This window comes from Neptunicoccus cionae (assembly GCF_002860325.1).
In the GTDB taxonomy this organism is placed as follows: Bacteria; Pseudomonadota; Alphaproteobacteria; order Rhodobacterales; family Rhodobacteraceae; genus Amylibacter; species Amylibacter lutimaris.
Genome location: NZ_PKOJ01000006.1, coordinates 57,672 through 173,014 on the forward strand (window position 1 = coordinate 57,672; position 115,343 = coordinate 173,014).

The following is a 115,343-nucleotide window of genomic DNA, read 5'->3' on the forward strand; positions in this document are numbered from 1 at the left end:
GGAACCAGCCTATGGCTGGCCCTGCCCGTCACATCAATCGTCCAGTGACAGCGCCACAAAGCGGGGTTCGCCTTCGCGGTGCACCAGAAGCAGGATGGACTTGCGCCCGGCGTCATTGGCTGCTTTCAGCGCGTCTGTCACATCCTTGGGGGTGGTTACAGGCTTCTGGCCCACCTCAGAGATCAGATCCCCTGCCCGCAGGCCCTTGGTGAAGGCGTCCGACGATTCATCTACCGAAAGGACTGCAACGCCTTTGGCAGAGTCATCCAGACCCAACTGGCTCCGCAGTTCGCCTGTAAGTGCGGTAAAGCGCATTCCCATGGCTTCCCGCTCGGTCGGCCCTGCGTCCCCTTCGTCAACCACTGGAACAACCGGATCGCGCTCTGCGTCCTCACGGCGGCCAAGGGTCACTTTCAGGGTCATGGTCTTTCCTTCACGGAAAACCACAACGCGTACGGCCTTGCCCACTTCGGCATTGCCAACAGCGCGTACCAGCCCACGGGTGTCAGAAACGTCCTTCCCGTCAAAGTTCAGGATGATGTCGCCGGCCAGAATACCGGCTTCCTTGGCTGGTCCTTCGGGCACGTTGCTAACCAATGCGCCTTTGACAGAATCCAGACCGACCGCTTCGGCAATATCTTCATCAACGTCCTGAATCTGGACGCCGAGCCAGCCGCGACGGGTTTCGCCGTATTCCTTCAACTGCGCCACGACCTTTGTCACGACATTGGATGACATGGCAAAGCCCAAGCCGATGGAACCGCCCGTAGGCGAGATAATGGCTGTGTTTACCCCGATCACATTCCCGTCCATATCAAACAGCGGACCACCGGAGTTACCCTTGTTAATTGCCGCATCTGTCTGGATGTAATCGTCATAGGTGCCCCGCAGTGAACGGTTGCGCGCCGAAATAATACCGGCAGAGACAGAAAACCCCTGCCCCAGCGGGTTGCCGATGGCCAGCACCCAGTCGCCCACGCGGGACACGTTGCTGTCCCCGAAAGCTACAAATGGCAGCGGTGCTTCTGCTTCGACTTTCAACAGCGCGATGTCTGTTTTCTCGTCGGTGCCGATCAGTTTGGCGTCAAGCAAAGGGCCGCCGTCAAACAATTCGATCTGGATTTCATCCGCACCGTCAATCACATGATTGTTGGTCACAATATAACCGTCAGCGGAAATGATAAAACCCGACCCAAGGGCAGAGGCGCGGCGCTGGCGTTCTTCGCCATTTCCTTGCGGACCGAACAGATCCGGAAAGAGTTCTTCAAGGGGCGAGCCACGGGGCGCGCGCGGCATTGCGGGCAGATTGCGCCCTGCAACCATAGTACTGGTGGTAATATTCACGACAGCAGGGCTGAGACGTTCGGCCAGATCAGCAAAGCTGTCCGGCGCGCCACGGGCTGCAGCGCCAAGTGTCTGGACGATCAGGAAGGCCAGCGTCACCAAGGCTCCGGCGGCGTAAGCCATTATGGAGTTTCGGGTCCGCGCAGGCTGTGCTGCAATTGCTTTCATTGTGTTCTCCTCAATTCACGAAGCGCTCGGAACGACTGCTCGAAGACCGGCGTTATCTGTTCCAGTGTCCCCGCGTTGGCGCAACAATGCAACGGATGGAACTGCAACAAAAGGTGAAACTTCCGTGAGCCGTTTCTGCTCCATTTAGTGCCGATCGGGCAAATTTCATCCTGTCGGCGGGCATTAAAATCAGTTTTGTTTATTATTCGCGGCAACCATATCGCCTTAGCATCAGGCGGGTCAAACCTCCTGCCATGTACCGCGCTGACAAGCTAAAGCGCAGCCCTAGAAGTGGCGGGCAAGCCAGACCAGTGCGACCCCGAAGGCGAGAACAAACAGACCGATCCCACGCTTCTGGTTCCGAGACATGGAAGCCAGCATCTTCACCAGTTCTTCCAAACGCAAAGGGGCCAGTGCAAGCACCAGCCCCTCGATTGCGGCCATAAGGCCAAGCGCCATAAGCAGATCGCGCATTATTGCCCGATTGCCGGTGTCTGTGCCGCAGGCGATTGGCTCTCTGTCCCTGCGTCGTTTTTCAGATAGTTGAAAAACTCGCTGTTGGGCGACATCACCATAGAGGTGTTGTTGCCGCCAAGGGATTTCTCGTATGCCGACAGCGACCGGTAGAAGGCGAAGAATTCTTCGTCGCGCCCGAAAGCTTCGGCAAAGATCGCGTTACGCGCTGCGTCAGCTTCACCACGGATGATGTCCGAGTTCTTCTGCGCTTCGGAAACGGTTTCAACAACTGTACGGTCAGCCTGAGCACGAACCCGTTGTGCGGCTTCGTTACCGCGGGCGATTTCATCCGCAGCTTCCCGTTCCCGTTCTGCACGCATCCGTTCGAATGTGGCTTCAAGGTTTTGCGTCGGCAGGTCGGCCCGTTTGATCCGAACGTCAACAATCTCAACACCCAGAGAGGAAGCTTCACTGCGGGACTGGTCCCGAATCCGGTTCATCAAGGAGACACGATCCGCAGAAAGAACTGCACCGGATGTTACACTCCCCAGCACTTCACGCAGTTCTGCGTTCAGGATGCGTTCCAGCCGTGGACGTGCGCCATCGACACCACCAACACCCACCGCACGGCGGAAGGTTTTGGCATCGCTGATCCGCCAGCGTGCGAAAGCATCGACAACCAGACGGCGGTCATCCAGTGGCGTAACCTCCAGAGGTTGCGTGTCCATTGCAAGGATACGGTCATCATATTTGATGATCTCATGGAACATCGGAATCTTGAAATAGAGACCGGGATCAGTGATCTCGGCTGTAACTTCACCGAACCACAGGCGCAGGGCCTTTTCCCGTTCGTCCACGATATAAACCGCGCTCGACAGAATGATCAGGATAACCGCAAGGACCGGTGCAAGAAATTGCAAACGCTTCATTGATCTGCTCCCCCGCGTGTTTTGTTAAGTTCATTGAGCGGCAGGTAAGGCACAACGCCCTGACCACCAGCGGCATTGTCATCAAGGATGACTTTGTCCACATCGCCTAAGACCCTTTCCATAGTCTCAAGATAGAGACGCTTGCGGGTAACTTCGGGGGCTTTGGCGTATTCGTCGTATACCGCTACGAAACGTGCAGCCTCACCTTCGGCCTGGTTTACCTGCTGCGCGCGGTAGCCTTCAGCTTGTTCCAGCAACTGCGCCGCTTTACCACGAGCCTCGGCCACAACGCGGTTTGCGTAGGCATCAGCTTGTTTTTCCAGCGTATCGCGGGTTTGTTCGGCTGCCTGTACTTCGCGGAATGCATCGATTACTTCTTGCGGAGGGTCGGCTTTATCGAAGTTGATCCGCACGATGTTCATACCACTTTCATAGCTGTCCAACGTCGCCTGAATCAGCTCCTGCAATTCCTGCGCAATCGCACCACGGTCGCGGTTCAGGATCGGTGCAAGGTTCGAACGGGCGATAATCTCGCGCATGGCGGATTCGGATACAGCACGGATGGTGTTTTCCGGATCGCCGAGGTTGAACAGGTATTTGCGCAGATCGCTGATGTTCCAGACCACCTGAAAATCAATATCAACGATGTTTTCGTCGCCGGTCAGCATCAGACCGCTGTCACCACGGGTGCCCCGCCCAACGCCGATGTCTTCGGTGTTTTCACGGGTAACGGCGCGAATTTCCTTGGTCACGAACGGCCAAGGGGCAAAGTTCAGACCCTCTTCGCCGGTCTCGACATATTTGCCAAACAGCAGCTCAACAGATTGTTCCGAAGTGTCCACGCGGTAAAAACTGGCAAAAGTCCACAGCGCCAGTGCCACCAGCAAAGCGATCCCGATCGTTCCGCGGCCGATACCGCCGCCGGGAAAACCGCCGCCACCGGAGCTGCGGCCAGTGCCGCCACCATTGCCGGATTTCCCCCCCATCAATACGCGAAGTTGTTCCTGCCCCTTGCGCACGATCTCGTCAATTTCGGGCATTTGCGGCTGGTTGCCGCCGGTGGGTCTGCGACCTTTGTCGCCACCGCGATCCGGCCCCTTGTTGTCATCTCCGCCGCCGCGATTTCCGCCGCTGCCCCAGGGACCCCCTGAATTGTTTCCTGCCATGTTACCTAGCGTCCTTTCGTCAGGTGTTCAGCTACCAGCCCTCTAAGTGGCTATTATTCTCGAAATATCAACCGTCTCCCCAACGCTTATCGCGTTGGCGTAGACATTGTGACGAGCTCCTCCGCCGCCGTTGGGTGGACAGCAACTGTCCGGTCGAAATCTTCTTTAGTTGCGCCCATTTTCACGGCGATTCCTGCCAATTGTATCATTTCTCCGGCACCGTGGCCCACAATATGACACCCCAGCACCTTGCGGGAGGCTTTTGAAACGATCAGCTTCATCAGCATCCGCTCGGAGCGGTCCGCCAGAACATGCATCATCGGGCGGAATGCGGCGCTGTAGATGTCTACCTCGCCTTCTTCGCGGGCTTCCTCTTCGGTCTGGCCGACTGTGCCGATTTCCGGTTGGGTGAAGACAGCTGTCGGGATCAGGCCGTGATCCGGGCTTGTTGGGTTGTTCTTGAACACGGTTTCCACGAACGCCATGCCTTCGCGGATCGCAACCGGCGTCAGTGCCACACGGTCTGTCACATCGCCCACCGCATAGATCGACGGGACAGAAGTGCAGGAATAGGCGTCGACGACGATTTCACCCTTGCGGCCGAGTTTAACACCCACGTCTTCCAGCCCCATATTGGCAGAATGCGGGTTGCGTCCGGTGGCATAAAGCACCTGATCCACAGTGTAGGTCTGATCGTTGTCCGTGCTGACAACAATACCGTCGCCGGTTTGCTCCATCTTGGAGACGTCCGCCCCGACAACCACATTCACCCCTTTGTTGCGCATTTCTTCCGCAACAAAATCACGCACTTCATTATCAAAGCCGCGCAGGATTTGTTCGCCACGGTAAAGCAGTGTGACCTCAGTGCCCATTCCATTGAGAATACAGGCAAATTCACAGGCAATATAACCGCCTCCAACCACGACAGCGCGTCTTGGCTGCTCTTTCAGGTCGAAAATCTCGTTGGAGGTAATCGCGAGTTCCTTGCCCTCTACGTCCGGCACGAAAGGTGTTCCGCCTGTCGCAACCAGAATGGTCTTGGCGGTGATCACCTCATCGCTGGACAAGGTTACCTCGTGGGGACCGGTTACAATCGCACGGCTGTCATAGAGATTTACACCGGCTGCCTTCAGGTTCTTGTTGTAGATTCCTTCAAGCCGGTCGATTTCCTTATCCTTGGCGGCAATGAATGTCCCCCAGTCAAACGATGTATCCCCCACGGTCCAGCCAAACCCTTTGGCATCTTCAAAGGCTTCGGAAAACTGCGAAGCATAGACCATCAGCTTCTTGGGCACACAGCCGCGGATCACGCATGTGCCCCCATAACGGAATTCTTCGGCCAATCCGACCGTTGCCCCTGTTTGCGCCGCCACACGTGCCGCACGCACCCCGCCCGAGCCGCCACCAATGACGAACAGGTCATAATCAAAAGACATAGTAACTTCCTTAATCCTCGATGTCGGCGAACAGGTTCTCGTTCAGGAGAATATCAATCTGTTCATTCTCGACCGTTCCGTTGTTAATATCACGGACTTCAACGCGACCATCCCCGTGGCCGATCACAATGGCGTCAGCGATGTCAAGGAACAGGCCGTTTTCCACAACGCCCGGCACCTGGTTCAGGATCAGCGACAGTTCCCGTGCGTTTTCGATCCGCTTGAGGTGCAGATCCAGAATATAATGGCCCTCGTCTGTCAGCATCGGTGCATCGTTCTGCAGGCGCAAGGAAACAGCGCTGCCCAAAACGTTCACATTAGACAGGCATTCCTCAATCAGTTCCTTGGTGGTCTGCCAGCCGAACTTCACCACCTCTACGGGCAGCGGGAAGGCCCCGAGCGTTTCGACGGATTTGCTGGCATCCGAAATCACGACCATCTGGTCGCTAGCGGTTGCAACGATTTTTTCCTGCAACAGCGCCCCGCCACCGCCTTTGATCAGGTTAAGATGAGGATCAAACTCATCCGCGCCGTCGATGGTCAGGTCCAGCCATTTCACTTCGTCGAGGGTGAAAACATCGATCCCGACATCCCGCGCCAGTTGGGCAGTGCGGTTGGATGTGGGAACGGCCTTGATCTTCAACCCTTCGTCACGCACCAGTTCGCCCAGCATCTTGACCATCCATGCGGCGGTCGATCCGGTTCCCAAGCCGACGCGCATACCGTCGTCCACGTAATCCACCGCGCGCTTGGCAGCTACGAATTTCGCTTTATCGATGGGAGAGAACTCACTGCTCATGACAGGCCCTTTGGTTGTTGTGTCTGGCAATTGTATAGGTCTTTATGGCGCCTCCTGCGAGCGGGAATTGGTCGCATTCAACAGTTTTTCGCCCCGTTTTTATCGGCATCCGGTTGTTTGCGGGGTCAGAACGTCGGATATGGTGCAGCAACAACGGCTGCAGCGGGCCATTCAGGGAAAAACAGGTAACGGAACGGAATAAAATGTTTCTGAGCATCTTTGAAATCTTCAAGGTCGGGGTTGGCCCTTCATCTTCCCATACAATGGGGCCAATGACAGCTGCAGGGCAGTTTCTGGAAAAGCTGAAATCCGAAGGGATCAGCGCCAGCAGTCTTGGCGCCTCCCTGCACGGTTCGCTTGCCTTCACCGGCAAAGGCCACCGGAGCGATCAGGCTGTGGTCCTCGGGCTCGACGGATTTACCCCTGATGATTTCGATCCCGATGCGGCTAAAATGGCGGAAGAACGGATTGCCTTGCACAAGACAGTGAAGCCAGCGGGCCATCCGGAATATAAATTCGATCCCGAAGAAGACCTTGTTTTCGATTATGAAACCGTCCTGACGGGCCATGCGAACGGGATGAAGTTCTGGGCCAAGGATGAACATGGCGCAATTCTGGTAGAGCAGATTTATTACTCTATTGGCGGCGGATTCGTCGCCTCGGCAGAGGAAATGGAGCAGGTGGAAGCCGAACTCGGCGCGGTGCCCCAAGAGGTGCCCTACCCGTTCCGCAACGCCGACCATATGCTGGCACTGGCCAAGGAAAGCGGCAAGTCTGTCGCACAGATGAAATGGGAAAACGAGCTGATCCGCTCCGGTGCCGAAAACCTGCATGAACGGGTGATGCGCATCTGGGAGGTGATGGAACGCTGTATCGACAAAGGTCTGGAAACCGGCGGCATCCTGCCCGGCGGGTTAAACGTAAAGCGCCGTGCAATGGGGATCCACAGCCAGTTACAAGCAGAACAAGGCAAGAACCTGACCCCGCCCCATGTGATCAACGACTGGATCGCTGCCTATGCGATGGCTGTGAATGAAGAGAACGCCGCCGGTGGGCAGGTTGTGACAGCCCCCACCAATGGCGCTGCCGGTGTGGTGCCGGCCACCATCCGTTATTATCTGGATCACGTGCCGACAGCCAAGCGGGAAGACGTTGTCGATTTCCTGCTGACCGCGGCGGCAATTGGCGGGATCATCAAGAACAACGCTTCGATTTCAGGGGCCGAAGTGGGCTGTCAAGGAGAGGTCGGTTCGGCCTCTGCTATGGCTGCAGCAGGGCTGTGTGCTGTCCTTGGCGGCACACCACAGCAAGTTGAAAACGCAGCAGAAATCGCCCTTGAGCACCACCTCGGAATGACTTGCGATCCGATCAAGGGGCTAGTGCAGGCCCCCTGTATCGAGCGCAACGGGCTGGGCGCGATCAAGGCGGTCAGCGCCGCGTCCCTGTCCTTGCGCGGCGACGGGCTGCATCTGGTTTCACTGGATGCCTGCGTGGAAACAATGCGCCAAACCGGACAGGATATGTCGGACAAATACAAGGAAACATCGCTGGGCGGGCTGGCTGTTAACCTGCCTGCCTGCTGACGGACACCCTGAGCTAATCAGCCTGCAATGCACCGATGACCGCGCCCAGAAACAGGCGCGGCAACATCACAAGCAGATGTCCGCCGAGCGTTTCAAGGCGCATCTCTCCTCCGGTCGCGGCGTTCGAACTGCCGATCTGTCCGTCGGGTTGAAAATCCAACCCTTCTACCGGCCAGCGCAACCCCGTGCTGCGGGCTTGCGAACCCGTCAAAGGATGTAGGGAAACACGGGTGCCTGCGGGCAGATCAACACTTAATACGGGCGGTGCGCGGAACACGATATCTTCTGCGCCGATCAGGACAATTTTACGATCTGCGTGTTTGCAAAGCCCGTTCAGAACGGCAAGCTGGTGGTCCAGACGCTTGCCCAAAAAGCCGACTCCGATCACCAAAGGGGCCCGAACCACTGAAAGACACTTCTCGAAATCGGTCGTATTTTGATCTGTCAGTTCCAGCACCGGAACACCGGCCAGAGGCGCCCCGATTCCCATACGTAAACCGTCCGAAAAACTGTCCATATCACCAATGATCCCAGCGGGTCTGATCCCCCATTCTGCGGCATGGTTTGCGCCCCCGTCTGCACAGACAAGAAGTGGAGCAAAATCAAGGGATTCTCTGAGATCTGATTCCCGTGCTGCGCCGCCCCCAAGCAAGGTCACGGAAGAAGCTGTGTGAACAATGCGGCTAAAGTCTTCCAAATTGGTTCCTAATCGGGTTCAATCCGGCAAGTAACCCGGCGATTCACGAAGCTTTTAGACTTTTTTTCTAGGGTGAGCCATCGCAAGGTAGTAAATTAACCGTAGTATCAGAGTAGTAACGAGTAGTAGGGTTTTATCATGGAATCGCATCCAAAAATAATGACAGTGTCCTACGGCACTTTCTCCTGCACGCTGGAAGGATTTGACGATCCTTTCACCACTATGCAGCTCGTCGCCGAATATTTTCGCAAACTTGCCCAGAAGGACCGCTACTTCGGGGGCGAACCGCTGAAGCCGGATCACGACGCCCTTCACCAGATTGCGAAAGATGCGAACCCTTACAAAGTTGATGCTGAAGTGACTGATACCGGCATCACCCTGCGTAAGGCTGATGTGCTCGACAGCGAAGAAGCCGCGAAACCCGTCCCGCAACACAAACCGGCCGAACCCAACCCTGCCCCGTTCCAAACCGATCCTGCTGTAGAAACACCGGCTGCGGAAGACGCTGATCAAACGCCGCTGTTCGCCTCTACCCGCTCCATCTCTGCCAAACGTCAGGAACAGGCTGCAAAAGCACCGGTTAAACCGGCACCCCGCACCAAGGAAGATTCGCCTTTCGTTGAAGCCGCCGTGTTCTCTTCCCGTCGCGGAGCACTGGCGCCTGCGAAATCCGAACCCGCCCTGCCGGCCTCTGCGCTGATTGATGCGGAAGAAGAAAATGAAGAAGATACATTCGCATTTGACGATACAGAGCTGAACACCTTCGAAGACGAAGCTGAAAACACAGCATCAAAAGAAGCCGAAGCCGAACAGGACCAACTTGCTGCAGAATTGCAGGCTCTGGCCGAAGAAGAAGCACTGGCCGCTGAGGAAGAGGAAGCCGCACGCTACCGCGAAGATGCAGAAGCTGCTGCCCAAGCTGTGTCGAGCATTCTTGCCGTTGAAAACGCCGACGAAATCGCGCGTGACGCCATCAAGCGGGAAGAAGAAGCACTGGAACGGCTGCTGGAGACCACAAATTCCAAGCTGGAAACACCTGCCCATTCACGTAAGTCCAACGCTTTGAAACGGTTGAAAGCCGCTGTCGCAGCGACAGAGGCAGAACGTCGTCTGCGCACACCTCCGAGCCAGACACGCACCGAACGCCCGACGGTTCAGGACCTGAAAGTTGATCCGGGCGAATTTAAAAACCGGATGAGCAAGGCACAGCAAGATCACGACGAGGCAGTGCAACTGACCCGCCCCGTCGCCAAATCCGGAACGCCCCGTGGCCGCAACCCGATCGCAACGCTCATTCTGGGCAAAGACCAGCGTGTCGCCTCAGACGATGCTGCGGAGGCAGCCGATCGCGTAAAAAAGTCCGCGGCTGATGGCCAAAGCCAGGCCGCTGAATTTATTACCCGCGCGCCCCGGTCCGAAACTTGGGCAGACCCGAAGCCCGATCTGAAAATCGTTCGCCCCAGCATGTCAGAGGCTGCGAAAGAAAAGAATAAAGCGCCTGCGGCATCTCAACCGGAAAACGGTTTCGAAGCTTTTGCCCGCAAGATCGGAGCAAATACCCTGCACGAACTGCTGGAAGCTTCTGCTGCGTACCTCAGCATCGTTGAAAACGAGCCCCGCTTCAGTCAGGAACGGATCATCGAGACCATCGGTGGCTATATGGAAGAGAACAATATCTCCGAAGATGCAGCCAACCGTTCGTTGAACCGTCTGATGCGCGACGGTCGAATCCTGCGGGTCAAACAGGACAGCTACACCATTTCCAAATCTGCCCGTCACGGGTTCAAGGACCGGCTCGCCGGCTGAACCACACAGAGAATTAAAATCTTCCGAAACCGCCGGTTCGCGCTGGCGGTTTTGTCTGTCTTGGTGTTCAAATCTGCACCAAGAGGGGATCTCAGCTATGGACAGTTTCGATTACATCATCGTGGGCGCCGGATCGGCGGGATGCGTACTGGCCAACAAACTGGGGGCGGACCAGTCCAAATCTGTTCTGGTACTGGAAGCCGGACCACCGGACCGCGATATCATGATCCATATTCCCGCAGGCGTTTACAGGGCGTGGCGCGATCCGAAAATCAACTGGAACTATCAGACAGAGGCAGACACTGGTCTGGGCGACCGCAGCATTGCCTGCCCGCGCGGGCGGGTTGTCGGCGGGTCTTCTTCCATAAACTCGATGGTTTACATGCGGGGCCATCCGCTTGACTACGACAGTTGGGCCAAAGACCACGGGCTGGCCGACTGGTCTTACGCCCATTGCCTGCCCTACTTCAAAGCTGGCGAAACATCAGATCGCGGGGCTGATGCGTGGCGCGGTGGTTCGGGGCCTTTGGGGGTGACAAGAGGCAGTTATGACAATCCGCTCTATGATGCTTTTCTGGATGCAGGGGAACAGGCCGGACAGGGAAGCTCTGACGATCTGAACGGGTACAATCCCGAAGGCGTGGCCCGCTTCGATGCGACACGGTGGAACGGGCGGCGGTGTTCTGCTGCGGTGGCCCATCTGCGCCCCGCGCTTGCCCGTGGCAATGTATCACTGATAACGCGGGCACAAGTGCTGGGGATCACGTTTGAAGGCAGCCGCGCCACTGGCGTAACCTACAGCCGGAACGGGGAACGTCACACGGTCGAATGTGGCGAGGTGATCCTGTCCGCAGGGGCAATCAATTCCGCGCAGATGCTGCTGCTGGCAGGCATCGGTCCTGCGGAAGACCTGCGCAAACTCGGGATCGACTGTCGGGTCAACCTTCAGGGCGTCGGGCGCAACCTGATGGACCACCCTACATTCATTCTGCAATTCGAGAGCCTGAAACGTTACCCGATCCATCGCATCAACAATCCATTGCGAAAGGGTCTGGCGGGGGCATGGTGGCTTTTTACGCGCAAGGGGGCGGCGGCCAGCAATATCTGGGAAGCCGGAGGTCTGGTCCGCTCCAATCGCGACACGCCCTATCCCAACCTGCAATATCATTTCGGGCCGATGGGGTTTGAATATAACGGCGACGAAATCACGGTTAATCAGGCGTTTTCCTTCCACGTAGACTTACTACGCCCTCGCTCCCGTGGCGCTGTCACCTTGGCCAGCGCAAATCCGGCAGACAGACCGCTGATCAAGTTCAATTATCTGGCGGACAGCGCAGACCTTTCGGAACTGGCGGAAGGTGTTGGAATGGTGCGGGATCTTGTATCGCAAAAGGCCTTTAAAGGTCTGGCGGGCGCGGAACTGTTCGACAGTGGCGCCGCCAACGATCGCGCCCAGATTTCTGCTTGGATCAGGCAGAATACGGAGACCGATTTCCACCCATGCGGCACCTGCAAGATGGGCGACGAGCCTGATGCCGTCACGGACGATGAAGGCCGTGTCCACGGAACCGAAGGATTGCGGGTTGTGGATGCCTCCCTGATGCCGATGATCCCAAGCGGAAATCTGAATGCGCCGACCCAGATGATCGCCGCCAAGATTGCCGATCGCATTTCCGGCACCGAACCGCTCGCCCCGTTTCACGCAAGTTTTGCGTTTCAGTCATGATTACTTTTACCTTTGCCGTCCTGCTTTTGCTGATCACACCGGGACCGGGTGTTTTGTCTACGGCAGGGCTCGGCGCGGCCTACGGGTTTCGCGCCGGATTGCCTTATGTTGCTGGGCTGTTTGTGGGCTCTAACCTTGTTTCGCTCGCGGTGGTTTCGGGACTTGCCGCAATTGCGTTCCAGATCAACGGGTTGCGTCTTGCGTTGCTGACACTCTCAACGCTCTATCTGCTGTATCTGGCAGCCCGCATCGCGCTGGCAGGTACTAAAATCGCCTTTATCGAGGCGCGCAAGCAACCCGGTTTCTGGGCCGCTGTCACGCTTCAGGCGATCAATCCCAAAGCCTATGTGGTCGGAACTACGCTGTTTTCCGGCTTTATCCTCTGGCCCGATGCGTTACTGGCCGAAGTCTTGATCAAGTTTACGATCATCAACCTGATCTGGGTTCCGGTGCATTTCGGCTGGCTCTGGTCCGGCGCTTCTTTGAAACGGCTGAACCTGCCGCCCGCCAAACAGCGGGCAATCAATGTTGTGATGGCCATCTCTATGATTGCAGTGGTCGGGCTTGCTGCCCTGTCAGCCTGACAGAGCGCTGTGCAATCAGCCTTCGCCTTGGGCGTCCGCGCGGGACATGCCCGCCACATCCTGCGCCAGTACCGCCTCCATAAACGGGGTCAGATCCCCGTCCAGAACACCCTTGGTGTCAGAGGTTTCATAGTTCGTGCGCAGATCCTTTACCATCTGATATGGTTGAAGAACGTAGGACCGGATCTGGTTGCCCCACCCCGCATCGCCCTTGTTTTCATGGGCTTCGTTGATGCTGGCGGAACGGCGGTCCAGCTCCATCTGGTAAAGCCGCGACTTCAGCGCTTTCATTGCGATGTCACGGTTCTGGTGCTGGGATTTCTCCGAACTGGTCACAACGATGCCTGTCGGGTGGTGGGTAATCCGTACCGCCGAATCCGTGGTGTTTACGTGCTGACCACCGGCCCCGGAGGAACGATACGTATCGATGCGGATATCTGCGGGATTCACTTCAATCTCAATATTGTCGTCCACCACAGGGTAGACCCAGACCGATGTAAACGACGTGTGCCGCTTGGCGGCAGAATCAAACGGAGAAATCCGCACCAGACGGTGTACGCCACTTTCGGATTTCAGCCAGCCATAGGCATTATGGCCTGAAATCTTGTAAGAAACGGATTTGATCCCTGCTTCATCGCCGGGCTGTTCGGACTGGACCTCGACCTTATAGCCCTGTTTTTCCGCCCAACGCACATACATCCGCGCCAGCATAGAGGCCCAGTCACAGCTTTCCGTACCCCCTGCCCCTGCGTTGATTTCAAGGAAGGTGTCATTGGCGTCGGCCTCTCCGTCCAGCAGGGCTTCGAGTTCCTTTTGCGCTGCAACCTTAGCCAGTTTGCGGATCGCCTCTTCGGCTTCGGCAACGACATCGGCATCGTCTTCCATCTCGCCCAATTCGATCAGGTCGAGATTATCCGTCAGTTCCTGTTGCAGCGAGGTATAAGTCCCCATCGCGTCCACCAGCGCCTGACGTTCGCGCATCAGTTTTTGTGCCTTGTCAGGATCATTCCAAAGATCGGGGTCTTCGGACATGGCGTTGAATTCTTCCAACCGGTGCCCGGCGGTTTCCCAATCCATGCGTTGCTTCAGCAATTCCAGCGAATTGCCGATATTGGCCGCAATATTCTCGATTTCTGCACGCATAACTCGGATGTCCTTGATCTGTCAGGCCGCTAGATACATCTGCACAGGCCATTGGTAAAGTCTGCTGTTAGCCCCGTTTCGCCATAAACGCAGCAAGCCGGTCGAGCCCTGCGCGAATATCAGCGGCCGAGCGGGCATAGGAAAACCGGATCGTCTGGTGCCCGCGTTTGGGGTCAAAATCCAGCCCCGGCGTAACGGACACACCGGCATCCCGCAGGATTTCGGCGCAAAACGCGGCGCTGTCGTCGCTCCAACGGGTGATATCGGCGTAGACGTAGAACGCCCCGTCCGGTGGTGCGATCCGGTCAAATCCCATCTTGGGCAGTTCTTCCAGCATCAAACGGCGGTTTTCGGCGTAAACGGCAAAGTTCTCGGTCAGTTCTGCTTCGGCATCCATTGCGCCAAGGGCTGCAATCTGGGCGGCATGGGGCGCGCAGATAAACATATTCTGCGCCAGACGTTCCACCGCACGCACGTGGGATTGCGGCACCACCATCCAGCCGATCCGCCAGCCTGTCATGGAAAAATATTTCGAGAAAGAGTTGATCACGAACACATCGTCACTGATTTCCAGCGCGGAAACGGCGCGGCCTTCATACTGGATACCGTGGTAAATCTCGTCAGAGATAAAGGCGATATTCTGCGCGGCGCAGTGGTCCATCAGCTCTTTCAATGCCGGTTTGTCCAGCATCGTACCCGACGGATTGGCCGGACTGGCCACCAACAGCCCTGCAAGATCAGGCTCTGCTTTCACGTCCTCAAGGCTCGGCTGGTAACGGTTTTCCGCTTGGGTCTGGATGCCCACAGGCTCCAGCGACAGGGCTTTGAGGATGTTGCGGTAGCTTGGATAGCCAGGCTCTCCGATTGCCACCCGTTCATTCGCATCGAAAAGCGTGGTGAATGCCAGCGTGAAGGCTGCCGAAGATCCGGCCGTGACAATGATCCGGTCCGGCGACAGGGTCACACCATACCAGTCCTGATATAGTTGCGCGATGCGGGCTCGCAGATCGGGACGCCCCAAAGCCACAGTATATCCCATCGGGTCTTTCGCCATTTCAGCCGTCAGCAGATCCCGCGCAGCCTGCGGAGCGGCGGTTCCGGGCTGGCCCACCTCCATGTGAATGATCGAACGGCCCTTTGCCTCTTCTTTCTGAGCGGCCTCCATCACGTCCATCACAATAAAGGGATCAACCGCGCCCCGACTTGAAATCCGCATCCTGTCGCTCCTACACTGCATCTTGTTGAGCGCAGTTTGTTTCAGGCGGCGGGTGTGCCGTCAATAGGGCCAAGGGCAGCGGCAGAGCCCCTCCCTTTTCGGCTTTGGCAACGGGCTGTGTGGAATCGAACTTTCACCGGCCCTCGATTTATGGCAAACGGGCGCTAACGTATCAGGGTGACGCGCGGAAACCGCGCATCAAACCGCCCGGAGCCAAATTAAAACGGACTAGGAATGATCGGACCTTCCATGAAATCTTTGAAAATCGCCGCCCTGATCAGTGCCCTTGCGGTTCCCGCCGTGGCCAGTGATCTGGACAATCTGACGTCCGAAGAGCGGGCCAGCTTTCGGGAAGAGGTCCGCGCCTATCTTCTCGACAATCCCGAAGTCCTTCTGGAAGCCATGCAGGTTCTGCGGGACCGTGAACAACAAGCCGAATCGCAGGCAGATGCGCAAATTCTGTCGCAGAATTCGGATGAAATCTTCAACGACGGCATCTCTTATGTGGGCGGAAACTTGGACGGGGATATCACCATCGTGGAATTTCTGGATTACCGCTGCGGTTACTGTCGCAAGGCCCATGCCGATATGGCGAAACTGCTGGAAACTGACGGGAATATCCGCTGGGTTGTTAAGGAATTCCCGATTCTCGGAGCAGACAGCGACGCTTCTTCCCGCATGGCCATTGCCACGTTGCGCCACTATGGCAACGAAGCCTATCTAACGCTGCATGATATTCTGATGACCTTTCAAGGGCCTGTAAACGCGCAGACCATGCCCACTCTTGCGGAGCAGGCAGGGATCGAGTTCGAACCGCTGGTCGAGATCATGGAAAGCCCAGAAGTTTCAGAGCATATTGCCCGCGTCCGCGCACTCGGCTCCAAGCTGCAAGTGTCAGGAACACCCTCCTTTGTGATCGAAGACACAATCCTGCGCGGTTATCTGCCGTTGCCGGACATGGAAAATATCGTGGCGGAAGTGCGCGCGCAATAAGCGCCGCACTGCAAGCACACGCCCCCGCACTCTGTGCTTTTATCGCGCAGAGAAACCCCCTATATAGACGGATACGTCTGCATTTAGACAGACGCCCACAGGTTAAGGACCCCTTGATGTCAAAAAAACACCAGGACGCCGACGTCGCCTTTATCGAAGCACTTTCTGATCTTGTCAGTGCCAAAGACCTTGCTGAAATTCAGGTCAAACGGGACTATGACGACAATTCGAGCTTGAACGTGCGCGTTACACGCTACGCAGCGACAACGACAGTATCGGCCCCGCAACAAGCTTTTGCCGCACCAGCAGCCCCTGCTGCACCAGCCCCCGCACCGGCGGCTTCTGCTGCACCGGCAGCAACAGCGGCCTCCAACGATCCGGCTGAAGATCCGGGCGCAGTGGCCTCCCCGATGGTTGGCACAGTTTACCTGCAACCCGAACCGGGCGCGCAGCCATTCGTTTCTGTTGGCGCGCAGGTCAGCGAAGGCCAGACCCTGATGATCGTGGAAGCCATGAAAACCATGAACCAGATCCCCGCGCCGCGCGCTGGCACGATCAAACGCATCCTTGTCGAAGATGGAAGCGCTGTCGAATTCGGCTCGCCGCTCGTCATCCTCGAATAATTAAAGGTCGTCGCTTATGTTCTCTAAAGTCCTCATCGCCAATCGGGGTGAAATCGCGCTGCGCGTCATTCGCGCCTGTCAAGAACTTGGTATCCAGACGGTTGCCGTGCATTCCACTGCCGACAGCGATGCGATGCATGTGCGCATGGCAGACGAGAGCATCTGCATCGGCCCGCCTTCCGGTGCGCTCTCCTATCTGAACATCCCTGCAATCATTTCCGCATGCGAAATCACGGGCGCCGAAGCGGTGCATCCGGGATACGGTTTCCTGTCGGAAAATGCGCAGTTTGTTCAGGTTCTGGAAGATCACGGGATCAAGTTTATCGGCCCGACTGCGGAACATATCCGCATCATGGGCGACAAGATCACTGCCAAGGACACCATGCGCAAGCTGGGCGTGCCTTGTGTACCGGGATCGGACGGCGGTGTGGATACACTGGAAGAAGCCTATAAGGTTTCTGACGACATGGGCTTTCCTGTCATCGTCAAAGCGACCGCCGGTGGCGGCGGGCGTGGCATGAAACTGGCCAAGACGCGGAAGGATCTGGAAGACGCCTTCCACAACGCCCGCTCAGAAGCCAAGGCCGCCTTTGGCAATGACGAAGTCTACATCGAGAAGTACCTCACCCTGCCCCGCCACATCGAAGTTCAGGTCTTTGGTGACGGCAAAGGCCGTGCGGTGCATCTGGGGGAACGGGACTGTTCCTTGCAACGCCGCCACCAGAAGGTCTTCGAAGAGGCCCCCGGCCCCTGCATTTCGCCTGAAATGCGCGCCCGTATCGGTAAGACCTGTGCGGATGCCGTGGCGGACATCAACTATGCGGGTGCCGGCACCATCGAGTTTCTCTATGAAAACGACGAGTTTTACTTCATCGAAATGAACACCCGTTTGCAGGTAGAGCACCCTGTGACCGAGGCGATTTTCGGTGTCGATCTGGTCAAACAACAGATCCGTGTTGCCGCCGGCGAGGAAATGACCTTTGTTCAGGACGAGCTCAGCATCAAGGGCCACGCCATCGAGGTGCGGATCAATGCCGAGAAACTGCCAAACTTCAGCCCCTGTCCCGGAACGATCACCCACTTCCATGCACCGGGCGGTCTGGGGGTACGGATGGATAGCGCGCTTTATGCAGGCTATAAAATCCCGCCCTATTACGACAGTCTGATTGCAAAGCTGATCGTCACCGGCACCACCCGCGAAGCGACGCTTGCCCGTTTGCACCGCGCCTTGGGGGAACTGATCGTTGACGGTGTGGATACCACGATTCCGCTGTTCCACGATCTGTTGCAGGAGCCTGACATCCAGACCGGCGACTATGACATCCACTGGCTGGAAAAATGGCTGGAAGAAAAGAACCCCGCCTGATCTCGTGTCAGATGTAACACCGGAGCTGTTGGTGCGTGCCTATGCCAGCGGGGTTTTCCCGATGGCAGACACCGCTGCCAGCACCGAAATCTACTGGGTGGACCCGACCGATCGCGGCATTGTGCCTCTGGTCGGGTTCCACATTTCCCGGTCTCTGGCCAAGGCGATCCGCAAGGAAGACTATTCCGTGCGGATCAACAGCAACTTCAGCCTGACGCTTGAACACTGTGCCGACCGTGCGGAAACCTGGATCAACAAGGAAATCTTCAGCCTGTACTGCACCCTTCACGACATGGGTCTTGCCCATTCGCTGGAGGTCTGGCGCGGCGACAGGATGATCGGTGGGGTTTACGGCGTCACGCTGGGCGGGGCGTTTTTCGGCGAAAGCATGTTCTCCAAAGCCACGAACGGATCAAAAATCGCGCTGAGCTATCTGGTACACCGTCTGCGTGCAGGCGGGTTCAACCTGTTTGATACCCAGTTCATCACCAGCCATCTGGAAAGCCTTGGTGCGATTGAGATCCCGCGGGAGGACTATCACCAGCGTTTGGGAGAGGCTTTGCAAAAGCATGCAGATTTCACTGCGCCGGACACGCCGGATGCCGCGCGATTGCTGGCCGATCTGAAACGATGACGCGACACCGGAAGCCGGGTTAATCGCTTCCCTGCTCTGTTGCACCTGCAATCTTGCAGCGCACAACCCAGACATCATAGCGGGGATGTTCCAGCGCCGACAATGCAGGGCTGGAGGCAATCATCCAGCCCTCGAAGGCGGGATCATTCTCGCGCACATCACGGATCACGAGATAAGCAAAGGCATCTGCCGAAATGTTACCAGCCGGATAGCGGCAATCCTTGGCTGCTATCATAAGACGCTCGTAGACGGTGGTGTCACCGACAGGCAGATCAATATCCTGCACCTCGCCGGTGATGGTATCAAGCGCACGCAACTGTACGATGTCACCGTTCTTGGTTTTTACCGAACTTTGGGCCAAGACAACAGCCGGCACCATCACAGCAGCACAAAGGAGCGACAGCAACTTCATTCAGAAGAGCCGCTCACAAATTTCAGCAGAAGGGAAATCAGGCTGACTGCACCTTGCGTGTCCAGCAGTTCACCCCCGTCTTCCAGATTGAACTCGGATCCGCCCGGAACGATTTCCACAAAATTCCCGCCAAGCAGGCCCTCGGAAGCAATCACCACCGAAGAATCGTCAGGAAGGACAATGTCCTTATCCACCGCCAGTGCGGTTTCGGCGCGGAAGGTTTGCGGGTTCAGATCCAGCCCTGTGACAGTGCCGATTTTAACACCGGCCAACCGCACATCCGTGCCAAGGGAAATCCCCTCGACAGAGCGGAAAGACGCGTTCACCGTGTAGCTGTCACCGGTGCCCGAGACGCCAACGGCATTTGCGGCGTAATACAAAAAACCGGTCGCTGCGACCAGTACCACTGCACCGATAGCTGTTTCTGCTGCACTGTTTGCCATAATGGCCCCCTATTCCAGCGGATGCTGACTGTCAAAACCTGAAGTAACCCGGACGGGTTTACTCGGGCTGCCAAGCCTCGTAGTCCGCGCGGTGGGGCGGAGTCGGAGAGCGCATGCTGCCACTTGGGACATAGGCCAAAGGCGTGCCGGTCAAGTTCTCCAGATGCTCTTTTTCCCATTTCTTACGGGGCAGCGGGGCTTCGGTCGGTGGCGTTTGATAGGTCTGGTGGAGCCAGCCGTGCCATTCAGGGGAAATCCGGCTTGCTTCGGCCTCGCCGTTGTAGATCACCCAGCGCCGTGTCCCGTCCTTGTTTTCATAGAACTGGTTTCCCTCGTCATCCGAACCGACTTTGACACCATTGCGCCATGTCCAGAACTGGGTGTTCAGGGTCTGGCCGTTCCACCATGTAAACAATCGCAGGATAGAATTCATCACGTTACTCTTTTGCTCCTACCGCGTCGGTCGTGGCTGTCTGCCCCTCCGTCCGCAAGCTTTGTCATCTGCCTTTAATGTCCGAACTACCACAAATTACCGAGTTTGGCTGGGTGGCACCTTACACTTGTCTAGCTGGGCCTTATATGGCCTATTCCGCGCCACGCGTCCAGCCTTGGAGGCGTGTTTTCAGTCGCAAAGGAAAAGCGATGGCCCTTCTTTCGATCTTTCGTCGTGCGTTGGCAGTTTTTCTGTCAGTTTACCTTGGGACTGTGGTTTTCATTACCGGCTTCGCCACGCTGCAACCCTTGTGGGAAACGGAACAGCCCAAAGCGGATCTGATCGTTGTTTTGGGGGGTGGCATGTCTGCGGATGGTCGCCTGCATCGCTCGACCACTGTGCGGGTGGATCGGGGCATCGCGCTTCATCAGGCGGGGGCTGCGCCGAAAATTCTGTTCACAGGCGGCGCACTGGTTGAAGGGGCACCGGCAGCAGGCCACCAGATGGCACGGCGGGCCATGGATCAGGGGATCGACGCAGCGGCGATCCTGATAGAAGACCAATCCCACTCCACGCTGCAAAACGCGCTGTTCAGCCGAACGGACTGGCAAAATGCCTCGCATATCATACTGGTAACAGAGGGATTTCACCTGCCCCGCAGCTGGGCCAGCTTCAAAGTTTTCGGAGCAAGAGAAATCACCCTGATCCACGCCCGCAGATTCAGGGGCGATAGCATTAAGGGCGGCGCCATAATGGTGCTGCGGGAATCGCTGGCCTATTGGTTTAATGCCACACGGTATCTGGTCTGGCAGGCGGCGGGCCTATGGACCGCAAGTGATGCAGAAAGGAACACTCTGCTGTACTAAGGCGACGCGCCTATCCGGCAGGTTCGTCGATCAGGTCACCCATACCGGCCGTGAACTGCAAACGGGCCAGACGGGCATAAAGCCCCCCTTCCGCCACCAGCGCATCATGGGTGCCCTGCGCCACCACTTTCCCACCATCCAGCACAATAATGCGGTCCGCCCGTTTCACCGTGGCCAGACGATGCGCAACAATAAGTGTTGTTCGATCCGCCGACAGACGATCCACTGCCTTCTGCACCGCTTGCTCGCTTTCTGCATCAAGCGCTGACGTGGCCTCGTCCAGCAGCAGAACCGGCGCATCCCGCAGGATGGCACGGGCAATCGCAATCCGCTGTTTTTGACCGCCCGAAAGCATCACGCCGCGCTCTCCGACAAAGCTGTCATAGCCTTCGGGCAAAGCGGTCAGGAAACCGTCCGCTGCGGCGGCTTTGGCGGCTTCGATAACTTCGGCGTCGCTGGCATCGGGGCGGCCAAAACGGATGTTTTCCATCGCAGAAGTCGCAAAGATCACCGGATCTTGAGGCACGTAGGCAACGAACTGGCGGAAGGCATCACGGCGCAGGTCGGCAATATCCATCCCATCAAGTGTGACACGGCCTGTATCGGGATCAAAGAAACGAAGCAGCAGCTGGAAAACGGTTGATTTCCCTGCGCCGGAAGGCCCGACCAGCGCCACCGTTTCACCTGCTTTTACATCAAGACTGAACCCGTCAAGTGCGGGGGCCTTGGGGCGGGCCGGATAGCGGAATGTCACGCCCTCAAATGCAACCGCCCCCTTGATCGCTGCGGACATCTGCTTTGTATCCGGCTTATCCTGCACCGGATCTTCCGCGTGAAGCAGCTCGACCAGCCGTTCGGTTGCCCCTGCTGCTCTTTGCAGCTCGCTCCAGATTTCGGAAAGAGCCGCTACCGAACCGGCAACAAGCACCGCATAAATTACGAATTGCACCAGCGCCCCGGTGCTCATCACATCGGCGCGGACATCCCGCGCACCCATCCACAAAACACCGACAATGCCCGTAAAGATCAGGAAAATCACGATGACGGTCGTCAACGCACGGGCACCAATCCGCTGGCGCGCAGCGTCAAAAGCTTCCTCGGTCAGTGTATCAAAGCGCGCACGGCTGCGTGTTTCATGGGTAAATGCCTGCACTGTCGTGGCTGCCAGCAGCGTTTCGGAAGCATTACCGGAGCTTTCGGCAATCTTGTTCTGATTCTCGCGGCTCAACCGGCGCACCCGTCGCCCGAGCACCAGAATCGGCACCAGAACGAACGGCACCAACAACAGAACCGCGCCTGTCAGCTTGGCGGAGGTGAACATCATAAGGATAAGGCCGCCAAAGAAAATCAGCACATTGCGCAGCGCCACCGACACGGATGATCCGATAACGGACTGGATCAATGTGGTATCCGTTGTGATCCGGCTGAGAACCTCCCCCGTCATCACCTTGTCAAAAAAGGCGGGGCTCATCCCGATCATTTTGGAATACACTGCCTTGCGGATGTCTGCGACGACCCGCTCGCCCAATCGGGTGACAAAATAATACCGGAACCCTGTCCCCACCGCCAAAAGACCTGCGATTGCAATCGCTGCACCGAAATACTGGTCCATCAACTGGGTGGAGCCGGAAGAAAAACCGTCAACCACCCGCCGAACAGCGAGCGGCAGCACCAGCGACAGCGCCGCAGTGACAACCAATGAAAATCCCGCGAGGGCAATCATCAGGCGATAGGGTTTTAAAAAAGGGGCAAGCCCGCGCAAGGGTCCGACAGTTTTGGATTTCTCACGGGATTGCGGGTCGGCTGACATGCTCTGATCCTGGGCCATGCATACTCCGGCGGTCCGCAGTTCGCCACCTTAACAGTGTATTAGGGTGGATTTGGAGCGGGTAGCGGGAATCGAACCCGCACCTTAAGCTTGGAAGGCTCTTATGATACCATTTCACCATACCCGCGCCGAGTTTCAGGTACTATTTCAAAGCCTGCGGATGGTCAAGAAACAGTTTGCAGAAAGTCGGGAAATTCCAGCAAAAAGAAAAGGCTGCACCCACGCCAACAGATGCAGCCTTTCCAACGGGTAATGAAAATTTCTTTAAAAAATGGATTTTCAGCGCTCTAAGGCAAGTCCACCCATGCGGCATTCCGACCGGAAGATCGGACGCAAGCGTCGATAAATTCCACACCTTTCAAGCCGTCCTGAACAGTGGGGAATACCACCCCTTCGGGCAGTGCGTTCCCGTCCCGCTTGGCAAGAATCGCTTCTGCTGCTTCGTTGTAAATGTTGGCGAATCCTTCGAGATAGCCTTCCGAATGGCCGGGGGGAATGCGGGAAACCCGTCCTGCCGCTGCACCCGATCCTGCCCCGCCCCGCGTGATCAGGCGCTTTGGCTCTCCAAGAGGTGTGAACCACAGATAGTTCGGGTCTTCCTGCGCAAATTCCAGCCCGCCCTTGGTGCCGTAAACCCGCAACCTCAGTGCGTTTTCATTGCCTGGTGAGACTTGAGAACTCCACAACATGCCCCGTGCACCACCCTTCCAGCGCAACAATACATGGGCGTTGTCATCCACACGTCGTCCCGCAACAAAACTCTGCATGTCCGCCGAAAGGGATTCCAGTTCCAGTCCGGTAACAAAGCAAGCGAGGTTATAGGCATGAACACCGATATCTCCGATAGAGCCACCTGCCCCGCTGCGCGCGGGATCGGTACGCCAGTCGGCCTGCTTGTTGTGCACTTCCTCTGTCATCCAGTCCTGCGGATATTCCACCTGCACCACGCGAATATCACCCAGATCACCGGCGGCGACCATTTCGCGGGCCTGACGCGCCATCGGATAGCCGGTGTAGTTATGGGTCAGTACGAACAGCGCATCAGACGCCTCTGCCGCTTTGACCAGCTTGCGGGCATCCGGCAAGGTCGCGGTCAGGGGCTTGTCGCAGATCACATGGATCCCCCGTTTCAGGAATTCCCGCGCTGCGGCGTAATGCACATGGTTCGGCGTTACGATCGACACGGCCTCGATCCCGTTCTTCAAACGCGCCTCGCGGATGGCCATTTGCTTGAAATCGTCATAGGTCCGATCCGGCGCAAGGCCAAGTGCCGCGCCGCTGGCCTGCGCCTTTTCCGGCGTTGAGGATAGCGCACCGGCCACCAGTTCGAATCTGTCGTCAATCCGTGCAGCAATGCGGTGAACCCCGCCAATAAAGGCATCATTCCCGCCGCCGACCATGCCCAGTCTGATACGTTCCGCCATTAGTCTATCCCCAGCATCTTGCGGTTTGCGGCTTCATCCGCGCCCCCGTCTGCGAAATCGTCAAAGGCCCGTTCGGTTACGCGGATGATATGATCCTTAACGAACTGGGCCCCTTCACGGGCGCCGTCTTCGGGGTGCTTCAGGCAACATTCCCATTCCACCACAGCCCAACCGTCAAAATCATGCGCCGCCATTTTGGAAAAGATCGCCGCGAAATCCACCTGCCCGTCCCCGAGCGAGCGGAACCGCCCCGCGCGGTTGACCCAAGATTGATAGCCCGAATAGACCCCTTGCCGCCCCGTTGGATTAAACTCCGCATCCTTGACGTGAAACATCTTGATCCGGTCTTTGTAAATGTCGATGTTGTCAATGTAATCAAGGCACTGCAGCGCGTAATGGGACGGGTCATAGAGCATGTTGCAGCGGGCGTGATTGTCTACCCGCTCCAGAAACATCTCGAAAGTAACCCCGTCGTGCAGGTCTTCGCCCGGATGGATTTCATAGCAAATATCAACGCCATTTTCTTCGGCATGATCCAGAATAGGACGCCAGCGCGCCGCCAGTTCGTCAAAAGCGGTTTCGATCAACCCTTCGGGACGTTGTGGCCACGGATAGACATAGGGCCACGCCAGCGCGCCCGAAAAGGTCGCATGTGCCGTGATCCCCATGTTGTGAGAGGCGGAAATCGCTTTCTTTACCTGATCCACCGCCCAAGCCTGGCGCGCCTTGGGATCCCCGTGCACAGAAGGATCTGCAAACCCGTCAAAAGCGGTATCATAGGCGGGATGCACCGCCACAAGCTGGCCCTGCAGGTGGGTTGAAAGTTCCGTCACCTCCACCCCGTTTTCCTGCGCCTGCCCTTTAAAGGTATCGCAGTAATCCTTTGAAGTGGCCGCCTTTTCCAGATCAATCAGACGTGCATCCCAACTGGGAACCTGCACACCTTTGTAACCGCAATCAGCCGCCCATTTAGTGATCGCGTCCCAGGAATTAAACGGCGCTTCATCACCTGCAAACTGCGCCAGAAACAGGCCCGGTCCTTTGATGGTTTTCATGAGTATTCCTCCCTCGTTCTTCTCATTTCGCAATCTTCATTGTGCATTCAGGCCCACCTTCTCCATACAGGCACGAATATGGGCGTAGCCTTCGCGGTAGACCTGTTCGGGGCTGTCGGCAAAATCACGCCAGACCTTTGTGGCAGCTGCCAGATCGGGCAGACCGCGCCCGAAGGCCTCGATCGTCAGCCAATCGTCATAACCGGTTTGCGCGATTGCCTCGAACGTCTCGGCCCAAGGGATGTTCCCCCGCCCCGGCGCGCCACGGTCGTTCTCGGAAATATGAATGTGACTGATCACATCGATGTTGCGGGTCAGCGCACCGATCGGGTCGGTTTCCTCGATATTGGCGTGAAACGTGTCGTACATTGCGGTGATATTCGGGTGATTGATTTTGCGCACATGTCCACAGAGCGCATCCATTGTATTGACCAGATAGCATTCAAAGCGATTCAAAGCTTCCAGCCCCACCACGACTCCGTGACCGGCCGCCAGATCACCGAGTTGCCTCTGGGTTTCATGGAAATGACCGATCTCTGCCTCTGTTGGACCTTCACCGCTGAACTGGCCAAGCGTGGAGTGCAGCGGCCCGCTGATCTGCGTCGCACCCAGCGCTGCCGTGCATTCAAGGGCCCAATCCATAAAATCTAGCCCGGCCTTGCGCGTGGTCGGGTCCGCAGAGATCAGGTTCATTGCCGGATCACCCATCGCAGAAACCGCCGTGCGCTCCAATCCAATCCGGTCAAGCATCTTTGCGGTCTTTTGAAAATGCGCTGGTGTGCCTTCAAATACGGGAATCTCCACCCCGTCGAAGCCGGTTTCCTTAATCGCAGCCAGCAGAGATTCATGCTCCGGGCCGATATGGGTGGTCCACAAGAACATACACATCCCGATTTTCATCATCATCCCCTTGAACCCGTATCTGGCGCGTGCGGGCGCACAAAGCCCGCAGACTCGGCCACATCACAATCTGGTCATACCAAATAATACGAGCAGGTCAAACCGAATTAATAGACGAGTCGCTTTAAAATATCGCCTTTTATCCAATTTTTTATGGGTAATTCCTATCGCAGGACATATTCGAAAGCTAAAAAACCTGAAAACCAACTCTTGACCAATTGGAAATTACGATGCTATCTGGTCTAACCAATTTAAGCACTCCCTTGGCGCAGAACGGAAAAGCGCAGGGGTAATACGGGTGTGAAACAGACCTTTGGGAGGACAGGAATGCATCTTTCGACACACAACTGGATGCGCGCGGAACCGCTGGAGACGACCGTGCGCCGGATCAAACAATACGGCTATGAAAGTATCGAAATTTCGGGCGAGCCGGATCAGTACGATACCAAAGAAACCCGCGCCTTACTGAAAGACACCGGTATGCGGTGCTGGGGCGCTGTGACGCTTACACTCGGTGATCGCAACCTTGCAGCCAAGGACCAGGTCCAGCGGGAAAAAACTGTAGACTACGTCAAAGCCGTTCTGACGATGGTGTCCGAACTGGAAGGTGAGATTATCACGCTGGTGCCTGCCACTGTCGGGAAGGTTGTACCGGACGGAACACCCGAAGAAGAATGGAAATGGGTGGTTGATGCGACACGGGAATGCTTCCACCACGCCAAAAAGGTCGGGGTGAAGATCGCTGTAGAACCGTTGAACCGGTTCGAAACCTATCTGTTCAACCGCTGTGCACAGGCACTGGCGCTGGCAGATGCGGTCAGCCCGGAATGCGGCGTGTGCCTTGATGCCTTCCACCTCAATATCGAAGAGGACGACATTTACGATGCAATTCGCCTTGCCAACGATCGTCTGTTTGATTTCCATGTAGCAGACAACAACCGCTTCGCCGCAGGGCTGGGCCACCTAGACTGGCCCAAAATCGTCGGGACGCTGAAGGAAATCGGGTATGATGGTGCTCTGACCAATGAGTTCGTGGCTCCGGTAGATCGCACGCCAGCAGCACCCTACCCAGATATGGTAGAGAAAAATCCGGTGGACATCTCACCGGAGCAGTTGAAGTTCATCGAGGATCACGGGTCTTCCCTGCTGTCCGAAGATTTCTACGCGCGGCAGATGGAAATCACCGCTGAAACCCTTCTTCCCTTGATGAAGTAACCGGGGCTTGCCCTGCAACAGCCGGGCGCGCGGTCTCCCAACGCGCCCGGCTCCAAGTAAATCCGAGGACACGTCATGCGCATTAAGTCGGCTCAGGCCTGGTGGGTGCAGATTCCCATTGAAACCGAACAACAGCATGTCAGCGATTTCGGTCGTCTGCGCACCTTTGATGCGGCAATCCTGAGGCTGGAGACCGATGACGGCGTCGTTGGTTGGGGCGAAGGTAAGAATGCAGCGGGCAGCGCGGGCAACTACGCCACGCTGGTGCATCTGCTGAACCATGAATTCGGGCCGCGCATCATCGGTCGCGATCCAGCGGATGTGTCCGTGATCTGGGAGGATCTGTATAACGGTGTACGGGCCGAAAAATCTGCAATTGCAGGACACTCCATGCCCGATTTCGCGCGGCGCGGCATGTCCATTGCCGCCATCAGCGCCATCGACATCGCGCTTTGGGATATTCTCGGGAAATCCGAAGGCAAACCTGTCTGGCAGTTACTTGGCGGGCGCAAGGCGGACCGGATGCAGGCCTATGCCTCCGGAGGTTGGGCCGATAAGGACAATATTGGCGAGCAGTTACAATCCTATATCGACAAAGGCGGTTTCAAGGCTGTGAAGATGCGGGTCGGCGCGATGGACCCCTCCCCGAACGGATCTGCCGAACGGGTACTCGCGGCGCGCAAGGCTTTGGGGCCGAACGTGGATATTATGGTAGATGCCCATGGCACCTTTCCAGTGGCAGGCGCAAAACGTTTCGCCCACCTGTGCCGCGACGCGGACCTCGCATGGTTCGAAGAGCCAGTGACAGGCGATGACAAACTGGGAATGGCCGAATTGCGCGCCAGCACACATATTCCCATCGCTGCCGGTGAATCCGAGGCGACCCGCTTTGACTTCCGCGATCTCGCAACCTTGCGGTCTGCCGACATATTCCAGCCTGATCCGGCCAATTGTGGCGGTATTTCCGAAGCGATGAAAATCGGAACTCTGGCCAGCACCTTCAACCTGCGGCTGGCCCCCCACCTGTGGGCAGGCGCCCCCTGTTTCTTTGCGGGGCTTCAGGTATGCGCGGCCTCTCCAGCGGCATTCACAGTTGAATTCTCGCTCGGGGCCAATCCGATGATCCATGAATTATCCACAGCGCCGGTCACGGTAAGCGATGGTATGATTGCAATTCCCGAAACTCCGGGTATAGGGTTAGATATGAACGAGGCCGCCGTCAGAGCCTACGCAATTCAGGGGTAAAATGCAGGAAAATCAGTTCCTTCCCACTTTGGCCAGCCACCTTTTGAAAGTGGCAAAATCCAACTCGGGCAAAGCGCCCTCAGAGCGGGAACTGGCAGAGCATTTTGAAGTCAGCCGCGGCCAGATCCGTGAGGCACTCGCCATTCTCGAAGCCATGGAACTGATCGAGCGCCGCGCCAAATCCGGAATTTACGTCAAAGAGAACCAGCACGGGATCGAGCAGATGGCGTTCTACGCCCGCGCCGGCATTCCGCTGGAACCTCTTCAGATTTACGAAGCCGTGGAAGTGCGGAAAATCCACGAAATCCAGGCCGCAGAACTGGCAGCCGAGCGGGCAACGGAAGAAAACTTCGAACGTTTGCGCGAAATCCTCAAAGCCTCGGAAGAGCGGATCGCGGACGGTCAGGGGCTCGCCCGTCTTGACCATGAGTTCCACCTCGAAATTGTGCGCGCCACGCAGAACTCTATCTTTCACAACATTTGCACTACCTTCTACGTTCTAAGCGAAACCCGCCTGCCGGTATATTTCGAAAAAGAAGAACGCAGCCGCAAATCCCATGCAGATCACATGCAAATCTTTGACGCCCTTGTGCATCGGGACGGTTCGTTGGCTAAGGCGCTGATGAACTCTCACCTGCGCAATGCCCGCAGTTACTGGACAGAACTGCTGGAACCATCCGGCGACGACACCTCAAAATAACCGGAGCCCGCTATGGCCGAGACCCCATTGATTTTCTCCACCCACAGCCTTCATCCTGAAGTTAGCCAGGCACTTGCCAAACTCGGCACGCTGAAGGTGGCTTCTGCACCAACACCCGAAGCAATCTCGGCAGAATCCGTTGGTGCGAATATTATCATTGTCCGCGCCCCTATTCCGGCGGAAATTGTGACACGTGAACAAGGCCTTATGGCTGCTGTGCGGCATGGTGCAGGGCTGGATATGATTCCGATGGAAGATTGCACCAAGGCAGGTGTTATGGTCACAAACGTGCGCGGAGCCAATGCGGTAACAGTGGCAGAGCATGCCATCTGGTCAGCCATGTCGCTGCTGCGCAAGAATCCGATGGTCACACGGGACTTGCACGCAGGCGGTTGGGAACACGGCCGCCGCCATTCAGCTACAGGGCGCGAGATATCGGGCCGGACTCTTGGTATATTGGGGTTTGGCAACATCGGCACGACGCTATCGAATATGGCGCAAAACGGCTTTGGCATGTCTGTGATTTCCCATACCCGTAGCCCGGACAAGTTGCCAGAAACGGTGGAAGCGGTTTCTCTGCCAGATCTGTTGAAGCGTTCGGACATTCTGGTGCTGAGTTGCCCGCTGACGGAACAAACCCGCGGCTTGATCGGCAAGGATGCGATCCGGTCCATGAAGCAAGGTGCGATCCTTGTGAATGTTGCGCGGGGTCCTGTCGTGGATGAAGACGCCCTGATCGAAGCGTTAAAATCGGGTCATCTGGGAGGCGCGTCAATAGATGTGTTTGCACAGCAACCCCTGCCCATAGATCATCCGTTTATGGCTCTTGGGAATGTGGTTCTGACGCCCCATATGGCAGGGATTACCGAAGAAAGCATGTTACGGCTTGGGCAGAAAGTTACCGAGATAACGGCGCAAATTCTGGCGGGCGAAACACCGGACAACCTTTGCAATCCGGAAGTTCTCCCGGCCTATAAGGCGCGGTTTCCCGCGCCCTGATTGTTTCAGGCATAAGCCAGATTACGGCCGTTTCGCTGATCGAACAGCAGTACTTTATCCGCTTTCCAGCCAAAGCGAACCGCGTCATCCAGCGCGACTTTCATCTGTGCGGAGACTGTCGCGTGCAGACGGTTCTGCCCCACGTCGATGGTCAGGATTTTGATAACGCCGTGATCTTCCACGTCAAACACACGCCCCTCGACCGGAGCGCCACTTTCCAGCACGAGATCTTCGGGGCGCACACCGAATTTGAGCGGCTGCCCTGCGGCGGCACCACCCGCTGTCACGGGCAGGCTGAACCCTTCGCTGATACGGGCTTGTCCGCCCTCCAGCGTGCCGTCCACTAGGTTCATCGGCGGTGTCCCAACAGAACCGGCCACAAAAGTATTCAAAGGCTTATTGTAGATTTCCGAAGGCGTGCCCACCTGCACCAGCTTGCCCTTGTTCAATACACCCACCTTGTCGCCCATAGACATGGCCTCTATCTGGTCATGGGTCACAAACACAAAAGTCGCGCCCAGCTCGTTGTGCAGCTTCTTCAGCTCCACCCGCAACACATCCCGCAGGTTGGCATCAAGGGCTGAAAGCGGCTCGTCCATCAGGAACACGCGGGGTTCGCGCACAATGGCCCGCCCGATCGAAACGCGTTGCATCTCGCCGCCAGAAAGGCGTTCCACCTTGCGATCCAGCAAACGGGTGATTTGCAGGGTTTCCGCCGCTTTTTCCACTCGCTCCTTGATCTGTTCGGGCGTGAAATTCTGAGTACGCGATTTCAGAGGAAACTCCAGATTGCCCCGCACTGTCAGCCGCGGATAGAGCGAGTATTGCTGCAAGACCAGCGCTACATCCCGCTGCGCCGCATTCCAGTTGGTCGCATCCATCCCATCGATCAGAACCTTGCCGGAATCCGGTACCTCCAACCCTGCAATCACTCGCAGGGTTGTGGTTTTGCCCGCACCCGTCTGGCCCAGAAGGACGAAAAACTCACCATCCTTGATTTCCAAATCCAGATCGCGCAGCGCACGATTGGGACCAAAGCTTTTGTTGATCCCCTGAAGTGTAATATCGGCCATCAGTTCGCCCCTCTTAAATTCAAACCGGACGCCCCGTCAAAGAAATGGGCCTGCGCCGGATCAATATTCACAAACACCTGCTGGCCTTCCCGCGCGACATAGCCGCTTTCAGTGCGGGCCCGCAGAACAGTTTCCCCAACAAGGACATCCACAATGTCATGGCTGCCAAGCGGTTCGATGTTACTGGTTTGCGCAAGGAAATACCCCTCTCGTTGCTCGTGGGACAGTAGTACCGCTTCGGGCCGCACGCCGAGCGACACCGCCTGCCCTGTATTGCGCACATGATTGATCAATTGTTCGGGGAAATGGAAACCGGTCTCGGCCCCTCCGATATGAACCGAAGAATGGCCGTTTACACCGGAAAACTGCGCCTCGTGAATGTTCATCACCGGACTGCCGACAAATTTCGCCACAAACGCATTGGTTGGATGCAGGTAGACCTCTTCCGGTGCGCCGACCTGTTGCAGCACGCCATCATGTAAGATCACAATGCGATCTGCCAGCGACATGGCTTCGACCTGGTCGTGGGTCACATAAACCGAAGTCGACCCCCGCGCGATGTGCAGGCGTTTGATTTCCGCGCGCATCTGCTCGCGCAGCTTGGCATCAAGCACACCGAGCGGTTCGTCCATAAGCAACGCCTTGGGACGCCGCACCAGCGCACGGCCAATCGCCACACGCTGCATGTCCCCGCCGGACAGCGCGGAAGGTTTGCTATCCAGATGTTCGGTAATTTGCAGAACTTCTGCGACTTCTGTCACCGCCTTTTCACGGTCAGCCGCGCCCATACGTACGGCGCGCAACGGAAAGGAAATATTCTCGCGCACGGTCATATGCGGGTAGAGCGAGAAGGACTGGAACACAAAGGCAATATCGCGGTCGGCGGCCTTTTTGTGCTGCATCTCCACCCCGTCGATCAGGATCTGGCCGGAAGTTACAGTCTCCAGCCCCGCAATCGCCCGCAGTGCCGTTGTCTTACCACCGCCGGACTGGCCGAGCATGACAACAAACTCTCCGTCTTCAATTGTCAGATCCAGATCTTTAAGCACCTGATTGGCGCCGAAAAATTTCTGGACATTGCGCATGTCAATCTGTGCCATCAGACGATCCCCCCGTCCTTGTAGGTTCCCTTTTCGCGAACGTCGTCAGGCTCATCCCCTTGCAGTTCCAGCACATCGGCACTTTCCTCGACGAAATCATCCTGCACCGGAGCGTCAGGACTGATTTTCGATGTCACCAGAAAGGCGATCAGTCCGAACAGCGTCATGGTCAGCCCGTAGCGGTGAAAAAACTCGCTCCAGGGTTGGCAGAGCGCGATAATCCCGAGGATCATCAGCGTCTGCGCACCGGGGGCCAGAAAGCGGTAGTTCAGTTCTCGAAAACTCATTTGCGGATTGCTCCAAAGGACATGCCACGCAGCAGGTGATTGCGCAGAAGGAAGGTAAAAATCGCCACGGGGATCAGGAACAGGAAAGTCCCTGCCGCAATCACGGTCCAGTCCGGCAGACCGGAACCGACCTGTGACGGAATATAGGGCGGCGCGGTCTGCGCGTTGCGGTTGGTCATGATCAGCGCAAAGGCGTATTCATTCCACGCGGTGATGAAACAGAACACCGCAGTCGCTGCCATCCCTGTCAGGGCTTCGGGCAGAACCACTTTGAAGAAGGCCTGTATGCGGGTGTAGCCATCTACAAGGGCGGCTTCTTCGTATTCGCGGGGGATTTCGTCGATAAATCCCTTCATTATCCAGACCGCAAAGGACAGGTTGAAGGCAGTATAAAGGATGATCAGGCCCATATGGGTGTCGTTCAACCCAACCACACGGTACATCAGAAACATCGGGATCGCGACCACGACGGGCGGCAGCATCCGCGTTGAAAGGATGAAGAACAGCCAGTCATCCTCTCCGGCGACCTTGAAGCGGCTGAACCCGTAGGCTGTCAACGTCCCCATGCCAACCGCCAGTATGGTGGAGATCACAGACACAATAAGCGAGTTCTTGAACCGGTCGCCATAGCCGGAGGAGCGAACCTCGCCGGACTTGCGGTTGCGCACGACCTTCTCGCCACCGTCATAAACCATTTTCTCCCACCAGGGGGCAGTGTCGTATTCTTCCTGCGTGGGCTGTTCGCGAAGCTGGCTGCGTTTAGTGAACAGTTTCACAAAGGGCGCAACAGTGGGTTCGTAAACAACGGTCGGCGGAATTGTCGTCGCCAGATTACGGGGTTTGAATGCTGTGGCCGCAATCCAGTAAATCGGGGTCAGCATAATAATCAGGGCAACAAACACAGCGGCAATCGCGGTGCGGTTGGTCCATTTTTCTGCAGTCGTCTGAACGCCGGCCATATTAACGCGCCTTCACTTTGTTGAGGTATTTCACATAGATATTGGTAATCGCCACCACCATGATCAGCACGATATAGGCAAATGCCGAAGACATGCCGGTCTGCCATTCCTGAAACGCCATCTTGTACAGGCGGATCGCAATCAGTTCTGTTGTGGGCTGGGACGACAGCACATAGGCCAGATCAAAGGTCTTGAAGGCCTCCATCGTGCGGAAGATGATCGCAATCATCAGGATCGGTGCCACCAGCGGTAAGGTGATGCGGAAAAATGTGTAGATATTGCCTGCACGGTCAATCTCGGCAGCCTCGTACAGATGTTTTGGCACCGCAGACAGACCCGCCAGTGATAGCAGCATCACAAAGGGCGACCACATCCAGATATCAACAATGGCAATTGCCCAAAGCGCCATATCCGGATCGGCGAGCCACTCGAACTTACCCAGTCCCAGAAAGTAGTTGATGATCCCGAAGTTCGGATCATAGAGCAGTTTCCAGAACAGCCCAACAACGGCCATGGACAGCATCATCGGCAGCAACAGAAGCGTGGTGATCAGCCCTTTGGCGGGAATTGCGCGGTTGAGCAGCATGGCAAGGCCAAAGCCGACAACCACCTGCCCCGTCACGGAAATCAGCACGTATTTTGCAGTGATCGAAAAGTTCTTCCAGATAAACGGATCATTCAGCAGGTCGCGGTAGTTTTGCAGACCGACAAATTTCGCCGGCGCATTTGTCGAGGCGCGGAAATCCGTAAAGGAATAGCCAAGCGAATACAGAAGTGGAAAGATATTGAATATAATCAGAAAGGCGATTGTCGGGATTATAAACAGGTTGCGGATCGACAGGTCGCTAAGCCCTCTGGAGGCCGCCTGAGAGTTCGGGTCAAGCCGGGTCATATTATTCGTCGGCACGGGGCGTTCCTTCTTCGCTCGTTCTAATCAAAGGGTCGGTGGTCTGGTAACAAGGGGCGCCGCAGCGCCCCCGTTTATCATTCCGAAGGCACGCGGGTTTACTGGCCGCGACCGTATTTCTTGAAGGTGGCTTCCCAGTCAGCCGCCAGCGCATCAAGCGTTTCCTTGGCTGTACCTTCGTCACCCACGATGAACGGATAAAGACGTTGGTTGGCAGAGGTCAGCAGTTCCGCAAATTCAGGAACAGCCCAGAAGTCCTTCACCTTGAACATGGTCTGGTAAAACGCCTCGTTGTAAGGTGTCGCCTGACGGAATTCATCAGATTCAAGCACCGCAGCACTAGCGGTATACCCACCGAGTTCAGCCCAGCGTTTCTGGGTCTCGTCCTTGATGAACCACTCAAGGAAATCCATCGCCATGTCCTGGTTTTCAGAGTATTTCACGACTGAAATGCCCTGACCGCCAAGCGCGGCAAACTGATCACCGTCCGGTCCGGCCGGATTGGCAAAAAAGCCGGTATGGGCTGCATGGGGGTTGGTGGCCTCATTCAGAAGAGCGGGGAAAAAGGCGAAATAGTTCATCGACATGGCCACAAGGCCCTCGGTGATCGCCTGGTTGTTTTCTACAAAGAAAGTCTTGGCCCAGCCCGGAGGCGTGTAGCTGTACAACTTCTTGTAGTTCTCCAGCGCGGCAACTGCCTTGTCACTGTTCACATAGCCGTCAACTTCATAGGTTTCAAAGTTGCCCAGTTCCGCACCGTAAGAGAAGATCGCGTTCTCGACTCCCATGACCATCGCATCGTAGCTGTTGTCGGTATAGATCGCGATGCCGTAGCGGTCTTCGTCGGGGCGGTGGAAGAATTCGGCAATGTCGGTCAGTTCAGCCCATGTTTTTGGCGGGGCAAGATCATAGCCGTATTTGGCTTTGAACGCTTCCATTTCAGCCGGATCCTCGAACCAGTCCTTGCGGTAAGACCAGCCGACAGCATCGCCTTCGGCAGGAATGGCCCAGTATTTGCCTGAGTTTCCGGGATATTCGGCATAATATTTCACCGTTGCCGGCGCCATCACTTCACCCAGATTATGCTCCTTGAAGAAATCCGTCAGATCGACGTAATGGCCGCCCTCGGAAGCTGCGCCAAGCCATTGGCTATCGCCAACGATCATGTCATAGGCACTGCCACGGGCGTTGAATTCTGTGAAAGCCTTGGTCTGGAAATCTGCCCATGGCGTCGTTTCCACGGTCACAGAAATACCGGTTTCCTCTTCATACTCGTTAACAAGCTCTTGCAGGAAGTTCGCAGGATCCCACTCGGCCCAGAAGATCACCAGATCTTCCGCTGCGGCAGATGTCGCCATCAAGGCCGAAAGCGCAGCCCCCGCTAGCATTCCACTTAATTTACGTTTCATTAGTTTTCCTCCCAAATATGCAGTTTCGTCCGGCTTTGCTGCTGCCGGCCTTAATTCTCCATTTGCCCTGTTCCGCCGCACTCCCATGTACCGGCAACAAACAGGGGTATTCGTCTCCTGTGTTACTTTTGGTAATACCAGTTAAGGGATTAAGTCAAGAAATTGTTTTTGATCACCCCCGGCGGCAACTCCGCCTTAAAACACGGCAAAATACCTATATTTTATTTGTAAAATACAATATCACACCACTCCTATCACGTAGTTTCTCAAAAAATAGGGCTTTACGACTCGCTCCGATTTTGCCCATTCTGGCCGGACCAGATTGGATTCACAGGGAAGAAGACACGCGGAACGGGCGTGGCCCTTGCGGGAACTATTCATGGTTGAAACGGGAGGGTTTCAATTGTCCAAACTTTATCTAGTCGGAACTTTCGACACGAAGTCCGAAGAACTCGATTATCTTGCCGTTCTGCTCCGGCGCGGCGTTCTTCCTGTTGTCACTGTGGATCTCTCCACCCGCCCTGAAACAGATAGGGCCGATTTCTCTGCCCGTGATGTGGCGGCCTGCCACCCCAAAGGCGCAGAGTACGTTCTTGGCGGCAGCGACCGTGGCCATGCGGTTCATGCCATGGGGGAAGCTTTCGCGCGATTCTGTTCCACACGACAGAAAGATATCAGCGCGATAATCGGGATCGGCGGAGGTGGTGGCAGTGCTATGGTCTGCGAAGGGCTGCGCGCCCTGCCCTACGGCCTTCCGAAAATTCTCGTCAGCACGCTCGCTTCGGGTGATATGGCCCCCTATATCGGCAGTTCCGATACCATCGTCATCCCGTCCGTAACTGATCTTGCCGGACTGAACCGGCTCAGCCGGAACATCCTGCACAATGCAGCACAAGCCCTGCTCGGAATGACGGCAAGCCCCTACCTGCGCCCGATTGTCGAAAAGGATTCGCTCGGGCTGTCCATGTTCGGCGTCACCACCCCCTGCGTCACACAGATCACCGCACAGATGAAGCAGGTTTACGATTGCGTCGTGTTTCACGCCACCGGCACCGGCGGACGGACATTAGAGAGCTTGCTGGACAGCGGCTATCTGTGCGGGGTCATGGATATGACCCTGACGGAAATAGCCGACGAACTGGTGGGCGGCGTTCTCCCTTCCGGTGCAGCGCGGCTTGACGCCGTGGCCCGCGCACGACAGCCTTGGGTCGGTGCGCCTGGTGCAGTGGATATGGTGAATTTCTGGGCTCCTGAAACCGTGCCGGAGAAATTCGCGGACAGGCTGTTTTACAACCACAACGCCAATGTCACGCTGATGCGCACCACGCCGGACGAAAACGAACAGATCGGCGCGTGGATTGCTGCGAAACTGAACAAATGCCGCGGGCCGGTGACATTGCTGATCCCCGAAGGCGGGGTTTCCGCGCTCGACATCAAAGATGGACCGTTTCACCACCCCGAGGCCAGCGCCGCGCTTTTTGACACGCTTGAAGCGAGATTCAAGCAAACCGCACAGCGTAAACTCGTCCGCCTGCCCCACCATATCAATGATCCTGCGTTTTCGGCAGCCGCCGTGGACGCTTTCCATTCCCTGCAACAGGACCACTAACCCATGCCCTACATTGACCGCGCTAGTATTCTTGAAAATTTCAATAGGATGATCGCAGAAAACCGCCCCATCATCGGCGGGGGGGCCGGTACCGGCCTGTCGGCCAAATCCGAAGAAGCCGGCGGCATCGATCTGATTATCATTTATAATTCGGGTCGATACCGCATGGCTGGGCGCGGCTCGGCAGCGGGATTGCTTGCCTATGGCAATGCAAATGAAATCGTGAAGGAAATGGCCGTCGAAGTCCTGCCCGTCGTTAAACACACGCCGGTTCTGGCGGGGGTAAACGGCACTGATCCCTTCATATTGATGCCGCAGTTTCTGGCCGAACTGAAGGCCATGGGCTTTTCCGGTGTCCAGAACTTCCCCACCATCGGGCTATTTGACGGCATGATGCGCCAAAGCTTTGAGGAAACCGGAATGGGGTTCGGACTGGAAGTGGATATGATCCGGCAGGCCCATGAGACAGACCTGCTGACCACCCCTTATGTGTTCAACCCCGACGAGGCCATCGCCATGACCAAGGCCGGCGCAGATATCATCGTGGCCCATATGGGGGTTACAACTGGCGGCGCAATCGGCGCAACTTCGGCCAAATCACTGGATGACTGCGTGGCCGAAATAGATGCCATTGCTGCTGCTGCCCGCTCTGTACGCGAGGATGTTATCATCCTGTGCCACGGCGGACCGATCAGCATGCCCGATGACGCTGCCTATGTGCTGAAACATTGCGAGTGCTGCCACGGGTTTTACGGCGCCAGCAGCGCCGAACGCCTGCCTGCGGAAACCGCCATCCGCGACCAGATCAAAGATTTCAAATCCATCGACATTACATCAAAAGGATAACCCACATGAGCGAAACCGACAAATATTTCACCTATCCCGATGACGTGGACAACTTCGGGTTTGACTGGGGTCGTCTGGCACTGACCACCGCACCGGAAGTAAACGGCGCCTCGCAATTCTCCGCCGGCGTTGTCTTTGTACCACCCGGACAGGGCCATTCCCGCCACAACCACCCCGGCGCAGAAGAGATCATCTTTGTGATCAGCGGCACCGGCGAACAGATGGTTGAAGACGAAAGCGGCCATCCCGACACTCGCAAGGTCAGCGCAGGTTGTACAATCTTCGTGCCCGAAAGCCGCTTTCATTCGACGCTCAACACCGGCGACGTGCCAATGCAACTGTTCGTGGTCTATTCCCCCACCGGACCGGAAAAAATGCTGCGGAACGCGCCAGATTTCCGCATCATCGCGAAAGAAGAACTCAAGGCAGGCTGACATGACGAAACCCGATCTAGACTACAGTTTTTCCCATCTTGACGATTTGATGGATGATGCAGGGCTTGATGCACTGTTGGTCACGTCGAAACACAACGTCCGCTACCTGCTCGGGGGCTATCAGTTCATCTTTTTCTCGGCCATGGATGCGATCGGCCACAGCCGGTATCTTCCGGTATTTGTCTACATCAAGGGCGCCGTCGACAAGACCGCCTATGTGGGCAACAGGATGGAAGGCGGCGAGCATGAGAACCATCCTTTTTGGCCAGAGCATATCTATACAATGTCATGGACCAGCGTAGATTCCACACAACAGGCGCTGGAGCATCTGGCGCGAATGGGGGTTAATGCGGGGCGGATCGGGGTGGAACCCTCTTTTCTGCCAATGAACGCCGCAGCGCAAATCGCGCAGGATATGCCGCAAGCCACTTTGCACGACGCAACAGCGGTACTGGAAGAGTTGCGTGCAGTGAAAACGGAGCGGGAACTTACACTGCTGCGGCAGGCATCGGAGTCCATCACCGATGCAATGCAAGCCACCATTCGCGGTGCCAAAGCCGGCGACAGCAAGTTCGAGATTATCGAGCGTCTGCGCCAAGAAGAAACCAGACGCGGGCTGATGTTTGAATACTGCCTGCTGACTCTAGGCAGCAGCCACAATCGCGCGGCGTCGAACCAGACATGGGCAGAAGGCGAAGTGCTGTCGATTGATTCAGGCGGCAACCTGGACGGCTATATCGGAGACATCTGCCGCATGGGGGTGCTTGGTACTCCGGACAACGAACTTCAGGATCTTCTTGCCGAAGTAGAGGCCACCCAACAGGCCGCTTTCGCCAAAATCCGCGCCGGTGCAACAGGGGCAGAGGTGATCGCCGCCGGAGAAGCCTGCCGCAAAACGCAGAAAAACGCCGCCTGCACCGATTTCTTTGCCCACGGCATGGGGCTGATCAGCCACGAAGCACCGTTCCTGATGACAAACCACCCTGTCGCCTATGAAAACCGTGACGCGGATAAACCGTTGCGCAGCAACATGATCCTGTCGGTAGAGACCACCATGCTCCACCCCAAAAGGGGCTTTATTAAACTGGAAGACACGCTTTGCGTCAAAGACGACGGCTATGAATTGTTCGGCAGCGAAGGGCGCGGCTGGACGATCGGAAACAGCTAAGGCCCAAAACGCTCTTTTTGGGAAAAATATCCTCAGGGGGCGCGGGGGCAGAATGCCCCCGCTCAGGGGATCACAGCTCTGATTTACGCTGTTTGATCATATTGCGCGCGATCACAAGCTGCTGGATCTGGGTTGTCCCTTCATAGATCCGGAACAGCCGCACATCACGGTAGAACCGTTCGATTGCATATTCAGACATATAGCCCGCCCCACCGTGAATTTGCACCGCGCGGTCCGCAACCCGTCCGACCATCTCACTGGCATACATCTTGCAACAGGCCGCATCCGTGGTAACAACTTCGGCGCGGTCCTTGGCGCGGGCGGTTTCCAGCACCATGCAACGGGCGGCAAAGGCTTCGGCGCGGCTGTCCGCCAGCATGGCCTGAACCAGCTGGAATTCGGCAATCGGCTGGCCGAACTGCTTGCGCTCCATCGCATAATCCAGACTGTCCGCAATCAACCGCTCTGCCGCGCCGACGCAAACCGCAGAGATATGAAGCCGCCCGCGATCCAGCACCTTCATCGCAGTGCGGAACCCCTGCCCCGTTCTTTCGCCCAGCACCGCAGAGGCAGGCACGCGGCAGTCCTCAAAGATTACATCACTGGTCAGCGATCCCTGCTGGCCCATCTTTTTATCCACAGGCCCGATGCTCAGGCCCGGTGTGCCGGCCTCTACCAAAAAGGCGGTAATACTGCCCTCAGAGTTGTCCGGGTCTTCGGTGCGGGCAAACACAGTGAACAAGCCGGCATGGGGCGCATTGGTGATGTAGCGTTTGGTCCCATTCAGGATGAAATCATCCCCGTCGCGCCGTGCCGAGGTACGCAGGGAGCGGGCATCCGAACCGGCCTCCGCTTCGGTTAGGGCGAAAGAGGCAATCATCTCTCCACTGGCCAGTTTGGGCAGATAGTGCTCTTTTTGCGCATCAGTCCCGTCCATGATCAGCCCCTGCGACCCGATCCCGTTATTGGTCCCGAGCAGCGAACGGAACGCAGGAGAGGTTTTACCCAACTCGAAAGCCAGATTGACCTCTTCTTCCATATCAAGGCCCAACCCGCCAAAGGCTTCGGGAATAGAAAGACCGAACAGCCCCAGTTCGCGCATCTCCGCGCGGATGTCTTCCGGGATCGTATTGGTCTCTGCGACCTCGTCTTCACGGGGCACCAGTCGTTCGCGAACAAAACGTTGCAGCGTGGATTTCAACAGGTCGAAAGTTTCTGGGTCTAGCGCCATAGGGTCCTCGGTTGGTCACAGTTCGCCGCAGCATCCGGCAGCACAGCGGGTGTAGCACCCCCGCTTCCCGACTGGCCAGAAGTTTGAGCCTGCTCCACGCCCCTGCCGCGAATGACGCAGCGCCACGCGAAAAGCCCGCAGCATCAAGTTGCGGGCTTTGGGGAGGGTTCGATTATTCGGGCGGGAGGTTACCCGTCATAATCAAGATTGAATTTTTCAACGCCAATAGAAGCGCCGATACCGGTTGTGCCCGAGAAAGCGGCCGGTTGCAGGGCAAACGAACGGTCCAAACCACCGATCAGCACGTGGCCACCACCACCAGCGCCCAGAGAAGCATCCGCTGTGGCACCTATAAAGTTACCTTCCAGACCACCTGCTTCAAGACCGGATGTCGGTGCAAAGACGTACCATACCATGGTCTCGACTTTCTCTGCCGTCAGGTCGACACCAACTTTGGTGGCAGTACCTGTGTAGCTCTCTACATTGCCGGTTTCAGCAGAAGTATAGGAACAATCGAACTTCGCTTTGGAAAAGACGATCAGGTTTTCACGATCTTCCTGCACGCAGGTCAACTCACCTACCTGCACTTTGTTGTCCCAGTTCAGCGGGGCCTGCAGTTCGGTCTTTGTGGACGCTTCAGCTGTTCCTTCTTCAGCTACAGCAGCGAACGGCAGAGCTGCGGCCATCAGGGTTGCGGCGGCTGTCTTGGTAAAAGTGCGTGTCATATCGTTTCCTTCTTTTTTGCAAATTATCTGCTACAGCGAGGTAACGTGTGCAGCCCCTAAAGGTTCCGAAAGCAGGAGCAAAGAAATTTACAAAGCAGCTGCGGCAGGCGGAATACCTCCGACTTCAACAGGTGGATTTTAAGTGCTTTCCTTAAACGACCTAATGTGGCATAAGCATTTTGTGAGCCGTATTTCACACGTTCCGTTCTTCTTCTTTGTTGCAGACGCCGGTACCGACTTGAGACCCGACTGCACCAAACCACCGCATTCTGTGGGTGGTATATACTTAGGAGAATTACGATGGCTAATGGCACCGTAAAATGGTTTAACGCAACTAAAGGTTTTGGCTTTATCGAGCCTGAAGCCGGTGGCGCAGATGTGTTTGTACACATTTCTGCTGTTGAACGCGCAGGTCTTTCCGGCCTGAACGACAACGACAAAGTAACATACGAAATCGAACAAGGCCGCGACGGTAAATCCTCCGCAGGCCAACTGGCGATGCAAAACTAAATCGCTTGGGCGGCATTGACTGCCCTATTGGTTTCAAACGCCCGCAGATCTGACTTGCGGGCGTTTTTTTGTGCCGGTCAGTCTGCGTTCCGACAAAACCGCTTAGGGATCAGCCGACAAATTCAACGCACAGTGCCGTTCCGCCGACATTGGAAGTTTCCCGAAGCTTGCTCCCCAATTGCGCAGCGGCAGCTGACATAAGCATTTCTCCAAGACCCGTGTCCCGTGTCTCGCCCACCGTCGTATTATTACGACCCACGCCATCATCACGACAGGTCAGCTTCAAATGGCTGTCGTCCACCCGCTCCAGAATGATATCCACCTGCCCCGAACGGTTATCCGGAAAGGCATGTTTGATCGAATTCGCAAGAAATTCGCTGGCGATCATGCCGATAGCCGAAGCTTTCTGGGAAACCAGCTGGGTTTCCACGCTTTGCACGTTCACCGCCACATTATCAGGAGCGACGTCTTTCAGTAGCGTGCCCACCTTTTCAAGATAGCCCCGCGCCTCCAGACTGTTGCTGCCTTCACGCCCCATCAACTCGCTATGCAGGGACGCAACCGATCCAATTCGCCGCTCGATCAGGCGCAGCACGTCCAGGGACTGAGGATCTGTAATCTTGCGTGACGCCACACGAGTGATTGAGGCAATGGTCTGAAGTGAGTTCTTGACGCGGTGATCCATTTCGCTGCGCAGAGCCGCCTCGGTACGCAAACGCTTGCGCAGTTCCAACTGTGTCACGACCTGTTTTGAGAGGGTTTTCAATGCCTGACGCTGGAAATCGGTCAACTTGCGGGGTTTTGTATCCAACACACAAAGCGTACCTACCGGCATCCCGTTGGGTGCTACCAGATTGGCCCCCGCATAGAAATTCACCCTCGGATCGTTGATGTGTAACGGATTATCCACCGTGCGCCGGTCAGCAGACATATCTTCGACTTCCAGATAATCCTGTTCAAGAATGGCGTGCGCGCATACCGACTGATCCAACGGCGTCTCTTCCGGCTCGAACCCGACACGCGCCTTGAACCACTGGCGATTGTCATCCACAAGACTGATCAGGGAAACCGGCACATCACAGATATTCGAAGCCAGTTCGACAATATCATCAAAATCGACCTCGGCTTCCGTATCAAGAACCTTATAGGCTTGGAGGGTATCAAGGCGTTTATCTTCTTGGGGGTGCTTGTCTGGTATAATCGAATTGTTCCTCAGCAGATATTTGGTCTTGGGGCATTGTCGGTCGGCCTTTCAAAGACCATCTAGGCCGCCGACACAATTCTGCCACAATATTTAGCCTCTTTAAGCAAGAGAAGTACTATTTTCCAGCTTTCCTTCCAAAACCAACTCTCCCATGACGGGCATTTCTAACAGCGTAGGGGTTGTGTTGAAAGCAAAGCGCCGTCGGAGGCCCCGTGGTTAAATCAGGAACTCGGCAATCGCAGCATCATTGGTGATGTCCCGCAAATCAAATCCTTCCGCATTGATACGACGATCAAGCGCAATGAAGTTTTCGGGATCATCGGTTTCAATCCCGATCATTACCGTTCCGAAGTTGCGGGCAGACTTCTTAAGATATTCAAAGCGCGCAATATCGTCTTTGGGGCCAAGCAAGCCGAGGAAATCCTTCAAAGCTCCGGGGCGTTGAGGCAGGCGCAGGATGAAATACTTCTTAAGCCCAAGAAATTTCTGCGCCCGCTCCTTTACCTCCGGCAACCTTTCGAAATCAAAATTGCCACCGGAGGTCACACACACGACCGTTTTACCTTTGATCTGGTCGGCAATATCGGCCAGCACGTCGATGGATAACGCCCCTGCCGGTTCCAGAACGATTCCTTCGATGTTCAGCATTTCGATCATCGTCGTGCACAGCCGGTCCTCTGACACAGGATAAACCTGATCTGGTGAACAGTGTTTCAGCGCTTCAAAATTGCGGTCTCCAATCCGTGCAACGGCGGCCCCGTCCACAAAATTATTTACTTTTGGCAATGTCACTTGTGCCCCCTGCTGCAAGGCAGCCTTCAGGCTTGCCCCGCCGGCCGGTTCGGTGAACACCAGTTCCGGCGCGTCCGTTTTTTCACTGTAATATCGAGTGATGCCCGCAGACAGCCCCCCGCCACCAACAGGCAGCACCACCAGATCGGGGCAAACGGACATTTCTTCATCGATTTCCACTGCAACTGACGCCTGTCCCTCGATGACATCATCATCGTCAAACGGAGACAGGAAGCGAGCAGATTTTTCCGCACAATAGGCTTGGGCCTGAGCCAGTGTATCGTCGAAATAATCTCCGCTAAGAATGATTTCCACGTTACTTCCGCCGAAAATACGTGTTTTTTCAATCTTTTGCGCAGGCGTCGTCACTGGCATGAAGATCACGCCCTGCACGTTGAAATGATTGCAGACAAACGCCATGCCCTGCGCGTGGTTGCCTGCGCTGGCACATACAAAGGTCTTTTGATCGGGGTTCTGGACCAAAGCCTTGTTCAAAGCATTGAACGCCCCGCGAATTTTGTAGGATCGCACGGGCGAGAGATCTTCCCGCTTGAGGTAAATCTCTGCCTCGTATTTTGCTGACAAATGCGCGTTATGCTGCAAGGGGGTCTGTGCAAACAGGCTACGCATCTCTGCGCAGGCCCGCTGTGCCGCGTCGCGAAAATCGCTCATGATAGCTGTCCTTTATCCTGTTCGCGTCTTAGCGCAACAGGGAGTTCAGGGCCAGAGCGGTTCACCCGATCTTGAGCGAGGCCCCTATTGGTCGATCCGCGCCGCCATAATCGCGATGGCCTGCTGATAGACCGTTGCGGCATTCCACTGCTTGATTACAGCGAAATTGGGCTGGCCGGGCTGATACCCCTGCCCCGGTCGCCAGCCTTTCTGACGCAGGAAATTCGCGGTCGAGGCCAGCGCATCGGTTTGGTTGTAAAAATCAACGCGCCCGTCGCCGTTGCCGTCCACACCATAGGTCAGCGCGTTGCCGGGCAAAAACTGGGTATGGCCCAATTCGCCATGTTTAGCCCCTTTGGTATTGGCTGTGATCGCACCGCGGTCCACCAGCTTCAATGCTCCGATAGCATGAGGTTTGAAAAACTCGGAGCGGCGACAATCATAGGTCAGTGTGGTGATCGCCGATACCACATTTGATTTCCCCATGAACCCGCCGAAACCGGTTTCCATTCCATGAATTGCAATGATAACTCCGGCAGGGACACCGTAGATCCGCTCCAGTGCGGAAAACACCTGCGGGTTAGAGGCCTTCCGGCGGCGCCCCTGACTGACGATTGTATCAGCCCCGCGAATTTTCATGAACTTGTCTAAGGAGTAGCGAAAGGATTTCTGGTTCCTGTCTGCCGCGATTGTGGAACTCGCATATTGTGCAGCCGCCAATGCTTGCAAACCGCGCTGTTTTACACCGGCTTTCTGCGCTTCTCGGGCAAACTCGGCCTTCCATGCATTAAAGCCGGCACTGGTATTTCCACAAGAGGCAGCTATTGCCGGAGCGGCGGCACCAAAGGCCAGCCCGAAGATTGCAGAACGCAGGGACGTCTTGGTAAGAGCGCTAAAATCCATGAAAACATTTCCTTTCGGTCTATGTTTCCATAATAGCCCTTGCTCGGAAGCGGGCAAGTTTTTCGTAACCTCAAACGTCTGTTAACGGCGCCGGTGCCTACCCCAGATCGAGATAGATCGCATCTTCAAGCAGTTTCAGATCGGCGTCCGTGTCAACAAACACCCCCTTCAAAAGCACCGCATCTTTGGCGTCATAGCGGATTTCCACACCATTTGAAGTTTCCCGGATCTTGTAGGAATCCACGCCAGACAAGTGAACCTCGTCCTTTAACACCTTGAAATCCTTTATGACGTCCTGACCATCGCCACCCACAAAAACAAAGCTGTCCGCCCCGCCACCACCTTTCAGTACATCGTTGCCAACACCACCATCCAGCGTGTCAGCGCCTTTGCCGCCAAACAGCTTGTCGGCCCCGTTTCCACCAAACAGGATATCGCCGCCTCCGCCGCCATTCAACAGGTCACCACCTTTGGCACCTTCGACAACATCACTGCCGGAGCCAGAGACAATAATATCATCGCCCTGCCCCCCGTAGATTTCATCGTTACCCTTATAGCCGTAGATCGTATCGTCACCGCTCAGCCCGAAGACAATGTCATCGCCGCGGCTCACAGCTTCGCCTTGGGAATCTTCATAGCCACCATTTCCAATCAGATCGTGGCTGGTCGTACCCGAAATGATCCCGTCAGCGGGTTTCGCGCCGATGAAATGCTCTGCAGAGAGTTGCGAGGTAGAAACATCCAGCAATGTCAGAGATTTGCGCCCGCCAAGGGAAATCTCGATATCATCCAGCCCTCCATCGCCATCTGCATCGACTTTGGACAAATTCGCGGAAATCCCGGCCCAACCGGATAGAACGCCCGTCAAATCGATCCGGTCTTCAGACGCGTTGAAATCGGTGATGACATCCTGCCCCTTACCGTCGGTGACAAACACGTCGTTCCCCGACCCACCATGGAACTGGTCATAGCTGCGACCGCCGATCAACCGGTCATTGCCGGAGCCGCCAAACATATGGTTCACCCCGTTAGAGGCCGTAAGAACATCATTTCCCTGCTGGCCGAACAGAAAGTCGTCTCCGGCCTTACCAATCAGTGAATCATTTCCAAAACCACCATAAAGGAAATCATTCGACAGCTTTGTGCCGATCAGTTTGTCATCCCCTTCATAGCCGAATGCAGAGCCGAGCAGTTCTTCCGTGTCAAAAGCGGCGTCCGCATAATCGCTTTCGTAGGTTTCGTTGCGCAAACGACCTTCGATCAGAGTCGCTTTGATCCGGTCGTCTCCGGCCAGTGCCTTTACGGTTTCTCCTTGCGAGAACGCGTTCATCCCGTGTGCGTAAGAGTGCTGGTGCAAAAAGCGTAGCGATCCGTCCTGATCAATAACAACGAAATTGGAACCACCAGCTTCGGCGCCCGGAAACCAGCCGATGCCGATGTCGTTGCTGGCGAACCATTCGTACATGGTGACAAACAGATCGACCACATTGTTGCCGCCCGCAAAATCATCGACGACGCCGGTCGCATTTGTTTCGGTAATCAGCACGTCACTGCCTTCAAGCAGTGCAAAATGCTCCTCCAACATATCGGTCAGCTCTTTGGTAGAGGTTGCGGCGTTCGTGCCAACCCAACCGGGGTAGAGATGGGCAGACCAGATCAGCGCGTCACCGATCGATTTGGAGATATAATCCAGCGCTGTCAGACCGGTTTTGTCATTCACCACAGTCTTTGAAAGCGTGGAAAAATCACCGGAGTAGCCCCACCCCCCAACCAGAACACGCGCATCGGAACGCGCCTGTATCATGTCGGAAAGTTCGATCATGTGATCTGCGTAAAGCTTGACGAAATCGGCATAGACGTAGCCGTCACCGCTGCCGTTTTCCTGAACGCTGCGCCGGTAGCCTGCCGGTTCATTGGCCAGTTCCAACCCGTAAACCGCCTTGGCAATTGCGGGTTGCCCGTCCAGCCAGTCCAGCATGGATGACCAGCCGGATTTCAAATCCTTGAAGTTTTCTTCCAACGTTTCGTAGGCTTGCGCATTGCTCAGGCTTTCGTGTCCCCAAGGCGAACCGCCGTTACCGATGTTTTGCGCATCGCCACTGCCCAGAACGAAAGTGATCTCAAACCCCTGTTTCACCGCTTCGTCAAGGAAAGCTTCATATTCGGGATGAAGATCACCGTTCCGGTCAAAAGAGAACTCGTTGAAGAGCATCCGCAGGTTATTCACTTCCGGCAGGGACTCCCGCAGTTTTTGTGCAAACTGGCGGGGCTCACCGTCCATCCCCATCGGGATCGTCTGGTATTCGCTCTGCCAGGTGTAATGTTTCGAATTTTTCGCAACATTCAGTTCGTAGACGGATTTGCCGGTTCCTTTGTCGATCGTCGCCCGGTCAATAGCGATTTGATCCGCAGCTATCACCTGCAAGTTGATCATGTTCACTTCGGAAGTCATCGCACTCAAATCCCTTTACTACACTCACCTGCCGGAAACAGCGCCCGACAGTTAAACCGGTGTGGAACACGGGCATGATTAAACACCAGGTCCACACGCAGGAAATGACGGATAAAATGGGCAGAATTGCGGCCAAACAAAGTCGATAAAAAATGAAAACAGCCCAATTTTACCCAATATTTTGATATAAATCGTAAAAAACCGGATATTTTACGCAAACACGGTTCGCTGCGCTTTTGCGGGTGACAATCAAATTTTGGAACGATCCATTTCGGGGGACAGGCGATGTATCAAATAAAGCGACTGGCTATGGCGCTGGTTCTGGGGGCTTTGGGCAGCCAAGGCCTCGCACAACCCAAAGTTGGCCCCTCCCTTGCAGTCGCAGCCAATTTCAGTCAGGGTTGGCGGCCGGACATTCTGGATGGCACCGCGACAATTCCCGTCATGGATTTTCGCGATACCGTACACTGGAACGTTGTGGAAAAGGCAAATGGCCGGTTCGACTACCGTAGCTGGAGGGCCGCATTCCCCGGTATCCTGCGGGCCCGCGGATTGGACATGAGCCTGTTTGTCAACGCATTCCATCCTGCTTATGACGGCGGTGATACAGCACATACGGAAGCGGCCGTTGCGGCCTTTGGAAACTACGCCGCCCGAACCGTGGCGCAATATCCCAACATCCGCTCTGTCGAAGTGGGGAATGAATTTAACGGCAACGATTTTGTCAGCGGTCCCGTGCGCACGCCCGATCTTGAGGCCAGAGCGGGTTATTACGTGGCCTTGCTGAAAACCGTGTACACGCAGGTTAAGGCGGTAAACCCTGACATTCGCATTGTGGGCGGCGGAGCACATTCCATTCCCGTGGGGTATCTGGCGATGACGTATGACAAGGGGGCAGCGGCCTACACGGATGCCCTTGCGCTCCATACCTACGACACCCCTCCGGAACATTTAATACGCCAGATCAATGTATTACGCCGTCTACCGGAAGCGGCATCAAATCCCATCGAAATTACCGAGTTCGGCACACTTGACGTCAACAATGCACCCGGCTTCCTGCTTCGCAATTATTGCCAGATGGCCCTGTCCGGCGTGGATCGGGCCGTCTGGTATCCGATGCACCCACGGGGCGACGGGCTGGTTCCCGTCGTGGATGATACAGGCGCCCCCACAAAGACAGGACTTGCATACAAATTCGCGCAATCGGAATTTGCAGGACTGCCGGTAAAGGCTTTCAATCCGGACCCTTTCACCTATGGCTGCCTATTCAACCAGCGCAAACTGGTGATCTGGGGAGAACCCCGCACGCTTCGGGTTTCGCCAGCACTTTCAGCATTTACCGGAACAGGGCTGGCTTTGGATCAGGACGAACTGGCCCTTTCCGCAACTGAACCGCTGATCTTCCTATCAGAACATCCGATCGACCTAACGCGCGACCTGTATTTCGCCCCGCAAACCCTGTACGCGGATAGTTACCACCAGTTGGAGTTTCCTCTGACCGGTTCTGCACCTGATCAGACAGACTGGCAGAATAGTATACTGTTTGACGGAACCGAACGCCCGTTTCAAACCATGCCGGGGCAGGAACGACAGGGCGTGCCTTGGGTGCCATACCTCGGACACAGCGATTTTCCGGATCTGCGACTGACTGCGGAGTTCCTAGTGCCAACCCAGAAGGATGGAAAAGATGTGACTGTGGTTCAGAGCTACACCGCACCCCAAAGCGGACCTGTAGCCATTGACGCACAATGGAAGGTCAGCGGGAAGAGTGAGGACGGTATACGGTTGACGATCTCTCTGAATGAAACGCCTGTGACCGAGCGCACGATCACAGACAAACTGCACATCAAAGATCGCCATATCCTACTGGAAAAAGGTGACAATCTCCGTTTCATGATCGGGCCGAACGGCACCCCTTGGGGAGATTATACAGAACACCGGATCAGGCTTTCAGGTGAAATCTCCTCTCACTCCGGAGTGTTGACCGCAGAATAGAAATATCACAGTCACGTTCCCATAGCGGGAATGTCAAAATACCCTCATAATTCCGCCTTTTTTGCCGCCTAATCGGAATGAAATTTATTCGTACATACCAAAGGTAAAGAGTTCATGAATTGCACGCGGGTGGTTATCATTAACGACTTCAGCCTTGCTCGGGGCGGAGCGACAGCGCTGGCACTGCTGTCCGCGAAACTGTTCCGCGCACGTGGCGTGCCTGTCACCCTGTTTTGCGGCGATGATGCCCGCCACACGGCCATTGCGGATCTGGGGGTGGATATTGTTTCTGTGGGCGGAAAACCTTTGCTGGAGCAGGGAAAACTTCATGCAATGGCAAGCGGTCTGTACAATACGCGGGCGAAATCCGCGCTGGAGCAGTTGATCCGCGACAAAGATACCAAAGATACGATTTATCACGTACACGCATGGTCCCTGATCCTTTCACCAAGTATTTTCAGTGCGTTGAAACCCGTCGCCCCCCGTGTGGTGATCCATTCCCACGACCAGTTTCTTGCGTGCCCGAACGGGGTGTTTTACGACTTCCAGAAACGTATATCGTGTGATCGATCCCCGCTTGGTGCGTCCTGTCTGGCGACCCAATGTGACAAGCGGTCATTCCTGCATAAAGGCTGGCGGGTGCTGCGCCAGACCGGCCTTCGCAGCATCCTGACCGACAAGCATGACTGGGGCGCCGTGGTGGCAATACATCCCAAAATGCAAGATCGGTTATCCACATTCGGATACGGCTCTATGACACTGAAAACACTCCGCAATCCGGTTCATCCATTCACCGCACAGCGGGTTAAAGCTGAAGAAAACAGCTCGTTTTATTTCGTGGGTCGGATGGAGCCGGACAAGGGCATTATCGAACTGGCACATGCCGCCCGAGCGGCAGAAGTACCGCTGGTAACCGTGGGCGAAGGGCCGCTATCCCAGATGTTCCAGACCGAGTTTCCAGAAGTCCGGCAAGAAGGCTGGTGTGATGCGCCCCGACTGGCAGTTCTGCTGCAAGAAGCCCGCGCTGTTGTGATGCCAAGCCTTTATGCAGAACCCTTTGGCATGGTGGCAATAGAAGCGCAGCAAAGCGGCCTTCCTGTGATCATGCCCCACACGGCATTTCTGGCGGAAGAAATCACCAGCCGCGGTTTGGGGCTGGCTTGTGACGTGCTTGATCCCGTCGATTTCGCCCGCACGTTGATCACAATGAAAGAAATGCCGGCAGAAGATCTGCGCCGGATCAGTGAAACCGCCTATGCCAACGAGACCCCTTTCGCGATGACACCGCAAGGCTGGGGGGATAGCCTGTTGTCCATGTATGACGCCCTGATTGACAAAGCCGCCTGACACAGATGCAGATCGTCCCGAGCACCCTTCTCGCCCTGCTTCTGGTGGTGATGCTGATGAAACAGGGGCCGCAACGGGGCCTGCACTGGTTTTTCATCATGTCCCCCTTTGGCGCTGCGGCTGCATTCAATATGCCTGCGGTCGGCGGGGCCTCTATCGGGATCATTGATTTAGGTGCCCTGGTGCTCTTTGCACTGGTTTTTTCAGGCCCCAACGGACCGGCAAGGATTGTGGGGACAATGCGATTTGGACAGCCCGGCTTCTATCTGCTGCTGCTGACGCTTTATTGCGTTGTCGCCACCTTGATATTTCCACGGCTCTTTGCCTATCAGACGGAAGTTTTCGGCATTTCGCGCGCGGACAACAAGACCGAGATCATTTCGGTTTTCCTGCGCCCCACGACCGGCAACATCACGCAATTATTCCGCCTGATGCTGGATGTGCTGGCATTCTTTGCGGTAGCGACGCTGTTCCGTATCAAGCCGGATTTTGACAAGGTTCTCAAGGCGATGATCGCTGCAACGGTGGTGAACTTCGCGCTCGGCTGGCTAGATGTCCTGACCTTTGCGGCGGGTGCGCCCGAAATACTCGATCCGATCCGCACGGCAAACTATTCCATGCTGGTAGATCACAAAATGGCAGGGCTGAAGCGGATGATCGGCGGCTTTCCCGAAGCGTCCTCTTTCGGTTTTTATACACTCGGTCTGTTCGGCTTCTGGCTTCGTTATTGGATCTCCGGCCCACCGTCCCGCACAGCGCTCTTCTGTCTGATCGCAACAGGCATTGTCCTGCTCCGCTCGACCTCTTCCTCGACCTATGTCGCTGTGGTGGCCCTGCTGCTGGTGATGGGGCTGTTTGCGTTGGTAGACAGCCGCAAGGGGCATGTGCGCAAACAGGCGATGGTTGTGACCCTGATCGTGTTGCTTGCGGTCTGGCTTTTCGCCATGACGGGCTTTGCCGCTTATCAGTTCCTCGAACCGGTCAGCGATTTTTTTGATACCGTGCTGTTTGACAAGGCCGATAGCCAGTCCGGCGTGGAACGGATGAGCTGGAACGTACAGGCCTGGCAGAATTTTCTTGATACCAACATGATGGGTGCCGGACTTGGCAGTATCCGTGCTTCAAACTGGTTTCTGGCCTGTCTGGGGAGCATCGGCATCGCGGGAACTGCGCTTTACCTGTTGTTTCTGGGCGGGTTGTCACGGGCACGCATCCGGCAGGGTTCAGTGCAGGATACGGCCATATTACACAGTCTTAAAACCGCCTGCCTTGCGCTGGTAATTTCCGCACTGCTGACAACGCCAACACCGGATCTGGGAATCTTCTTTTTCGTGCTGGCAGGATTGATCACAGGACTTGCCCGCGGGGCTGCTTTAGAATCACTTAAAGAAGCGAAAGAGACCTCTCCTTCCATTGTTGAGCGAAACGGGACAATCGCGCAGCGCGTTATTCCTTAGGTCGGCTTGAGGCAACAATACCCCTTAAAAATAAGGGAAAGTTTGACACAACCCCTTTCAGGAGGCACACCATAGGCTGTGTTTCCGCGTAAGTAGTTTTGATTAGCGAGTAGGAGATTGTCATGTACAATCGCAAGCCCCCATTTGAGGACGGTTTCTTCCCGATGAAGCGGATCGGGTCAGATGATCGGGATATGGTTGACCTTAAGCAGCTTGCGCAAATGATCTGGCGGCGACGCAATCTTATCATCCTCTCAACGCTGGTGTTCGGAGTTCTGGCATATGTGCTCGTCTCCCAGATTACGCCGACTTACAGCGCTGAATCCAAAGTCATGCTCGACCCGCGCAAAAGTCAGGTGACAATAGGCGAGGATGTCGTCTCCGATCTCGACATAAACGACCAGCTCGTGCTTTCCGAAGCGGCGGTGATTAAATCCAACCTGCTTATCGAAGAGGTTATCGCCGAAATCGGCTTCAGCGGGCTGGCCATCCTTGATCCGGCGCACCAGCCCCCCGGTTTGAAAGACCGCGTGAAAACAGTGGCGCGGGGTTTGGGATTAATGAAGACGCCTGAACCGCCGACACCGGAACAGGCGCTGCGCAGCAAGATCGAAACACTGGTCTATGTGATCCGCAAAAACCTCTCCGTGCGGCGCGAAGGCAAATCCTTCGTCATCAGCATCACAGCCAAAACGGAAAGCCCGCAACTCTCGGCCTTACTGGCCCAGACCATTGCGGAAAAATACATCGAACAGCAGTTGGAGAACCGCCAGAATGTCGCCAAACAGGCGACCGCATGGATTGAAGAGCGGCTTAAAATCCTGCGCAAGGAACTGGAAGAAGCGCAGGCTGCCGGTGTCCGCAGCCGGATGGCCAACCTGCAAGCCGACGGCACCAGTTTGCAGGCAATCTCGCAACAATTGTTCGAACTGACAACCAAGCTGTCCGAAGCACAAGGAGACCGTACCATTGCAGAGGCAAGCCTCAACCAGCTTGAGGTGATCGTGGCCGAACAGGGAGTCAGAAAGGCCGGCACATTGCTGACCTCCCCCCAGTTGGAAGTGCTTAACGCCGAACGGGTCAAATTGACCATCGAAGACGGTGTCTGGGCGCGAAATTATGATGCCGAACACCCGTCCCGCAAACGTTTGCGCAGCCAGATCGACGTGATCGAGGCAGAGATGGTCGCCGAAGTCGAAAAGATCATCGAGCAGAAAAAGGGCGAAGTGCAACTGGCGCAAGCCCGCGAAAGATCCATCCAGTCCAATATGGAACAGATGCAGCAACGGATGATTGCGATTTCCACGAACGAACTGGATCAGGAAGAATTGCAACGCAAGGTAAACTCGGCACGGCTGGCTTATGAACAACTGCTGAACCGCCTGACAGAGACCCGCAGTCAGGAACAGTTGCAAAAAGCGGATGCGCGGATCATCGAACAGGCCACTGTGCCGGGATCGCCCTCTGCTCCGAAACCCAAACTTATCGCAGTTTTGGGGGCGATGCTTGGCATGGCCGTAGGCTTTGGCGCGACCTTTTATTTGGGGTTTGCCTCAAAAAGCTACCGCAGCGAAGATGATATTGAAGCGGATACAGGCCTGCCTGTTCTGGCTTCCTTGCAAGCGGGTGAATGGGACAATCCGGTCGACAGTTATCTGGACGTGATGTACGCGCCCAACAGCGAATATGCCGAGCGCATCCGCCAGTTGCGCACCTCGGTTCTGATGCATCTGCCTGCGGGTAAAACGCAAAAGATTCTGGTGACGTCTTCCACACCGGATGAAGGCAAGACGACGACAACACTGAACCTTGCAGCGATGATTGCGAAGACAGGAAAATCCGTGATCCTTGTAGATTGCGACCTGCGCCGCTCCGGTCTGGCTGCGCAATTCGGCTGGGATATGAAATTCGGCCTGTCGGACTATCTTGAACGGGCCTGCGATCTGGATCAGGCCGTTTATTCGGACACCCACATGCCCTTTGACATCCTGACCTCTAACGGCGCCCATGCGCAAACAGTAGATGCGCTGGGACAGGATAAGCTGGCAGAAATCATGGACCTGCTGGAACAAAGCTATGATGTGATCATCATCGACTCGCCGCCGGTTCTGGCGGTGGCTGACGGGCTGATGCTGGCGCGCGCTGTTGATAGTCTGGTGTTTGTGGTGCGCTGGAATGAAACGCCCAAACAGGCGGTTAAAAAGGCGCTTGGAATGCTCGGAGATGCCCGTGCACGACCCAGCGGTCTGGTCTTTAACATGGTGGACCCGAAGGAATATCTAACAGAATTTGTCGGGGGTTACGCCTATGAAGAATAACGGTTTTACACCGCTGCGCGAACAGGCGGACCTTTCGCGCGGCACGGCATCAGCCCTGTATGCTCCAGCGCGATTGCACACTGTCGGGTCACAGCCCCGCGTGGCAATCATCCATTACTGGTTGGTGGGGATGCGCGGCGGCGAAAAGGTGCTGGAATCCCTGTGCCGGATGTACCCGCAGGCAGATATTTTCACCCATGTTTACACCCCCGAGACCATCAGCGATCTGATAAATGGTCATACGGTCAAAACAACCTCTGTTTCGCGGCTTCCTATGGCAGCGAAAATGTATCAGAAATACCTGCCCTTCATGCCCCGCGCATTAGAGGAGATCGACCTGACCGGATATGATCTGGTGATTTCGAGCGAGGCTGGCCCCGCCAAGGGCGTGATCGCGCCACCGGAGGCACCCCATTTGTGCTACTGCCATTCCCCTATGCGGTACCTTTGGGACCAATATCACACCTATCGCAACGGTGCTGGGGTGATCACACGGGCTCTGATGCCCCATCTGGCCCACGGGTTGCGGTCTTGGGATGTAACAAGTGCCGCGCGTGTAGACGGGTTCGTAGCCAACTCAAACCATGTGGCCGCGCGTATCCGCAAATACTGGCGCCGTGACGCCGATGTCGTGCATCCCCCTGTGGCTGTCGAGGATTTTGCACCGGTTTCCAAAAGCGAAAGAGGCGATTTCTACCTTTGGGCAGGCGAACTGGCATCCTACAAACGCCCCGACATTGCGATAGAGGCCTTTCGACATTTGAAAAAGCCGCTGGTCGTGATCGGTGGGCCGGACAAGACGTGGAAAAAGCTGGCCCGCACCGCACCGGATAATGTGACATTCCTGGGTAAAGTGCCCTTCCCCGTGCTGAAGGACCATATGGCCCGCTGCAAGGCACTGATCTTTCCTGGAGAAGAGGATTTTGGCATTATTCCGGTCGAAGTTATGGCCTCGGGCCGCCCTGTGATCGCCTATGGTCGCGGCGGGGCGCTCGATACTGTGCTGGACCGTCAGACAGGCCTTTTGTTTCCGGACTGTTCGGTGGGAGGACTTGTCGAAGCGGTAGAAACCTTTGAGGCAGAGCAACTGGACGGATTGAACCCGCTTGCATTGACCCGACATGCAGCAAACTTCGATGAAACCGCATTTCAGGCGGGCATTGCGCGGAATATTGGCGATCTCGGCTTCGCCCCGCGTTAGGGGCGTTCAGGGCGTTGGCAGTGTAAACAGTTCCACAAAACTTTCAGCCCCTGCACCACTGTGCAGTGTGATCTGTGCCATCTGCGGATGGCTTTCCTGATGGGGGTCACCGCCTGTATTCATGTTTCGGGCAAGACGCGGAAAGCTGCTGCCCGCAACATGCAACCGCAACTTGTGACCGGTTTTGACGCGATAGGCGATATGGCGCAGGGAAACCTCTGCACGGTACCCCTGATCCGGCTGCATAAGCTCGGGCGCGTCAAAACCGTTCCGGTAACGCAGCCGCAAGGCACCCTCTTGTATCAGTATCGAGCGTCCGTCCGGCCCCACATCCGTCAGCCGCACGACCAGATCCGTATCCGGAACATTGGTTGAAACATGTAATACAGCCCTGAGCGGTCCGGCAATATCAAGGGGATTTCCGAACGGTTCGCTGGTATAGATCAAAAGATCTTCCCGCGCCTCCAGCGGGGATTGGTCCAAAGGCCCCGCACGGGAGTCCGGGTCGCCCGTACAACAGATCGCACCGCCAATGGTCGGCACCGGATCGGCAGGATCGGACCGGAAGATTCGATCATCTGGTGCCGCGTCAGGTGTGCTGCTTAATGCTTCGCCCCGCAGATAAAGTTTCTGCGCGCGGGCGGCCCGTGGCGGCCACACCTCTGTGGCGAGCCAGTCGTCGCGGTTGAGCATATACGGCTGAAAAGTTGGCAGGGACGGTTCCACCTGCCCTTTCAGATGCGCATCCATAAACGATAGGTATATCCCGTCCAAATCGGTTGTACCCTGCGGAGACACCGCCACATCGCCCACACTTCCGTTGTAAAGCGGCCCTGCCATATCGCAATGGGTTGCCGGAGCGATCAAGAACCGGCTTTCAGGGCTGTTCTTGCGGATCATGTCAAACAGCTGAAAGCTGAAACCGATGCCGTAATCATACCACGTATCTACCATCAGGGTTGGTATATCAAAGCTGTCCTGATCCGAGATATATCCCCAAGCCTTGTGAATTTGAGGATCGTCAAACCCGCTTAACAACTCTTCAAAGTCCGTGTCATCCGCGCGGTAACGGGAAACTGCCTCTGATACCGGCAGAGTCTGCAACGCTTTCTTGTAGTCTGCGGCCGGAGCGTGCATCAGATCACCTATCTTGCCGCCCTGCCCGTGAAACCAGCCGAAACCGGAGGCAAGGTTCAGGATTCCCCCTTCAAAAAACCCGAAAAAACCATAGGCACCTTGCGCAGTCCCGATTGAGCCGCCGGCCCCCATAGGGATCATCGCGCGGTGGGCGGGGTGGCGTTCTGCGGCCAGCAACACCTGCGCTTCGCCCAGCGCAGAGCATCCTATTGTGCCCACACGCGGCAACGCCCAGTCTTGCGCGACAATCCAGTCAAGTGTGGCCACGCCGTCGCCCCGTTCGTTCGGGTATGGTGCGAACACCCCGCCAGAGCCGTAACGCCCGCGCATGTCCTGCACCACAACAGCGTAATCGTGGGCGGTAAACAGACGAACCCAATGCAGTGCTTCGCCGTATACCCGCTTACCATAAGGTAGCCGCACCAGAACCACCGGCTTTTGCGCAGCGCCGCCTTCGGGCAGATATATGTCTGTCGCCAGCGTCACACCATCGGGCATTACGACCTGATGTTCCTGCACGTCGGTTTCAACCAATAAGCCTGCCGCAAATGCGCGAAACTCCAACATCTGTTTTACAGGGCGCAGAAAGGCGCGGCCTTGTTCCGTCAAGACCAGAACAGCGGCAAGCAAGGACAACAAGAACGTCAGCCGGATCAGGACGGATTTCAACATAGGCCTGAACCTCTCGACCTGTGGGGGGAGTTATGCCAGTGTCGCCGGAACAGCTGAAGCGACAGGGCAATGCCGGTTTGAATGTGAATATTGATCTTTGGGTCTGGGATCTGGACGCGCGGCAGGATGTTGACCTGTCGGTGCTGTGCAACGAAGAACAGCAGCGCGCCGGTAGATTTGTGCAGCCCTTGCACCAAAACCGCTATGCCGTTGGCCGCGCAACGCTGAGACATATTCTGGCGCGATACACGGGCATCTCCGCATCGGGACTTGCGTTTGACTATGGGCCAAACGGAAAGCCGTCCCTTTCGGGGGAAGTGTTCTTCAACCTCAGCCATTCCGAGAACACTGCCGCTCTTGCTGTCACCAAAGGCTGCGATCTCGGGCTCGACATCCAGCATTACCGCCCAGTGGAAACGGACCTTGCGGAACGCTTCTTTTCCCTGTCCGAACGAAAAGAACTGGCAGCCATAGGGGCTGAGAGGTTTGCTGACGGGTTCTTCCGGTGCTGGACCCGCAAGGAAGCGGTGTTGAAAGCCCATGGTGAAGGGCTTTCGGTGGAACTGGACAGTTTTGACGTTACCCTGACACCGGACGCGCCACCACAACTGCTGCGCTACGCACCCGATCCGTCTTGTGTAGAAAATCTGACTTTGCATCATCTTGATTTCGCACCAGAACTGGTGGGCGCGATTGCCGTATTCAGCCACGCACGCCCTGTTACCATTACACGCCGCTGACACGGCCTTTAAAGCTGAACCGCCATCGTTTAGCGCGCCAGAAAGCTTTCGATTTTTTGCGCCAGCTCTCCGGTGCCACTGATCTGTCCCTTGACGACGGAAACATCATCAATCGACACAGTCTGTAGATTGTCCCCTGCGATTTTTTCCCAGCCGATAGAGGGTAGGAAGCCCTTACCGGTCGGTGTAATCCGCGTCACAACGTGGAGGATCGGAAAGTCCAACGGTTCGGGACGGTACACGTTCCGCGCCTGCGAGATATACTCGACAAAGCCTTCCTGTTCGGCTGTCATATCCGTTGCGCGCACACGGTCCATAAACCCGAGCTTCGTGGCCATTGTCAGCACACCTGATTTTCGCACGATCCGGTAACTGCCCAGCATGGCTGCCAAAGACATCCGCCCCTTGCGCACCTGCCGCATCCGGTTGCCCAGCGCATAGAGTTTTTCGCGCCGGCGCTGGATCCGGTCAGCACGGATACCGGCCACATAACCGGGCTCCCAGCAATCCTTGATCACCACACCAGTAATTTCGTGCCCTTTGGCTTGTAAGACCCGCGCGGCTTCCAGCGCAATGTTGCCGTGCACACAAGCCCCGAACAACAGATACGGTCCTTGCGGCTGATGTGCCTCTATGACCTTGGCATATTCGGCGGCAATCTCCAGAAAGCTGCGTTCGGACTGGTCGATGCCCCGTGTGCCATCAAACAGACGCACACAGACCGACGGACGGCTTTGGCTGAAATGTTCTGAAGCGTTCAGGATCAGGCTGATGTCATTGATCGAGATAATCTGCTGACCGTCCCCGTCTGTGCGGATCGGTTCGACCCGCCAGTCGGTTTCAACCGCTAGGGCCTGCGGCGCGATCTGAGGTGCAAGATGGGCCACCAGTTCGGAAACGGTCGGCGACTCGTAAACAGCCGCCACCCCAAGACTGACATTCCACTCCTTGCGGATGCGTGACACCATGCGCACCGCCAGCAGGGAATGCCCCCCCAACTCGAAGAAGCTGCGATCTGTGGGGATGCTGCGCTGTTCCAGCAAATCCTGCCAGATGGCAATTATCCCTTGTTCCAGATCGTTTTGCGGCTTCGCTGCTTTGCTTTGCAGCGCAACCACTTGCGCTGGAACGGGCAACTGCGCCTGATCCTGCGGCAAGGTCGCCAGCACGCTAATTCCGGCAAGCGCTGCGTCTTCGCCCATGGCTGACAGATGCTGCATCAAAATCTGCGGCAGGGTCTCCAGCGCCATCAGGGGTGACGGATTTGCCGTGACATAGCCCCACCGCCCGCGCGGTTGATCGACCGTTACCGCTTGGGCCACGAAGGGATGGGATTGCAGCGTTTGTGCAATCGGGTCTTCTGGCAAGGTCGAATCTTCCTCAGCTTGTGCATTACCTTGCACCAGCGGCAGGTTCCCCAGCGTGAAAGCTCCGGTCTCGAACACATGTGCAAAGCTTTGTTTGATCATTTGCAGCAGGGCTTTGATCGTCTCTGGCTTATAGAGGTTCGGTGAATATTCGATATTCAAACGCCAGCCGGTTGGACGCCCGATTATGACGATGTCCAGATCGCGCGAGGCCCCCGGAGTGAAAGTCGGTTTTGAGACCATCGCGAAATCGCCATAGGTTTCATCTTCCATAAATACATGCTGGAGATTGAAGTTCATCGAAATCAGCGGCGCACGAGAGGCATCGCGCACAGGATTCACCACCTCGACCAGTTTGGAGAACGGCAGGTTTTGATGAACCAGCGCGCCTTCGACAACGGATTTCGTTTGCGCGACATGGTCTGCAAAACTCTTGCTCGCACGTGTGGGCAGTCGCAACACCTGGTTGTTGATGAACGGGCCGATCAGCGGTTCCAGCTCCACCTCTTGGCGGCCTGCAATCGGGGTGCCAAACAACACCTCGTCCGCCCCCGTTACACGGTGCAGCGCAGCCGATGCGACCGCCGCACCGATTACAAAGGGCGAGGTACCGTTAGCCTTGGCCACACGTTCCATCGCTTCGGCAAAATCATCCTGCAAGGCGGTATTCAGATAGGAAATTTCAGTATTGCGGGCCTTGGGACGGGGGAAATCCGTCGGCAGTTCAAAATATGGCGCGTCTTTCATCTGTTCACGCCAATAGGCGGTATCCTCCTCCAGCACACCGGACGCAAGGTACTGTTGCTGCCAGAGGCTGAAATCACCGTATTGCAGGGGCAGTTCCGGCAGATCAGGCGTTTTTCCGGCGGCAAAGGCAGCGGCGCTGATGCCAATTTCACGCCCCATGACGCCGATTGAATAGCCATCATAGATACTGTGGTGAGCGACCGTCAGCAAACGGCCCCGATCAGAAGCCAGCATAACCAGCGTGGCGCGGATCAATCCGGTGTTGGACAGGTCGAACGGATAACGGGCAACTTCCGCTGCGATCTCTGCCAGACGATCGTCTTGCGCTTTGCCGTGCAGGTCGGAAATGTCGCGCACCTCCAGATCGAAATCCGCATGGGTCAGCACCTGTTGCACAGGCGTCCCGTCCTTTTCGACAAAGCGCGTGCGCAGGATTTCATGACGCGCGATAACCAAACGGTAGGCCCGCTCCAGATCATCAGGCAAAAACCGGCCCTGCACTTCCCAGCTTATGGCCACATTCAGCGCCGGGTTTCCGGGATGCAACTGGTCGAGAAACCAGAACTGCTGCTGGGCGGTGGACAGCGGAAACTCCGCTACCACCTGTTCGGGTTCAAACTGCGAATTGATAACGTTCATTGGACAATCCCCACACCCCGCCGCGCACCATTGCGGAAGTCTTTCAATGACGGCGCAGCGGCGACTTTCGGCACATCTGCCCCGACCCGACTGTCTGCGAAGGCAGCGAGCTCTGAAATGCTCGGGTGATCCAGCAGGTGTTTGGCTTGCAGGTTCAGACCGGCCTCAACCAGACGGGCCGCAATGCGGAAAACCATCAGGGAATCTACACCAAGATCAAACAGTGTGTCTGTGGTCGAGATCCCCTCTTGCCCCAGCACGTTCGTCCAGATTTCGAGAATTTTCTCTTCAGTCGGAGTCTTTGCAGTTTGGCCGGAGAGCGCGACGGTATCGACAAGGATGTCCGGCGCTGTGTCAGGTTCCGGCAGGCTTTTACGATCCAGCTTTCCGTTGGCCGTCTGAGGCAAGGCTTCAAGCATCACATAAGCCTGCGGCACCATATAGTTCGGCAGCACCGCACCAAGCGACTGGCGCATGTCTGAGGCGTCCGGCGCGGCACCGTTTTCAGCCACGATATAGGCCACAAGCTGACGATCGCCGCTGGCACGGGTCTTCACGTCCACTGCTGCCTTATGCACTCCGTCAAGGCTGCGCAGCCGGCTTTCTATTTCACCCAGTTCAATGCGGAATCCGCGCAGTTTCACCTGCGTATCTATCCGGCCCAGAACCTCTATCGTGCCATCGGCGTTCTTGCGGGCAAGATCGCCCGTACGGTAGAGCCGCTGTGGCGTACCGTTCACTGTTACGCTGCGAAATGCCTTACCGGTCAGATCGGGGCGATCCAGATACCCTTTGGCCAGCCCGTCCCCGCCTATATTCAGCTCTCCGGTTACACCGACAGGAACCGGCTTGTCGGTGTTATCAAGGATCAAGAGATCGGTATTTGCGATGGCGTGACCGATGGTGATCGGTTCATCTGCCGCAACCTTTGCAACAGCCGACCAGATCGTGGTTTCAGTCGGACCATACATGTTCCACAGTTCCGCCCCCTGCGACAGCATCCTTGCGGCAAGATCGCGGGGCAGTGGTTCACCGCCCGCCAGCAGCTTCATGCCAGCTTTTGGCGCGAAGCCCGCATCGAGCACCATATCCCACAGGGTTGGCGTGGCCTGCATGACAGTAATGTCGCCCTGTTCCAACCGTTCCACCAGCGCGAAACCGTCCAGAACCTGTTCCTTGCTTGCAATCACGCATTTCGCGCCCACAGCCAGCGGCAAGAAAAGTTCCAGCACTGCGATGTCAAACATCACGGTGGTAACGGATAGCAGTGTATCCTGCGCCGTAAGACCGGGCTTTTGCGCCATGGAGTTCAGGAAGTTTACCACCGCACGGTGCGGGATCTCCACACCCTTCGGTGTTCCGGTCGTTCCCGAGGTAAAGATGATATAGGCACTGTCTTCGGGATCATGGGCCACTGGTGCAGGTGTCGTCCCTGCACGGGCCTTGAACACGTCAATCAGAACCGCGCCGGTCTCTGCCACATAAGACAGACGCGCGGGCGTGTCAGTGACCACAGCGGCCGCACGGGCGGTTTCAAGGATCAGCTTCAGACGGGCTTCGGGCTGGGTCGGGTCCAGTGGCAGATAGGTATGCCCTGCCTTCAGGATCGCCAGCAGTGCCACAACCATATTGACCGAGCGGTCCATCAACAGGCCGATCCGCTGCCCAGCCCCTGTCACCTGCGCCTGAATATGGGCCGCAAGTGCATCGCTGTCCTGTTGCAGGGCGCGGTAGGTCACCTGCCTTGTGTCATCTTCCAGCGCCACAGCATCCGGCGTAGCCAAAGCCATCCGCTCCACCAGAGTCTGGATCATGGCCGAACGGTCATAGTCCTGATACCCGTTATCTGCCGCTACCGCCTGTGCCGGCAACGTCAACGACAGGTCCTGCACAGCCTGCTGCGGATTTTCTGAGAGCCCGCGCAAGACCTGTTCCAGATGTCCGACCCAACGATCGATAGTAGATCCTTTATAAACTTCGCTGTTGTAATCCACATCCACCCGCAGGCCGTCTCTGGCTTCTACCACATTGAAGAACATGTCGAAATTCGACGCGGCTTTCCGGTTCGGGGCGAGCTTTACCGACACCGCTCCCATATCCAGATCTTCCGGCAGGGTTTCCAGATTGAACTGGATTTCCGTCAGCGGCAGCCGGTTCAATGCCCGTGGCACGTTCAGATCCTGTACCAATGTCCCGAAGGTGTAATCCTGATGCTCAAAGGCATCCATGACGGCGCCGCTCACCCGCTTCAAATGGGCTGACACCGGTTCTGCCGGATCAAAAGCCGCACGTACCGGCAGGAAATTCACGGCGTGGCCGATCATATGCGGGTTGGCAAGCTGCGCCTGACCGCCCGTCGGCACACCGATCACCACGTCATTGCTCCCTGACAGACGGCCAAGTGTCATTTGCACGGCAGCAAACAGGGTAGCGAAAAGGGTGCAGCCCTGTTTCGCACCGGCCTTCCGGGCTGCAACCATCACATCCGCGGGGATGAACCGCGTCAGGGTCGCACCGGCATAACTGCGCCGCTGTGGGCGCGGATGGTCATGGGGCAGCTCCGGCAGGGCAGGAATATCCTGATATTGCGCGGCCCAGAAGGCGCGGGTTTCGGGGCGTGCTGTACCCTGCTGTTCTGTACGGGCATGAGCCGCAAAGGAAGCAGGCACCGGCAGGTCACCGGCCTTACCACCGGTTTCCGCGCGGTAGAATGCTGCGAGTTCTTCGAAGATGATGTTATAAGACCAACCGTCACAAATGATGTGATGGGCGTTCAGCACCAATCCGTGATTGCCCTGACCGTTCGTCACCAGACGCGCCCGAACGGGCGGTTTTGCTGTCAGGTCAAAGGCATAGCGAGCTTCTTCATCCGCAATCCGGTCCAGAACCGCATCTAATGTACCATCAGGTGCCGGAATCTGCTCCACCTCCAAATGGTACGCGGGCCGGACGGTGAAATGAGAGCCGGTTGCATCAAAGTCCGCGCGCAAAGCATCGTGGCGCGCAACAATGCGGTCCAGCGCACGGTTCAGCGCGGCCACATCAAGCGGTCCCTCCAGATGCAGCACCGCGCCTTCGTTGAAACAAAGGGAGGCCGCCTCGCCAAGCTGGCTGGTCATCCAGATTTCCCGCTGGCCTTCGGTGAGGGGAAAGATTTTCCCTGCGTATTCTTCAGCAGAAGGTGCTGCCGGTTGCTCGGTGATCTTGCCCTCACCAAGCAGAATGCCCTGTTCCTGAAGGGTGCGGACGGCACGCTCGAAACTCTCCGCCACGGCGTTCACTTCGGCATCGCCGTGTTCTGTGGTCAGGAACCCGCAGAACCCGTCCATCAGGTGCACCCCGTCATAGCGCATCAGCGGATAGAGCAGGCTTGCGCGCGCATCAAATCCGGTGACATTGGGCACGATCCAGCTTGAATGCCCTGTGACCAGTTCCGGCAGGCCACGGCTGACCAGAAAAGCGTTCATCCGCTTGCGCAACGCAATTGCGCGCGCGGCAGTATCCTTCCACAGACGATCGCCGTGGTTTTCCATATGCTCCAGCGTGGCATCAATGGCCGCCAGAACCAGCGGATGGCGCACAAAAGTCCCTGCCACATAGGTCGGCGCGACCTCCGGTTTGCTGTCATCGCCATAGGACCAGAACCCGCCGTCGAGCGCATCAAGGAAACGCGCATCGCCCGCCAGCACGCCGATGGGCATACCGCCGCCAACAACCTTGCCATAAGTGGCCATATCGCCTTGAATACCCCATTCGCCCTGCACGCCTTTGGCGTGGGTGCGAAAGCCTGTGACCACCTCGTCAAACACCAAAGCGGCATCGATGTCTTTGGTCAACTTGCGCAAGGAGCGCACGAATTCAACAGGTTGCACCTCGGGGTGGCGGCTCTGGATCGGTTCGATAATGACCGCCGCAATCTCTTTGGCGTTCTCCTTGATCCATTCAAGCGAAGTCTCTTCGCCATAAGGCAGCACCACCATATTGGACAGGCTGCTGCGCGGAATACCGGAAGCCAGCGGCAGGGCCGCAGGGGCACCGCCACGGGATTTCCCCTTGATCAGCACCTCGTCAAACTGGCCGTGATAGTCATTGCCAAAGACGACAACCTTATCACGCCCTGTCACGGATCGCGCCAGCCGCATGGCAGACATGACCGCCTCAGAGCCGGTGTTGCAGAATGTGACCCGTTCATGTTCCACCATTCGGGCGAAACGTTCAGCCACGGCACCGGCAATTTCCGATTGCGGCCCGATGGGATAGCCCCGCTCCATCTGCGCCTGCACTGCACGGGTGACAAACTCCGGCGAGTGACCGAAAGCGGTCTGGCCGAAACCGTTCACCAGATCAATAAATGTGTTCCCGTCAATATCCCACAGATGCGCCCCTTTCGCGCGATCAGCCACCACCGGAAAGGCCAGTTCCTTCCATTCGGGATGAAAGCCGGACACTGTGCGCGGGTCCGCATGCACGCGGCGGTATTTCTGGGCGAGCGCTTTGGATTTGGGAAACTTCGCGCTGTAGCGGCTTGCCAGATCACGGGCAAAGTCCTGTTGTGCGGGTGTCAGCTCCGCGCCTGCAAGGTTCGGTCCACGCCCCACCTTAAAGGCGGCAGGTTTGGCTTTGGCCGGTTCATCGGCTTCCTCTGGCGTGGCCTGTACCACAGGCGCAACCTGCGGCGCTGTCGGGGTCTGCGCAACCGGTGCGGGCGCCGCCACAGCCGCCTGCTGCGGGATTGAAGAACCACCGCCGAGTGCTTGTAGTTGCTGGGCAAAAACTGCCTGCATGGTTTGCATCTGCGCCTGCATTACACCGGCCGCATCCCTGGCCAACGGGGGTGCAGGCACCGCCGATACAGGCGCCACATCTGCCACCGGAGCGGGAGCAACAACAGCAGCGGGCGTTTCTTCCACTGCGGCAGGCTCAACCGTCTCCGGTGTATCGGCGGGCAAGGTCTCGTCCAGTTTGCCCGCCAAATCAGCGATTGTCGGATATTCCGTCAGCAAGCTGCGGAAGGTCAGGGTCACATCATATTTCTGCAACAGCGCCTGTGAAACCTGCCCCAGAAACAGGGAATCAAACCCCAGTTCCAGATAGGTCACATTCACGTCGTCAGCGCTCAGATCCTCCCCCGACAGGTCTGACAACATGGCCAGAAGCTCTCCGCAGAAACGCTCGGTACGGGGAACAGGGGAAACATTTGCATTCATGGTCATGACCGGATCACTCTTTACTGTTTCACAAGGAAGGGCCGCAGGTTGGGCCGTTTGGGATTGGGGGACGGTTCGGGTTTGCACCGGTTCGGGCGAAACCCAGTGGCGTTTGCGCTGGAAGGCGTAGCCCGGCAAGGAGACCCGCCGGTTGCCCCGCGCCCCAGAGAGCGCCCAGTCCACCGGCACCCCCGCGCCCCAGAGTTTTGAAAAGGCGGCAGCCATGGTAATCTCGTCGTCAGATGTTTGGGTGTGATCTGATAGCGACTGTATTATTCCACCATGGCTGCCGCGCTCCAGAGTCTGCGCAGCAAAAGCTGAAAGCGTGCGTCCAGCACCTACTTCCAGCAAAATGGCAGCCCTGTCTCGTGTGGCGGTGCGGATGCCCGCCTGAAAATTGACACAGGCCCGCGCCTGTGTGGCCCAATAGGACGGATCAACCGCCTGTTCGGGTGTAATCCATTCCCCTGTGACGCAGGACACATAAGGGACTTTCGGTTCGTTCAGGCTGAATGCCATGAATTCACGGGACAGGGCCTCTGATACCGGCGCCATCATCGCGGAATGAAACGCGTGGGAGGTATGCAGGCGGCTGGTCGCCAGCCCTGCCCTATCCAGCCGTTCCTTTAGCGCATCAATCGCATTTTCCGGCCCCGCCACCACCTGCAACTTTGGTGCATTCTGCGCGGCAAGATCGACGTCACCGTTCAGGAAAGGCGTCAACTCGTCCAGCGCAGCACGTACCGACAGCATCGCGCCGGACGGCTGATCCTGCATCAACTGACCGCGCTTGGCGATCATCTTCAGTCCGGTTTCAAAATCAAATACACCGGAGATTGCGGCAGCGGCAAACTCCCCGACCGAATGACCAATCATCGCTGTGGGCTGCACACCTCGGGACTGCCACAACCGCGCGTTTGCATATTGGATCAGGAACAGTGCAGGTTGCGTCAGTCGCGTATCGCGCAAGGCCCGCGCCGCCACTTCGTCGGACACATCAGAAAGGCAGAGGACTTCGTTAATATCGAGCCCCAGCAGGGGCTGCAAAATCTCGGCCCCCTGATTGATCCAGCGGGCAAACTCCGGTTCGGCCTCATAAAGACCCCGCCCCATGCCGGGATACTGCGAGCCCTGCCCTGCAAACATGAACAGCACATCCGGCGCATCCGCTGGTGTGGGAGTTTTCACAGGTGCCAGCTTGCGCAACGCGCTGGCCGCTTTATCCGGCGTGCGACCAACCACAGCAGCACGGTAGTCGAACTGGCTGCGCCCCTCTTGCAGGGTAAAGGCCACATCTGCCAGTGCAGGCGCTCGCTCCTGTTCCAGCGCTTCGGCCAGATCGACAGCCATATCCGCCAGCGCCTCCGGCGTTTTGGCCGAGAGCGGGAGTATCTGGGGAGCAGTGACTTCGGGTTGCACCGGGGTCTCGGGGGCCTCTTCCAGTACCAGATGGGCATTGGTGCCGCCGATCCCGAAAGAGCTGATCCCCGCGCGGCGCGGCCCCCCACAAGACCAGTCCTGCAATCCAGCGGGCACGTAAAACGGTCCGCCTTCAAAATCAATATCCGGATTGGGGCTGGTAAAATGCGCCACCGGAAGGATTTTCCGGTTGTGCAGCATCAGCGCGGTCTTGATCACGCCGACCACACCCGCGGCTGCATCCAGATGGCCGATGTTCCCCTTGACCGATCCCAAGGCACAGCGGTTCGCCTCTTGCGGGCCAAAGGCGGTCGACAGGCCACGAATTTCAATCGGATCGCCCAGCGGGGTCGCGGTGCCGTGACATTCCACATAGGAAATACTGCCCGCATCAATGCCTGCATCACGGTGGGCGCGTCGGATTGCCTCTGCCTGACCGTTCACCGAAGGCGCTGTATAGGCAATTTTGTCCGCCCCGTCGTTATTCAGCCCGACACCGCGGATGGTGGCATAAATCCGGTCCCCTGCCGCCAGCGCGTCCGGCAGACGTTTCAACACGACCACCCCCGCCCCGTGGCCGAACACGGTGCCATTGGCAGCCGCATCAAACGGGCGGCAGGTGCCGTCTTCCGACGCCATGCCCCCTTCCTGACTGAAATAGCCCCGTTTCTGCGGGAATGTGATCGAAACTCCCCCCGCCAGCGCCACATCCGATTGTCCGGCCCGCAGGGATACGCAGGCCTGCGCAATTGCCGTTAACGAGGTGGAACAGGCTGTTCCCATCGAAATCGCCGGACCTTTCAGATCCAGCTTGTAGGCCACCCGCGTGGCGAGGCTATCAGCAATATTGCCGGTAAAGGCCGCGTAATTGCCAAGCTGGAATTGCGAGGTGAAATCCGCCAGTGCCGCGCTGTCCGTCAGAATATTGGCGAGCATATAGGTGCTGTAACTGGCCCCCGCGAAAACGCCGATCGCCTCTTTCGCGCGCATCGGGTCAAGACCTGCATCTTCCAGCGCATGTACGCATATTTCCAGAAATACCCGCGCCTGCGGATCCATCAGCGCCGCCTCTTTCGGCAGGATACCGAAATACTTGGCGTCAAACATATCCACTTCATCGAGCACCGGACGGGCAGTGCGATAATTTACCTTACTGCGGTCCTGCGGCGAAACAGCGTCTTCCATTTCGGTTGGATCAAACCGGGAAATCAGATCGCGGCCCTGACACAGACTCTCCCAAAACTCTGCAAGGCTGCGGGATTGTGGAAAGCGACCTGACAGACCGACAATTGCAATGTCGCGGTCGGATACCTCCGGATGTACATCCCGCGGCTTCTCGGATTTCGCTGCATCGGGAACCGCGCCCTGCTCTGCCAGTTTTCGCGCCAGCGCCCCGAGTTGCGGGGTTTCAAACAGTTCGGTCATGGAAATGCGCCGGCCCAGCAGCTCCGCCATACGGGCGCGGGCCTGAAACAACTGGACAGAGTTTCCACCCGCATCAAAAAACGTGTCCTGATCCCGCAGGGGGGGACAGTTCAGAATGTCCTCCCAGATTGCAGCAATCCGGTCGCGCAGTTTTGTAGCAGGGGGAACTTGGTCCGTGTTGGTTACAGGGTCCTGCCCCAAAGGCGAATGACCGTAAAATACATCATCTGACATAGCGGTACTCTCAAATAGCATCAAAACGATGCAAACACTCAGCCGCCCTTGCGGCCTAAATACGCGGTGGTCCAACACGGACCGGAACTGTGGACAACTTAGCCGAAAGCCCCTTATTCTCAAAGAAAATTCGGGAAGAACCCTTTGGCGAACAGGTCGCAACCACCTGAAAAAAAGGATTTTTTCGCCCGAACTATGTGATAATCAGAAACAATAGAGTTACAACGCACCCGCGTCTCCGCCGGACCTGCTTCCTGTCAAACAATGCTTAATGAGTGGTTAATTGTTGAAAACACGAAGACATTTCTGGCTGTCCTGATACGGAGCAGGCTAAAGATTGTTAACAGATCAGGGACAATCGCTTGAAAGCAGTCTTAAAGGCCGAAAATGCCTGTTTTTCAGGACTTCCAGCTGAATTTTGTAAAACCCTGCACAACCGTGGGGAGAACGGCTTCACACCTTTAGCAAGGAAAGAGCGCAACTGATTCTCCGCGCTCTTCTACTTGCGGAACTCCAGCACTTTCTCAGGATCTAGCCTTCCCCGCACAAGATCCATCACCCCCAGAAGGTTTCCATAAAGTCGCCCGCGACGATCGACCCAAGGCTCTGGACGTAAGGTTTTGATGATATTGGCCAAAATATTGCGCGCTATGATTGAAAGCGCCCGCTTGGGGATCATGGTGCCCTTTTTCATCAAGTAAAGTGGATTGGAGATTTGGGAATATCCGAAGGTCTTGCCGTTCGTACGCCCGCCTTTTGTGCCCAGGTGCACCCCTGCCAGCGCATCGGATCGCACCACCCGACCGTAACGGGCGATCTGGCGGGAAAAATCCACGTCTTCCAGCCATGCGTAAAGCGGCAGGGTTTCATCGAACCGTAACCCGTGTTCCACCACAGGCCCTGTGTAAAAGGCCATGTTACAACCGTACCCGTTGTATGTCGGCTGAAGCGGGTATTCTGTGTGCCCGTCCGTATTCCAATCCAGAATGTCCAGCCCTTGCGCGTGGCTGTACCCCGGGCCTGATATCCCGTCGGCCAGCACCTTACCCGTTGCCATAACTACGTCGGGATGCCGGTTAAACAGGGCTTTGATCTGTTCCAGATAGGTGCTGGCCATAAGAAAATCGTCGTCGGTGAAAACCACTACATCCTTTGGCCGAACCAGCTCGAGCACACGGTTGCGCTGGTGGCACGCGCCTTTCGATCCGATACGCACCTTTACAGGACAACGCATTTTTTCCAAGACACTACGATCAATATCGCTTTCGCCGGTGATCGAAAGCACCAGTAGATCCGGTTGCAGCGTTTGACGGGGCAGTTCGGCGAGTGTTTTGGACAACACCTCCCGCCGCCCTGTCGTTGCAATCGCCATAATCACCCGCCCGACCCTGTCTGCCTGACCGGCAGGCATCACTGGCGTTGCGTTTTTTTCAATTTGCTGGATCGCTGTAACGTTATTATACATGGATTTACTCACTGATCACTTGAACGGGTGGAAACGGATTGAAGCATTGCGGCACGGAATGGGTCAGATGACATCGCAGGAACGGGTCTTGCAGATGTTTGCGCGGTTGGAGCGCCGGACACTCTGGTGGATCGTAATCCTGTTTTGCCTGTTGGTCTGGGGCGCTCTGGCCGCCCTGCTTCTGAAATAGGCAGGACGACAGAGCCTCCTCCTAGCGGGCCCCCTGTCCGCCAAGCACCACAGAAACAGTCTTCAGAACAATGCCGAGATCCCCACGGAACGAGTGACTTTTCACATAAGCCACGTCCAGATCGACCCGCTCCTGATACGTTGTGTCTGACCGGCCGCTGATCTGCCACACGCCAGTCAATCCCGGGCGGACCGATTTATAATCGGCGAAAGCACTGCGATAGTGTTTGGCCTCGGCGGCCACAATCGGACGCGGACCAACCATCGACATATCCCCCCGCAGAACATTCCAAAGCTGGGGCAATTCATCCAGACTGGTTTTACGCAGGATTTCACCGACCGCTGTCAGGCGTGGATCGTTCAAAAGTTTCTGGTTCTGCTCCCACTCCGCACGGGCGGCAGGATCGCTGGCCAGCACCTGTGCCAGTCGGGCATCGGCATCCAGACACATTGTACGGAATTTAAGGCATTTAAACGGCTTGCCGTTCTTGCCGACCCGGGTATGTGCAAAGATGATCTGCTCACGGTCTTTAAACCAGATCAAGGCAGCGATGAGCACCATGAATGGCGCAAAGAATGCCAGCAGGATTAAAGCACATGCGATATCGAATAGCCGCTTCGACAGACGGCGCGAAACGGCCACACGGCCTTTCGTGATAGACTGCAACTCGTCGATGCGAACGCGCGTGCCCTCAAGCTCGCTCGACTTTACATGATAAACCATTCTGTTTCCACTTCGTACTCACACACTCGTAACAGTCACATCAGAATCACACCCTGCTACAAAAATACCTTTTTTCCGCAACATTTCGCCATGAAATATGGCATTCGGGTTTTTGCCAGTATTTTGGGAGTGTTAAAAATATCCTTTCGTATACAACACCTTACCGATTGCGAGAACAAATCGCGATGGTTCCAAATTGGAAACAATAGGTTTCCGCCATAACTCCACCATCTTTTTGCCCTTTTTCAATCCAAAGACACAGGCCATACACTTAATTCAATAACAGGCCGGAACACCCTTCAAAGAAAACCTACAGGCCAGGTCCATTTTATGACATCCAGACCCATACCAAATCCAAACCGCCGCGCTGTATCCGACGGGGTGTGGACCATGATGGAACGTGTGCTTTCCCAGGTTAGCCAGCTTGTCATATTCATCACAGCTGCACGGATTCTCAGCCCTGCCGAGTTCGGCGTCTTCGCCCTGACCTCTGCCTGTGCGATCCTTTTGTTGCGTTTCGCCGAAGTCGGATGGGCTCCATATATCATGTCATGGTCCGGCACGGCGCGCGTGCCCCGCCAGATTCTGTACATCGCAATCCTGTTTGGCCTTGGTGCGGCCGTGATTGGGGGGCTGGCTGGACTGGTTTACTGGATGATCGCGCCGGACAGCAGTGTTGGCCTGTTGATTATGCTTTTCGCTTTTTGGGTCCTGCTCGCCACCACGTCTTCTGCGCAGAAAGGTGTGATGATCTGGCAGCACAAACTGCGGGCTTCTGCCGTTTGTGAAATCTCCGGAGAGCTGGCAGGGCTGGCCGTCGCGCTGGCTGCCCTTTTCTCCGGTTTTGGCGTCCTGTCGCTGGTTTTTGGCCGGATCGCCCTGCAAACGGTGCACCTGAAACTTAGTTTTTTCTTCACACGCCTGCCTCCCAGACGGGGCATGTCTGCCGCGCAGTTGCGCGATCTGCGGGATTATTCGATACCGTTGTTTTCAAGTCGTATGACATTCAATTTCAGGCTGTATGCTGCAACTTTTATCATTGGCGGCTTTCTTGGCGCGGCGGCTGTGGGATATTACCGCGCCGCCGAACGGCTGGTCGGCGCTCTGACAGAAGTTGTCGCCGTGCCATCACAAGTCCTTGCGTGGAGCCTGTTCCGGCAGGCCCGTGACAGCGGCGGAGGCGGGCTGGCAGGTTTCCAGAAACAGGCTGATACCTACTTCCACGTCCTGTTCCTGACCGCCCTGCCGATCTTCATCTGGACCTGCGTGTTTGCAGGAGAGTTGATCACAGGGCTGCTCGGGGCGGAATGGCTTCCGGCTGTACCGGTTGTCATTATCCTCGCACTGGCGCGTGCGCTCTCTCTGCCAACCTTTGCCTCGGAACCGATCCTGTCGCTGGCAGGGGAAATCCGCAGGATGCCGAAGGTTTCGGTACTGTTTTTGGCAATGACCATAGTGCTGAACCTGATCGCCAGTCCTTTCGGCATGATCGCTGTGGCATGGGCGCAGGTTGCCGGTTCGGTTATCGTTACTGTGGTAATGCTCTGGCTGACACGGAAATACGGTGCAGTGGCGTGGCAGGGTTTCTTCCGCCACAGCCGTTTCATCATCGTGCCTCTGGTTCTGGCCACAGCGGCGCTGGAGGTTCTTCAAGGCCTGACGCTATTTGAAGGCTTGCCGGATATGCTGCGCGTTCTGGCCGTGTCCGTGCCAACAGTGGTAATCTACGGTGCCGCGCTCTATCTGTTTGACCCGAACCTGCGACAGGCTGCGAAGGCCTATTTCAAGGGCAATGCACAGGATCAGGAGGCCTCCTGATCCTGCTGTAAGGTCACGCAGTTGCTTACGCTTCTGCGTTTTCCGGAAAGAAACACGCGGCAGAATGGGGTGTTACGCCAAGCTCCGGGCGCTCTGCCCGGCATTTATCCTGCGTTTTCCAGCAGCGGGGCGCAAAAGGACACCCTTCCGGCACAGCCAGCGGCGACGGCAGTTCCCCTTTCAGCTTGATCTGGCGCTTTTTATTGGCCGGATCCGCCTGCGGCGTCGCAGAGAGCAGCGCGTTGGTATAAGGGTGCTTTGGCGCACCGAACAGGTCTTCCTTGCTGCCCTTTTCCACAGCACGGCCCAGATACATCACGATCACCTCATCCGCCACATGGCGCACCACGCTCAGGTCGTGGCTGATGAACAGATAGGCCAGTTGCATCTTTTCCTGCAAATCCACCAGAAGGTTCAGAACCGAGGACTGTATCGACAGGTCAAGCGCGGAGACAGGCTCATCCAGTACCAGAACCTTGGGATCAAGCATCAATGCCCGTGCAATGGCGACACGCTGACGCTGCCCGCCAGAGAACATATGGGGATAGCGGTCATAATGTTCCGGACGCAGCCCCACCAGCGACAGGATTTCCCGCGCCTTGGCCTCCCGCTCCTCTTTGGAAATATCGGGACGGTTGATGATCAGAGGTTCCTGTAATATCTGCCCGATCCGCTGGCGCGGGTTGAGCGATCCGTAAGGATCCTGAAACACGATCTGCACGGATTTGCGCAGGCTGGCCCAGTCGGATGGCACCACAGGTTTACCATCGAGCGTCAGGCTGCCCGAGGTAGGTTCCTCGATCATGGTGACAAGACGGGCGAGTGTTGATTTACCGCAACCGCTCTCCCCCACCACCGCGAGGGTTTTACCGGGGTATAGCGCGAAATCCACGCCGCCGACCGCCTTGAGGATGTTGGGTTTGCGCAGCAGTCCGCCGCTGACTTCATAGTGACGCTGAAGCGCCTCGGCTGTCATGACAGGTGTCGCACTCATGATGCTATCCTCTCGTCCGTGTTAAGCGGGTAGAAACACCGCGCGTGTCCAAGTTCCGGTCCTTGCGGGGCGGGTTGCTCGGCTTTGCATTTGGAGTTGGCGAATTTGCAGCGGGGTGAAAACAGGCAACCGGCGGGGCGGTCGAATTGTCCCGGAACCATGCCCGGAATGGTGGGCAGATGCTTTTCCGTTGCCCGTTCGGGCAGCGCGTCCAGCAGGGCCGCCGTATAGGGGTGATGCGGGCTTTGGAACAGGGGCAGCACCGGCTGCTCTTCGATCTTCTGACCGGCATATTGCACGCTGACCCGCTCGGCTGTTTCTGCCACAACCCCCATATCATGGGTAATCAGCACCAGCCCCATACCATTGTCGTCCCGCAGACTGGTCAGCAGGTCGAGGATTTGCGCCTGAATCGTCACATCCAGCGCGGTCGTCGGTTCATCAGCAATCAGCAGTTTGGGTTTGCAGGCAATCGCCATCGCGATCATAACGCGCTGGTTCATCCCGCCCGACATCTGGTGCGGAAAGGCCGACAGGCGGCGTTCGGGATCGGGGATGCCAACCTGTTCAAACAGCTCTACCGCGCGGGCGTGACAGGCCTTGCGGCTTAGGCCCAGATGCACGCGCAAGGTTTCCTTGATCTGCCAGCCCACGGTAAAACATGGGTTAAGCGAGGACATCGGCTCTTGGAAGATCATCGCCAGATCCTTGCCAACCACACGGCGACGCTCGCGCTTGCCGATGGTCAGCAGGTCATGCCCGTCAAAACTCATTTCGTCCGCTGTCACCGTGGCGGTCCATGGCAGCAGCCCCATCATCGCCAGCATGGACACGGATTTCCCCGAGCCGCTCTCCCCCACAATCGCAAGGATTTCGCCGGTGTTTACGTCCTGATCGACCCCGTCCACCGCACGGAATTTGCCCGATGCGGTTGCGAAATCGACGCTGAGGTTTCGGATGCGTAACAGTGACATGGCTCAGCTCCGTTTCAGTTTGGGATCAAGTGCATCGCGCAGCCCGTCGCCCAGCAGGTTGATCGCCAGAACAGTGACAAGGATGGCAAGGCCGGGGAAAGTCACGACCCACCACGCGCGCAGGATAAACTCGCGGGCTTCGGCCAGCATGGTGCCCCATTCCGGTGTGGGCGGCTGCGCCCCCATCCCCAGAAAGCCGAGCGCGGCGGCGTCAAGGATCGCCGTGGAAAACGACAGTGCCGCCTGCACGATGATCGGGGACAGACAGTTGGGCAGCACGGTGACAAACATCAGGCGCAGCGTCCCTGCCCCCACGACCCGTGCCGAAGTGACATAGTCTTTCTGCCGCTCCGACATCACGCTGGCGCGGGTCAGGCGCACGTAATGGGGTTGCAGCACAATCGCGATAGCAATCATCGCATTGATCAGGGACGGACCAAGTATCGCCACCAGCACAAGGGCCAGCAGCAGCGATGGAAAGGCCAGAATAATATCCATGATCCGCATGATGATCGTATCGACCCATTTAGGTGCGAAACCGGCCAGCAAGCCGATCAGGATTCCGCCAGAGGCCGCAACGCTGACCACCACAATCCCCACAAAGAATGAGAACCGCGCACCCACGATCAGGCGGGACAGCATATCGCGGCCCAGCGGATCGGTGCCCAGCAGGAATTCGGTACTACCGCCCTCCTGCCAGAACGGGGGTTGCAGCGCGTTGCTGCGGAATTGCTCGGTCGCGTCATGGGGCGCGATCCACGGCCCGAACAGGGCGAGAAAGGCAAAGACCGCAAAAATCCACAGGCCGATCACAGCGCCGCGGTTTTCGCGGAAGTAGAACCAGAATTCTTTCAGACGGGAGGGCCGTTCTTCACCGATGGCTTTGGCTGTCTGTGTTGAAGAAGCGTCAGTCATTACCGTTTCCTGATTTTCGGGTTAATCAGACCATAGAGCATATCCACAGTCAGGTTTACGATCATCACCATCACGGCGATCAACAGCAGGCCACCCTGCACCACCGGATAGTCGCGGCGGAAGATGCTATCCACCATCCACTTGCCAATTCCCGGCCAGCTAAAGATGGTTTCCGTCAGGATTGCGCCTGCCAGCAATGTGCCAACCGACAGGCCGATCACGGTGATCACCGGAATAAGCGCGTTGCGCAGGGCATGGATCGAATTGATCCGCGCCGGTGACATGCCCTTGGCTCGCGCGGTGCGCACATAATCCTCGCCCAGCACTTCAAGCATGGCAGAGCGGGTCTGCCGTGCAATCACAGCCAACGGAATGGTGCCCAGCACGATCGTGGGCAGGATCAGATGCCGGATCGCGGACCAGAACGCCCCCTTCTGGCCGGAGGCCAGACTGTCGATCAGCATAAACCCTGTCGGATCAGGGAAGTAATACAAAAGATCAATCCGCCCTGACACCGGCGTCCAGCCGAGATTGCCTGAAAACACGATGATCAGCAGCAGCGCCCACCAGAAGATCGGCATGGAGTAGCCGACCAATGCGGTGGACATCAACGCGCGGTCAAAGAATTTGCCACGATTTACAGCTGCAATCACACCCGCAGGCAGCCCCAGCACAATCGCCAGCACCATCGCACACAGCGACAATTCCAGTGTTGCGGGAAACAGGGTAAAAAATTCGTCCCAGACGGGTTTCTTGGTGACAAAACTATTGCCAAGGTCCCCTTGCAGAACACCAGTGAAATAGTCCCAGAACTGAACATACATCGGCCGGTCAAAGCCGAATTGCGCTGCAAGCTGGTCGTATCTTTCCTGACTGACGCCCCGCTCTCCGGCCATTACGATGATCGGATCACCGGGCAGAACGCGGATGAAGGCAAAGGAAATTAGGGTCACGCCGAAAAAGGTCGGCACGAAAGTCAGCAGTCGGCTCAGGACATAGTTTAGCACGGAAGCACCATCAGTTCTTTGGGAAAGTGGGTCAGCAATTTGTAACCGTCCTGCGTGATCAGAACGTCATCTTCGATGCGCACACCAAAGTTGCCGAGCTGGTAAAGTCCCGGTTCATTGGTGTAAACGGTTCCCGCGGGTAAGGTCATGTGATTTCCCCGCATGATGTAAGGGGCTTCATGCACGCTGCGCCCCAGCCCGTGTCCGGTCTTGGTGCGAATACGATCCGCGTAGGGCGAATTTTCAAGCACGCTGATAACAGCATCGTCGATTTCATGGGCCGTGACACCGGCACGGGTCACATCCAGACCGGCGAGGTTGGCTTTCAATACAGTGTCATAAACCTCCCTGCCCTCGTCGCTGACATGGCCCAGAAAAACGGTGCGCGTAATATCGGCGGCAAAGCCATCCTTATAGGCGCCAAAGTCAATCAGCAGGGCATCCCCTGCCTTAACCGCATAATCGGCACGGGCGTGCGCATGGGGCATCGCGGAATTATCGCCCGCCGCAACAATCGGCGAAAACGACAGGTCATCCGCTCCTTCGGCAAACAGCATCTGGATCAGCGTTTGCTCGATTTCCTTCTCGCTCTGTCCCAGTTTAACCGTATCCAGCGTGCGGTGCAGGGCCCGTTCGGAAATACGGATGGCCAGTTGCAGGGCGGCTACGTCCTTGTCGGTCTTGATCATCCGGAGTGCCGAAATCTCGCGCTCCGCATCAATGATCTGCAAATCGGGCTGCGCCTGTTTCAGCGCGTGATGAACAAAGACCCGCATGACCTGCCCTTCCACACCGATAGAGGAAATCTTCAGGTGGTCCATCATTGCCGAAAAGGCATCAGAATATCCGGTCTGGTCGCGCCAGTCGAAGACGGCGCCCTCGAACCCCACCTGCATCCAGCTGCCAAGTTCGAGGTTGGGCACCAGTGCTGCAGGGGCACCTTCCGCGGGGATCACCAGTACAAAGGGCCGCTCATGGCTCATGAAACTGTGTTCTACCGCGCGGGTAAAATTGGGTCCGGGCACAAGGGCCACGGCATCTACGCCAAGGTTGGCCGCTACGGCGGCATAAGGGGCAAGGCGGTCTGTCAGGGAATCTGTCACGTGTCGGTCACTCGTCGACTGGAGGAGTTAAAAGGAGTGAGGGCGGCATCTTGATGCCGCCCTCCTGTTACCTGGATTGTTACTCGGACAATCCAACTTCGTTAAAGATGTGGCTGCCGAGCGGGTGAACCACATAGCCTTCCACTTCGGGGCGCATTGGCATGTACACAACAGAGTGTGCAATCGTGGCCCAAGGCGCCTGATCCTTGAAGATGACCTGTGCTTCTTCATAAAGCTTGGCACGCTCTTCCTGAGAAGACTCGCTTTTGGCTTTCTGAATCAGGGCATCGAACTCTTCGTTGCACCATTGTGCGCGGTTGGATTTGCCAACGCCGTCACAGCCCAGCAGAACCGCAAGGAAGTTGTCCGGGTCGCCGTTGTCACCGGTCCAGCCCAACAGAATTGCGCCATCGCGGTCCAGTTCCTTGGAGCGGGACAGGTATTCACCCCATTCGTAAGACACGATTTCCACGTCCACACCGATTTTGGAGAAATCTTCCTGCATCAGTTCGGCCATACGCCGTGCATTCGGGTTGTAAGGACGCTGAACCGGCATCGCCCAGATTTTCATGGACAGGTCGGTTACGCCTTCAGCTTCCAGCATGGCTTTGGCTGCTTCGGGATCATGTGCATCGTCCTGAATGTCGTTGTTGTAGGACCACATGGTTGGCGGGATCGGGTTTTTGGCGATCTGGCCGGAGCCCTGAAACACAACATCGATGATGGATTGCTTGTCGATGGCCATGTTCAGCGCTTTACGCACCTTGGGGTTGTCGTATGGCGCCACTTGCGTGTTATAGGCCAGATAGCCCACGTTCAGGCCTTCCTGTTCCATAACTACGATGCTTTCATCGCTTTTCATCGCTTCCACATCTGCAGGGTTCGGGTAAGCCATGACATGGCATTCGCCCGCCTGAACCTTCTGGTAGCGCACAGACGCATCCGGAGTGATCGCAAAGATCAGGGATTCAACCTTGGCTTTGTTGCCCCAGTAGTCATCATTGCGCAGGTAACGGATCACCGCATCTTTTTGATAGGCCTGGAAGGAGAACGGACCGGTGCCGATTGGCGCCTGGTTTACCATTTCCGGTGTGCCGGCTTCCAGCATGGCATCTGCGTATTCCTTGGATACGATAGAGGCAAAATCCATCGCCATATTGGCAATGAACGGCGCTTCGGGGCGGGTCAGGTTGAACACAACCGTATAATCGTCAACCTTTTCGATGCTCTCGATCAGGTCCGGCATGGACATGCCGCCAAAGTATTCCCAAGTGCCGCCGGACACCTTGTTGTAAGGGTTTTCGGCATTGCCCTGACGGTCGAACGTGAAGATCACGTCATCCGCGTTGAAGTCCCGTGTCGGCGTGAACTGGTCGTTGGAGTGAAATTTCACGCCTTTACGCAGTTTGAAGGTTACGGTTTTGCCGTCCTCGGAAACTTCCCAGCTTTCAGCAAGGCCCGGTACGGTTTCCGTGGTGCCGGTTTTAAATTCCGCCAGACGGTTGTAGATCGGCTGGCTCGACGCATCGAATGTCGTGCCGGCAGTGTAAAGTGCAGGGTCAAAGCCTTCCGGGGAACCTTCCGAACAGTAGACCAGTGATTGTGCAAATGCTCCGCCTCCCAGCGATGCAAGCAAGAGGCCCGAGGCCAGTGTGGATTTAAGTGACATTGTTTCAGTATTCTCCGTTGGTTTGGTTTTAGAGTATTGGCAGCAGATGTTTCTGTCTGCGGATTTGCCCTCTTAGGGGCGCATCGGGACAAGTTCGGAAACTTGCTCACCGTGTTCTGTATCCGTTGGCGAAAGCTCTCCGGATTTCTGGTATTGCATCCGACCGACCCACAAAATCCGCGCGGGCTTGTCCGAGGCATTGGCCCAGCCGTGGGGTTTTTCCCCCAGATAATGCAGGCTGTCTCCCGTGGTCATCGTATATTCGCGTCCACCGACCCGTTGCACGATCTCACCTTCCAGAATGTAGATGATTTCCTCGCCCACATGCTGGATCAGTTCGGATTCATATCCGGGAGGCACGTTCAGCACGAAAGACGTCATCTCGTGACCGGGCAGGTTCACCCCGATTTGTTCGTATTCGACGGAGGAACCAGCCACGGAAAACCGCGGGCGGCTGCCACCACGGGTGAAGCTTTCTGCAACAGCGGGCGTGCGGATAAAGTAATCCGCCGTTTGTCCCAATGCCTCTGCAATCTGGGAAAGCGTCCCGAGTGTCGGTGTTGCGCGGTCCCGCTCAACCTGACTGAGGTACCCGACAGAAACACCGCTTGCGGCGCTAAGTTGCTGTAGCGTCATGGAGCGACGCTGACGTTGGCGCCGCATTCGCGCGCCCAACCCGTTTCCGAGCCCGTTGCCCGGATCTTTTGCGTCATTTGTGCGGTCTGCTGACACAGAATCCTCCCGTTTACGCCGGTCTTTGCCGATCTTGGCGCGTAGGGTGCGCAGAAATAAATTTTGCGTCAACAATAAAAATTTTACTCTTAAAATAATTAGTGAACACAACAGTTTAGGCAGGCCCTTCGGCCCGCCTAAATCTCTGATTACTGAAGGTGTTTAGTAATCCCGCTCGAAAAACACACCAAGCGTGCTCTCGCCATCGCTGCTCACGCTGCCGCGCGCTGTAATGGAAGGGGTCAGATCAATATTCAGCGAGACCGAGCTTCCCGCCTGTCCGGCAGTGATATCGGTGTAAATATTATCAGAAAGATATTTGCCAACCCGTCCACTGGTGTTGCCTTCGTCATCCGTCACAATGTCCAGATCATCCACCCCGAGGCCTCGCCGCAGTTTGGAAACCACGCCTTCGCCCCCTTTTCCGGCAAGGGTTCTGACAGCATTGACCAGTTGCAGCGCCTGAAACGGCGAAAGCTGGGAGATATCCCGGCCAAAGAAGATTTGTGCCAGAACTTCATCTTCCGGTGCCTCCGGATCGGATTCGAACGTCACTTCAGGATCAGAGGCTAGCCCCTGCACGACGATAGAAGCCGTGCCGGTGCTGGTCTCGGTGGTGGCGACAAACCGGATATAGGGATCCAGATCCCCCTGCATCTGAACGCTGCCCTCATCCAGATCAAACCGCTTGGTCAGCAGATCAAGACGCCCGCGGATCAGCTCGAACCGGCCTGCAGAAATTACATTCGCGGTCGTCCCTGTCAGGCGCACGCGCCCGCCCAGTTCCGCATCAAGCCCCCGGCCCCGCACAAATATCTGCGAGGGCGCACGCACCCGAATGTCCAGTCCGAACGCCGCAGAGGACGCCCCCCCTGCACCGTCATCACCGGAGCTGCCACTGCCGGTCAGTCCGGCTTTGGCACGGGTTCTCCGCACGGCGGCACTTTCGCTGACGTGCACGATATCAGGAATAATAGAGAAACCGACCGCGCCGGCGGTTGGTACCTTGATCTGTGTTTCCCCAAGATCAATGCCGCCCGAAATCAAGGCCCCGCCAGCCAGCGGACCGCTGATCTTCAATGCGCCGTTCACCGTGGTACTGTAAAGTTCGGGATCGACAAGCACGATGGATTGCAGTGCGACGGACAGATCGGCCTGTAGATTACCAGTCAGATTAACGCCGCCACTGACGGACATCTGCCCGCCAGAGGAAATTCCGCCAGTGACCGACACTGTTGCGCGCCCGCTGTTCAATCCGATATCGGCGTCGATTCCGGTCAAGGATAATTGCAATTCAGGGGCTGCCAACCGTGCGTTCTGCGCAGTTATCCGGCCCGAAACTGAAGATACATCTGCCGGTCCGCGCACAGTCAGATCAAAACTGGCTTGCCCGTTCAGGCTGCGCGGCGCAATGAAACGGTCCGCAATCGCGAGAGGCAACACACCGCTGCTGGCAAGGTCAAGCGTGCCATCTGTAGCCACATCGCCCTGAACGCGCGCGCGCATCCCTCCCGGCCCTGTGAGGCCCGTGTCCACCTGCCAGACGTCACCTGCCTGGCGGGCCGTACCGGTTGCTGTGACCGGCCCGCTGATCTTTGGCACGATCGGGCTGATGTCCGGCAGGCTTGCCGTGTAGGTCAACATCGGTGTTTCGCCCGTTGCAAGCCCTGCCAGCGTGGCATCAAGGCCGTAAGGTCCGTCAATTTCCGTCTGGATACGCCAGCCCTTGTCCGACTGGGCTGCACGTCCCTCCACCTGCAAGGGGCCGCTATAGGCGGGCACAAGCGGGTTGATGTTTGGAACACTGAACAGGAACTCCACCGCTGCTTGCGGCCCCGTCACCAGCCCCGCAACTTCGGCTTTCGCGCCAATGGGACCGGCAGCTTTCAGATCAACAGTCCAACCCGCTGTATCCAGTTCAGCTGTGCCGTTCACTGTGGCCGGACCGGGCAATCTGGGATCGAACATTCCAGCATCTTCCAGCCGCAACGCATAGGTGAACTTTGCGTCATCCGTCGCCAAGCGCCCGTTGGCCGCAAGCGTCATCTGGTCGTTTTCCAGCTTGGCCTGACGCAACTGCGTACCGGTTTCATCCCGCTTTGCTTCTACCGAAAAGCTGGTTTTGCCGCGCAACAACTTATCCGCCTCGGCCTGATTAATCGCGAGATTGTCCAGTTCTCCGGACAGATCAAGATCAAAGAATCCGCCAAGCGCAGCTGTACCCTTCAGGTTTACCGCTGCCGCCCCGCTTAGATCCTGACCGGCAAGGCCGGAGAACTTTGACAGGTCATCCGCCACAAGCCGCGCATCCAGCATGGTTTCAAAAGCATCTTCCAATGAGTTGACAGTGGCCTCCCCTGTTAACACGGCAGATTGTGTGCGCAGGTTCATCTGTGTCAGTTCCAACGGTTCGCCTTCGGTGTAATTCAGGCTTAGCTGCCCTTTGACAGCGTTCCCCACTGCTTGCGCCAATGCGGGATCGTTAAAATCGAAGTCGCTGGCATCAAGGTTCAGATCAGCAGTGACCTGCCCCAGTGTACCAATGTCATCGCGCAGGATACCCCCTGCTTCAAGATCAAGCGTGCCGATGCGGATACCGTCCCGAACCAATTCGCGGATGCTGAAAACACCGCTCCAGTTACTGCCCGCCGCACGGTCGTACTTCAGGTTCAGCGCCACGCGGTCCACCCGTGTTTCGACACCTGGCACAGGCAGCACGACAGAGCTTTTCCCGGCTAGAACTGCGTCCAGATCGAATTTGGTCGGCCAGTATTCAGGGTTCAACGTGGTTGACCCCTCCAACGACAGCTCGTTTGTTTTAAGGTCCAACTCCGCCAGTTCAAGCGTGCCATCAGGAAGTTGCTGTCCGGCCGCGCGCAGCCGCACGGAGTTGCCAAAAAAGTCATGATACTGCGGCGCAAACAGGGCCGTAATATCGCCGCTGATGTCTGCTTCGAACCCTCTGGTAACTTCAGCCATAGCATCTGCCTCTGCACCCTCTGCACCCTCTGCGAGTGCTGCCTGCTGGCTGGTCAGGCGGATTTCACCGGTCAGACGGTCTGCGCCGTCTGTTGCAATCCGAACGTCTGTTGTCAGATCATCAAGTGTTCCGGCTCCTTGCACTGCCAGTTCAACCGACGGCAATCCTGGCAGGTCGAGAAGTCTCGCCGCAATGCCGCCCTCGCCCTCTTCCAACGCAATATCAAGGGTTATTTCCTGAGTAGCACCTGTGAAACCGGCAACGATCCGAAACGCCCCTTCCTGCCCGTCGATACGTTGAGCCCGCAGCTTCACATCTGCCACATTATCCGCCAATTGGGCAGATGCCTCCAGCGTCAGGGCCATTTCCGTGCCAAGCACCGCGTTGCCCAGAAAAATCTCCTGCGCCCGCAACTCGCCGACACTTACCGAAACCGGCAGTTCCGGCAGGGCAAATGGCTGGGCTTCTGCTTCCGGCAAACCGTTATCCGGAGTAACCGGCAAACGGTCCAACCGGATGACATCAGCGGCCAACAGCTCGATATCCACACTCCCGCGCAACAGGGCGCTGCGGTTCCACTGCATCGTCAGCCCTTCCATCGTCAGCCAGATGCCGGAGTTATCGGCAATGGTGATGGAATCCATTGTCGCCGTACTGCTAAGCGCACCGCGGAATCCGGTAATCGAGACAACACGCCCTTCCCCACCGAGAGAATCCTGCAACAGTTCGGTCAGGAACCCTTTGTCGGATTCTTCCTGCTCAGTCTCTTCCGCAGGTGTTGCGTCAGTCTGCGCCAGAACAGGCACGGCAAGGAGCGTTAACAGGCAGATGAGGAATGTGCGAATGGGGCGCAAGCTCAAAACGATTGTCCTATTCCAATATAAATTTCAACGCCGCTGTTGTCCCCTGGTCCACTGACCGGAACAGCCAGATCCAGACGCAACGGGCCAAGCCCTGTGTTATACCGCAAGCCGATCCCCGCACCCGCGTGCCAGTTCCCCGAAGTTCCGTCAGGAAAGCTTTCCCGTCCGATATATCCGGCATCATAGAACCCGACCGCAGCGATTGTGTCGGTGATCTTGTAGCGGGTTTCAGCCGAAATCCCCATGAACGAGCGGCCGCCGACGGTAACTCCGCCCCCCAGATCCACACCGAGTGACTGGTAGTTTTGACCGCGCACCGTGCCGCCACCACCCGAATAGAAAAGAAAATCACTTGGGGCTCGGGCCAGATTTGGCCCGCTGAGCGAGCTAAGCTGCCCCCGCAGGGCAAAGGTCAGCCGCTCTTCTGCGCCGACCGTCTTGTAGGCACGCATGTCAAGGGTGCCAAGCATACCGCTGTCCGTACCGCGCAACGCATAAAACGGAGTCAGTTCTGCCTTGGCGTAGTAACCCTTCTTTGCATCCAACGGATCATCGCGATAATCAAACGTGGCCGAGGCCGGTGCCATCAACAAGGCGTAGCGTCTTGGACCGAAAGCATCCGTTACATCTGCAAATCGGTACCCGAGTCCGAATGAGTACTCCCGCTTCTCGGACGCGTACCGCGTGATACCCGCACCGAGTTCGAAAGACTTTGTCGTATAGCTTTCCTCGTTCAGACGCTCTGCTTCGCTTTCGATGTAGAAGTCCGTGTCCTCATTAAAGGTTGCCGGCCGGTCAAACCGCAGGGAAACCGTGTAATCGGTGCCGCCGGTTTCACCACCAATGCCCGAAATTTCACCGTCGACACGCAGACGTTCCGCGCCGCCAAGCAAATTGCGGTGTAGCCAGTAACCCGACAGGCCAAGTCCATCGACAGAGGATACTTCAGCCCCGAACCCGAAACGGCGCGGCGGAGATTCCACCAGTTGCGCGGTCACATCAAGGGTATTGTCGGGTCCGATGTTCTCAGCCTCGTTCAGGGCGACGACCCGGAATGCCCCGGTACGCCGGAGCCGTGTGGAAACCAGTTTGAGTTTTTCAGGGGAAAACACATGACCGGAAGGGAAACCGGCAATATCGTGAATACGTTCCGTGCGAACGGCTTCATTTCCGCTGACCAGTAGGCGACCGAATTTCAGTTGCGGTCCGGGAGCAAGCCGGATTCCCGCATCAATTTGCTGCTGTGCATGCCGCGCCGTTACACTTTGGCCGCCAAGCTCGGCTTTGGCATGGCCTACGGCTCTCCAGCCGGTGATGCCCGCATCAACAGTGTCTTGCAATATTCCCACCCTTGCCGGTTCGCCGGTCGCGAACTCCTCCGGCAACTCGCTTCCGGGGGCAACAGGGGCAATGTCGGCGCGACCGAACCTGAACAGCGGGCCGTATTTGACGCGGATTTCCACATTCTCCACGGACTTGGGGGAATAGAACGGAGACAGGCTGCTGGCTTCGCGTCCGTCGATCTTGATCTCGACCACAGGCGCGTAACGGGCTTCACCGTAAAGGGCCGTAACGATACGTTCATAATCGGCGCGGGCAGAGGCGATAATGTCCTGTACCGCCACATTTTCCCGGGATTGAAGTTCAACCAGCAGAGAAGCATTTTGCAGCGTTTCGGCAAGGTCTTCATTCTCTTGACCGACAACTATCCGCAGATCAAAGGCTTGCGCCGAAGCAGACAGCCCTAGCCCCAAACCAAACGCAAAGGCGCTGGCCCATGTGGTTGTCTTAACAAGTTCGCCCAAGGTATGCCCCGTCACTTCAATACTGCCCCTATCTGATCTGTTATCATCGGACGATCCGTCAAGCGGCCCTCCGCCGTGCGCAAGGCACATTGGTGCGAATCTTACAGGACCGATCCGGAATGTTACACCTTATGTTTGGACTTCAAACCATCACCTTGATGTTATCCGGCTTTGGCGAAACGCAAAATTTCACGCACAACGGTGCTCTTATCAACTCTGACGTTACCCGTAGAAATCCGGCCGGTTCACAACCCCGTCCGGTCCCAAAGCCGGTATGCCATGACCGAGGGCGCCAGAAACCACGGGTTTCCCGAATAGAAAGGGCGCGTTGGAAAGGGGATTTTGTTAAAGGCCGTCATACCGCGCGGGTCATCCACGGCCTGTTGCCCTATGCGCATCCCCATATAGCTGGACATGCCAACACCCGAACCGCAATAGCCCATGGCATAGAACAGCCCGTCGTCATGCCCCGCGTGCATAAGGGTATCAAAAGTGTAACCCACCTTGCCGGTCCAGCTGTGGCTGATTTTAGTATCGGCAAGCTCGGGAAAAAGATGCACCATTTCGCGGTGCAGGCGCGGGCCGCTCACCTTCGGGTCGGCCTCTTGCAAGGACACCCGCCCACCAAACAGAATGCGTTTGCGATCAGGGGAGCGGCGATAGTAGTAGACCAGCTTTCGACTGTCACAAATGTTGCGGTCTGTGGGCATCAAGCGGTCGATCAGCGCCTCAGGTAACTCTTCGGTTGCAATAATGTAGGAACCGATCGGGATTACCCTGCGCTGCTGCCACGGCGTTATGCCCCCCGTATACCCGTTGGTGGCAAGAACGACACGTGCAGCCTCAACTGGCCCCTTCAGCGTGGAGAGCAAAAACCCCCCGTTTTGCCGTTTGATCCCTGTCACCGCACAGTGGGAATGAACCTCTGCCCCCGCCGCGCGGGCCACCCCCAGCAGCCCCTTGTGATACAAGGCAGGATGCAGATTGGCATGCCGGGGAAAGACCATGCCGCCGTGATAGGCCTTGGTGCCCAGTTCAGCGGGCATTTCCGCTTCAGGCACTATATAAGCGCCGGAATTCTGATAGCGGCCCGCGGCAACACTGCTAACCATTTTTTTGTAATGGCGGGGGCTATGGGCACCATCGAACCTTCCCGCCACTTTGAAATGGCACTCGATGCCTTCGTCGCGAATGAACTGTTCTACATAATCGCGCGAGGCTTGTCCCTCTTGCACGATACCCTCTGCAATCTCTTGCCCGTAGCGTTTGGTAAGTTCAGCCAGCCCGAACTTCACAGAAGTGGAAATCTGTCCGCCGTTTCGCGTGCTTGCCCCGAACCCGAGCGCTTCGGCCTCCAGCACCACGGTGGAGCGCCCTGCCCGCGCGGATTGGACCGCCGCTTGCAGACCGGTATAGCCAGATCCGATAATCGCGATATCGACCTTCGTGCGGGGTAAATCTCCTTGGGTGCGCTCTGCTATCGGGGCAGCCTCCCACCAGTAGGGTGTCTCTTTGAAATCATCTGTAAACATGGCTACACCGCCTTTTTATTACCGGTCTCAGATATGGTCCTGCAAAATCAGGTCCGCACCTTTTTCCCCGACCATAATAGCAGGTGCGTTGGTATTGCCTGACGTCACAGTGGGAAAAATCGAGGCGTCCACCACCCGCAGCCCTTCGATCCCGTGCAGTTTCAGTCGCGCATCTACCACGTCGGTTTTCGCGTCCGGCCCCATCTTGCAGGTGCCGACAGGATGAAACACCGTGCCGACCTTTTCGCGGATGTATTCAATAAAGGCGGCATCGTCTTGCGCCTGTGGTCCGGGCGCGATTTCAGATTCGATGATTTCCTGAAAAGCGGGCGCGGCAGCCAGCTTGCGCATAAAATGGATGCCTTCCAGCATTTCCTGCATGTCGAGTTCGGTGGACAGATAGTTCGGATGGATTTCAGGGGCTTGCGCCGGATCGGCCGAGCGGATTGCCAGATGCCCGCGACTGGTCGGGTGCATCGGCTGGGTGCCCAGCAGGAAACCGGCGAAGGGATCGGGGTTCATCAGCGGCCGCTTGCCCGGAGGCGCCTTCGTGTAGCTGACCGGCGAAAAAAACACCTGCATGTTGGGACGGTCCAGACTCGGACGGGACCGGATAAACCCGCCCCCCTGATTAACCCCGAGCGATAGCGGACCGCCCCGCGTCAGCACATAGCGCATACCTTGCAGCAGTTTGCCGTGCCATGAATGAAGCTGGTTGTTCAGCGTCGGCACTTTTGAGCGGTAGAGGAAATCAATCCCGAGATGATCTTGCAGGTTCTGCCCCACTCCGCCCACGTCCCTGACCACCTCAATACCTTTGGATTTCAGCAGTTCCGCAGGGCCAACCCCTGAAAGTTGCAGCAGTTGGGGCGAGTTGATCGCGCCTGCCGAAAGGATCACTTCCCGCGCGGCAAAGGCTTGTTTGACCTTTCCGTTCTGGCTGTATTCCACGCCGACAGCGCGGCCGTTCTCAAACAACACCCGCTGCGCCAGCGCACGTTTTTCCACCCGCAGGTTGCGCCGCTTGCGGGCGGGGCGGATGTAGGCTCGCGCCGTGGACATGCGCATCCCGCCGCGCGCAGTGTTCTGATAGGTGCCCAGCCCTTCCTGACTGGCGCCGTTGAAATCGGCGTTACGCGGTATCTGGATCTGTTCGCCGGCTGTGATGTAGTTCTGGCAGATCGGATGCAGAAACCGGTCCATGGTCCCAACATGCAACGGACCGGAATCGCCGCGAAAGTCGCAGCCGCCCCGATCGTTGGTTTCCGCTTTCTTGAAATAGGGCAGCACATCGTCCCAGCCCCAGCCCGGATTGCCCATGTCCTTCCAGCCGTCGAAATCCTGCGCCTGCCCGCGAATATAGACCATCGCGTTAATGGAACTGGACCCGCCCATAACCTTGCCGCGCGGCCAGTAGGACACGCGGTTGTTCAGCTCCGGATTGGGCTCCGTCTCATACATCCAGTTGACGCTGCGCTTATAGAAGGTCTTGCCATAGCCGATGGGCAGCCAGATCCAGAAATTCAGATCACTGCCACCGGCTTCCAGAAGCATCACCTTAAATTTTCCGTTCTCGCTCAGCCGGTTGGCCAGCACGCAGCCCGCAGACCCTGCGCCCACGATGATAAAATCCACCTGTTCCATTCGTGACTTCCCTAACTTCAGGACTTGGGGTCGCGCTGGATCACGACGCTGATCAATGCCAGCAAACCGGACCCGACGATCAGGAAGAATGACACAGCATTCAACACAGGGGTAGAGCCGACTTTGGCCATCCGGTCATACATCGTAATTGTCAGCGGCGATTCCGATCCAACTAGGAACAGTGTGGTGTTGAAATTTTCAAACGATACCAGAAAAGCGACAATCCCTGCCGCTATCATCGCAGGGCGCAGGAAAGGCAGTGTCACAGTGCGCAACACCTGCGCACGGCTCGCCCCTAGGTTCAGGGCCGCTTCCTCAAGTGACGTGTCGAATTTCTTCAAACGTGCCGTGATCACCAGCGAGGTGATGGTGGTCACGAAACTGAACTGGCCAAAGACGACGAGCAGGATTCCGGGCCGCAGGAATTCCAGTTCCAGATTGAACCGGTCCTCCACCCCGTTGGCGATATTGCTGGCCATGACCAGAATGGAAATCCCAAGGATCACGCCCGGAATAACCAGCGGCAGGATCATCAGGATGTAAAAGAAGTTCTTGGCCGGAAAATTTCCCCGAACAAACAGGAACGCATTGGTGGTGCCGACGAACACCGACAGCAGCGATACCATCACGCCGATTACGCCGGAATAATACAGCCCCCGCAAAAGGCGACGGTCGTGGAACATACCGAGTTTGGGCTCGCTGTCATTAAAGAACCAGTCGAGCGTGAACCCCTGCCACGGCAGCGCCGGAAACAGCGAGTCGTTAAACGCAAAGCTGCCTGCCGCCACCAATGGAGCCGCCAGAAAGATAAAGAACGCCGCCATGTAAGCGCGATAGCCCAGCAGGAAGGCCTGATTTTTGGTTGATGATGCCATGTCCGATCCCTCCCCTTCAGCTTTTCGCAACAGTGTTGGCCAGCGTCTGCCCTGTCAGGCGCAAACCGATCCACACAACGATCGAGGTAAAGGCCAGCAGCAAAAAGCCAAAGGCCGCGCCGCTCTCCCAGTTGAAGCGGGTGATGAACTGGTCGTAGATCTGTTCGGTAAACCAGCTTGAATTCTTACCGCCCAACAGGATCGGCGTCAGATAGCTGCCCGCTGTCATCATGAAGACCACGATACAGCCCGACACGATGCCGGGCATGGCATAGGGCACGATGATACGGCGCAGCACGGTGAACCCGTTGCCTCCCAGATTATACCCCGCCTCGATCATGGCGTTGTCCATCCCATCAAGGGTTGAGACAAGCGGCACAATCATGAACAGGATCACGGTATAAACCAGCCCGATAACGACCGTGATGTCATTGTAGAGAAACTCTATCGGCTGGTCGATCAGGCCGATATCCGTCAGAAAACTTGAAATTACGCCGGTTTCCCGCAGCAACAGAATCCAGCCGAAAGCGCGGATCAGATCGCTGACCCACAAAGGGATCAGGCACAACAAAAACAGCGCCCCACGGGACCGTTTGCCTGCGATTTTGGCAATGTAATAGGCGATGGGAAAGCCGATCAGCAGCGCCAGAAACGTTACCAGAATAGACATGGAGCCGGTGCGCAGCAGCGTGTTCCAGTAGATCGGCTCGTTTATGAAATCAATGTAATTGCCAAAACCGAACTCATAGACCCGCGGCGCTACTTTTTCCCGCAAAGACAGCACAACCATCCCCATATGAGGCAGGATAATCAGCAAGGCGATCCACAGCGCGAAGGGTGCGAACAGCAGGATCAGCGAAAGGCGTTTGATGTCAGATTGCATATCGCCCCCTAAACCGCAAAACACATGGTTTGCGCGGCGGACCATTCGAGCGTGACATCATCACCGGCCCGCAAATCCTCTGTCCCGCCGGTGACAACCACATCTGCCTCGATCAGTTCCCCTACAGGGTCGCGCACCAATACGCGGCTGTTGGCACCGTTGAACAGAACGGAATCCACACGGCCCTGCAGCGTGTTTTGCGCGGTACTGCTGCCCTCAGAGGATGTCTTGCGGGCTGTGATAAACTCGGGGCGCACAAAGATCGAAACGTCCTTGCCGGAGCTGATCCCCTGCCCCACGGCCCGCGCACTGGTCATCACCAGCCCTGCCTCGGTTTCCACGCGGTATTCTCCGCCTTCCTGTGCCGTGACCCGACCGGACCAACGGTTGGAATCCCCGACAAAGCCCGCAACAAATGACGTTTGCGGATTGTGATAAAGGTCTTCGGGCCGGCCGATCTGTTCAAAGCGGCCCTCGTTCATAATGGCGACGTGATCGGACATAACCAGCGCTTCGGACTGGTCGTGAGTGATATAGATAAAGGTGGTGTTGAACTGGTGTTGCAGCAGTTTCAGTTCGATTTTCATCGCCTCGCGCAGTTTCAGGTCAAGCGCGCCAAGCGGTTCGTCCAGCAACAGCACATCAGGGTCCATTACCATACAGCGGGCAATCGCGATCCGCTGCTTCTGGCCGCCTGAAAGCTGGTGGATTTCGCGATCTGCCACATCCGGCAGCGCGATCCTTTCAAGCACATCCTTCACCTTGCGGTCGATTTCGGCCTTGTCTGTCCCGATGCAGCGTAATCCGTAGGCGATGTTTTCATATACGTTCATCATCGGAAACAGCGCAAGGTGCTGGAACACCATCTTCACGTTCCGCTTGTTGGGCGGCGTGTTCAGAACCGATTTCCCCTTGATCTGGATATCGCCGGAGGTGGGATCTTCGAAACCTGCAATCATCCGCATCAAGGTCGTCTTGCCACAGCCCGACGGCCCGAGGATCGAAAAGAAAGACCCTTTGGGAATTTTGAACGACACATCATCCACAGCGCGCACAGCCCCGAACGATTTGTGGATATTGCTGCATTCCAGATCGAATGCAGGTTCAAGGGCCGGATCGGTCAGTGTGGCAGTGTTCATTCGGGAATCCGTTTTGTCAGTGTCGTAGGAAAAAGGCGCCTGCTGGCAGATAGAAAAAGGGCGGCGTCATGTTGAACGCCGCCCCATCTGATGGAATCGTTTAGCCGCCTGTGGCCGCTTTGATTTTCTCAAGTGTCTTGCCTTCCATGTCCTCGACACCGGCGGGGATGTTGGCAAAGAACTTCAGATTGGCAATATCTGCGTCGGTAAAGGCCGCTGTCACCGCTTCACGCTTGTCTTCGGGCAGCAGGTCCAGCCCGCCTTTGACAGCGGCAATCGCGCCGGTGCTGCCGGACATGATTGTTACGTTTTCAGGTTCCAGCACAAAGTTGATCCACTTGTAGGCTGCATCATCCGCCTTGCCCTTGCGGGGCAGCGCAAATGTGTCGATCCAGGCCAGCGCACCTGTTTCCGGTGGCACAAACACGATGTCCTTGTTCTGACCATAGAGTTTATAGGCTGTGGAATCCCATGTTTCAGAGGCCACAATCTCACCCGACAGCATCATGGCGGACAGATCGTCGCCGCCCTTCCAATAGGCTTTGATGTTGGATTTACATTCGATCAGTTTTTCGGCCACTTCATCCAGAATCTGCTGGTATTTATCCAGATCGGAATAGGCGGCAAACGGATCGTGCCCCATTGAAAACGCGGTGCCGAGCAGAATGGTCCGCTTCAGACGCATGGAGGTTTTGCCTTCATACTTCGGATCACACAGATCACCCCAGCCCTTGAAATCCGGCGCAACGGATTTGTTCGCCATCAGGCCAGAGGTGCCCCACTGATGCGGAACCGCATAAACTTCACCGTCAATGGTGGTGTTGGCCTTCACACCCTCCAGATGGGAGGTCTCCATAACGGAGGTGTCGATCTTGGACAGATCCAGCGGTTTGTAGATGTCGTATTCCATCTGCGCTGCGTGAATACGGTCGTGGCTTGGCTGTGCAAGGTCAAAGCCCGCGCCGCCGGTGGCCCGCAGCTTGGCGATCATTTCCTCGTTGTTGGAAAAGGTCACTTCCACATCAATATCGGGATAGCGTTCCTCGAATTTTTGCACCAGCTCCTCGGGCGCATAAGACCCCCAAGTCAGCAGACGCAGTGTTTCGGCATGTGCGAAAGAAGCCGTAGACAGCAGCAGCGCCGCCATCAGACCCGTGATTTTTGTTTTATGTTTCATAATGTACTCCCTGAAGTATCAACGCGGCAGCGTCGGGTTCTAGTCAGTCGCACTTGAACCTTAGAAAGGCATTGGACTGCGACTCATATCCATTGCGGAATTCTTATCAGACCAATTTGTAACAGGATTATATATCCAGCGCGGGCAATCCAGACAAAAGTTTAAGCCCTGACTGAATATCGTCGGGCTTCGCACTGCCAAATCCAAGCACAAGGGCATTCTGCTCAACAGGGGCGAGACAATAGCGCGACAGCGGGGCTGTGATGACGTTGCGTTCAGCGGCCTGAGCGACCAGTCGGGCTGTATCCACGCGCGGGTCGAGATAGGCTGTCGTGTGAAATCCGCTGCGGGTCGGCTGGATCTTAATTGACGGCGGCAGCGCCTGAGCGGCCTGCATCAGCACATCATATCGGGCCTTGTATAGCCTTCGCATCATGCGGATGTGAGTAGCGAACTGGCCCTCGTCCATGAAATCCGAAACAACCGCTTGCGTTGCCGTGGACGGGCCGCTGATCCAGCTTGTGAACACCCGATCGAACACCGGCACCAGACTGTCGGGCGACAGAATAAAACCCAGCCGGATAGAGGGGAACAGGGTTTTGGAGAACGTCCCCACATAGATCACACGGTCCTGCGTATCTATGCTTTTCAGCGCAGGTTGCACCCGTTCCGAGAAATGGAACTCGCCGTCATAATCATCCTCGACAATCATCGCATTGGCGGCCCGCGCCGCATCCAGCAGCGCCAGACGCCGCTGAAGGGACATGACATGGCCAAGGGGCTGCTGGTGGGAGGGTGTGACAAAAGCTAGCCGGAAATCCGGCGCAAATTGTAAACCCTGCTCCACATCCAGCCCGTCCCCGTCTACCGGCACCGGCACCAGTTGCGCCCCGTTCGCCACCAGTGCATTGCCTGCACCAATGGCACCCGGGTTTTCGTACCAGACACGATCACCACTATTCAGCAGAACACGCCCGAGGATCGAAAACGCCTGTTGCGCCCCGCCGGTAATGAAAATTTGCTCCGGTCTGCACTTGATCCCGCGCGCCGCGTTAAGGTGGCTGGCGATAGACCGGCGCAACCGATCCAGCCCCTGTGGCGGGCCATAGCCCATGATTTCGTCCCGATTACCCCGCAGGTGGCGTGCCGATATCCGCGCCCAATGGGCCATTGGAAACGCCTCCAGCGCGGGGAGTGCGGTAATGAAAGCCTGACTTTTATGAGGAAGCCGCTGGCGTGGAGCAAAATTGTCCAGCGCCACGGAAAAGCGCTGTGATAGTATTGGTTCGGCCAAAACATCCTGAGGCGCATCCGGCCGATCCGCTCCGGTTAGCGGCTGGGCAAGCACGTCGCTCACATAGGTTCCTGCGCCCACGCGGGACACCAGCATCCCTTCGGACACCAGCCGGTCTATGGCGTCAATCACCGTAGTACGCGAGACACCGATCTCTTTGGCCAGCGTACGGCTGGCCGGAAGCCGCCTGCCCGCGCCAAGACCACCCGTCAGTATAATCTCGCGCAGGGCCATATAAAGCTGCACACTAATCTTGCGGTCCGATCCCCGTTCGATCCGGATGGAGGAGAGCAAGGCTCCGGCCTGTTGCTTCACTGTGCACCCCCTTATTGGACCGCTACTATTGTCGGAATGGACCTACTGTAAGGTCCAATTTCTTTTATGGTCAACGCCAAAGATTTCAGACCTGCCCAGCCTACCGGAGCCTCCCTTATGAAGATCAAATCCATCGAAACCTTCAGCACGGAATTCGTCAGCTTTACCCGTGTGACGACTGACACAGGTGCGCAGGGCTGGGGTCAGGTCGCGCCTTATTATGCGGATATCACAGCACAAGTGCTGCACCGGCAGGTGGCACCCTATGCGCTGGGCAAGGATGCCTATGACGTTGATGGCATTCTGGATTTCGTGCGGGACCGCGAACATAAATTTCCCGGTTCCTACCTGCGCCGCGCCATGGGCGGGCTGGATACAGCACTTTGGGATTTACGCGGCAAGGTCGAGGGCAAACCGGTTTGCACCCTATTGGGCGGCAGCCCTGGTGAATTCCGCGCCTACGGGTCGTCCATGAAGCGGGATATAACACCCAAGGATGAGGCAGACCGGCTGGTCCGGCTGCGCGATGAAAAGGGCTTTGACGCCTTCAAATTCCGCATTGGCGCGGAAGTGGGCCGCGACCGCGACGAATGGGACGGCCGCACCGAAGAAATCGTCCCCACCATGCGCCGCGCCATGGGCGATGATGTGGCGCTGCTGGTTGATGCCAATTCCTGCTATTCCCCAAAGCGGGCGATTGAGGTTGGCAAGATTCTGATCGACAACGGAATTTCCCATTACGAGGAACCCTGCCCCTATTGGGAATTTGCGCAGACCAAGGAAGTGACCGACGCGCTGGATCTGGACATCACAGGGGGGGAGCAGGACTGTATGATGGCCAACTGGCAGCAGATGATTGACGGGCGGATCGTGGATATTGTGCAGCCGGATGTGCTCTACCTCGGTGGTATGTCCCGCACGATGCGGGTTGCAAAAATGGCTGCGGATGCGGGGATTCCGGTCACCCCTCATGCGGCCAACCTGTCGCTGGTCACGCTGTTCACCATGCACCTGTTGCGGGCCATTCCCAATGCGGGCAAATATCTGGAGTTTTCCATCGAGGGGCTGGACTACTACCCGTGGCAGGACAAGCTGTTCACCCACGATCCCTATGAGATCCGAGATGGCAAGGCCACTGTGACAGACGCGCCCGGATGGGGAATCGAGATCAATCCCGAATGGCTCTACAAGGCAGAGTATCGCAAGTCCGAACTGGAGGGATGAGGCAAGGTATCCTGAGTTTCATTCCCACGGCGGAACGTAAAAAGACGTCTTGATCTGATCCATCACCACTGTGGTTTTGAACCCTTTGATGTCCGGATTGTCATAAAGAAACGTGCGGGTGAAGCCTTCGTACTCCTTGATGTCCCTTGCGCTGATGATCAGCACAAAATCGCTGTCGCCGGTGACGTAATAGGCGCTCATCACGATGGGTTCCGCCCGCACGGCCTTTTTGAAATGGTCGATAATGTCAGAGCGGTCCCTTTCAAGCTGCACCGAGACAATCATAGTTAGCGTGCGCCCCACTTCGGCGCCGGAAATGATCGAGATATCGCCCTTGATCACCTTTTCCTTGCGCAGCCGGTTCAACCGGCGCTGGGCAGAGGTCGGGGACAGGCCGATCCGCTCGGCAAGCTGAGTCGAGGTAAGCTGGTTGTTCTGCTGCACCTCATGCAGAATTTTGCGATCAAAATCATCCAATGCGGGGGGTTTGGCAGCCATTCGATCAATCCTTGCATAAATTAGGCGCAAACGTAACAGATTTGCATCGTTTCGTCACGGCTCGTTGATATGCTGCGCGCAACACACAAGAAAGGGCGTAACTATGCTGAACAATGACCAACTGGCCGAATGGGATCGCGAGAATTTCTTCCATCCCTCCACACATCTGGCGCAACATGCGCGGGGGGAAACCCCGACACGGGTTATCAGCAGCGGTGACGGCGTCCATATCACCGATCGCGATGGTCGTCGGATGCTGGATGCTTTTGCCGGGCTTTACTGCGTGAATGTTGGCTACGGGCGCACTGAAATTGCCGAGGCGATTGCCAAACAAGCCCATGAACTGGCCTATTACCATTCCTATGTGGGCCACGGCACCGAAGCCTCGATCACACTGGCCAAGATGATTCTGGACCGCGCTCCAGACAATATGTCGAAAGTCTATTTCGGGCAAAGCGGTTCTGATGCGAACGAGACCAACATCAAACTGGTCTGGTATTACAACAATATCCTTGGTCGCCCTGAAAAGAAAAAGATCATTTCGCGCTGGCGCGGTTATCACGGCTCCGGCCTGATGACAGGCTCGCTGACGGGGCTGGAACTGTTCCACAATAAATTCGACCTGCCCCTGTCCCAAGTCATCCACACAGAGGCGCCCTATTATCTGCGCCGCAAGGATACCGCGATGACACCGGCAGAGTTTGCGGCTGATTGCGCTGCTAAACTGGAAGAGCTGATCCTTGCCGAAGGCCCAGACACCGTCGCCGCCTTTATCGGTGAGCCTGTGCTTGGCACCGGCGGCATCGTACCCCCGCCCGAAGGCTACTGGGAGGCGATTCAGGCTGTTCTGAAGAAATACGACATTCTGTTGATCGCGGACGAAGTCGTCACCGGCTTCGGGCGTCTTGGCAGCATGTTCGGGTCGGACCACTACGGGATTGAAGCAGATATCATCACCATCGCCAAAGGTCTGACATCGGCCTATGCGCCGCTGTCCGGTTCGATAGTGTCGGACAAAGTCTGGAAAGTGCTGGAAAACGGCACCGACGAAAACGGACCTATCGGCCACGGCTGGACCTATTCCGCCCACCCGATTGGTGCGGCTGCCGGTGTGGCCAACCTCAAACTGATCGACGAACTGGGTCTGGTGGAGAATTCAGGCAAAACCGGCCCTTATTTGAAGAAAGCGCTAAGCGACGCACTGGCGGATCACCCTAATGTAGCTGAAGTGCGCGGCGAAGGTCTTATGTGCGCCGTCGAATTCGCCGACACAAAAGAACCGCTCGGATTTTTTGACGCCTCCCGCAAGATCGGACCGTCGATTTCCGCCGCTATGGCCAGCCGCGATGTGATTGCCCGAGCCATGCCGCAGGGCGACATCATCGGCTTTGCTCCGCCGCTGTGCATCACGCAGGCTGAAGTGGATCATGTGGTCGGTGTCACAGTGGAAGCCGTTAAGGAAGTTCTGGGGTAACCTATCTTTCAATAGCTTTTGGAAAGGCGCAGCGGTTCATCCGTCTGCGCCTTTTTCAATTGAAGGTTCGAAGCAAAAACGCAGTGCCCACCCAGAAACAACCCTTCGCGCGCCCAACGAATCGACAAAAATGCAATAACACCTTTGCAAAATTCGCCAGAGCACGAACCTGCAATCCCGCATAAACTCTCTTCTGTAGGGACGTATCAGCTCGGTTTTATAGCCACTTTATGCAAGTGCACTGGTAAACAGTTGCATTCGTGCGGATTATCGCCTTACGACAGGAACGCAACGACAGGCGACAGGGATATACGCGTGAAATTACTGGTTGGGAAACATGCCGGACGAAATTCGGTCTTCGCAGTGAATGATATAGCCGCAACCAACCTATCCTTATTATCCAGCGAAGTCGGCTCAGACCTGAGATCCCTTCTGACCAATCCAGAACTGCTTTCTGACCTGTCGGTTCGCATCGCGGCTTCAGATAAGATCGCAATCGGTGACATCATACCAGCCCTGCCTATTGAACGGCCGGGCAAAACGATTTGTTTGGGGCTGAACTACGCCGATCACGTAAAAGAGGGTGGCCATGACATGCCAAGTTACCCTGCCCTTTTCATGCGTGGTCTGGAATCGCTTATGCCCTCCGGTGCGCCGATGGTTCGGCCCAAAAGCTCTAACAAACTCGACTATGAAGCAGAGTTGATGGTCATCATTGGCAATGGCGGGCGCCGTATCCCGCCGGACCAAGCGCTCGACCACGTATTCGGTTATACGGTGTTCAACGACGGATCGGTACGGGATTACCAGCGAAAGACACCGCAGTGGACGCCGGGTAAAAACTTCGACAGCACCGGCGCTGTCGGCCCATATGTGGTGACACCCGACGATCTGCCCGCCGGAGCCATCGGGCTGAAAATCCAGTCCCGCGTCGGCACGGAAATTTTGCAAAGCGCAAATACAGCCGACATGATGTGGCCGGTGAACAAAACCATTGCTACGATTTCCGAGTTTGCAACGCTCAACCCCGGCGACATGATCGCCATGGGTACACCGCCCGGTGTCGGCCATGCCCGCACGCCGCCCCGTTTTCTCAGACCAGGCGAGGTTATCGAGGTGGAAATAGAAGGCATCGGCATCTGCTCCAATCCGGTTGTAGACGAAGAATAGCCCTTCACTTTTTTAGAATACTTCGGAACCCTCCCGCGCTGGAATCTTGTTGTGATCCTATAATCACTTCAAAGGAGGGAATAATGAAGGACACCAAACACCAAAGCGGCTATGGCCGTTTCTTCGCCATGGTCGGCACGTCTACTGTTATCATGTTCGGGCTGATGTATCTGAACACCTATGCGGCGGATCACGTATTTTTCAGCGAAACACGGTTTTATATGACCTTTATCATGGGTGCAGTCATGGCGGTTGTCATGCTGACGTTCATGCTCGGAATGTATCAGAATAAAGCCGTGAACACAGCGATTTACGTGGGATCTGCGCTTGTCTTTGCCATCGCCCTCTGGCTCGTCCGTTCTCAGGAAACCGTGCAGGATGTGAGCTGGATGAAAGCCATGATCCCCCACCACTCGATTGCAATTCTCACCAGCGAACGGGCGGAAATCAGCGATCCCCGTGTCAAGGAACTGGCAAATTCCATTATCGAGGCCCAACGGCGTGAAATCGGAGAGATGAAAGCCCTCATCGAGGATCTGGAGTCCCGTTAAAACGGGAGCCAGAAAAATGGTGGGCGACCCTGGAATCGAACCAGGCATGAGTCGCCTCGGCGGAGTTACAGTCCGCTGCCGCACCTTGCAGCACGTCGCCCAACGCCGCCCGATTTAGCGGGGGTGTCGGGTGGCGTCAACCACTATTCTGCATCAATCTTGCATCTTGTTCTTCCCCAGCCCCTTGCAGTGGCTTCTGGCATCTGCGACACGGGATAAACACGACAGCAAGGGCGCAGGATTATGGCCAGAAAACCCAAGAAACCCACGTGGGTTGTTGAAAAAGAGCGGGAAAAACGCGGTGAAACGCCTGTGACAGTTTGGTTGTTCGGCCTTCATGCAGTGCGCGATGCGCTAATGAACCCTGCCCGTGTCAAACACCGGCTGATCCTGACACCCAATGCGCAAGCCAAGCTGGAAGATGCAATTGCCGCTGCCAGTATCGAACCCGAAGTACAGGACCCGCGCAAATTTTCTGCGCCGCTTGATGCACAATCCGTGCATCAGGGGGCGGCGCTGGAAGTGGACCCGCTGGTCTGGGGAAGCCTGTCCGAACGCTGCGCGCCGCGCGGCGAAAACCCTGTGGTGTTGCTGCTGGACCGCGTAAGCGATCCCCATAACATCGGCGCGATCCTACGGTCAGCCGAAGTTTTCGGCGCCCGCGCTGTTATCGCTCCGCACCGCCATTCTGCGCCCGAAACAGGTGCGCTTGCAAAAACCGCTTCCGGTGCGCTGGAACGCCAGCCCTATTTACGGGTCCAAAATCTGGCCACCTCTATGAAGGCCCTTAAAGAAATGGGCTATTTCATCATTGGTCTTGATGGTCTCGGGGACGCAGATCTGGCAGAAGAACTAACGAAGTCAGCAAAGATGCCAGTGGCTCTCGCGCTTGGGGCAGAAGGTCCGGGCCTGCGACAACTTACCCGTGAAAGCTGTGATATCATTGCGAAAATCCGCTTTGCGGGCGGTTTCGGCTCGCTCAATGTGTCAAATGCGGCGGCTGTCGGGCTCTATGAAGCGGCCCGCCTGCGGTAACATTCCGCTCACGCAGACACGAGCAGGAATAACGCGCACTCAATTCGCCGTGTAAGCAGTAGAGCGGTCGCGATTTAGCCGCTAGCCTCACTCCCAGATCAAACTTTGGGAGACCCGCATGACACTTAACCGACGCGCGATTCTAGCGCTCGTCTCTGCCAGCGCCGTGACGCTGGTTGCGCCGATGGCCGCCGCCAAGAGCCCTCCGGTCTATACCGAAGACACCGTCGCCATAGATGGAACGGATACCGTCGCCTACTTCAGCGAGGGCAAACCGGTTGCCGGCTCGCGCGACCATTCGGTGGACTGGAACGGCTCGACATGGCTGTTTGCAAACGCGGGGAACGCCGCTGCTTTCGCCGCTGATCCGGAAAAATACGCCCCGCAATATGGCGGATATTGTGCTTTCGCTATGGCAAACGGTTATGTAGCCCCGACCGAACCTGATGCCTGGTCCATTGTCGACGGAAAACTGTACCTGAACTTCAATCTGAGTGTGCGGAGCAAATGGCAAACAGACATCCCGGGCAATATAAAGAAGGCTGACGCACACTGGCCGGCCCCGTTGGAAAACTGAAGCCTTGCGCCCCGCCGTTACGGTCCACTTTTCCCTTTAAAAGCTGGTCCGTGCCGGGGCGTGTGACCACGACGTGATCACAATTTTATTACAAAACCTTAACTCCGGGAAAAACAGCTCTAAGTACTCAATCACTGGACGGGTTGATTGGAACTCCCCGTCTCTGACTACTGTCCCTCGTTCCACACCTTGCGCCTGAAGCATTTTTGTTTCGGGCGCTTTTTTTGAGCTGGCAAGCAAGACGCCCTGCCCTGTCGTTTTTGAGGTAGAGCCCGACAGGTGCTGGCGTTATGATCTTCTGTATGAGCGAAACCTATTCTGACGAACTGTTGCGCAGCGTGCTGAAGCGCACAAAAACGATCGCCTGTATTGGCGTGTCCACCAATCCTGTCCGCCCTTCCCACTATGTGGCGCGGTATATGGGATTGCGGGGATATCGGGTCATTCCGGTCAATCCCGTTTATGCCGGTCAGGAACTCTTCGGAGAAACAGTAAGGGGCGATCTGTCGGAACTGAAGGACGACTCTGTAGATATGGTTGATATCTTCCGCCGATCCGAAGCTGTGCCGCCAATTGTCGAGGAAAGCCTCTCTCTGCTTTCCGGATTGCAAACCATCTGGATGCAAATCGGAGTTCGCCACGCCGATGCAGCCTCTCGGGCCGAAGCAGCGGGAGTTACTGTGATCCAGAACCGCTGTCCCAAGATCGAATATCAACGACTTTTCGGAGAATTGCGCAAAGGCGGTTTTAACACGGGAATCATTTCTTCGCGGTTGTGAACAGTCGTATATTAGGCATACTCTGCGCCAAATTGTTCGATTACGGAGGAAACAATGACAGACGGCCCCAACTACGGTTTTGACACCCTGCAAGTGCACGCAGGTGCGCGCCCCGATCCAGCCACCGGCGCGCGGCAAACGCCGATCTATCAAAGCACGTCATACGTGTTTCGCGATGCCGATCACGCCGCCGCGCTGTTTAACCTACAGGAAGTAGGGTATATCTACTCGCGTCTGACCAACCCGACTGTGGCAGTTCTTCAGGAACGCATTGCGACCCTTGAAGGCGGTGTCGGGGCTGTGTGTTGTTCTTCCGGTCACGCGGCGCAAATCATGGCGCTGTTCCCGCTTATGGGGCCGGGTTGCAATGTTGTCGTGTCCACCCGTCTTTACGGTGGTTCGATCACCCAGTTTAGCCAGACCATCAAGCGTTTCGGCTGGTCCGCGAAATTTGTAGACCTTGATGACACGGATGCGGTTGCAGGGGCGATCGACGAAAACACCCGCGCGGTGTTCTGTGAAAGCATCTCCAACCCGGGCGGCTATGTGACCGACATTCCGGCGATTGCCGCGATTGCGGACAAAGCCGGCTTGCCCCTTATCGTGGACAATACTGCGGCAACCCCTTACCTCTGCCGCCCGATCGAAATGGGCGCGACACTGGTTGTTCACTCCACGACCAAATACCTGACTGGCTCCGGTACGGTAACAGGCGGTTGCGTTGTCGACAGCGGCAAGTTTGACTGGTCCCAAAACGATAAATTCCCGTCGCTTAGTGCACCGGAACCTGCCTACCACGGGCTGAAATTCCACGAAACCTTCGGCGAACTGGCCTTCACATTCCACGGCATCGCCATTGGCCTGCGGGATCTGGGCATGACAATGAACCCGCAAGGGGCGCATTATACACTGCTTGGTATTGAAACCCTGTCCCTGCGCATGGAACGCCATGTGGAGAATGCCAAAAAGGTTGCGGAATGGCTCGAAAAGGATGACCGGATTGAATCCGTGACCTATGCTGGTCTGGATTCGTCACCTTACGCGGATCGGGCGGGCAAACTGTACCCCAAAGGCGCAGGTGCCCTTTTCACCTGTGCGGTAAAAGGCGGCTACGAGTCCTGCATCAAGCTGGTAGACAGTCTGGAAATCTTCAGCCACGTGGCCAACCTTGGCGATACACGTTCATTGATCATCCACCCTGCCTCCACAACACACCGTCAGCTGACCGAAGAACAGCAAAAAGCTGCCGGAGCAGCGCCGGACACGGTACGCCTTTCCATCGGTATCGAAACTGTAGAGGATTTGATCAACGATCTCGATCAGGCCCTGAGCAAGGCAACTGCCTGACACTTGAACGGCGCCCGCCCTGTGCGGGCGTCCTTTCCAATTCTGCCTGAACAAGACCCCGCATTTATTATGTGACCAGCGCCAAAGCGTCACGCCTGCTTGAATTTTAAACCTTTCGATACGAAATCAATTTAAAGAACGAACCGCCGGATACAGACTCGCCTCTGCGTGATCCGGTTCTGCGGGTTTGATGCACCGGACCACCTGATCGGGCGGAATATTCCAATTCCGGCAAAAATCTGCTACACTAAGGGCTTAGCCCACCAAAACTGTAGCAATAGATGCCTTTGGTGGTATATCCGCGCTGTGGATAGAGAGAACTTTATGATGATGGGTGAAACCAAACCGAATTTTGCGCTCGATTTGTCGAATGAAGGCGTCGCTCTGTGGCACCGTGGCAGCGGTGGCGGTTGGACCGTGCTTGGACATGTGCCGCTGGAAGCTCCCGACCTCTCTGCGCAGGTTCGCGAGATGCGCGACTCAGTGATCGCAAACGGACCGGGCACCGCGAAAATGCGGCGCACAGTGGTGCGTGTACCCCGCTCCGAAGTGATGCTGTCCAAGGTCAGCCTTGGTGTATTCGAAGACGAAGCCGCCGAACGCCACGGGCTGCGCCAGATCGAAAAAATCTCTCCTCTGCCGATGGATGAAATCGTTTTTGATATGGGCGAAAAAGGCTTTGGCAACATGGCCCCTGTCGGGATCGTGGCCCGCCAGACGCTGCTTGAAGCAGAGACATTTGCAAAGACCCATGGGTTTGACACGCTCTATTTCACCACGGAATACACCGAACGGGAATTCCCCCGCGAACCCCGTTTTGTTCTGAAAGAACAAGCGACTGCCGCTAAACCGCTGTGGTTTGTTCCTTGGGTTGCCGCGGCGTCCGTCGGGCTGGCAATCGGGTATTTCGGATATTCGCAGATGACATCGGATGCCAGCGGATATGACGCGCCGCCGGCGGTGGCCGTTGTGGAACAACCCACTGGCACCCAAGCTATCGGTGACACCGGTGCGCAAACAGCAGCTCTGTCTTCCGGTGTGGAAACTGCCCCTGTAGCAGAGGCAATTGCAGAGTCCGCCGAAGAAGAAACCGCGGCGGAAGAGGTCGCTCTTGCCGAACCCGAAGTGCAGGACGTTTCGAACGAAGAAGATCAGGCAAGCCAGCTTGCCCTTCAGGAAATCGCGCCCAATCTGCCCTTGGTCCGGATCGCCCTGAACGCGCCAGTTGCAACAACCTATCCGGCCCTTGCGACCAAACCTGTGCCTCGCAACTCGGGCGCAGACCGTCCCTTTATTATTCGCCTGCAATCCGAAGAATCAGTCTCTCCGGTTGTCGTAAAGGATTCGGAACTGGTTAAAACCAGCACGCTGCAAATTGCCGAAGCGCGCCGCGATCTTCCCGAAGTTGCGGTTAATGATGAAATTGTCGAGATCATCCAAACCGATATGGCTCTGGCGCCTTACGCGCCGACAGAACCAGAGGCCCCCGTCCGCCTTGCAGCGCTGACTTTGCCGAGCCAGTCTTTCGATCCGATCCTGCTGGGCGACCTGCCTGCGACAGATCGAGATGCTTCTCCTCTGCCCGAAACCGCATTGGAACCGGCAGAACGTCCGGTACGCCCGCCATCGCCCATCACAGCAGAACCTGGCACCCTTACACCGACAGAGGAAGGGACACCCGGACCGGATTACATCGTAATTTACGCCGGCAAACCGTCGCAAACACCGCCCGACCGCCCTGGTTCAGCGATCCCTGCTGATCCACTGGCCGGTTTCTCGCCGCGCCTGCGCCCCGAGTCACTTGTAGTGCCTGAAACAGCAGCGGAAGAACCCCCAGCCGAGGCTTTGCTGTCTGAAAATACGGTGCCTGAAGAAACCGTACCGCAAACCATTCTGGAACTTGCCGATCCGGCGCTGCGGCCGCTTCGGGCGCGGGTGCGCCCGTCTGATCTGGACGTGCCAGCGCCCGGTCCGGCCTTTGGCCCGCCAACCATCGCGCAACTGGCTGATCCGGCTCTGCGCCCTCTGCGCGCGAAATTGCGCCCACAGACGCTGAACGTACCAGAGCAGATCGTGGCAGTTGAAACACCTGCGGCCGATCCGTCAGGGACAGAGGCCGAGGCACTGGAAGTCGCAGCCGCGGAAATCGCCACCGAAGCGAATGTGGACGCGGAAACCGCCGCCATCGCCCAAACCGAGGCGCAAGAAGCCATAGAAAGCGCTACTTCTCTCGCGCTGGCCAATCCGGCATTACGTCCGCAGGACCGTCCCACAGATCTGGCCGAGGATCTGGAGGTTGCAACCCCTCCAGCGCAAGAGGAAACCGAAGAAGCTGTAGAGAGTACCCAGGAGCCGGAAGCCCCGTCCCTGATCGCTCTGGCCGATCCGGCCCTCGCAGGTTTGAAAGCCCGCAACCGCCCGACAAACCTGCGTGTCCTGACACCGTTCGAGATGGACGGGCTTGTGGCTTTGGCCGATCCGGCGCTGGCAGGAAAAAAATCGCGCAGCCGTCCGAACAGCTTGCGGGTCATCGCACCAGAGCCGGAACCCGAAGCAGAAATCCTTGTAGCCTCCACCCAGCCGCAAAATACGATTGCAAGCGCTTCCCGTTTCGCTATCGAGGAAAGCCCCCAACCCAAAGCGCGCCCTGCCCGTCTGGAACGTGTAGTGAAACGCGTCACAGCGGAGCCCAGCGACACCGGTGGCACAACCAGAACCACAGCGAAAACGCCTAAAGCTGCCGTTGGCACGGTGAAAGCGCCGCCTGCGCCGACCGCAACCAGTGTTGCGAATGCAGCTACTGAACGCTCCAAGTTCCGCACCTCCCGCCTGAGCCTTGTAGGTGTCTTCGGCACCCCAAGTGCGCGACGGGCGCTCGTGCGCACCTCAACCGGACGATACGTGAAGGTAAAAGCAGGCGACAGCCTTGGCGGTTGGCGCGTCTCTGCCATCGGGGAAGACAGCCTGCGGATCAAAAGAGGCAGCCGCGATCAGGTGCTTAAGATCCCATAAGGGCCGGGTTTAAAAAGCTGAAATAAAGAAAGCCGCAGGAACATAGGTTCCGGCAGCTTTTTTGTTGGCAGTTCTAATGGCTTAAAAGGATCAGGTCAGCATCACCGCTGCCAATCCGAGGAAAGCGAAAAAGCCGACCACATCTGTAACCGTTGTCACAAACGCACCCGATGCCAGCGCGGGGTCGATTTTCAGTTTGGTCAGCGTAATCGGGATCAGAATACCGGCCATACCGGCAATCAGCAGGTTTGCGATCATTGCCAGTCCCAACACCACACCCAACATGGGCGAACCGAACCAGACCACGCCGACAGCACCGATAATCACGGCAAAGACCAGACCATTCAGCAAGCCGACCATGACCTCTCGACGGATCACCCGCATGGCGTTGGATGCGGTCAAATCCTTCGTGGCCAGCGCCCGCACGGCAACGGTCAGGGTTTGCGTCCCCGCATTCCCGCCCATTGAGGCAACAATCGGCATCAGGACCGCCAGGGCAACGATCGCCTCAATCGTGTCGGAGAATTGTGAAATCACCATAGAGGCAAGAACCGCGGTAATCAGGTTTACCCCGAGCCATGGAAACCGCTGGCGTGTGGTATCGAGTATACTGTCCGTCAGGCTTTCGTCGCCAACACCGTTCAGAAGCCGAAGGTCTTCTTCCGCTTCCTCGTCCAGCACCAGCATCGCGTCATCAATGGTGATGACACCCACCAGACGCCCCCTCTCATCCACTACAGGCGCGGAAACCATATGGTACTGGTTAAAGGCATAGGCCACGTCTTCCTGCGATTGTGTGACGGGAATGACGTGGAAATGCTCGTCCATGATGGTCGCAAGCATCGTTTCCCGGGGGCTCGACATAAGATCTGACAGGGCCACCTTACCGATGGGTTGCATCTTGGGATCAACGATCACCACAACATAAAACCGGTAGGGCAGATCGGTTTCACTGCGCAGGTGGTCAATGGCATCCCCGACGGTCCAATGGGCTGGCGCCATGACCAGTTCCCGCTGCATCAGACGGCCGGCACTTTCCTCGGGGTATTGCAGCGATTGTTCAACCGCGACACGGTCTGTCTGATCAAGCGCCTCAAGGATGCGGTTTTGCTGGGGTTCTTCCAGATCTTCGACCAGATCAACCACGTCATCGGATTCAAGATCTTTCAGGGCCGAGCTCATCACCTCGGGCGGCAGGGTTTCGATCAAATCGGCCCGCAGGTTTTCATCAAGTTCAGACAGCACATCGCCGTCAAACTCTGTCCCCCAAAGAAGCAGAAGGCTTTCCCGCTCTGCACTGGAAATCTGTTCAAGAACGTCCGCAATATCCGCAGAATGAAGCGGCTCCAGAACCTCGATCAGGCGGGGCTGGTCCCCCGCTTCCACAGCGTCAAGTATGGCATCAATGGCAACTGTGTCGAGCGTATAGGCCCCGTCACCGGAATCAGGGTCCTTGTAGGCGTCTTCCGGTGTGATCTGGTCCTGCATTCTTGCCCCCTGCTTTTGTCTTTCTTCTACCCGTTCGCCCAAAGTGCAACAACCGCAATTCTGGTGAAACCTGCGGTTTGCCTGATCGGGAAATCCCGTCTACTGTAAAGTCTGCTTCCGATCTATTCTATTGGCGTAACACTAAATTATGACAGAACAAAAACCGCAAAAACTCCAGTTTAAAACCCTGTCCGACTTGCGGGACGGTGCAATTGCCCGCCACCAGAAAGGCGACCGCGCCACCGCACGGGATCTGTATCGCGCCTATCTCGCACGCGCGCCTAAAGACGGCGCAATCTGGTCCAATCTCGGTGCCCTGTTCCGTAGCGAAAAGAACTATCCTCTGGCTGTTGTTTGCCAACAGAAAGCGCTTCAGATCGATCCCGAGAATGACAGCGTTCTAAATAACGCTGCCAATGCGCTTTTCGATGCAGGCGAGCCGGAACAAGCGCTTGAACTGCGGCGCAAGGCACTGGCCAAAAATCCGTCCAACCCTGAAAACTGGTCATCTCTGGGCAAATACCTGCGCGCTCTTGGCCGGCACACAGAAGCAAAGGAACAGTTACAAAAGGCGATTGCGTCCCATCCTGATGATCCGGAACTGCACATCCAACTTTCCTTCGCGCTGCTCGCGCTTGGAGACTACCCCAACGGGTTTGCCGAATTTGACTGGCGCTGGAAAGGGGATGAAATTTCCTTGCCCGATATGCCGATGCCAAAGTGGAGCGGAGAGGATCTGGCGGGAAAAACACTTTTGGTGACGCCCGAACAGGGTTTTGGCGATACGATCCTGATGGCGCGGTTCCTGAAGGGTGTGGCCGACATGGGGGCAGAGGTGCGCCTTTCCGTGAAACAACCGCTACACCGTGTGTTTGAAGGCTTGGCCGGAATGTCCCGTTTTGCACTCACCACTGCCGACCTTGAAGGCTGTGACTTCTGGGCGCCAATGATGGACCTGCCGCGCTATCTTGGGACAACGATTGACACGCTCCCTGCCCCGACAAGGCTCTCGGTCCCGAAGGATTCGAAAGAACGGGCCGAAGCCCTGCTCGCCCCGTTCGAAAACGATTTCAAGGTTGGTGTGCTCTGGTCCGGTTCCGTGACCTATCGCGCCAATCACAAACGCTCTTTCAGCCACCAGCAGTTCCTGCAACTGGCGGATATACCCAACCTGCAGATGTTCTCGCTTTACAAGGGGCCGCTGACCCAAGCCTACCACGCGGATGGCACGTCTTGTGTGATACTGGACGCGGCAGGAAACGATCGCGATTTTGCCGACAGTGCTGCCCTCATCCAGCAACTTGACCTTGTGATCACCATGGACAGTGCCATAGCCCATGTGGCGGGGTCGCTTGGCGCGAAGGTCTGGAACCTGTTGCATTCCGAAGCCTACTGGCTTTATGAACCCTATCAGGACCACACTCCGTGGTATCCCTCTATGCGGTTGATCCGGCAAGATAAATCAGGCGATTGGGACAGTGTATTTGCAAAACTCCGAACGGAGCTGGAAGAATTGGTAAACCAACATGGATGAAATACTGACCCCTATCTCTCCGGGGGAATTACTGGACAAGCTGACAATTCTGGCGATTAAGCTGGACAAGATCGAAGACCCCGAAAAGCTTGCCAATGTGAAGATCGAACACGCGGCCCTGTTTGCCGTAGCGAACAAACACATCCCCAAGACCGAAGAAATAACCGTCCTCAACCACCGTCTGCTGAATGTGAACCGCGAACTGTGGGACATCGAAGATGCCATCCGCGACTGCGAGCGTGCGAGCGACTTCGGGGAAGAATTTATCCGTCTGGCCCGCGCTGTTTACGTAACCAACGACAAACGCGCAGAGTATAAAAAGCAGATTAATCTGGTTCTCGGCTCCCATATCGTCGAAGAAAAATCCTATGCCGACTACTGATCTGATCCTTGGTCAAACCCTTGGCTTTACCGGCGATCCGTTCCGCGAAGGACCGGAAGCGGCCCGTCACATCCGGCGCGGGGCTGTGGCGGTGCAAGACGGGAAGATCGTTCACGTGGGGGACGCAGGTACCCTGCGTGCCAGCTATCCGCAGGCGCGGTTGACGGATAAAGGCGATGCCCTGCTGATGGCAGGCTTTGTGGACAGTCATGTGCATTACCCGCAGACCGGCATCGTTGCCAGTTGGGGAAAGCGGCTGATCGACTGGCTGAACACCTATACCTTTCCGGAAGAAACGCGCTTTAAGAATGCAGACTACGCCAATGAAATTGCAGAACTATATTGCGATCTGGCACTTTCCAACGGCACCACAACTGCGGCCAGCTACTGCACCATCCATCCTGAAAGCGTGGACGCCTATTTCACGGCGGCGCAGAAACGCGGGATGCGGATGCTCGGGGGGAAAACCTGCATGGACCGCAACGCGCCGGACGGTTTGCGCGACACGGTGCAATCCGCCTATGATGACAGCAAGGCGCTGCTGGAACGATGGCACGGGGTGGATCGCCTCGGCTATGTTATCACGCCCCGGTTTGCCCCGACGTCGACTGCTGACCAGCTTTCCGCATTGGGTGCACTTTGGGCGGAACACCCCGATTGCCTGATGCAGACCCATCTGTCCGAACAGCACGAGGAAATCGCTTGGGTCAAAGACCTGTTTCCCGATGCGCGGGATTACCTTGATGTGTACGAACAGCACGGGCTGGTGGGCAAAGGCGCGGTCATGGGTCATGCGATCCACCTCACCCCGCGCGAGATTGACCGTATGGCCGAACAGGGTGTCAGCATCGGCCATTGTCCCAGCTCCAACACCTTTATCGGATCCGGCCTGTGTGATGTAAGCGGCCTGCACCAACGGGGGATTCCGGTGGGGCTGGCAACGGACACGGGGGGCGGTTCTTCCTTTTCCATGCTGCGCACCATGGCCTCTGCCTATGAGGTAGGCCAGTTGCGCGGCACGCCGTTGCATCCCGCACAGCTGCTTTATCTGGCCACTGTCGGATCAAGCAAAGCCTTAGGGCTGCAGGATAAAATCGGAAATCTCGCCACAGGGATGGAGGCTGATCTGATCGCGATTGATCTGGCCTCTACCCCTGCGATTGCGCAGCGCAGCAAACGGGCGGAGGACATCTGGGAAGCCGTCTTCCCCACCATCATGATGGGCGACGACCGCGCCATTTCCGGTGTCTGGGTCAACGGCAAAGTGGTGCGCTGAATTTAACCCGCCAGACGTGCCGCGAGACGGTTCTGACGGGTGATCACTTCACGCAGGTCCACGTTAACCATCTGCCCACCATGCACCACCGCGCGCCCCTCAACATAAAGGTCGCGCACGTTGTGGGGTCCGGTCAGCACCAGTGCTGCCACCGGATCCCAGTTCCCTGCAGCCGCAAGGCCCGACATGTCCCAAATGGCAAAATCCGCCCGTTTGCCCACCTCAAGCGATCCACAGTCAGAGCGCCCCAGAACCTGCGCCCCGCCCAGCGTGGCAATCTCCAAAGCTTCCCGCGCGGCCATGGCGTCAGCGCCGTTCTGCACCCGCTGCAACAACATCGCCTGCCGCGCCTCATCCAGCAGGTGACCCGCATCATTGGAGGCCGATCCGTCCACGCCAAGCCCGACCCGCACGCCTGCATCCCGCATCTGGCGCACGGGCGCGATGCCGGAACCAAGGCGGCAGTTGGAACACGGGCAATGGGCGACGCACGTTCCGGTTTTTGCAAATAAATCAATCTCTTGCGCGTCCAACTTCACACAGTGCGCGTGCCAGACATCGGTTCCGGTCCAGCCCATGTCTTGCGCGTATTGCCCCGGACGGCAGCCGAATTTTTCCTGACTATAGGCAATATCCTCGTCGTTTTCCGCCAGATGGGTGTGCAGCATCACCCCCTTGTCCCGCGCCAGTGCTGCGCTGTCTTTCATAAGGCCGGTACTGACCGAAAACGGTGAACATGGCGCCATGACAATGCGCAACATCGCGCCGTCTTCCGGATCGTGATAGCGGTCGGCCACGCGGATACAATCGTTCAGAATATCAGCTTCCCGCTCCACCAGATGATCGGGCGGCAGGCCACCGTCGCTCTCCCCGATGCTCATGGAACCACGGGCTGCGTGGAACCGCACACCAATGCTGCGGGCCGCCTCTATCGCGTCATCCAGACTGGAGCCGTTGGGGAAAATATACTGGTGATCGGAACTGAGAGTACAGCCCGACAGCGCCAGTTCTGCCAGCCCCACCTGCGCTGACGTGAACATCTCTTCTGGCCCCATCCGTGCCCAGATCGGGTAAAGCGTTTGCAGCCAGCCGAACAACAGCGCGTCCTGTCCGCCGGGCACGGCCCGTGTCAGTGTCTGGAACAGATGGTGATGGGTGTTCACCAGACCGGGGGTTACAACGCAGCCCTGCGCGTTCACGGTTTGCGGGCCCGAAAGATTATTGCCAATCTCGGCAATCACCCCGTTTTCCACCGCCATATCAACGCCCGTCCGTTCGGACCTTGCGGCATTCATAGTGACCAGATGGCCGATATTTTTGATAACAAGACGTGTCATGTCTAACTCTCCAATCCAAAGTAAAGCCAGCGGCTTGTGCCGCTGGCATGATTGAAAAGTCGGGAAATTGGAGTTATCGGCGCTTGGGCTCAGTCCGCGTAGAACGCATCCCCGAAGCCGGCACCCCGTGCAGAGCGCAGCGCGGATTGCATTTGCGCTTCGCTGCTGAACGGCCCCAACAGAACAACTTTCAAATTCTTTCCGTTGCGCGCGATGGTACGGGTACCAACCGGTAGACCGCCTGCCTGAAACCGCGAAATCGTGCGGCGCGCGTTGGTTGCATCGCCGAATGTTCCAACCTGAACATAGCGCTTGCCTGCACTACGCGCCTTTGGTTTCGGCTGTGTATAGGATTTCGACGATTTGATCGCCTTCACGGTGGAACCGGCAACCGCTACCTGACGCACACGGACCTTCTTTTGCACCAGACGGCGGGGAACCGTGTTGGTCCAAACCATTTCCATCTGCGCATCGCCACGGGCCGTTACATCGGGATCAATGATCGTGCCAACGGTTTGCAACCCGTGAACTGGGTCAACAACTTGGGCTCGTGTCACCTTACGCACAGGTTTCGCCGGCTTTTTGTAAACGCTGGCATTGGCCGCCGCCGCCGCTTGGAGGCGGCGTTGCTGTTGCTGGCGTACCAGATCACCCGGATGCACCTTTTGTGCCGGAGGCGGTGTATAAGTCGTAGCAACCCGCTGTACAGGAACGGTAGTCACACGCGCGGTTTGAACCGGAGCAGTCACCACAGCCGTGTTCGCGGAAGGAGTTTGCGCCTTCAAACCGGCATTTTCAGCCCGCTCCCGACCGGAACGTACCAGATCCCCGGGGTGAACCGCTTGTGGTCCCCGCCGTGCCAGATTGGTCCGTGTCATTGCAGGGGTTGCGACCGCCACTTTTGCAGGACGGGGCTGAACGGCAGCCACTTTGCGCGTTGGTTTAGGCTTGGCTTGTGGCGCGGGTTTTGCGGCTGCAACCTTTTTCGGTGCAATCTTGACAACCTTCGGGGCCGGTTTTGCCGCGGTAGTTTCCGGCAGCGAAAGATCTACAACCTTATTGTCGGTTTGCACGACCGGTGCCTGTTTGAGAGCGGCAAGCTGGCTGCCAGACAGCGAAGGCCGGTTGTTTGGCGAACAGTAAACATTTCGCTTACGATTGACGCGGGGCACCCAGGTGACCCGTCC

General features: G+C 56.7%; 91 protein-coding genes and 2 tRNA genes (1 of these 93 only partly in view). 38 read left to right on the forward strand and 55 right to left on the reverse strand.

Annotated features, from left to right (window positions below; all coding sequences use genetic code 11):
* Positions 1-33: 33 nt before the first annotated feature.
* The 6 genes from C0U40_RS14230 to rpiA form a co-directional block, all read right to left on the reverse strand.
* Complete coding sequence (locus C0U40_RS14230; RefSeq protein WP_101656480.1) at positions 34-1,512, reverse strand: Do family serine endopeptidase; 1,479 nt, start codon at positions 1,510-1,512, stop codon at positions 34-36.
* A 285-nt stretch (positions 1,513-1,797) separates the two neighbouring features.
* On the reverse strand, positions 1,798-1,986 hold the full coding sequence (locus tag C0U40_RS14235) for a DUF2065 domain-containing protein (protein ID WP_101656481.1): 189 nt from the start codon (positions 1,984-1,986) through the stop codon (positions 1,798-1,800).
* Positions 1,986-2,897, reverse strand: a complete 912-nt coding sequence (gene hflC / locus C0U40_RS14240; protein WP_101656482.1) for a protease modulator HflC — start codon at positions 2,895-2,897, stop codon at positions 1,986-1,988. Before hflC ends, C0U40_RS14235 begins: the two co-directional genes overlap by 1 nt.
* On the reverse strand, positions 2,894-4,063 hold the full coding sequence (gene hflK / locus C0U40_RS14245; RefSeq protein ID WP_101656483.1) for an FtsH protease activity modulator HflK: 1,170 nt from the start codon (positions 4,061-4,063) through the stop codon (positions 2,894-2,896). Before hflK ends, hflC begins: the two co-directional genes overlap by 4 nt.
* A gap of 86 nt (positions 4,064-4,149) precedes the next feature.
* Positions 4,150-5,499 (reverse strand): glutathione-disulfide reductase, encoded by a 1,350-nt coding sequence (gene gor, locus C0U40_RS14250; protein ID WP_101656484.1) that lies wholly within the window; start codon positions 5,497-5,499, stop codon positions 4,150-4,152.
* Between the two features lie 10 nt (positions 5,500-5,509).
* Positions 5,510-6,298, reverse strand: a complete 789-nt coding sequence (rpiA, locus tag C0U40_RS14255) for a ribose-5-phosphate isomerase RpiA (RefSeq protein ID WP_101656485.1) — start codon at positions 6,296-6,298, stop codon at positions 5,510-5,512.
* A gap of 203 nt (positions 6,299-6,501) precedes the next feature.
* Between rpiA and C0U40_RS14265 the strand changes: the two genes are divergently transcribed.
* Positions 6,502-7,881: an L-serine ammonia-lyase gene (locus C0U40_RS14265; RefSeq protein WP_101656487.1), complete on the forward strand. Its 1,380-nt coding sequence runs from the start codon at positions 6,502-6,504 to the stop codon at positions 7,879-7,881.
* Between the two features lie 13 nt (positions 7,882-7,894).
* Here the strand turns inward: C0U40_RS14265 and C0U40_RS14270 are convergent, their stop codons facing one another.
* Positions 7,895-8,578 (reverse strand): thiamine diphosphokinase, encoded by a 684-nt coding sequence (locus C0U40_RS14270; RefSeq protein ID WP_286134996.1) that lies wholly within the window; start codon positions 8,576-8,578, stop codon positions 7,895-7,897.
* Positions 8,579-8,716: 138 nt separating this feature from the next.
* Between C0U40_RS14270 and C0U40_RS14275 the strand changes: the two genes are divergently transcribed.
* From C0U40_RS14275 to C0U40_RS14285, 3 genes are all read left to right on the forward strand, one after another.
* Positions 8,717-10,384: a hypothetical protein gene (locus C0U40_RS14275; RefSeq protein WP_101656488.1), complete on the forward strand. Its 1,668-nt coding sequence runs from the start codon at positions 8,717-8,719 to the stop codon at positions 10,382-10,384.
* 97 nt (positions 10,385-10,481) lie between these two features.
* Positions 10,482-12,110, forward strand: a complete 1,629-nt coding sequence (locus C0U40_RS14280) for a choline dehydrogenase (protein WP_101656489.1) — start codon at positions 10,482-10,484, stop codon at positions 12,108-12,110.
* Complete coding sequence (locus C0U40_RS14285; RefSeq protein ID WP_101656490.1) at positions 12,107-12,694, forward strand: LysE family translocator; 588 nt, start codon at positions 12,107-12,109, stop codon at positions 12,692-12,694. Before C0U40_RS14280 ends, C0U40_RS14285 begins: the two co-directional genes overlap by 4 nt.
* Positions 12,695-12,709: 15 nt before the next feature.
* Here the strand turns inward: C0U40_RS14285 and prfB are convergent, their stop codons facing one another.
* Both prfB and C0U40_RS14295 read right to left on the reverse strand, forming a co-directional pair.
* Positions 12,710-13,837, reverse strand: a complete 1,128-nt coding sequence (gene prfB, locus C0U40_RS14290; RefSeq protein WP_101656491.1) for a peptide chain release factor 2 — start codon at positions 13,835-13,837, stop codon at positions 12,710-12,712.
* Positions 13,838-13,904: 67 nt separating this feature from the next.
* A complete protein-coding gene (locus C0U40_RS14295; RefSeq protein WP_101656492.1) occupies positions 13,905-15,053 on the reverse strand; it encodes a pyridoxal phosphate-dependent aminotransferase in 1,149 nt (382 codons plus the stop codon).
* A 249-nt stretch (positions 15,054-15,302) separates the two neighbouring features.
* Between C0U40_RS14295 and C0U40_RS14300 the strand changes: the two genes are divergently transcribed.
* From C0U40_RS14300 to aat, 4 genes are all read left to right on the forward strand, one after another.
* Complete coding sequence (locus C0U40_RS14300) at positions 15,303-16,046, forward strand: DsbA family protein (RefSeq protein ID WP_101656656.1); 744 nt, start codon at positions 15,303-15,305, stop codon at positions 16,044-16,046.
* A 116-nt stretch (positions 16,047-16,162) separates the two neighbouring features.
* A complete protein-coding gene (gene accB / locus C0U40_RS14305) occupies positions 16,163-16,669 on the forward strand; it encodes an acetyl-CoA carboxylase biotin carboxyl carrier protein (protein WP_101656493.1) in 507 nt (168 codons plus the stop codon).
* A gap of 16 nt (positions 16,670-16,685) precedes the next feature.
* Positions 16,686-18,035, forward strand: coding sequence for an acetyl-CoA carboxylase biotin carboxylase subunit (accC, locus tag C0U40_RS14310; RefSeq protein WP_101656494.1), 1,350 nt, complete (start codon positions 16,686-16,688; stop codon positions 18,033-18,035).
* Between the two features lie 4 nt (positions 18,036-18,039).
* Entirely contained in the window at positions 18,040-18,669 is a 630-nt protein-coding gene (gene aat / locus C0U40_RS14315; RefSeq protein ID WP_286135004.1) for a leucyl/phenylalanyl-tRNA--protein transferase, read from the forward strand.
* Positions 18,670-18,688: 19 nt separating this feature from the next.
* On the opposite strand, the gene C0U40_RS14320 is transcribed toward aat, so the two are convergent.
* The 3 genes from C0U40_RS14320 to C0U40_RS14330 are packed head-to-tail and all read right to left on the reverse strand — an operon-like array spanning position 18,689 to position 19,957.
* The gene (locus tag C0U40_RS14320) at positions 18,689-19,081 is read right to left on the reverse strand and encodes a DUF2155 domain-containing protein (protein WP_101656496.1); all 393 of its coding nucleotides are present in this window, start codon (positions 19,079-19,081) and stop codon (positions 18,689-18,691) included.
* On the reverse strand, positions 19,078-19,524 hold the full coding sequence (gene mlaD, locus C0U40_RS14325) for an outer membrane lipid asymmetry maintenance protein MlaD (RefSeq protein ID WP_101656497.1): 447 nt from the start codon (positions 19,522-19,524) through the stop codon (positions 19,078-19,080). The genes C0U40_RS14320 and mlaD overlap by 4 nt, the downstream gene beginning before the upstream one ends.
* A 58-nt stretch (positions 19,525-19,582) precedes the next feature.
* A complete protein-coding gene (locus C0U40_RS14330) occupies positions 19,583-19,957 on the reverse strand; it encodes an NADH:ubiquinone oxidoreductase subunit NDUFA12 (protein WP_101656498.1) in 375 nt (124 codons plus the stop codon).
* 209 nt (positions 19,958-20,166) lie between these two features.
* Between C0U40_RS14330 and C0U40_RS14335 the strand changes: the two genes are divergently transcribed.
* Positions 20,167-20,823 (forward strand): YdcF family protein, encoded by a 657-nt coding sequence (locus C0U40_RS14335; protein WP_180957713.1) that lies wholly within the window; start codon positions 20,167-20,169, stop codon positions 20,821-20,823.
* A gap of 10 nt (positions 20,824-20,833) precedes the next feature.
* Here C0U40_RS14335 and C0U40_RS14340 read toward each other — a convergent pair whose 3' ends face one another.
* The 5 genes from C0U40_RS14340 to C0U40_RS14360 form a co-directional block, all read right to left on the reverse strand.
* A complete protein-coding gene (locus tag C0U40_RS14340) occupies positions 20,834-22,651 on the reverse strand; it encodes an ABC transporter transmembrane domain-containing protein (protein ID WP_101656500.1) in 1,818 nt (605 codons plus the stop codon).
* Positions 22,652-22,704: 53 nt separating this feature from the next.
* Positions 22,705-22,778, reverse strand: a tRNA-Gly gene (locus C0U40_RS14345).
* Between the two features lie 160 nt (positions 22,779-22,938).
* The gene (locus C0U40_RS14350; protein WP_101656501.1) at positions 22,939-24,075 is read right to left on the reverse strand and encodes a Gfo/Idh/MocA family protein; all 1,137 of its coding nucleotides are present in this window, start codon (positions 24,073-24,075) and stop codon (positions 22,939-22,941) included.
* Positions 24,075-25,130 carry a sugar phosphate isomerase/epimerase family protein gene (locus tag C0U40_RS14355; protein ID WP_101656502.1) on the reverse strand — a complete coding sequence of 352 codons (1,056 nt, stop codon included), beginning with the start codon at positions 25,128-25,130 and terminating at the stop codon, positions 24,075-24,077. Before C0U40_RS14355 ends, C0U40_RS14350 begins: the two co-directional genes overlap by 1 nt.
* Positions 25,131-25,166: 36 nt before the next feature.
* The gene (locus C0U40_RS14360; RefSeq protein WP_101656657.1) at positions 25,167-26,030 is read right to left on the reverse strand and encodes a sugar phosphate isomerase/epimerase family protein; all 864 of its coding nucleotides are present in this window, start codon (positions 26,028-26,030) and stop codon (positions 25,167-25,169) included.
* Between the two features lie 327 nt (positions 26,031-26,357).
* Between C0U40_RS14360 and C0U40_RS14365 the strand changes: the two genes are divergently transcribed.
* From C0U40_RS14365 to C0U40_RS14380, 4 genes are all read left to right on the forward strand, one after another.
* Positions 26,358-27,245 (forward strand): sugar phosphate isomerase/epimerase family protein, encoded by an 888-nt coding sequence (locus C0U40_RS14365; RefSeq protein WP_101656503.1) that lies wholly within the window; start codon positions 26,358-26,360, stop codon positions 27,243-27,245.
* A gap of 75 nt (positions 27,246-27,320) precedes the next feature.
* A complete protein-coding gene (locus tag C0U40_RS14370; protein WP_101656504.1) occupies positions 27,321-28,490 on the forward strand; it encodes a mandelate racemase/muconate lactonizing enzyme family protein in 1,170 nt (389 codons plus the stop codon).
* 1 nt (position 28,491) lies between these two features.
* The gene (locus C0U40_RS14375; protein WP_101656505.1) at positions 28,492-29,190 is read left to right on the forward strand and encodes a FadR/GntR family transcriptional regulator; all 699 of its coding nucleotides are present in this window, start codon (positions 28,492-28,494) and stop codon (positions 29,188-29,190) included.
* Positions 29,191-29,202: 12 nt separating this feature from the next.
* Positions 29,203-30,189, forward strand: coding sequence for an NAD(P)-dependent oxidoreductase (locus tag C0U40_RS14380; RefSeq protein WP_101656506.1), 987 nt, complete (start codon positions 29,203-29,205; stop codon positions 30,187-30,189).
* Between the two features lie 5 nt (positions 30,190-30,194).
* On the opposite strand, the gene C0U40_RS14385 is transcribed toward C0U40_RS14380, so the two are convergent.
* The 6 genes from C0U40_RS14385 to C0U40_RS14410 all read right to left on the reverse strand — a co-directional run bounded on the left by C0U40_RS14385 (position 30,195) and on the right by C0U40_RS14410 (position 35,924).
* Complete coding sequence (locus C0U40_RS14385; protein ID WP_101656507.1) at positions 30,195-31,262, reverse strand: ABC transporter ATP-binding protein; 1,068 nt, start codon at positions 31,260-31,262, stop codon at positions 30,195-30,197.
* Positions 31,262-32,362, reverse strand: a complete 1,101-nt coding sequence (locus C0U40_RS14390) for an ABC transporter ATP-binding protein (protein ID WP_101656508.1) — start codon at positions 32,360-32,362, stop codon at positions 31,262-31,264. Before C0U40_RS14390 ends, C0U40_RS14385 begins: the two co-directional genes overlap by 1 nt.
* Positions 32,362-32,649, reverse strand: coding sequence for a hypothetical protein (locus tag C0U40_RS14395; RefSeq protein ID WP_101656509.1), 288 nt, complete (start codon positions 32,647-32,649; stop codon positions 32,362-32,364). Before C0U40_RS14395 ends, C0U40_RS14390 begins: the two co-directional genes overlap by 1 nt.
* A complete protein-coding gene (locus C0U40_RS14400; RefSeq protein ID WP_101656510.1) occupies positions 32,646-33,608 on the reverse strand; it encodes a carbohydrate ABC transporter permease in 963 nt (320 codons plus the stop codon). Before C0U40_RS14400 ends, C0U40_RS14395 begins: the two co-directional genes overlap by 4 nt.
* Before the next feature lies 1 nt (position 33,609).
* Positions 33,610-34,515 (reverse strand): carbohydrate ABC transporter permease, encoded by a 906-nt coding sequence (locus C0U40_RS14405; protein ID WP_069299272.1) that lies wholly within the window; start codon positions 34,513-34,515, stop codon positions 33,610-33,612.
* Between the two features lie 98 nt (positions 34,516-34,613).
* Complete coding sequence (locus C0U40_RS14410; protein ID WP_101656511.1) at positions 34,614-35,924, reverse strand: ABC transporter substrate-binding protein; 1,311 nt, start codon at positions 35,922-35,924, stop codon at positions 34,614-34,616.
* A gap of 403 nt (positions 35,925-36,327) precedes the next feature.
* Between C0U40_RS14410 and C0U40_RS14415 the strand changes: the two genes are divergently transcribed.
* The 4 genes from C0U40_RS14415 to C0U40_RS14430 are packed head-to-tail and all read left to right on the forward strand — an operon-like array spanning position 36,328 to position 39,981.
* Positions 36,328-37,533, forward strand: a complete 1,206-nt coding sequence (locus C0U40_RS14415; protein WP_101656658.1) for a Tm-1-like ATP-binding domain-containing protein — start codon at positions 36,328-36,330, stop codon at positions 37,531-37,533.
* 3 nt (positions 37,534-37,536) lie between these two features.
* The gene (locus C0U40_RS14420) at positions 37,537-38,379 is read left to right on the forward strand and encodes a phosphoenolpyruvate hydrolase family protein (RefSeq protein WP_101656512.1); all 843 of its coding nucleotides are present in this window, start codon (positions 37,537-37,539) and stop codon (positions 38,377-38,379) included.
* 5 nt (positions 38,380-38,384) lie between these two features.
* Positions 38,385-38,813, forward strand: a complete 429-nt coding sequence (locus C0U40_RS14425) for a cupin domain-containing protein (protein ID WP_101656513.1) — start codon at positions 38,385-38,387, stop codon at positions 38,811-38,813.
* A 1-nt stretch (position 38,814) separates the two neighbouring features.
* Positions 38,815-39,981, forward strand: a complete 1,167-nt coding sequence (locus C0U40_RS14430; protein ID WP_101656514.1) for a M24 family metallopeptidase — start codon at positions 38,815-38,817, stop codon at positions 39,979-39,981.
* A gap of 70 nt (positions 39,982-40,051) precedes the next feature.
* Here C0U40_RS14430 and C0U40_RS14435 read toward each other — a convergent pair whose 3' ends face one another.
* Both C0U40_RS14435 and C0U40_RS14440 read right to left on the reverse strand, forming a co-directional pair.
* On the reverse strand, positions 40,052-41,212 hold the full coding sequence (locus tag C0U40_RS14435; protein WP_101656515.1) for an acyl-CoA dehydrogenase family protein: 1,161 nt from the start codon (positions 41,210-41,212) through the stop codon (positions 40,052-40,054).
* Between the two features lie 188 nt (positions 41,213-41,400).
* Positions 41,401-41,937 carry a DUF992 domain-containing protein gene (locus C0U40_RS14440; protein WP_101656516.1) on the reverse strand — a complete coding sequence of 179 codons (537 nt, stop codon included), beginning with the start codon at positions 41,935-41,937 and terminating at the stop codon, positions 41,401-41,403.
* A gap of 300 nt (positions 41,938-42,237) precedes the next feature.
* Between C0U40_RS14440 and C0U40_RS14445 the strand changes: the two genes are divergently transcribed.
* The gene (locus tag C0U40_RS14445) at positions 42,238-42,447 is read left to right on the forward strand and encodes a cold-shock protein (RefSeq protein ID WP_101656517.1); all 210 of its coding nucleotides are present in this window, start codon (positions 42,238-42,240) and stop codon (positions 42,445-42,447) included.
* Positions 42,448-42,556: 109 nt separating this feature from the next.
* Here C0U40_RS14445 and C0U40_RS14450 read toward each other — a convergent pair whose 3' ends face one another.
* From C0U40_RS14450 to C0U40_RS14465, 4 genes are all read right to left on the reverse strand, one after another.
* Positions 42,557-43,666, reverse strand: a complete 1,110-nt coding sequence (locus C0U40_RS14450; protein ID WP_353616045.1) for a histidine kinase dimerization/phosphoacceptor domain -containing protein — start codon at positions 43,664-43,666, stop codon at positions 42,557-42,559.
* Positions 43,667-43,867: 201 nt separating this feature from the next.
* Entirely contained in the window at positions 43,868-45,115 is a 1,248-nt protein-coding gene (ilvA, locus tag C0U40_RS14455; protein ID WP_101656519.1) for a threonine ammonia-lyase IlvA, read from the reverse strand.
* An 84-nt stretch (positions 45,116-45,199) separates the two neighbouring features.
* Positions 45,200-46,018 carry a lytic murein transglycosylase gene (locus C0U40_RS14460; protein ID WP_101656520.1) on the reverse strand — a complete coding sequence of 273 codons (819 nt, stop codon included), beginning with the start codon at positions 46,016-46,018 and terminating at the stop codon, positions 45,200-45,202.
* A gap of 97 nt (positions 46,019-46,115) precedes the next feature.
* The gene (locus tag C0U40_RS14465) at positions 46,116-48,470 is read right to left on the reverse strand and encodes a type I secretion C-terminal target domain-containing protein (protein ID WP_101656521.1); all 2,355 of its coding nucleotides are present in this window, start codon (positions 48,468-48,470) and stop codon (positions 46,116-46,118) included.
* A 285-nt stretch (positions 48,471-48,755) separates the two neighbouring features.
* Between C0U40_RS14465 and C0U40_RS14470 the strand changes: the two genes are divergently transcribed.
* From C0U40_RS14470 to C0U40_RS14490, 5 genes are all read left to right on the forward strand, one after another.
* Complete coding sequence (locus tag C0U40_RS14470; protein WP_145991943.1) at positions 48,756-50,465, forward strand: hypothetical protein; 1,710 nt, start codon at positions 48,756-48,758, stop codon at positions 50,463-50,465.
* Positions 50,466-50,579: 114 nt separating this feature from the next.
* Entirely contained in the window at positions 50,580-51,812 is a 1,233-nt protein-coding gene (locus C0U40_RS14475; RefSeq protein WP_101656523.1) for a glycosyltransferase family 4 protein, read from the forward strand.
* A 5-nt stretch (positions 51,813-51,817) separates the two neighbouring features.
* Positions 51,818-53,269 carry a hypothetical protein gene (locus tag C0U40_RS14480; protein ID WP_101656524.1) on the forward strand — a complete coding sequence of 484 codons (1,452 nt, stop codon included), beginning with the start codon at positions 51,818-51,820 and terminating at the stop codon, positions 53,267-53,269.
* Positions 53,270-53,391: 122 nt separating this feature from the next.
* Entirely contained in the window at positions 53,392-55,587 is a 2,196-nt protein-coding gene (locus C0U40_RS14485; protein ID WP_101656525.1) for a GumC family protein, read from the forward strand.
* Complete coding sequence (locus C0U40_RS14490; RefSeq protein ID WP_101656526.1) at positions 55,577-56,788, forward strand: glycosyltransferase; 1,212 nt, start codon at positions 55,577-55,579, stop codon at positions 56,786-56,788. The genes C0U40_RS14485 and C0U40_RS14490 overlap by 11 nt, the downstream gene beginning before the upstream one ends.
* A gap of 6 nt (positions 56,789-56,794) precedes the next feature.
* Here the strand turns inward: C0U40_RS14490 and C0U40_RS14495 are convergent, their stop codons facing one another.
* Positions 56,795-58,597: a CocE/NonD family hydrolase gene (locus C0U40_RS14495; protein WP_101656527.1), complete on the reverse strand. Its 1,803-nt coding sequence runs from the start codon at positions 58,595-58,597 to the stop codon at positions 56,795-56,797.
* A 32-nt stretch (positions 58,598-58,629) separates the two neighbouring features.
* Here C0U40_RS14495 and C0U40_RS14500 point away from each other — a divergent pair, with 32 nt between their 5' ends.
* Positions 58,630-59,337, forward strand: coding sequence for a 4'-phosphopantetheinyl transferase family protein (locus C0U40_RS14500; protein WP_101656528.1), 708 nt, complete (start codon positions 58,630-58,632; stop codon positions 59,335-59,337).
* 29 nt (positions 59,338-59,366) lie between these two features.
* On the opposite strand, the gene C0U40_RS14505 is transcribed toward C0U40_RS14500, so the two are convergent.
* The 3 genes from C0U40_RS14505 to C0U40_RS14515 all read right to left on the reverse strand — a co-directional run bounded on the left by C0U40_RS14505 (position 59,367) and on the right by C0U40_RS14515 (position 71,840).
* The gene (locus C0U40_RS14505; protein ID WP_101656529.1) at positions 59,367-62,090 is read right to left on the reverse strand and encodes a condensation domain-containing protein; all 2,724 of its coding nucleotides are present in this window, start codon (positions 62,088-62,090) and stop codon (positions 59,367-59,369) included.
* Positions 62,087-70,375, reverse strand: a complete 8,289-nt coding sequence (locus C0U40_RS14510; protein WP_219619803.1) for a non-ribosomal peptide synthetase/type I polyketide synthase — start codon at positions 70,373-70,375, stop codon at positions 62,087-62,089. The genes C0U40_RS14505 and C0U40_RS14510 overlap by 4 nt, the downstream gene beginning before the upstream one ends.
* Before the next feature lie 499 nt (positions 70,376-70,874).
* A complete protein-coding gene (locus tag C0U40_RS14515; RefSeq protein ID WP_219619804.1) occupies positions 70,875-71,840 on the reverse strand; it encodes a glycosyltransferase family 2 protein in 966 nt (321 codons plus the stop codon).
* Here C0U40_RS14515 and C0U40_RS20115 point away from each other — a divergent pair.
* Complete coding sequence (locus C0U40_RS20115; RefSeq protein WP_145991944.1) at positions 71,839-72,030, forward strand: hypothetical protein; 192 nt, start codon at positions 71,839-71,841, stop codon at positions 72,028-72,030. The genes C0U40_RS14515 and C0U40_RS20115 overlap by 2 nt on opposite strands.
* A gap of 21 nt (positions 72,031-72,051) precedes the next feature.
* On the opposite strand, the gene C0U40_RS14520 is transcribed toward C0U40_RS20115, so the two are convergent.
* Positions 72,052-72,753 carry a sugar transferase gene (locus C0U40_RS14520; RefSeq protein ID WP_101656530.1) on the reverse strand — a complete coding sequence of 234 codons (702 nt, stop codon included), beginning with the start codon at positions 72,751-72,753 and terminating at the stop codon, positions 72,052-72,054.
* Positions 72,754-73,083: 330 nt separating this feature from the next.
* On the opposite strand from C0U40_RS14520, the gene C0U40_RS14525 reads away from it, so the two are divergent.
* A complete protein-coding gene (locus C0U40_RS14525) occupies positions 73,084-74,571 on the forward strand; it encodes an oligosaccharide flippase family protein (RefSeq protein ID WP_101656531.1) in 1,488 nt (495 codons plus the stop codon).
* Between the two features lie 25 nt (positions 74,572-74,596).
* On the opposite strand, the gene C0U40_RS14530 is transcribed toward C0U40_RS14525, so the two are convergent.
* The 16 genes from C0U40_RS14530 to C0U40_RS14605 all read right to left on the reverse strand — a co-directional run bounded on the left by C0U40_RS14530 (position 74,597) and on the right by C0U40_RS14605 (position 96,472).
* Complete coding sequence (locus C0U40_RS14530; RefSeq protein WP_101656532.1) at positions 74,597-75,565, reverse strand: ABC transporter ATP-binding protein; 969 nt, start codon at positions 75,563-75,565, stop codon at positions 74,597-74,599.
* Positions 75,562-76,539 carry an ABC transporter ATP-binding protein gene (locus C0U40_RS14535; protein WP_101656533.1) on the reverse strand — a complete coding sequence of 326 codons (978 nt, stop codon included), beginning with the start codon at positions 76,537-76,539 and terminating at the stop codon, positions 75,562-75,564. Before C0U40_RS14535 ends, C0U40_RS14530 begins: the two co-directional genes overlap by 4 nt.
* Positions 76,540-76,542: 3 nt before the next feature.
* On the reverse strand, positions 76,543-77,454 hold the full coding sequence (locus C0U40_RS14540) for an ABC transporter permease subunit (RefSeq protein WP_101656534.1): 912 nt from the start codon (positions 77,452-77,454) through the stop codon (positions 76,543-76,545).
* Entirely contained in the window at positions 77,454-78,461 is a 1,008-nt protein-coding gene (locus C0U40_RS14545) for an ABC transporter permease subunit (protein WP_101656535.1), read from the reverse strand. Before C0U40_RS14545 ends, C0U40_RS14540 begins: the two co-directional genes overlap by 1 nt.
* On the reverse strand, positions 78,455-79,564 hold the full coding sequence (locus C0U40_RS14550) for a M24 family metallopeptidase (protein WP_101656536.1): 1,110 nt from the start codon (positions 79,562-79,564) through the stop codon (positions 78,455-78,457). The genes C0U40_RS14545 and C0U40_RS14550 overlap by 7 nt, the downstream gene beginning before the upstream one ends.
* A 79-nt stretch (positions 79,565-79,643) precedes the next feature.
* Positions 79,644-81,233 (reverse strand): ABC transporter substrate-binding protein, encoded by a 1,590-nt coding sequence (locus tag C0U40_RS14555; protein ID WP_101656537.1) that lies wholly within the window; start codon positions 81,231-81,233, stop codon positions 79,644-79,646.
* Positions 81,234-81,305: 72 nt separating this feature from the next.
* Positions 81,306-81,965, reverse strand: coding sequence for a helix-turn-helix domain-containing protein (locus C0U40_RS14560; RefSeq protein WP_286135008.1), 660 nt, complete (start codon positions 81,963-81,965; stop codon positions 81,306-81,308).
* 162 nt (positions 81,966-82,127) lie between these two features.
* On the reverse strand, positions 82,128-85,805 hold the full coding sequence (locus C0U40_RS14565; protein WP_101656538.1) for a translocation/assembly module TamB domain-containing protein: 3,678 nt from the start codon (positions 85,803-85,805) through the stop codon (positions 82,128-82,130).
* The gene (locus tag C0U40_RS14570; protein ID WP_286135009.1) at positions 85,802-87,613 is read right to left on the reverse strand and encodes an autotransporter assembly complex protein TamA; all 1,812 of its coding nucleotides are present in this window, start codon (positions 87,611-87,613) and stop codon (positions 85,802-85,804) included. Before C0U40_RS14570 ends, C0U40_RS14565 begins: the two co-directional genes overlap by 4 nt.
* 245 nt (positions 87,614-87,858) lie before the next feature.
* Positions 87,859-89,145 carry an NAD(P)/FAD-dependent oxidoreductase gene (locus C0U40_RS14575; RefSeq protein ID WP_101656540.1) on the reverse strand — a complete coding sequence of 429 codons (1,287 nt, stop codon included), beginning with the start codon at positions 89,143-89,145 and terminating at the stop codon, positions 87,859-87,861.
* Between the two features lie 27 nt (positions 89,146-89,172).
* A complete protein-coding gene (locus C0U40_RS14580; protein ID WP_101656541.1) occupies positions 89,173-90,789 on the reverse strand; it encodes a GMC family oxidoreductase in 1,617 nt (538 codons plus the stop codon).
* 17 nt (positions 90,790-90,806) lie between these two features.
* Positions 90,807-91,664, reverse strand: a complete 858-nt coding sequence (locus C0U40_RS14585; RefSeq protein ID WP_101656542.1) for an ABC transporter permease — start codon at positions 91,662-91,664, stop codon at positions 90,807-90,809.
* Positions 91,665-91,680: 16 nt separating this feature from the next.
* A complete protein-coding gene (locus tag C0U40_RS14590; protein WP_101656662.1) occupies positions 91,681-92,547 on the reverse strand; it encodes an ABC transporter permease in 867 nt (288 codons plus the stop codon).
* 8 nt (positions 92,548-92,555) lie between these two features.
* Positions 92,556-93,686, reverse strand: a complete 1,131-nt coding sequence (locus tag C0U40_RS14595) for an ABC transporter ATP-binding protein (RefSeq protein ID WP_101656543.1) — start codon at positions 93,684-93,686, stop codon at positions 92,556-92,558.
* A 100-nt stretch (positions 93,687-93,786) separates the two neighbouring features.
* The gene (locus C0U40_RS14600; RefSeq protein ID WP_101656544.1) at positions 93,787-94,863 is read right to left on the reverse strand and encodes an extracellular solute-binding protein; all 1,077 of its coding nucleotides are present in this window, start codon (positions 94,861-94,863) and stop codon (positions 93,787-93,789) included.
* A 127-nt stretch (positions 94,864-94,990) separates the two neighbouring features.
* Positions 94,991-96,472, reverse strand: coding sequence for a PLP-dependent aminotransferase family protein (locus C0U40_RS14605; RefSeq protein WP_101656545.1), 1,482 nt, complete (start codon positions 96,470-96,472; stop codon positions 94,991-94,993).
* A gap of 117 nt (positions 96,473-96,589) precedes the next feature.
* On the opposite strand from C0U40_RS14605, the gene C0U40_RS14610 reads away from it, so the two are divergent.
* Positions 96,590-97,696 (forward strand): mandelate racemase/muconate lactonizing enzyme family protein, encoded by a 1,107-nt coding sequence (locus C0U40_RS14610; RefSeq protein WP_101656546.1) that lies wholly within the window; start codon positions 96,590-96,592, stop codon positions 97,694-97,696.
* 18 nt (positions 97,697-97,714) lie between these two features.
* On the opposite strand, the gene C0U40_RS14615 is transcribed toward C0U40_RS14610, so the two are convergent.
* Positions 97,715-98,194: an Lrp/AsnC family transcriptional regulator gene (locus tag C0U40_RS14615; RefSeq protein ID WP_101656547.1), complete on the reverse strand. Its 480-nt coding sequence runs from the start codon at positions 98,192-98,194 to the stop codon at positions 97,715-97,717.
* Positions 98,195-98,297: 103 nt separating this feature from the next.
* On the opposite strand from C0U40_RS14615, the gene C0U40_RS14620 reads away from it, so the two are divergent.
* From C0U40_RS14620 to C0U40_RS14630, 3 genes are all read left to right on the forward strand, one after another.
* On the forward strand, positions 98,298-99,668 hold the full coding sequence (locus tag C0U40_RS14620; protein ID WP_101656548.1) for an aspartate aminotransferase family protein: 1,371 nt from the start codon (positions 98,298-98,300) through the stop codon (positions 99,666-99,668).
* A 315-nt stretch (positions 99,669-99,983) separates the two neighbouring features.
* On the forward strand, positions 99,984-100,838 hold the full coding sequence (locus C0U40_RS14625; protein WP_101656549.1) for a fumarylacetoacetate hydrolase family protein: 855 nt from the start codon (positions 99,984-99,986) through the stop codon (positions 100,836-100,838).
* A gap of 83 nt (positions 100,839-100,921) precedes the next feature.
* On the forward strand, positions 100,922-101,389 hold the full coding sequence (locus C0U40_RS14630; RefSeq protein ID WP_101656550.1) for a DUF305 domain-containing protein: 468 nt from the start codon (positions 100,922-100,924) through the stop codon (positions 101,387-101,389).
* 17 nt (positions 101,390-101,406) lie between these two features.
* Here the strand turns inward: C0U40_RS14630 and C0U40_RS14635 are convergent.
* A tRNA-Tyr gene (locus tag C0U40_RS14635) sits at positions 101,407-101,490 on the reverse strand.
* Positions 101,491-101,632: 142 nt separating this feature from the next.
* Between C0U40_RS14635 and rlmB the strand changes: the two genes are divergently transcribed.
* From rlmB to C0U40_RS14660, 5 genes are all read left to right on the forward strand, one after another.
* Positions 101,633-102,424 carry a 23S rRNA (guanosine(2251)-2'-O)-methyltransferase RlmB gene (rlmB, locus tag C0U40_RS14640; protein ID WP_101656551.1) on the forward strand — a complete coding sequence of 264 codons (792 nt, stop codon included), beginning with the start codon at positions 101,633-101,635 and terminating at the stop codon, positions 102,422-102,424.
* A gap of 118 nt (positions 102,425-102,542) precedes the next feature.
* Complete coding sequence (locus C0U40_RS14645; RefSeq protein WP_101656552.1) at positions 102,543-103,001, forward strand: YHS domain-containing (seleno)protein; 459 nt, start codon at positions 102,543-102,545, stop codon at positions 102,999-103,001.
* A 302-nt stretch (positions 103,002-103,303) separates the two neighbouring features.
* On the forward strand, positions 103,304-103,780 hold the full coding sequence (locus tag C0U40_RS14650) for a CoA-binding protein (protein WP_101656663.1): 477 nt from the start codon (positions 103,304-103,306) through the stop codon (positions 103,778-103,780).
* A gap of 54 nt (positions 103,781-103,834) precedes the next feature.
* Positions 103,835-105,127 (forward strand): O-acetylhomoserine aminocarboxypropyltransferase/cysteine synthase family protein, encoded by a 1,293-nt coding sequence (locus C0U40_RS14655; RefSeq protein WP_101656553.1) that lies wholly within the window; start codon positions 103,835-103,837, stop codon positions 105,125-105,127.
* Between the two features lie 324 nt (positions 105,128-105,451).
* Positions 105,452-108,139 (forward strand): hypothetical protein, encoded by a 2,688-nt coding sequence (locus tag C0U40_RS14660; protein ID WP_145991945.1) that lies wholly within the window; start codon positions 105,452-105,454, stop codon positions 108,137-108,139.
* A 90-nt stretch (positions 108,140-108,229) separates the two neighbouring features.
* On the opposite strand, the gene mgtE is transcribed toward C0U40_RS14660, so the two are convergent.
* Positions 108,230-109,627 carry a magnesium transporter gene (gene mgtE / locus C0U40_RS14665; protein ID WP_101656555.1) on the reverse strand — a complete coding sequence of 466 codons (1,398 nt, stop codon included), beginning with the start codon at positions 109,625-109,627 and terminating at the stop codon, positions 108,230-108,232.
* 148 nt (positions 109,628-109,775) lie between these two features.
* Here mgtE and C0U40_RS14670 point away from each other — a divergent pair, with 148 nt between their 5' ends.
* From C0U40_RS14670 to guaD, 3 genes are read left to right on the forward strand one after another with little or no spacing between them, the layout of a single operon-like run.
* Positions 109,776-111,161: a tetratricopeptide repeat protein gene (locus tag C0U40_RS14670; RefSeq protein ID WP_101656556.1), complete on the forward strand. Its 1,386-nt coding sequence runs from the start codon at positions 109,776-109,778 to the stop codon at positions 111,159-111,161.
* A complete protein-coding gene (locus C0U40_RS14675) occupies positions 111,154-111,543 on the forward strand; it encodes a DUF6165 family protein (protein WP_101656557.1) in 390 nt (129 codons plus the stop codon). Before C0U40_RS14670 ends, C0U40_RS14675 begins: the two co-directional genes overlap by 8 nt.
* Positions 111,530-112,819, forward strand: a complete 1,290-nt coding sequence (guaD, locus tag C0U40_RS14680) for a guanine deaminase (protein WP_101656558.1) — start codon at positions 111,530-111,532, stop codon at positions 112,817-112,819. Before C0U40_RS14675 ends, guaD begins: the two co-directional genes overlap by 14 nt.
* 2 nt (positions 112,820-112,821) lie before the next feature.
* Here the strand turns inward: guaD and C0U40_RS14685 are convergent, their stop codons facing one another.
* A complete protein-coding gene (locus C0U40_RS14685; protein WP_101656559.1) occupies positions 112,822-114,156 on the reverse strand; it encodes an 8-oxoguanine deaminase in 1,335 nt (444 codons plus the stop codon).
* An 89-nt stretch (positions 114,157-114,245) separates the two neighbouring features.
* On the reverse strand, positions 114,246-115,343 hold the 3' portion of the coding sequence (locus C0U40_RS14690; RefSeq protein ID WP_180957714.1) for an SPOR domain-containing protein. 189 nt of this gene lie beyond the right edge of the window; only the last 1,098 of its 1,287 coding nucleotides appear in the window; its start codon lies beyond the right edge, outside the window — the gene reads right to left on this strand; the stop codon is at positions 114,246-114,248.

Bases quoted from the DNA above. Each gene is read 5' to 3' on its own strand.
- C0U40_RS14460 (WP_101656520.1), bottom strand. From the start codon at position 46,018: ATGGATTTTAGCGCTCTTACCAAGACGTCCCTGCGTTCTGCAATCTTC.
- C0U40_RS14280 (WP_101656489.1), top strand. From the start codon at position 10,482: ATGGACAGTTTCGATTACATCATCGTGGGCGCCGGATCGGCGGGATGC.
- ilvA (WP_101656519.1), bottom strand. From the start codon at position 45,115: ATGAGCGATTTTCGCGACGCGGCACAGCGGGCCTGCGCAGAGATGCGT.
- C0U40_RS14580 (WP_101656541.1), bottom strand. From the start codon at position 90,789: ATGGAACAGGTGGATTTTATCATCGTGGGCGCAGGGTCTGCGGGCTGC.
- C0U40_RS14425 (WP_101656513.1), top strand. From the start codon at position 38,385: ATGAGCGAAACCGACAAATATTTCACCTATCCCGATGACGTGGACAAC.
- C0U40_RS14495 (WP_101656527.1), bottom strand. From the start codon at position 58,597: ATGTTGAAATCCGTCCTGATCCGGCTGACGTTCTTGTTGTCCTTGCTT.
- C0U40_RS14485 (WP_101656525.1), top strand. From the start codon at position 53,392: ATGTACAATCGCAAGCCCCCATTTGAGGACGGTTTCTTCCCGATGAAG.
- C0U40_RS14490 (WP_101656526.1), top strand. From the start codon at position 55,577: ATGAAGAATAACGGTTTTACACCGCTGCGCGAACAGGCGGACCTTTCG.
- C0U40_RS14530 (WP_101656532.1), bottom strand. From the start codon at position 75,565: ATGAGTGCGACACCTGTCATGACAGCCGAGGCGCTTCAGCGTCACTAT.
- C0U40_RS14575 (WP_101656540.1), bottom strand. From the start codon at position 89,145: ATGTTTACAGATGATTTCAAAGAGACACCCTACTGGTGGGAGGCTGCC.
- C0U40_RS14440 (WP_101656516.1), bottom strand. From the start codon at position 41,937: ATGACACGCACTTTTACCAAGACAGCCGCCGCAACCCTGATGGCCGCA.
- hflK (WP_101656483.1), bottom strand. From the start codon at position 4,063: ATGGCAGGAAACAATTCAGGGGGTCCCTGGGGCAGCGGCGGAAATCGC.
- C0U40_RS14360 (WP_101656657.1), bottom strand. From the start codon at position 26,030: ATGAAAATCGGGATGTGTATGTTCTTGTGGACCACCCATATCGGCCCG.
- accB (WP_101656493.1), top strand. From the start codon at position 16,163: ATGTCAAAAAAACACCAGGACGCCGACGTCGCCTTTATCGAAGCACTT.
- C0U40_RS14295 (WP_101656492.1), bottom strand. From the start codon at position 15,053: ATGCGGATTTCAAGTCGGGGCGCGGTTGATCCCTTTATTGTGATGGAC.
- C0U40_RS14585 (WP_101656542.1), bottom strand. From the start codon at position 91,664: ATGGCATCATCAACCAAAAATCAGGCCTTCCTGCTGGGCTATCGCGCT.
- C0U40_RS14430 (WP_101656514.1), top strand. From the start codon at position 38,815: ATGACGAAACCCGATCTAGACTACAGTTTTTCCCATCTTGACGATTTG.
- C0U40_RS14610 (WP_101656546.1), top strand. From the start codon at position 96,590: ATGAAGATCAAATCCATCGAAACCTTCAGCACGGAATTCGTCAGCTTT.
- mgtE (WP_101656555.1), bottom strand. From the start codon at position 109,627: ATGCAGGACCAGATCACACCGGAAGACGCCTACAAGGACCCTGATTCC.
- C0U40_RS14505 (WP_101656529.1), bottom strand. From the start codon at position 62,090: ATGAACGTTATCAATTCGCAGTTTGAACCCGAACAGGTGGTAGCGGAG.
- C0U40_RS14630 (WP_101656550.1), top strand. From the start codon at position 100,922: ATGAAGGACACCAAACACCAAAGCGGCTATGGCCGTTTCTTCGCCATG.
- prfB (WP_101656491.1), bottom strand. From the start codon at position 13,837: ATGCGTGCAGAAATCGAGAATATTGCGGCCAATATCGGCAATTCGCTG.
- C0U40_RS14340 (WP_101656500.1), bottom strand. From the start codon at position 22,651: ATGGCCCAGGATCAGAGCATGTCAGCCGACCCGCAATCCCGTGAGAAA.
- C0U40_RS14370 (WP_101656504.1), top strand. From the start codon at position 27,321: ATGCGCATTAAGTCGGCTCAGGCCTGGTGGGTGCAGATTCCCATTGAA.
- C0U40_RS14410 (WP_101656511.1), bottom strand. From the start codon at position 35,924: ATGAAACGTAAATTAAGTGGAATGCTAGCGGGGGCTGCGCTTTCGGCC.
- C0U40_RS14535 (WP_101656533.1), bottom strand. From the start codon at position 76,539: ATGTCACTGTTACGCATCCGAAACCTCAGCGTCGATTTCGCAACCGCA.
- C0U40_RS14285 (WP_101656490.1), top strand. From the start codon at position 12,107: ATGATTACTTTTACCTTTGCCGTCCTGCTTTTGCTGATCACACCGGGA.
- C0U40_RS14650 (WP_101656663.1), top strand. From the start codon at position 103,304: ATGAGCGAAACCTATTCTGACGAACTGTTGCGCAGCGTGCTGAAGCGC.
- C0U40_RS14380 (WP_101656506.1), top strand. From the start codon at position 29,203: ATGGCCGAGACCCCATTGATTTTCTCCACCCACAGCCTTCATCCTGAA.
- C0U40_RS14645 (WP_101656552.1), top strand. From the start codon at position 102,543: ATGACACTTAACCGACGCGCGATTCTAGCGCTCGTCTCTGCCAGCGCC.
- C0U40_RS14470 (WP_145991943.1), top strand. From the start codon at position 48,756: ATGTATCAAATAAAGCGACTGGCTATGGCGCTGGTTCTGGGGGCTTTG.
- C0U40_RS14350 (WP_101656501.1), bottom strand. From the start codon at position 24,075: ATGGCGGAACGTATCAGACTGGGCATGGTCGGCGGCGGGAATGATGCC.
- C0U40_RS14465 (WP_101656521.1), bottom strand. From the start codon at position 48,470: ATGACTTCCGAAGTGAACATGATCAACTTGCAGGTGATAGCTGCGGAT.
- C0U40_RS14275 (WP_101656488.1), top strand. From the start codon at position 8,717: ATGGAATCGCATCCAAAAATAATGACAGTGTCCTACGGCACTTTCTCC.
- C0U40_RS14230 (WP_101656480.1), bottom strand. From the start codon at position 1,512: ATGAAAGCAATTGCAGCACAGCCTGCGCGGACCCGAAACTCCATAATG.
- C0U40_RS14590 (WP_101656662.1), bottom strand. From the start codon at position 92,547: ATGCAATCTGACATCAAACGCCTTTCGCTGATCCTGCTGTTCGCACCC.
- C0U40_RS14385 (WP_101656507.1), bottom strand. From the start codon at position 31,262: ATGGCCGATATTACACTTCAGGGGATCAACAAAAGCTTTGGTCCCAAT.
- C0U40_RS14390 (WP_101656508.1), bottom strand. From the start codon at position 32,362: ATGGCACAGATTGACATGCGCAATGTCCAGAAATTTTTCGGCGCCAAT.
- C0U40_RS14660 (WP_145991945.1), top strand. From the start codon at position 105,452: ATGATGATGGGTGAAACCAAACCGAATTTTGCGCTCGATTTGTCGAAT.
- C0U40_RS14395 (WP_101656509.1), bottom strand. From the start codon at position 32,649: ATGAGTTTTCGAGAACTGAACTACCGCTTTCTGGCCCCCGGTGCGCAG.
- C0U40_RS14355 (WP_101656502.1), bottom strand. From the start codon at position 25,130: ATGAAAACCATCAAAGGACCGGGCCTGTTTCTGGCGCAGTTTGCAGGT.
- C0U40_RS14330 (WP_101656498.1), bottom strand. From the start codon at position 19,957: ATGAATTCTATCCTGCGATTGTTTACATGGTGGAACGGCCAGACCCTG.
- hflC (WP_101656482.1), bottom strand. From the start codon at position 2,897: ATGAAGCGTTTGCAATTTCTTGCACCGGTCCTTGCGGTTATCCTGATC.
- rlmB (WP_101656551.1), top strand. From the start codon at position 101,633: ATGGCCAGAAAACCCAAGAAACCCACGTGGGTTGTTGAAAAAGAGCGG.
- accC (WP_101656494.1), top strand. From the start codon at position 16,686: ATGTTCTCTAAAGTCCTCATCGCCAATCGGGGTGAAATCGCGCTGCGC.
- C0U40_RS14595 (WP_101656543.1), bottom strand. From the start codon at position 93,686: ATGAACACTGCCACACTGACCGATCCGGCCCTTGAACCTGCATTCGAT.
- C0U40_RS14320 (WP_101656496.1), bottom strand. From the start codon at position 19,081: ATGAAGTTGCTGTCGCTCCTTTGTGCTGCTGTGATGGTGCCGGCTGTT.
- C0U40_RS14420 (WP_101656512.1), top strand. From the start codon at position 37,537: ATGCCCTACATTGACCGCGCTAGTATTCTTGAAAATTTCAATAGGATG.
- C0U40_RS14445 (WP_101656517.1), top strand. From the start codon at position 42,238: ATGGCTAATGGCACCGTAAAATGGTTTAACGCAACTAAAGGTTTTGGC.
- C0U40_RS14235 (WP_101656481.1), bottom strand. From the start codon at position 1,986: ATGCGCGATCTGCTTATGGCGCTTGGCCTTATGGCCGCAATCGAGGGG.
- C0U40_RS14400 (WP_101656510.1), bottom strand. From the start codon at position 33,608: ATGGCCGGCGTTCAGACGACTGCAGAAAAATGGACCAACCGCACCGCG.
- C0U40_RS14655 (WP_101656553.1), top strand. From the start codon at position 103,835: ATGACAGACGGCCCCAACTACGGTTTTGACACCCTGCAAGTGCACGCA.
- C0U40_RS14365 (WP_101656503.1), top strand. From the start codon at position 26,358: ATGCATCTTTCGACACACAACTGGATGCGCGCGGAACCGCTGGAGACG.
- C0U40_RS14555 (WP_101656537.1), bottom strand. From the start codon at position 81,233: ATGTCACTTAAATCCACACTGGCCTCGGGCCTCTTGCTTGCATCGCTG.
- C0U40_RS14675 (WP_101656557.1), top strand. From the start codon at position 111,154: ATGGATGAAATACTGACCCCTATCTCTCCGGGGGAATTACTGGACAAG.
- C0U40_RS14335 (WP_180957713.1), top strand. From the start codon at position 20,167: ATGGCCCTTCTTTCGATCTTTCGTCGTGCGTTGGCAGTTTTTCTGTCA.
- C0U40_RS14300 (WP_101656656.1), top strand. From the start codon at position 15,303: ATGAAATCTTTGAAAATCGCCGCCCTGATCAGTGCCCTTGCGGTTCCC.
- C0U40_RS20115 (WP_145991944.1), top strand. From the start codon at position 71,839: ATGGATTTACTCACTGATCACTTGAACGGGTGGAAACGGATTGAAGCA.
- C0U40_RS14435 (WP_101656515.1), bottom strand. From the start codon at position 41,212: ATGGCGCTAGACCCAGAAACTTTCGACCTGTTGAAATCCACGCTGCAA.
- C0U40_RS14520 (WP_101656530.1), bottom strand. From the start codon at position 72,753: ATGGTTTATCATGTAAAGTCGAGCGAGCTTGAGGGCACGCGCGTTCGC.
- rpiA (WP_101656485.1), bottom strand. From the start codon at position 6,298: ATGAGCAGTGAGTTCTCTCCCATCGATAAAGCGAAATTCGTAGCTGCC.
- C0U40_RS14615 (WP_101656547.1), bottom strand. From the start codon at position 98,194: ATGGCTGCCAAACCCCCCGCATTGGATGATTTTGATCGCAAAATTCTG.
- C0U40_RS14525 (WP_101656531.1), top strand. From the start codon at position 73,084: ATGACATCCAGACCCATACCAAATCCAAACCGCCGCGCTGTATCCGAC.
- gor (WP_101656484.1), bottom strand. From the start codon at position 5,499: ATGTCTTTTGATTATGACCTGTTCGTCATTGGTGGCGGCTCGGGCGGG.
- C0U40_RS14480 (WP_101656524.1), top strand. From the start codon at position 51,818: ATGCAGATCGTCCCGAGCACCCTTCTCGCCCTGCTTCTGGTGGTGATG.
- C0U40_RS14515 (WP_219619804.1), bottom strand. From the start codon at position 71,840: ATGTATAATAACGTTACAGCGATCCAGCAAATTGAAAAAAACGCAACG.
- C0U40_RS14620 (WP_101656548.1), top strand. From the start codon at position 98,298: ATGCTGAACAATGACCAACTGGCCGAATGGGATCGCGAGAATTTCTTC.
- guaD (WP_101656558.1), top strand. From the start codon at position 111,530: ATGCCGACTACTGATCTGATCCTTGGTCAAACCCTTGGCTTTACCGGC.
- C0U40_RS14670 (WP_101656556.1), top strand. From the start codon at position 109,776: ATGACAGAACAAAAACCGCAAAAACTCCAGTTTAAAACCCTGTCCGAC.
- C0U40_RS14265 (WP_101656487.1), top strand. From the start codon at position 6,502: ATGTTTCTGAGCATCTTTGAAATCTTCAAGGTCGGGGTTGGCCCTTCA.
- C0U40_RS14475 (WP_101656523.1), top strand. From the start codon at position 50,580: ATGAATTGCACGCGGGTGGTTATCATTAACGACTTCAGCCTTGCTCGG.
- C0U40_RS14540 (WP_101656534.1), bottom strand. From the start codon at position 77,454: ATGACTGACGCTTCTTCAACACAGACAGCCAAAGCCATCGGTGAAGAA.
- C0U40_RS14510 (WP_219619803.1), bottom strand. From the start codon at position 70,375: ATGTCAGATGATGTATTTTACGGTCATTCGCCTTTGGGGCAGGACCCT.
- C0U40_RS14500 (WP_101656528.1), top strand. From the start codon at position 58,630: ATGCCAGTGTCGCCGGAACAGCTGAAGCGACAGGGCAATGCCGGTTTG.
- C0U40_RS14685 (WP_101656559.1), bottom strand. From the start codon at position 114,156: ATGACACGTCTTGTTATCAAAAATATCGGCCATCTGGTCACTATGAAT.
- mlaD (WP_101656497.1), bottom strand. From the start codon at position 19,524: ATGGCAAACAGTGCAGCAGAAACAGCTATCGGTGCAGTGGTACTGGTC.
- C0U40_RS14375 (WP_101656505.1), top strand. From the start codon at position 28,492: ATGCAGGAAAATCAGTTCCTTCCCACTTTGGCCAGCCACCTTTTGAAA.
- C0U40_RS14600 (WP_101656544.1), bottom strand. From the start codon at position 94,863: ATGAAACATAAAACAAAAATCACGGGTCTGATGGCGGCGCTGCTGCTG.